At 40.4% G+C, this 115,343-nt stretch carries 115 protein-coding genes and 1 tRNA gene (2 of these 116 running past the window's edge); 80 read left to right on the forward strand and 36 right to left on the reverse strand.

The window, feature by feature from the left end; genetic code table 11:
- From OQX62_RS02840 to OQX62_RS02850, 3 genes are all read left to right on the forward strand, one after another.
- Positions 1 to 607, forward strand: the final stretch of a protein-coding gene (locus OQX62_RS02840) for a S10 family peptidase (RefSeq protein ID WP_265829898.1). The gene continues 941 nt to the left of window position 1, outside the view; the window shows 607 of its 1,548 coding nt (coding positions 942-1,548); its start codon lies off the left edge, out of view; it ends in the stop codon at positions 605 to 607.
- Positions 608 to 635: 28 nt separating this feature from the next.
- A complete protein-coding gene (locus OQX62_RS02845) occupies positions 636 to 1,598 on the forward strand; it encodes an acetyl-CoA carboxylase carboxyltransferase subunit alpha (protein ID WP_265829899.1) in 963 nt (320 codons plus the stop codon).
- Between the two features lie 447 nt (positions 1,599 to 2,045).
- Positions 2,046 to 2,339 carry a SymE family type I addiction module toxin gene (locus tag OQX62_RS02850; RefSeq protein ID WP_265829900.1) on the forward strand — a complete coding sequence of 98 codons (294 nt, stop codon included), beginning with the start codon at positions 2,046 to 2,048 and terminating at the stop codon, positions 2,337 to 2,339.
- Positions 2,340 to 2,457: 118 nt separating this feature from the next.
- Here OQX62_RS02850 and OQX62_RS02855 read toward each other — a convergent pair whose 3' ends face one another.
- Positions 2,458 to 5,490: a DUF2723 domain-containing protein gene (locus OQX62_RS02855; protein WP_265829901.1), complete on the reverse strand. Its 3,033-nt coding sequence runs from the start codon at positions 5,488 to 5,490 to the stop codon at positions 2,458 to 2,460.
- A gap of 233 nt (positions 5,491 to 5,723) precedes the next feature.
- On the opposite strand from OQX62_RS02855, the gene OQX62_RS02860 reads away from it, so the two are divergent.
- The 4 genes from OQX62_RS02860 (at position 5,724) to pth (ending at position 8,200) form a co-directional block, all read left to right on the forward strand.
- A tRNA-Gln gene (locus OQX62_RS02860) sits at positions 5,724 to 5,797 on the forward strand.
- Positions 5,798 to 5,867: 70 nt separating this feature from the next.
- Positions 5,868 to 6,812 carry a ribose-phosphate pyrophosphokinase gene (locus tag OQX62_RS02865; protein ID WP_265829902.1) on the forward strand — a complete coding sequence of 315 codons (945 nt, stop codon included), beginning with the start codon at positions 5,868 to 5,870 and terminating at the stop codon, positions 6,810 to 6,812.
- A gap of 85 nt (positions 6,813 to 6,897) precedes the next feature.
- Entirely contained in the window at positions 6,898 to 7,476 is a 579-nt protein-coding gene (locus tag OQX62_RS02870; protein ID WP_265829903.1) for a 50S ribosomal protein L25/general stress protein Ctc, read from the forward strand.
- A gap of 163 nt (positions 7,477 to 7,639) precedes the next feature.
- The gene (gene pth / locus OQX62_RS02875; protein WP_265829904.1) at positions 7,640 to 8,200 is read left to right on the forward strand and encodes an aminoacyl-tRNA hydrolase; all 561 of its coding nucleotides are present in this window, start codon (positions 7,640 to 7,642) and stop codon (positions 8,198 to 8,200) included.
- A gap of 4 nt (positions 8,201 to 8,204) precedes the next feature.
- On the opposite strand, the gene OQX62_RS02880 is transcribed toward pth, so the two are convergent.
- From OQX62_RS02880 to OQX62_RS02900, 5 genes are all read right to left on the reverse strand, one after another.
- On the reverse strand, positions 8,205 to 9,812 hold the full coding sequence (locus tag OQX62_RS02880) for a response regulator (RefSeq protein WP_265829905.1): 1,608 nt from the start codon (positions 9,810 to 9,812) through the stop codon (positions 8,205 to 8,207).
- A gap of 26 nt (positions 9,813 to 9,838) precedes the next feature.
- Positions 9,839 to 10,669 carry a CheR family methyltransferase gene (locus OQX62_RS02885; protein ID WP_265829906.1) on the reverse strand — a complete coding sequence of 277 codons (831 nt, stop codon included), beginning with the start codon at positions 10,667 to 10,669 and terminating at the stop codon, positions 9,839 to 9,841.
- Positions 10,669 to 14,148 (reverse strand): response regulator, encoded by a 3,480-nt coding sequence (locus OQX62_RS02890; RefSeq protein WP_265829907.1) that lies wholly within the window; start codon positions 14,146 to 14,148, stop codon positions 10,669 to 10,671. Before OQX62_RS02890 ends, OQX62_RS02885 begins: the two co-directional genes overlap by 1 nt.
- Positions 14,149 to 14,266: 118 nt before the next feature.
- Positions 14,267 to 14,950, reverse strand: coding sequence for a LytR/AlgR family response regulator transcription factor (locus OQX62_RS02895; protein WP_265829908.1), 684 nt, complete (start codon positions 14,948 to 14,950; stop codon positions 14,267 to 14,269).
- Positions 14,947 to 16,482: a sensor histidine kinase gene (locus tag OQX62_RS02900; RefSeq protein ID WP_265829909.1), complete on the reverse strand. Its 1,536-nt coding sequence runs from the start codon at positions 16,480 to 16,482 to the stop codon at positions 14,947 to 14,949. The genes OQX62_RS02895 and OQX62_RS02900 overlap by 4 nt, the downstream gene beginning before the upstream one ends.
- 128 nt (positions 16,483 to 16,610) lie before the next feature.
- Between OQX62_RS02900 and OQX62_RS02905 the strand changes: the two genes are divergently transcribed.
- From OQX62_RS02905 to OQX62_RS02915, 3 genes are all read left to right on the forward strand, one after another.
- Complete coding sequence (locus OQX62_RS02905; protein WP_265829910.1) at positions 16,611 to 16,958, forward strand: ArsC family reductase; 348 nt, start codon at positions 16,611 to 16,613, stop codon at positions 16,956 to 16,958.
- A gap of 67 nt (positions 16,959 to 17,025) precedes the next feature.
- Positions 17,026 to 17,760 carry a hypothetical protein gene (locus OQX62_RS02910; protein ID WP_265829911.1) on the forward strand — a complete coding sequence of 245 codons (735 nt, stop codon included), beginning with the start codon at positions 17,026 to 17,028 and terminating at the stop codon, positions 17,758 to 17,760.
- A 25-nt stretch (positions 17,761 to 17,785) separates the two neighbouring features.
- Positions 17,786 to 19,756, forward strand: a complete 1,971-nt coding sequence (locus tag OQX62_RS02915) for a M1 family metallopeptidase (RefSeq protein ID WP_265829912.1) — start codon at positions 17,786 to 17,788, stop codon at positions 19,754 to 19,756.
- A 56-nt stretch (positions 19,757 to 19,812) separates the two neighbouring features.
- Here the strand turns inward: OQX62_RS02915 and OQX62_RS02920 are convergent, their stop codons facing one another.
- Positions 19,813 to 21,123: a mechanosensitive ion channel family protein gene (locus tag OQX62_RS02920; RefSeq protein ID WP_265829913.1), complete on the reverse strand. Its 1,311-nt coding sequence runs from the start codon at positions 21,121 to 21,123 to the stop codon at positions 19,813 to 19,815.
- A complete protein-coding gene (locus OQX62_RS02925) occupies positions 21,123 to 21,758 on the reverse strand; it encodes a hypothetical protein (RefSeq protein WP_265829914.1) in 636 nt (211 codons plus the stop codon). Before OQX62_RS02925 ends, OQX62_RS02920 begins: the two co-directional genes overlap by 1 nt.
- Before the next feature lie 97 nt (positions 21,759 to 21,855).
- Between OQX62_RS02925 and OQX62_RS02930 the strand changes: the two genes are divergently transcribed.
- The 5 genes from OQX62_RS02930 to rpsJ all read left to right on the forward strand — a co-directional run bounded on the left by OQX62_RS02930 (position 21,856) and on the right by rpsJ (position 25,623).
- Complete coding sequence (locus OQX62_RS02930) at positions 21,856 to 22,077, forward strand: VF530 family protein (RefSeq protein WP_265829915.1); 222 nt, start codon at positions 21,856 to 21,858, stop codon at positions 22,075 to 22,077.
- A gap of 147 nt (positions 22,078 to 22,224) precedes the next feature.
- Positions 22,225 to 22,638 (forward strand): 30S ribosomal protein S12, encoded by a 414-nt coding sequence (rpsL, locus tag OQX62_RS02935; protein WP_008244597.1) that lies wholly within the window; start codon positions 22,225 to 22,227, stop codon positions 22,636 to 22,638.
- A 15-nt stretch (positions 22,639 to 22,653) separates the two neighbouring features.
- A complete protein-coding gene (gene rpsG / locus OQX62_RS02940; protein WP_041878496.1) occupies positions 22,654 to 23,121 on the forward strand; it encodes a 30S ribosomal protein S7 in 468 nt (155 codons plus the stop codon).
- A gap of 15 nt (positions 23,122 to 23,136) precedes the next feature.
- A complete protein-coding gene (fusA, locus tag OQX62_RS02945; protein ID WP_265829916.1) occupies positions 23,137 to 25,251 on the forward strand; it encodes an elongation factor G in 2,115 nt (704 codons plus the stop codon).
- A gap of 66 nt (positions 25,252 to 25,317) precedes the next feature.
- On the forward strand, positions 25,318 to 25,623 hold the full coding sequence (gene rpsJ / locus OQX62_RS02950) for a 30S ribosomal protein S10 (protein ID WP_008244591.1): 306 nt from the start codon (positions 25,318 to 25,320) through the stop codon (positions 25,621 to 25,623).
- A 69-nt stretch (positions 25,624 to 25,692) separates the two neighbouring features.
- On the opposite strand, the gene OQX62_RS02955 is transcribed toward rpsJ, so the two are convergent.
- Positions 25,693 to 26,388: a hypothetical protein gene (locus OQX62_RS02955; protein ID WP_265829917.1), complete on the reverse strand. Its 696-nt coding sequence runs from the start codon at positions 26,386 to 26,388 to the stop codon at positions 25,693 to 25,695.
- A gap of 80 nt (positions 26,389 to 26,468) precedes the next feature.
- Between OQX62_RS02955 and OQX62_RS02960 the strand changes: the two genes are divergently transcribed.
- The 33 genes from OQX62_RS02960 (at position 26,469) to dnaK (ending at position 46,233) form a co-directional block, all read left to right on the forward strand.
- A complete protein-coding gene (locus OQX62_RS02960) occupies positions 26,469 to 27,305 on the forward strand; it encodes a sulfite exporter TauE/SafE family protein (RefSeq protein ID WP_265829918.1) in 837 nt (278 codons plus the stop codon).
- The gene (locus OQX62_RS02965) at positions 27,305 to 27,700 is read left to right on the forward strand and encodes a DUF1634 domain-containing protein (RefSeq protein ID WP_265829919.1); all 396 of its coding nucleotides are present in this window, start codon (positions 27,305 to 27,307) and stop codon (positions 27,698 to 27,700) included. Before OQX62_RS02960 ends, OQX62_RS02965 begins: the two co-directional genes overlap by 1 nt.
- Positions 27,701 to 27,882: 182 nt before the next feature.
- Positions 27,883 to 28,500, forward strand: coding sequence for a 50S ribosomal protein L3 (gene rplC / locus OQX62_RS02970; protein ID WP_265829920.1), 618 nt, complete (start codon positions 27,883 to 27,885; stop codon positions 28,498 to 28,500).
- 4 nt (positions 28,501 to 28,504) lie between these two features.
- Positions 28,505 to 29,134: a 50S ribosomal protein L4 gene (rplD, locus tag OQX62_RS02975; RefSeq protein WP_265829921.1), complete on the forward strand. Its 630-nt coding sequence runs from the start codon at positions 28,505 to 28,507 to the stop codon at positions 29,132 to 29,134.
- A 1-nt stretch (position 29,135) separates the two neighbouring features.
- The gene (gene rplW, locus OQX62_RS02980; protein WP_265829922.1) at positions 29,136 to 29,426 is read left to right on the forward strand and encodes a 50S ribosomal protein L23; all 291 of its coding nucleotides are present in this window, start codon (positions 29,136 to 29,138) and stop codon (positions 29,424 to 29,426) included.
- 23 nt (positions 29,427 to 29,449) lie between these two features.
- Positions 29,450 to 30,274, forward strand: coding sequence for a 50S ribosomal protein L2 (gene rplB / locus OQX62_RS02985; RefSeq protein ID WP_265829923.1), 825 nt, complete (start codon positions 29,450 to 29,452; stop codon positions 30,272 to 30,274).
- A complete protein-coding gene (rpsS, locus tag OQX62_RS02990) occupies positions 30,274 to 30,540 on the forward strand; it encodes a 30S ribosomal protein S19 (RefSeq protein ID WP_142528368.1) in 267 nt (88 codons plus the stop codon). Before rplB ends, rpsS begins: the two co-directional genes overlap by 1 nt.
- 7 nt (positions 30,541 to 30,547) lie before the next feature.
- Positions 30,548 to 30,910 carry a 50S ribosomal protein L22 gene (rplV, locus tag OQX62_RS02995; protein WP_265829924.1) on the forward strand — a complete coding sequence of 121 codons (363 nt, stop codon included), beginning with the start codon at positions 30,548 to 30,550 and terminating at the stop codon, positions 30,908 to 30,910.
- 5 nt (positions 30,911 to 30,915) lie between these two features.
- Positions 30,916 to 31,782 (forward strand): 30S ribosomal protein S3, encoded by an 867-nt coding sequence (gene rpsC, locus OQX62_RS03000; protein ID WP_265829925.1) that lies wholly within the window; start codon positions 30,916 to 30,918, stop codon positions 31,780 to 31,782.
- Between the two features lie 38 nt (positions 31,783 to 31,820).
- Positions 31,821 to 32,243, forward strand: coding sequence for a 50S ribosomal protein L16 (rplP, locus tag OQX62_RS03005; protein ID WP_037442599.1), 423 nt, complete (start codon positions 31,821 to 31,823; stop codon positions 32,241 to 32,243).
- A gap of 72 nt (positions 32,244 to 32,315) precedes the next feature.
- Positions 32,316 to 32,525 carry a 50S ribosomal protein L29 gene (gene rpmC / locus OQX62_RS03010; protein WP_037442597.1) on the forward strand — a complete coding sequence of 70 codons (210 nt, stop codon included), beginning with the start codon at positions 32,316 to 32,318 and terminating at the stop codon, positions 32,523 to 32,525.
- Positions 32,526 to 32,538: 13 nt separating this feature from the next.
- The gene (gene rpsQ / locus OQX62_RS03015; RefSeq protein ID WP_037442595.1) at positions 32,539 to 32,793 is read left to right on the forward strand and encodes a 30S ribosomal protein S17; all 255 of its coding nucleotides are present in this window, start codon (positions 32,539 to 32,541) and stop codon (positions 32,791 to 32,793) included.
- 1 nt (position 32,794) lies between these two features.
- Positions 32,795 to 33,163 carry a 50S ribosomal protein L14 gene (gene rplN, locus OQX62_RS03020; protein ID WP_037442593.1) on the forward strand — a complete coding sequence of 123 codons (369 nt, stop codon included), beginning with the start codon at positions 32,795 to 32,797 and terminating at the stop codon, positions 33,161 to 33,163.
- 1 nt (position 33,164) lies between these two features.
- Positions 33,165 to 33,506 carry a 50S ribosomal protein L24 gene (rplX, locus tag OQX62_RS03025; protein ID WP_322973677.1) on the forward strand — a complete coding sequence of 114 codons (342 nt, stop codon included), beginning with the start codon at positions 33,165 to 33,167 and terminating at the stop codon, positions 33,504 to 33,506.
- Positions 33,506 to 34,078 (forward strand): 50S ribosomal protein L5, encoded by a 573-nt coding sequence (rplE, locus tag OQX62_RS03030; protein WP_322973678.1) that lies wholly within the window; start codon positions 33,506 to 33,508, stop codon positions 34,076 to 34,078. The genes rplX and rplE overlap by 1 nt, the downstream gene beginning before the upstream one ends.
- Positions 34,078 to 34,347: a 30S ribosomal protein S14 gene (gene rpsN, locus OQX62_RS03035; RefSeq protein WP_265829926.1), complete on the forward strand. Its 270-nt coding sequence runs from the start codon at positions 34,078 to 34,080 to the stop codon at positions 34,345 to 34,347. Before rplE ends, rpsN begins: the two co-directional genes overlap by 1 nt.
- Before the next feature lie 137 nt (positions 34,348 to 34,484).
- Positions 34,485 to 34,886 carry a 30S ribosomal protein S8 gene (gene rpsH / locus OQX62_RS03040; RefSeq protein ID WP_265830156.1) on the forward strand — a complete coding sequence of 134 codons (402 nt, stop codon included), beginning with the start codon at positions 34,485 to 34,487 and terminating at the stop codon, positions 34,884 to 34,886.
- An 18-nt stretch (positions 34,887 to 34,904) separates the two neighbouring features.
- Positions 34,905 to 35,462, forward strand: a complete 558-nt coding sequence (gene rplF / locus OQX62_RS03045) for a 50S ribosomal protein L6 (protein WP_265829927.1) — start codon at positions 34,905 to 34,907, stop codon at positions 35,460 to 35,462.
- Between the two features lie 5 nt (positions 35,463 to 35,467).
- Positions 35,468 to 35,821: a 50S ribosomal protein L18 gene (gene rplR / locus OQX62_RS03050; RefSeq protein ID WP_265829928.1), complete on the forward strand. Its 354-nt coding sequence runs from the start codon at positions 35,468 to 35,470 to the stop codon at positions 35,819 to 35,821.
- Between the two features lie 17 nt (positions 35,822 to 35,838).
- Positions 35,839 to 36,357: a 30S ribosomal protein S5 gene (gene rpsE / locus OQX62_RS03055; protein ID WP_068403483.1), complete on the forward strand. Its 519-nt coding sequence runs from the start codon at positions 35,839 to 35,841 to the stop codon at positions 36,355 to 36,357.
- Between the two features lie 4 nt (positions 36,358 to 36,361).
- Complete coding sequence (gene rpmD, locus OQX62_RS03060) at positions 36,362 to 36,541, forward strand: 50S ribosomal protein L30 (RefSeq protein ID WP_265829929.1); 180 nt, start codon at positions 36,362 to 36,364, stop codon at positions 36,539 to 36,541.
- 107 nt (positions 36,542 to 36,648) lie between these two features.
- Positions 36,649 to 37,095 carry a 50S ribosomal protein L15 gene (gene rplO, locus OQX62_RS03065; protein WP_265829930.1) on the forward strand — a complete coding sequence of 149 codons (447 nt, stop codon included), beginning with the start codon at positions 36,649 to 36,651 and terminating at the stop codon, positions 37,093 to 37,095.
- Between the two features lie 3 nt (positions 37,096 to 37,098).
- Entirely contained in the window at positions 37,099 to 38,442 is a 1,344-nt protein-coding gene (gene secY, locus OQX62_RS03070) for a preprotein translocase subunit SecY (protein ID WP_265829931.1), read from the forward strand.
- 6 nt (positions 38,443 to 38,448) lie between these two features.
- A complete protein-coding gene (gene map, locus OQX62_RS03075) occupies positions 38,449 to 39,234 on the forward strand; it encodes a type I methionyl aminopeptidase (protein ID WP_265829932.1) in 786 nt (261 codons plus the stop codon).
- A 71-nt stretch (positions 39,235 to 39,305) separates the two neighbouring features.
- Complete coding sequence (infA, locus tag OQX62_RS03080; protein WP_008244555.1) at positions 39,306 to 39,524, forward strand: translation initiation factor IF-1; 219 nt, start codon at positions 39,306 to 39,308, stop codon at positions 39,522 to 39,524.
- A gap of 1 nt (position 39,525) precedes the next feature.
- The gene (rpmJ, locus tag OQX62_RS25085) at positions 39,526 to 39,642 is read left to right on the forward strand and encodes a 50S ribosomal protein L36 (protein WP_010599887.1); all 117 of its coding nucleotides are present in this window, start codon (positions 39,526 to 39,528) and stop codon (positions 39,640 to 39,642) included.
- An 85-nt stretch (positions 39,643 to 39,727) separates the two neighbouring features.
- Positions 39,728 to 40,105 (forward strand): 30S ribosomal protein S13, encoded by a 378-nt coding sequence (gene rpsM, locus OQX62_RS03090; RefSeq protein WP_265829933.1) that lies wholly within the window; start codon positions 39,728 to 39,730, stop codon positions 40,103 to 40,105.
- A gap of 22 nt (positions 40,106 to 40,127) precedes the next feature.
- A complete protein-coding gene (rpsK, locus tag OQX62_RS03095; protein WP_265829934.1) occupies positions 40,128 to 40,517 on the forward strand; it encodes a 30S ribosomal protein S11 in 390 nt (129 codons plus the stop codon).
- A gap of 65 nt (positions 40,518 to 40,582) precedes the next feature.
- Positions 40,583 to 41,191 (forward strand): 30S ribosomal protein S4, encoded by a 609-nt coding sequence (rpsD, locus tag OQX62_RS03100; protein ID WP_265829935.1) that lies wholly within the window; start codon positions 40,583 to 40,585, stop codon positions 41,189 to 41,191.
- A gap of 79 nt (positions 41,192 to 41,270) precedes the next feature.
- Positions 41,271 to 42,263 carry a DNA-directed RNA polymerase subunit alpha gene (locus OQX62_RS03105; RefSeq protein ID WP_265829936.1) on the forward strand — a complete coding sequence of 331 codons (993 nt, stop codon included), beginning with the start codon at positions 41,271 to 41,273 and terminating at the stop codon, positions 42,261 to 42,263.
- Between the two features lie 74 nt (positions 42,264 to 42,337).
- On the forward strand, positions 42,338 to 42,868 hold the full coding sequence (rplQ, locus tag OQX62_RS03110; RefSeq protein ID WP_265829937.1) for a 50S ribosomal protein L17: 531 nt from the start codon (positions 42,338 to 42,340) through the stop codon (positions 42,866 to 42,868).
- A gap of 80 nt (positions 42,869 to 42,948) precedes the next feature.
- Entirely contained in the window at positions 42,949 to 44,133 is a 1,185-nt protein-coding gene (locus OQX62_RS03115) for a class I SAM-dependent methyltransferase (protein ID WP_265829938.1), read from the forward strand.
- 183 nt (positions 44,134 to 44,316) lie between these two features.
- Entirely contained in the window at positions 44,317 to 46,233 is a 1,917-nt protein-coding gene (gene dnaK / locus OQX62_RS03120) for a molecular chaperone DnaK (protein ID WP_265829939.1), read from the forward strand.
- Positions 46,234 to 46,302: 69 nt separating this feature from the next.
- On the opposite strand, the gene OQX62_RS03125 is transcribed toward dnaK, so the two are convergent.
- The 4 genes from OQX62_RS03125 to OQX62_RS03140 all read right to left on the reverse strand — a co-directional run bounded on the left by OQX62_RS03125 (position 46,303) and on the right by OQX62_RS03140 (position 51,218).
- The gene (locus tag OQX62_RS03125; protein WP_265829940.1) at positions 46,303 to 47,202 is read right to left on the reverse strand and encodes a nucleotidyltransferase family protein; all 900 of its coding nucleotides are present in this window, start codon (positions 47,200 to 47,202) and stop codon (positions 46,303 to 46,305) included.
- A gap of 21 nt (positions 47,203 to 47,223) precedes the next feature.
- A complete protein-coding gene (locus tag OQX62_RS03130; protein ID WP_265829941.1) occupies positions 47,224 to 48,339 on the reverse strand; it encodes a M42 family metallopeptidase in 1,116 nt (371 codons plus the stop codon).
- A 67-nt stretch (positions 48,340 to 48,406) separates the two neighbouring features.
- The gene (locus tag OQX62_RS03135; RefSeq protein WP_265829942.1) at positions 48,407 to 49,951 is read right to left on the reverse strand and encodes an acyl-CoA carboxylase subunit beta; all 1,545 of its coding nucleotides are present in this window, start codon (positions 49,949 to 49,951) and stop codon (positions 48,407 to 48,409) included.
- 34 nt (positions 49,952 to 49,985) lie between these two features.
- The gene (locus OQX62_RS03140; protein WP_265829943.1) at positions 49,986 to 51,218 is read right to left on the reverse strand and encodes a porin; all 1,233 of its coding nucleotides are present in this window, start codon (positions 51,216 to 51,218) and stop codon (positions 49,986 to 49,988) included.
- A 185-nt stretch (positions 51,219 to 51,403) separates the two neighbouring features.
- Between OQX62_RS03140 and OQX62_RS03145 the strand changes: the two genes are divergently transcribed.
- The 3 genes from OQX62_RS03145 to can all read left to right on the forward strand — a co-directional run bounded on the left by OQX62_RS03145 (position 51,404) and on the right by can (position 54,124).
- Entirely contained in the window at positions 51,404 to 51,745 is a 342-nt protein-coding gene (locus OQX62_RS03145) for a hypothetical protein (RefSeq protein WP_265829944.1), read from the forward strand.
- A gap of 94 nt (positions 51,746 to 51,839) precedes the next feature.
- The gene (locus tag OQX62_RS03150) at positions 51,840 to 53,444 is read left to right on the forward strand and encodes a SulP family inorganic anion transporter (RefSeq protein ID WP_265829945.1); all 1,605 of its coding nucleotides are present in this window, start codon (positions 51,840 to 51,842) and stop codon (positions 53,442 to 53,444) included.
- Positions 53,445 to 53,449: 5 nt separating this feature from the next.
- Complete coding sequence (gene can, locus OQX62_RS03155; RefSeq protein WP_265829946.1) at positions 53,450 to 54,124, forward strand: carbonate dehydratase; 675 nt, start codon at positions 53,450 to 53,452, stop codon at positions 54,122 to 54,124.
- A gap of 58 nt (positions 54,125 to 54,182) precedes the next feature.
- On the opposite strand, the gene pruA is transcribed toward can, so the two are convergent.
- Entirely contained in the window at positions 54,183 to 55,811 is a 1,629-nt protein-coding gene (gene pruA / locus OQX62_RS03160; RefSeq protein ID WP_265829947.1) for an L-glutamate gamma-semialdehyde dehydrogenase, read from the reverse strand.
- 59 nt (positions 55,812 to 55,870) lie between these two features.
- Here pruA and lpxK point away from each other — a divergent pair, with 59 nt between their 5' ends.
- Genes lpxK through OQX62_RS03175 form a run of 3 tightly spaced genes read left to right on the forward strand, consistent with a single transcriptional unit; the run spans position 55,871 to position 59,779 of the window.
- Positions 55,871 to 56,929: a tetraacyldisaccharide 4'-kinase gene (gene lpxK, locus OQX62_RS03165; RefSeq protein ID WP_265829948.1), complete on the forward strand. Its 1,059-nt coding sequence runs from the start codon at positions 55,871 to 55,873 to the stop codon at positions 56,927 to 56,929.
- Positions 56,901 to 57,716 carry a purine-nucleoside phosphorylase gene (locus OQX62_RS03170; RefSeq protein ID WP_265829949.1) on the forward strand — a complete coding sequence of 272 codons (816 nt, stop codon included), beginning with the start codon at positions 56,901 to 56,903 and terminating at the stop codon, positions 57,714 to 57,716. The genes lpxK and OQX62_RS03170 overlap by 29 nt, the downstream gene beginning before the upstream one ends.
- The gene (locus tag OQX62_RS03175) at positions 57,716 to 59,779 is read left to right on the forward strand and encodes a putative porin (protein ID WP_265829950.1); all 2,064 of its coding nucleotides are present in this window, start codon (positions 57,716 to 57,718) and stop codon (positions 59,777 to 59,779) included. Before OQX62_RS03170 ends, OQX62_RS03175 begins: the two co-directional genes overlap by 1 nt.
- Here OQX62_RS03175 and OQX62_RS03180 read toward each other — a convergent pair whose 3' ends face one another.
- On the reverse strand, positions 59,780 to 60,961 hold the full coding sequence (locus OQX62_RS03180; protein WP_265830157.1) for an asparagine synthetase B: 1,182 nt from the start codon (positions 60,959 to 60,961) through the stop codon (positions 59,780 to 59,782).
- Positions 60,962 to 61,280: 319 nt separating this feature from the next.
- On the opposite strand from OQX62_RS03180, the gene OQX62_RS03185 reads away from it, so the two are divergent.
- Together OQX62_RS03185 and OQX62_RS03190 are read left to right on the forward strand one after the other, a co-directional pair.
- The gene (locus OQX62_RS03185) at positions 61,281 to 61,742 is read left to right on the forward strand and encodes a peptidylprolyl isomerase (RefSeq protein WP_265829951.1); all 462 of its coding nucleotides are present in this window, start codon (positions 61,281 to 61,283) and stop codon (positions 61,740 to 61,742) included.
- A gap of 2 nt (positions 61,743 to 61,744) precedes the next feature.
- Positions 61,745 to 62,284 carry a DUF5606 domain-containing protein gene (locus tag OQX62_RS03190; RefSeq protein ID WP_265829952.1) on the forward strand — a complete coding sequence of 180 codons (540 nt, stop codon included), beginning with the start codon at positions 61,745 to 61,747 and terminating at the stop codon, positions 62,282 to 62,284.
- A 245-nt stretch (positions 62,285 to 62,529) separates the two neighbouring features.
- Here the strand turns inward: OQX62_RS03190 and rlmH are convergent, their stop codons facing one another.
- Positions 62,530 to 63,003, reverse strand: a complete 474-nt coding sequence (gene rlmH / locus OQX62_RS03195; RefSeq protein ID WP_265829953.1) for a 23S rRNA (pseudouridine(1915)-N(3))-methyltransferase RlmH — start codon at positions 63,001 to 63,003, stop codon at positions 62,530 to 62,532.
- Between the two features lie 48 nt (positions 63,004 to 63,051).
- On the opposite strand from rlmH, the gene OQX62_RS03200 reads away from it, so the two are divergent.
- Together OQX62_RS03200 and OQX62_RS03205 are read left to right on the forward strand one after the other, a co-directional pair.
- Positions 63,052 to 64,896, forward strand: coding sequence for a MutS-related protein (locus tag OQX62_RS03200; protein WP_265829954.1), 1,845 nt, complete (start codon positions 63,052 to 63,054; stop codon positions 64,894 to 64,896).
- Positions 64,897 to 64,964: 68 nt separating this feature from the next.
- Entirely contained in the window at positions 64,965 to 66,302 is a 1,338-nt protein-coding gene (locus OQX62_RS03205) for a GH1 family beta-glucosidase (RefSeq protein WP_265829955.1), read from the forward strand.
- Positions 66,303 to 66,365: 63 nt separating this feature from the next.
- Here the strand turns inward: OQX62_RS03205 and OQX62_RS03210 are convergent, their stop codons facing one another.
- Positions 66,366 to 68,633, reverse strand: coding sequence for an aconitate hydratase (locus OQX62_RS03210; protein WP_265829956.1), 2,268 nt, complete (start codon positions 68,631 to 68,633; stop codon positions 66,366 to 66,368).
- 276 nt (positions 68,634 to 68,909) lie between these two features.
- Positions 68,910 to 69,527 (reverse strand): polysaccharide deacetylase family protein, encoded by a 618-nt coding sequence (locus OQX62_RS03215; RefSeq protein WP_265829957.1) that lies wholly within the window; start codon positions 69,525 to 69,527, stop codon positions 68,910 to 68,912.
- Between the two features lie 88 nt (positions 69,528 to 69,615).
- On the opposite strand from OQX62_RS03215, the gene OQX62_RS03220 reads away from it, so the two are divergent.
- From OQX62_RS03220 to ggt, 5 genes are all read left to right on the forward strand, one after another.
- Positions 69,616 to 70,986: a TolC family protein gene (locus OQX62_RS03220; protein WP_265829958.1), complete on the forward strand. Its 1,371-nt coding sequence runs from the start codon at positions 69,616 to 69,618 to the stop codon at positions 70,984 to 70,986.
- Positions 70,987 to 71,013: 27 nt separating this feature from the next.
- Positions 71,014 to 72,363 carry an efflux RND transporter periplasmic adaptor subunit gene (locus OQX62_RS03225; RefSeq protein WP_265829959.1) on the forward strand — a complete coding sequence of 450 codons (1,350 nt, stop codon included), beginning with the start codon at positions 71,014 to 71,016 and terminating at the stop codon, positions 72,361 to 72,363.
- 72 nt (positions 72,364 to 72,435) lie between these two features.
- Positions 72,436 to 73,437, forward strand: a complete 1,002-nt coding sequence (locus OQX62_RS03230; protein ID WP_265829960.1) for an NAD(P)H-dependent glycerol-3-phosphate dehydrogenase — start codon at positions 72,436 to 72,438, stop codon at positions 73,435 to 73,437.
- An 81-nt stretch (positions 73,438 to 73,518) separates the two neighbouring features.
- Positions 73,519 to 73,830 carry a hypothetical protein gene (locus OQX62_RS03235; RefSeq protein ID WP_265829961.1) on the forward strand — a complete coding sequence of 104 codons (312 nt, stop codon included), beginning with the start codon at positions 73,519 to 73,521 and terminating at the stop codon, positions 73,828 to 73,830.
- A 68-nt stretch (positions 73,831 to 73,898) separates the two neighbouring features.
- A complete protein-coding gene (gene ggt / locus OQX62_RS03240) occupies positions 73,899 to 75,593 on the forward strand; it encodes a gamma-glutamyltransferase (protein WP_265829962.1) in 1,695 nt (564 codons plus the stop codon).
- Between the two features lie 68 nt (positions 75,594 to 75,661).
- Here the strand turns inward: ggt and OQX62_RS03245 are convergent, their stop codons facing one another.
- On the reverse strand, positions 75,662 to 77,548 hold the full coding sequence (locus OQX62_RS03245) for a DEAD/DEAH box helicase (protein ID WP_265829963.1): 1,887 nt from the start codon (positions 77,546 to 77,548) through the stop codon (positions 75,662 to 75,664).
- 171 nt (positions 77,549 to 77,719) lie between these two features.
- A complete protein-coding gene (locus OQX62_RS03250) occupies positions 77,720 to 78,178 on the reverse strand; it encodes a DUF4293 domain-containing protein (RefSeq protein WP_265829964.1) in 459 nt (152 codons plus the stop codon).
- 84 nt (positions 78,179 to 78,262) lie between these two features.
- Here OQX62_RS03250 and truA point away from each other — a divergent pair, with 84 nt between their 5' ends.
- The 13 genes from truA to OQX62_RS03315 all read left to right on the forward strand — a co-directional run bounded on the left by truA (position 78,263) and on the right by OQX62_RS03315 (position 92,618).
- Complete coding sequence (gene truA, locus OQX62_RS03255; protein ID WP_265829965.1) at positions 78,263 to 79,012, forward strand: tRNA pseudouridine(38-40) synthase TruA; 750 nt, start codon at positions 78,263 to 78,265, stop codon at positions 79,010 to 79,012.
- A gap of 3 nt (positions 79,013 to 79,015) precedes the next feature.
- Positions 79,016 to 80,785 carry an ABC transporter ATP-binding protein gene (locus OQX62_RS03260; RefSeq protein ID WP_265829966.1) on the forward strand — a complete coding sequence of 590 codons (1,770 nt, stop codon included), beginning with the start codon at positions 79,016 to 79,018 and terminating at the stop codon, positions 80,783 to 80,785.
- Positions 80,786 to 80,853: 68 nt separating this feature from the next.
- The gene (gene sucD, locus OQX62_RS03265; RefSeq protein ID WP_265829967.1) at positions 80,854 to 81,726 is read left to right on the forward strand and encodes a succinate--CoA ligase subunit alpha; all 873 of its coding nucleotides are present in this window, start codon (positions 80,854 to 80,856) and stop codon (positions 81,724 to 81,726) included.
- A gap of 154 nt (positions 81,727 to 81,880) precedes the next feature.
- Complete coding sequence (locus OQX62_RS03270) at positions 81,881 to 82,357, forward strand: methionine-R-sulfoxide reductase (RefSeq protein WP_265829968.1); 477 nt, start codon at positions 81,881 to 81,883, stop codon at positions 82,355 to 82,357.
- A gap of 276 nt (positions 82,358 to 82,633) precedes the next feature.
- Positions 82,634 to 83,017, forward strand: a complete 384-nt coding sequence (locus OQX62_RS03275) for a septal ring lytic transglycosylase RlpA family protein (RefSeq protein WP_265829969.1) — start codon at positions 82,634 to 82,636, stop codon at positions 83,015 to 83,017.
- A 379-nt stretch (positions 83,018 to 83,396) separates the two neighbouring features.
- A complete protein-coding gene (locus OQX62_RS03280) occupies positions 83,397 to 84,368 on the forward strand; it encodes a ribonucleoside-diphosphate reductase small subunit (protein WP_265829970.1) in 972 nt (323 codons plus the stop codon).
- A 44-nt stretch (positions 84,369 to 84,412) separates the two neighbouring features.
- Positions 84,413 to 86,791: a ribonucleoside-diphosphate reductase subunit alpha gene (locus tag OQX62_RS03285; RefSeq protein WP_265829971.1), complete on the forward strand. Its 2,379-nt coding sequence runs from the start codon at positions 84,413 to 84,415 to the stop codon at positions 86,789 to 86,791.
- A gap of 77 nt (positions 86,792 to 86,868) precedes the next feature.
- A complete protein-coding gene (locus OQX62_RS03290) occupies positions 86,869 to 87,087 on the forward strand; it encodes a cysteine-rich CWC family protein (protein ID WP_265829972.1) in 219 nt (72 codons plus the stop codon).
- Positions 87,088 to 87,136: 49 nt separating this feature from the next.
- On the forward strand, positions 87,137 to 88,012 hold the full coding sequence (locus OQX62_RS03295) for a carbon-nitrogen hydrolase (protein WP_265829973.1): 876 nt from the start codon (positions 87,137 to 87,139) through the stop codon (positions 88,010 to 88,012).
- Positions 87,996 to 89,051, forward strand: coding sequence for an agmatine deiminase family protein (locus OQX62_RS03300; RefSeq protein ID WP_265829974.1), 1,056 nt, complete (start codon positions 87,996 to 87,998; stop codon positions 89,049 to 89,051). The genes OQX62_RS03295 and OQX62_RS03300 overlap by 17 nt, the downstream gene beginning before the upstream one ends.
- A gap of 21 nt (positions 89,052 to 89,072) precedes the next feature.
- A complete protein-coding gene (gene fabG / locus OQX62_RS03305; protein WP_265829975.1) occupies positions 89,073 to 89,816 on the forward strand; it encodes a 3-oxoacyl-[acyl-carrier-protein] reductase in 744 nt (247 codons plus the stop codon).
- Between the two features lie 113 nt (positions 89,817 to 89,929).
- Positions 89,930 to 91,996: a hypothetical protein gene (locus tag OQX62_RS03310; RefSeq protein WP_265829976.1), complete on the forward strand. Its 2,067-nt coding sequence runs from the start codon at positions 89,930 to 89,932 to the stop codon at positions 91,994 to 91,996.
- A gap of 10 nt (positions 91,997 to 92,006) precedes the next feature.
- Positions 92,007 to 92,618 carry a trimeric intracellular cation channel family protein gene (locus OQX62_RS03315; protein WP_265829977.1) on the forward strand — a complete coding sequence of 204 codons (612 nt, stop codon included), beginning with the start codon at positions 92,007 to 92,009 and terminating at the stop codon, positions 92,616 to 92,618.
- On the opposite strand, the gene OQX62_RS03320 is transcribed toward OQX62_RS03315, so the two are convergent.
- The 5 genes from OQX62_RS03320 to carA all read right to left on the reverse strand — a co-directional run bounded on the left by OQX62_RS03320 (position 92,615) and on the right by carA (position 97,566).
- Positions 92,615 to 92,914 carry an FtsB family cell division protein gene (locus tag OQX62_RS03320; RefSeq protein WP_265829978.1) on the reverse strand — a complete coding sequence of 100 codons (300 nt, stop codon included), beginning with the start codon at positions 92,912 to 92,914 and terminating at the stop codon, positions 92,615 to 92,617. The two genes, OQX62_RS03315 and OQX62_RS03320, sit on opposite strands and share 4 nt — an antisense overlap.
- A 180-nt stretch (positions 92,915 to 93,094) precedes the next feature.
- On the reverse strand, positions 93,095 to 94,387 hold the full coding sequence (gene eno / locus OQX62_RS03325; RefSeq protein WP_265829979.1) for a phosphopyruvate hydratase: 1,293 nt from the start codon (positions 94,385 to 94,387) through the stop codon (positions 93,095 to 93,097).
- Between the two features lie 110 nt (positions 94,388 to 94,497).
- Entirely contained in the window at positions 94,498 to 95,589 is a 1,092-nt protein-coding gene (locus OQX62_RS03330; protein ID WP_265829980.1) for an ABC transporter permease, read from the reverse strand.
- A 10-nt stretch (positions 95,590 to 95,599) separates the two neighbouring features.
- Entirely contained in the window at positions 95,600 to 96,367 is a 768-nt protein-coding gene (locus OQX62_RS03335; RefSeq protein WP_265829981.1) for an ABC transporter ATP-binding protein, read from the reverse strand.
- Positions 96,368 to 96,453: 86 nt separating this feature from the next.
- Entirely contained in the window at positions 96,454 to 97,566 is a 1,113-nt protein-coding gene (gene carA, locus OQX62_RS03340; protein ID WP_265829982.1) for a glutamine-hydrolyzing carbamoyl-phosphate synthase small subunit, read from the reverse strand.
- A gap of 258 nt (positions 97,567 to 97,824) precedes the next feature.
- On the opposite strand from carA, the gene panB reads away from it, so the two are divergent.
- Both panB and OQX62_RS03350 read left to right on the forward strand, forming a co-directional pair.
- Positions 97,825 to 98,640: a 3-methyl-2-oxobutanoate hydroxymethyltransferase gene (gene panB / locus OQX62_RS03345; RefSeq protein WP_265829983.1), complete on the forward strand. Its 816-nt coding sequence runs from the start codon at positions 97,825 to 97,827 to the stop codon at positions 98,638 to 98,640.
- A gap of 3 nt (positions 98,641 to 98,643) precedes the next feature.
- Entirely contained in the window at positions 98,644 to 99,330 is a 687-nt protein-coding gene (locus tag OQX62_RS03350; RefSeq protein ID WP_265829984.1) for an RluA family pseudouridine synthase, read from the forward strand.
- Positions 99,331 to 99,347: 17 nt separating this feature from the next.
- On the opposite strand, the gene OQX62_RS03355 is transcribed toward OQX62_RS03350, so the two are convergent.
- The 5 genes from OQX62_RS03355 to OQX62_RS03375 form a co-directional block, all read right to left on the reverse strand.
- Complete coding sequence (locus tag OQX62_RS03355; protein WP_265829985.1) at positions 99,348 to 99,812, reverse strand: hypothetical protein; 465 nt, start codon at positions 99,810 to 99,812, stop codon at positions 99,348 to 99,350.
- A 51-nt stretch (positions 99,813 to 99,863) separates the two neighbouring features.
- A complete protein-coding gene (locus tag OQX62_RS03360; RefSeq protein ID WP_265829986.1) occupies positions 99,864 to 101,273 on the reverse strand; it encodes a glycoside hydrolase family 30 protein in 1,410 nt (469 codons plus the stop codon).
- Positions 101,273 to 102,688, reverse strand: coding sequence for a RagB/SusD family nutrient uptake outer membrane protein (locus OQX62_RS03365; protein WP_265829987.1), 1,416 nt, complete (start codon positions 102,686 to 102,688; stop codon positions 101,273 to 101,275). The genes OQX62_RS03360 and OQX62_RS03365 overlap by 1 nt, the downstream gene beginning before the upstream one ends.
- 11 nt (positions 102,689 to 102,699) lie before the next feature.
- Positions 102,700 to 105,600, reverse strand: a complete 2,901-nt coding sequence (locus OQX62_RS03370; protein WP_265829988.1) for a SusC/RagA family TonB-linked outer membrane protein — start codon at positions 105,598 to 105,600, stop codon at positions 102,700 to 102,702.
- Between the two features lie 299 nt (positions 105,601 to 105,899).
- Positions 105,900 to 107,759: a 7TM diverse intracellular signaling domain-containing protein gene (locus OQX62_RS03375; protein ID WP_265829989.1), complete on the reverse strand. Its 1,860-nt coding sequence runs from the start codon at positions 107,757 to 107,759 to the stop codon at positions 105,900 to 105,902.
- A 188-nt stretch (positions 107,760 to 107,947) separates the two neighbouring features.
- Here OQX62_RS03375 and lgt point away from each other — a divergent pair, with 188 nt between their 5' ends.
- Positions 107,948 to 108,775: a prolipoprotein diacylglyceryl transferase gene (gene lgt, locus OQX62_RS03380; RefSeq protein ID WP_265829990.1), complete on the forward strand. Its 828-nt coding sequence runs from the start codon at positions 107,948 to 107,950 to the stop codon at positions 108,773 to 108,775.
- On the opposite strand, the gene OQX62_RS03385 is transcribed toward lgt, so the two are convergent.
- The 4 genes from OQX62_RS03385 to OQX62_RS03400 all read right to left on the reverse strand — a co-directional run bounded on the left by OQX62_RS03385 (position 108,772) and on the right by OQX62_RS03400 (position 111,893).
- Positions 108,772 to 109,971, reverse strand: a complete 1,200-nt coding sequence (locus OQX62_RS03385) for an MFS transporter (protein ID WP_265829991.1) — start codon at positions 109,969 to 109,971, stop codon at positions 108,772 to 108,774. The two genes, lgt and OQX62_RS03385, sit on opposite strands and share 4 nt — an antisense overlap.
- A 48-nt stretch (positions 109,972 to 110,019) precedes the next feature.
- On the reverse strand, positions 110,020 to 110,658 hold the full coding sequence (locus OQX62_RS03390; RefSeq protein ID WP_265829992.1) for a hypothetical protein: 639 nt from the start codon (positions 110,656 to 110,658) through the stop codon (positions 110,020 to 110,022).
- A 14-nt stretch (positions 110,659 to 110,672) separates the two neighbouring features.
- Positions 110,673 to 111,392: a YqjF family protein gene (locus OQX62_RS03395; protein WP_265829993.1), complete on the reverse strand. Its 720-nt coding sequence runs from the start codon at positions 111,390 to 111,392 to the stop codon at positions 110,673 to 110,675.
- A 150-nt stretch (positions 111,393 to 111,542) separates the two neighbouring features.
- On the reverse strand, positions 111,543 to 111,893 hold the full coding sequence (locus tag OQX62_RS03400) for a hypothetical protein (RefSeq protein ID WP_265829994.1): 351 nt from the start codon (positions 111,891 to 111,893) through the stop codon (positions 111,543 to 111,545).
- Between the two features lie 158 nt (positions 111,894 to 112,051).
- Here OQX62_RS03400 and OQX62_RS03405 point away from each other — a divergent pair, with 158 nt between their 5' ends.
- Positions 112,052 to 112,396: a single-stranded DNA-binding protein gene (locus OQX62_RS03405; RefSeq protein WP_265829995.1), complete on the forward strand. Its 345-nt coding sequence runs from the start codon at positions 112,052 to 112,054 to the stop codon at positions 112,394 to 112,396.
- Positions 112,397 to 112,446: 50 nt separating this feature from the next.
- On the opposite strand, the gene OQX62_RS03410 is transcribed toward OQX62_RS03405, so the two are convergent.
- Together OQX62_RS03410 and OQX62_RS03415 are read right to left on the reverse strand one after the other, a co-directional pair.
- Positions 112,447 to 114,513, reverse strand: coding sequence for a TonB-dependent receptor (locus tag OQX62_RS03410; RefSeq protein WP_265829996.1), 2,067 nt, complete (start codon positions 114,511 to 114,513; stop codon positions 112,447 to 112,449).
- Positions 114,513 to 115,343, reverse strand: partial view of a PQQ-dependent sugar dehydrogenase gene (locus tag OQX62_RS03415; RefSeq protein ID WP_265829997.1) — the 3' portion only. The gene runs 483 nt beyond the window's last position; 831 of the gene's 1,314 nt are visible here — the last part of the coding sequence; the start codon falls outside the window, past its right edge; the stop codon is at positions 114,513 to 114,515. The genes OQX62_RS03410 and OQX62_RS03415 overlap by 1 nt, the downstream gene beginning before the upstream one ends.

The following is a 115,343-nucleotide window of genomic DNA, read 5'->3' on the forward strand; positions in this document are numbered from 1 at the left end:
AAAAGAGATCGCTGCGAAAATGTCATTGTATGCAGGTATCAGCGAAAAGGTTATTCTTGAGCACAACCTGGATGTACCGGAGAACTTTTTCTGGAAAGAACTGCTACGGGATAAGGGTTATACAGTAGGTCGCCTGGATTCCCGTTATAAAGGAATGGACAGGCAGGATGCAGGAGAAGAACCTGATTATAATGCGGAACTGACTTCATGGCTGCATTCCTTTACACCTGCAATCAATATGTATATCCGTAAGGAGCTGAATTATAAGACTGACCTGAAATACAATATGTTTGGTTCCGTGTATCCATGGGACAATACGAAGAACCGTACGGCGGAAAATCTGCGTCAGGCAATGGCACAAAATCCATATCTACACCTGATGGTTCAATCTGGTTATTTTGATGGTGCATGTGATTATTTTAATGCTAAATATAATATGTGGCAAATGGATCCGGGAGGGCGGCTTAAAGAGAGGATGAGCTGGAAAGGCTATGAAAGCGGACATATGATGTATCTGAGGAAGAATGACCTGCAGACCGGCAACGATGATATCAGGGATTTTATTATAAAATCTTTACCTAAATCAGGAGTAGCTGCGAAGTTTTAAATAAAATGCCTATTTTTACCGCCCACTTATGGAACAGATAAAAACGACGTTTGATTTTGAAAAACCTATTGCTGAATTGATGCAGCAGATTGAAAAGGTTAAACAGGTTGCTGATAAGACAAAGGTAGATATGTCTGCAACACTTATCGAACTTGAAGAGAAATTAGTTAAAACTCAGAATGCCCTGTACACCAATTTAACCGGATGGCAGGAAGTTCAGTTGTCGCGTCATCCTGAAAGACCACAAACGCTGGATTATATCAGCATGATTTGTGATGATTTTATTGAAATGCATGGCGACCGTACTGTTGGTGATGATAAAGCTATTATCGGTGGTTTTGCAACTATTGCCGGACAGACCGTAATGATCATCGGGCACCAGAAAGGTAAGAACACTAAAGAGCGTCAGTACCGTAATTTTGGTATGGCCAATCCTGAAGGTTACCGCAAGGCATTACGCCTGATGCGTCTTGCAGAGAAATTCAATAAGCCTGTTATCTCTTTTATCGATACAATGGGTGCTTACCCGGGTATTGAAGCTGAAGAGCGTGGTCAGGGTGAAGCTATCGCAAGAAACTTATTGGAAATGTCCGTATTAAAAGTGCCTATCGTTTGCCTTATTATTGGTGAAGGTGCTTCTGGCGGTGCTTTAGGTATCGGAATTGGTGATAAAGTATATATGCTGGAGCATACCTGGTATTCTGTGATTTCTCCTGAGTCCTGTTCTTCTATCTTATGGAGAAGCTGGGATTTCAAAGAAAAGGCAGCAGAGTGCTTAAAACTTACCTCTACTGATATGTTTAAGAACAAATTAATTGATGGTGTAGTTAAGGAGCCACTTGGCGGTGCACATCAGAATCCTGCAGCTATGGCTGAAACCCTGAAAGCACAAATATTGAAAGATCTGAAAGAACTGGGCAAAGAGAAGACAGAAAAGATGATCAGTAACAGGATTGACAAATTCTGTGCAATGGGTGTTGTTAACGAGTAACAAGCTTAAAATCTATATAAAAGACCGGATGTTTGTCCGGTCTTTTTTTTTTGCATTTTTTAAGTGGTTATTGTTCCCAATATAGATGCTGTCTGACTGATTGCTGCGGTCATACGCATTGAAGGCAATATATAGTTGATATGTTCTTCCTCTTTTCTTATCTATTTTTAAAGAATCTTTGCCTATATACCTGAATTGTCCTACTATGGAATGGTATTGCTTGTTTGGCTCCTTTGTCAATATCCGCCTACCAACTGACAATTAGCCTAAATGGTGTTTAAACTGACCCTAATAAGAATCTTATTCTACGTGAGATTTATATTAATGATTACTTATGTCTCTGAAATTAAATAAATTTAATCTGTTATTTTTTTATTTGTATATTTGTTTTGAGGAAGATCGTATCTGGCCGGAAAATCAGGGGTTTAACATCATTAAATACTAAAAATGAAAAATAATGGAAATTTAAGTACCAGAAAAATCACGGTACAGGCAAAGTATCTGGATAGTGGAAGTCGCAGGATGACCTCACAATTTTTGCTTTCGGGTATGTGGCTGGAAGATGCAGGGTTCAAACCCGGGGCAATTGTAGAAGTTGTTGTGCGTAATGGAGAATTGATTCTTAAACCTTTAACCGAGGGCAGGGATATGAATCCGCCAGATAAAATGAGCAGGAGAAAGCAGCTGGGTATTGAAAAGATGACGCGTATGGCTGAAGCCATTGCAGCTGGTCAGGTATAACCCTGGATGTTGAGCGCGCATAAAAAATGGCTGAATAAACCACATTGCCTTGCAATTGTTTATTCAGCCATGCAGAAAAGTAATCTAATTACATTTCTTTATAATGTATGTACCGGTGCTATTGTCCGCCGAAGTACATAGAGAACCTTGATTCAAGACCTGTAAATTGCTGGCCCAGTTTCTCCGATAATTTTGTCTGTTTTTGTTCTGCGGTAGTTTTCACCATCTGATTCAAGAACTGCAGACCAAGCTGTACGTTCTGGCCACCAACAAATCTGTTTTTACTTGCTGACACATCAGCAAGGTAAGTCAGCTCTTTCTGGATATATACTCCGGCTCTTTCCAGCAGGTCATTCGCTCTTTTTGTTTCCCCTAATGTATACAGGTTCTCCGCAAGGAAGTAAGCACCCATTATAGAGCGCATGCCATAAAATTTCTCTGGCATCACTTCATAGTAACGGTTAACTACTTTTTTAGCATCTGCTATCTTACCTTCTTTAATCAGACTGGAGATAGTGGTATTGAATACATTATTAAAGATGGAGATATCATCTGAAGATTGCGTATCCAGGTAACGTGCATCTTTTACATTTCCCCATTTGAATTTGTTATACATGTTATTGTATAAGATATCTGTATTCACCAATTCGCTTTTTCCGGCGTCAGGAGCAATTTTGTAAGGTAAAAGACGTAAAGCCAGACCTTCGTTGTATAAGTAATTGTCAAGGCCATTAAACTGATCTGACGGCACTGTACTTGCGAAATAGATAGGACGTTTCCAGTTGTTGTTCACCAGAATGTCAATCATGGCCAATGTACCTTTGGTTACATAACTTTTATTGAATCTCCATTTCATCTCAGGAGTAATCATCGCTTCATTTGCCGCGCTTACCGTACCTGATTTTACTACTTCTGCAGGATCTATCGTTATTTTGAAGTTCTGAGTAGGAATAAAGTTCTCTTTGGTCCCGTTTTGCAATGGCAGTTTATCTGCATCATTATCTGACAAAAGCACATCAAGAATGTTTTTAAGTTCTACATAAGTTGAATCTCCTAATTGCTCGTATTTCTGATAGTACATTACATCCCTTACACCCTGTACATACTGTGAAGGCTTCATGCTGATCGGAAGTGGTGCAGACTCATTCTGTTTACGCTTCATACCGTCAATATACCAGTCAGTGTCAAACAAACTCAGGTTGACCAGACGGATATCCGGTCTGATGTTTTCAACTTCCTGTGCATACCATAGTGGGTAAGTATCATTATCACCATAAGTGAACAGGATCGCATTCGGTGCGCAGGACTGCAGGTAATCTACAGCAATGTCATGTGCCACCATTTTAGTAGAACGGTCATGATCATCCCATCCTTGTTCAGCCATAATAGCCGGTGCTGCTAATAATCCAACAACAGTGGCAGCAATAGCACCATTTCTTGGGGTCAGTTTTTTAAATACCCAGTCTTTCAGCGCAAATACACTAAACCCGATCCATATGGCAAAGGCATAAAAGGATCCTACATAGGCATAATCCCGCTCTCTGGGTTCCAGCGGTTTCTGGTTCAGATAAAGCACAATGGCAATCCCGGTAAAGAAAAACAGGAGACCTACAATACCAGCATCTTTCTGATTACGTTTGAAGTGCCAGATTGCACCTATCATTCCCATAATCAATGGCAGGAAGAAGAAGCGGTTATAAGCATTGTTCTCAACGATAGAAGGAGGGAGGTGCGACTGATCGCCCAGCATTAGGGCATCAATAGGTTTAATTCCGCTAAGGAACTGGCCCTGGTATACGCCGGCACCTTGTTCATCATTCTGACGACCAGCAAAGTTCCACATGAAATAACGCATGTACATATTGCCTATCTGATATTTAAACAGGTAATTGATATTGTCGAAAAGATTAGGGAAATATTCGTCATTGAAGCCCATCAGGCTTTTATACTCTTCTACATGTCGCCCATCATCACTGTACATCCTTGGGAATACAGTTGTTCTGTCATACTCATAATCGGTTTTTTTACCGGCAACCTCGTATTTGTCTGCCCCTTTACGGTAAATGTTTTTACCTTCTTTAAGACTTACTTTTTGTGAATTATAGTTGGGACCGAAGAGCAGTGGTCTGTCGCCATATTGCTCCCTGTTTAAATAGCTTAAAAATGAAAATGCGTTATCAGGATTACTGTTATTCAGGTTTGGACCAGCTTTGGCTCTGATAATAATCATTGCAAAAGATCCGTATCCGAAAATGATCAGGACAGTAGATAACAAAGCAAGGTTTAAGATTTTCTTCTGGTGTTTGATAGAGTAACGGATAGCCCAGGTAAAGGCTGCGATCAGCACAATAGCGAAGAAAATCACACCAGATCCGAAGCCAAGCCCTAAGGTGTTGACAAAGAAAAGATCGAAATAAGCACCAAATGAAACTACGTATTGGATAATGCCATATTGTACAACAGCAAGAATCAGAATTCCTACCACCAATGCTTTAAAGACGCCTGCATTAGTTGGCTTAGCTGTCTTGCGGAAATAATATACAAAGGCAATTGCCGGAATAGTCAGTAAGTTCAATAAGTGGATACCTATGGAAAGTCCCATGATATAAGCAATAAAGAGCAGCCATTTGTCCGCACGCGGCTCATCAGCATGTGCTTCCCATTTCAGAATTCCCCAGAATACGATAGCCGTAAACAGAGAGGAAAGTGCATATACTTCCGATTCAACAGCAGAGAACCAGAAACTGTCAGAGAACGTATAGGCAAGGGATCCGACAATTCCTGCACCCATAATGGTGATGATATCTGTCACAGACAATTCTCTACCACTTTTGATCACCATCTTTTTAGCCAGTGCGGTGATGGTCCAGAATAAAAAAAGGATCGTTGCACCACTCGCTACAGCTGAGCCGACATTCATGAAATATGCAACTTTATTCACATCACCCAGTGCCAGTAAAGAGAAAAAGCGCTGAATCATTAAAAATAAAGGTGCTCCCGGTTGGTGGACTACCTGCATTTTCAATGCTGAAGCTATAAACTCACCGCAGTCCCAAAAACTAACTGAGGGCTCTAAGGTTAAGATATAAGTTACTGTGGCAATCAAAAAGCACAGCCATCCGGTAATGTTATTAATTTTTGAATAGTTCATTTTATTTTAAAATATAATGTCGGCACATAAAAGTGCTGCCGAAAATAAAGAAATAGATTGGTAATAGCACATAGATACTTATAGTTTAATGGAATTTTAATGCTTTAAAGGGTCAAACGAGGTGGTTTTAAAATTATTTTATTTTTTTTTGCATTTGGATTTGCATAATTCAAAAATCTGCGTAGATTTGCATTCCCAATTCAAAGCAACCACTTGTTGATTTGAAGGAAGATTGCCCGATAGTATAAAGGTAGTACAACGGTTTTTGGTACCGTTTGTCTAGGTTCGAATCCTGGTCGGGCAACCAAACAATATTCGGATTGTGATTCAGATTGCAATCCGATTTTTTTTAACCCAGCATTGATACCCGTCTAATCATGCCATTGCAATTTAACCCAGTTAAACTTTTTGCCGGATCCGGTACAAAAGCATTAGCACATAAAATTGCCGAAAACTACGGCAAGCCTCTTGGTAATGTGACTCTAAGTAAATTTAGCGATGGTGAATTTCAGCCTTCATACGATGAATCAATAAGAGGATGTGACGTATTCCTGATCCAGTCCACCTACCAGCCTTCTGATAATTTAATGGAATTGTTGTTAATGGTTGATGCTGCAAAAAGAGCATCTGCACATTATATTACGGCAGTGGTTCCTTATTATGGTTTGGCCAGACAAGACAGAAAAGATAAACCAAGGGTAGCCATAGGCGCTAAACTGGTAGCTAATCTGTTGAAATCTGCAGGTATACACAGGATCATGACGATGGACCTGCATGCTGCTCAGATCCAGGGCTTTTTTGATATCCCTGTAGATCACCTTGATGGTTCGGTGATATTCGTACCTTATATTAAAAGCCTGGGCTTAAAAAACCTGACTATAGCATCACCTGATATGGGTGGTTCTTACAGAGCAAGGACATTTGCCAAGTTCTTTAATGCAGAGGTAGTGATTTGTGATAAGAGACGTAAACGTGCAAACGAAATTGAATCGATGTCAATCATCGGGGATGTTACGGGAATGGATATCGTACTGATGGACGATATTTGTGATACAGCCGGAACACTGGCTAAAGCTGCTGCTTTAATTATGGAGAATGGGGCAAGAAGTGTAAGAGCTGTTTGTACACATCCTGTATTATCAGGTAAAGCTTATGAGACAGTGGAAAACTCGATGCTGACAGAACTGATTGTGACGGACACAATTCCCCTGAAACAGGAAAGTCCTAAAATCAGGGTTTTAAGTACAGCAGCTTTGTTTGCAAAGGCGATAGCAAATGTAAACGAACATGGCTCAATCAGTGAGCTTTTTCAAGTTGATTAATTAATAACACAATAATAAATTATGAACCGGAAGGATCAATTCAGATCCGAAAGCTTCATAACCATTAAAATTAAATATATAGATTATGAAAATTATCGCAATTAGCGGTTCTCCAAGAGAGAACGTAGGGAAACGCGATGCTAAAGAGCTTCGCTACGAAGGTAAAGTTCCTGCAGTATTGTATGGTGGTACAGAACAAGCACATTTAGCTGTTGTTACAACAGACTTAAAAGATGCTATCTACACACCAGAAGCTAACTTTTTAGAAATTGATGTGAATGGTACAAAAACCAAAGCAATCATAAAAGATTTACAATTTCACCCTTTAACTGACCTTTTACTTCACGTAGATTTCCTTCAGTTATTTGATGATAAAGAAATCGTTATGGAGATTCCTATTAAATTAGTAGGTACTTCTCCAGGTGTTAAAATGGGTGGTAAATTAGTGCAGAAGTTACGTAAACTTCGTGTTAAAGCACTACCTAAAGATATGCCACAAGTTGTTGAAGTGAGCATTGCTAAATTAGAAGTTGGTAACTTATTCCGTGTACGTGACATTGAAAAAGCTGCTTACACTATTACTAACACTGCTGAAGATACTATCGTATCTGTAGGAATGTCCAGAGCATTGAAACAAGCAGAACAACAAGCAGGTAAAAAATAAACTGTTCTTAACAGATCAATTTATAACAGCACTGATGATTTCATCAGTGCTGTTTTTTTTTGCCTTGTGGCGATGTAATTTACGATCTCAGATAAACTGCTATCTTTGCGAACAGGAAAAAATGTCCGGTACCTTTTTCCTGCTATAAAAACGTAATTCAAAAATGAAGTATCTAATTGTTGGTCTCGGAAATATCGGACCTGAATATGCACATACGCGACACAATATAGGTTTTGATATTGCTGATCAACTCGTTAAAGAGCTCGGTGGTTCGTTTACAAATATGCGGCTGGCTTATTATGCAGAAGTATCCTGGAAAGGCCGTAAACTGCATGTCATTAAGCCGACTACTTTTATGAACCTGAGTGGTAAAGCTGTAAATTACTGGATGCAGGAATTACACATCCCTATAGAAAATGTATTGGTGCTGGTAGATGACCTGGCGATTCCATTGGGAAAGTTGAGACTTAAACTGCAGGGCAGTAGTGCGGGGCATAATGGATTGAAAAGTATTGAGGCCAGTTGTGGTGGTCAGGGTTACCCGCGACTCAGATTTGGCGTGAGTGACAACTTCCCGAAAGGCAGGCAGGTTGACTACGTGCTTGCACGTTTTGACAAGGATGAACAGCTGGAATTACCTGCGCTGATCGATAAAAGTGTTGCGCTGATCCAGAGTTTTGTAACTATCGGACCAGCGCAGACTATGACTGCCTTTAATAAATAAGCTCCTAATCGGCTTTGTGACTCAGTTCTGGGCTAGTGAAAGCAACGATTTTTTTGTAAAGCAGGCCCAACTCGTAGGGCTTGCCTAAAACATCATTAGCACCTGCATCAAGTGCAGCCTTTTTATCGTTCTCCATTACAGCAGCAGAGAAAGTAATGATGGGAATATCTTTTTTACCTGGTACATAGTTCTCCCTGATCAGCTTTGTGGCTTCAAGGCCGTTCATAACAGGCATATAGGTATCCATCAGTATGATATCGTAATCATTACTCTTCAACTTGTCCAGCGCCTCCCTGCCATTTTCTACCACATCGGCATTGATGTTCCAGTCCTTAAGGATCTTTACAATCAGAAATTTATTGATAGGATTGTCTTCCGCAACTAAAATACTTACATTCTCGAATGGCAGCAGTTTGTGGTTATTCTTTTCCGGGCTTTCCTGTTTATCTTCCATCACCTGATACCAGTTGCTGAAACAGAAAGTACTGCCCTTATTTTCTTCGCTGGTTACTGTTAGCTCTCCTCCTTTTAGATAGGCCAGATTTTTCACAATAGAGAGTCCCAGTCCCGTACCGCCGAAATTCAGTGTAGTACTATCATCGGCTTGTTCAAAGGTTTCAAAAATCTTATCGATTTTATCAGCCGCAATACCAATCCCCGTATCTGTGACAGAAAATTTGAGGCGCGCATTGTTTCCTTTTCTGTCCAAAACTTCCACCTTCAGTGTTATAGTGCCTTCATTTGTAAATTTAATGGCATTGCCGATGAGGTTCATCAGGATCTGATTGAGCCTTAAAGAATCAGCAAATATATATGGAGGCAGGTGCGGATCGAAATCTGTAATGAGTTCCAGATTTTTCTCTTTAGCACGTATTTTAAGTAAATTAATTACGGCATAACAAATTTGTATCAGATCTGTTGAAGCACGGTTGATTTTAAATTTGCCTGCATCAATTTTTGACAAATCAAGAATATCGTTAATCACCCCCAGCAGGGAATTGGAAGAGATTTCCAGAAGACTGATCATTTCCCGCTGCTCTTCGGACAATTCGGTTTTTTCGAGCAGATTGGCCAGACCAATAATGCCATTGATGGGGGTCCGGATTTCGTGACTCATGTTGGCCAGGAAATTCTCTTTTATTTTTTTACCCTGTTCAGCCAGCTCTTTTGCTTTGATCAGTTCTTTCTGATAAGCTTCCAGTTCACTGTTTTTCCTGATAATATCTCTTTGTGTTTTTACAAACTGTATAAAGGAATCTACTTTTGCTGAGGTAACGTAGGGGTTCAGAGGTTTATATAAATAGTCTACAGCTCCGGCATTTAATCCCTTCACTGCATATTTTGTTTCTGTGGAAATGGCCGTCACAAAAATAACCAGGATATCTTTAGTTCTGGGATTGCTTTTTAATATCTCTACCAGCTCAAACCCATCCATCTCAGGCATCTGAACATCTACAAGCGCGATTGCGATATCTACTTCCCAGGCAAGTCTGAGTGCTTCGTTGGGCAGGGTGGTAGATATTAAATTTACGTCATCTCTTTGCAACAGTGCTTCCAGCGCCACGATGTTCTCGGGTCTGTCATCAACAATGAGGATGTTAATCTTTTCCATATAATTGTGAGTATAAGATTTGCTTCTTATGCTGTCTTTTGATATATATTGTTCTTTGAATCTATGATTTTAAAGCGGCCTAATTCTGAGCTGCGCAGTGTTTCTTTGGAACCCAAGCAGAGAAATCCGAAATTAGCGAGACTGTTGTAAAACAGGTCGATCACTTTTTTCTGCAGATCTGTGTTAAAATAAATCAGCACGTTACGGCAGGAGATGAGCTGAAACTCATTGAAAACTCCATCTGATGCCAGGTTATGTGCAGAAAATAATACGTTTTTCTTTAATGAATGATTAATTGATGCAGCACCATAGTTTGCATAATAATAGTCAGCAAGTGTATGCATTGCGCCCGATTTCTGATAATTTTCTGAATACTGTTTCATCTTCTGTAAATCGTATATCCCGTTTTTTGCAAATTCCAATACATTTGCATTGATATCTGTACCATAAAAAAAACTCCTGTCATACAGGTTAGCCTCTGCAAACAAGATGGTATAGGAATATAACTCTTCTCCTGTTGAGCAGCCTGCATTCCATACTTTTATGCGCTGATATGATCTCAAATAGGGAATTACATGTGTTGAAACTGCCTTGTAAAATAAAGGGTCACGGAACATTTCCGTAACATTTACCGTTATCTCCATCAGAAAGTACTCAAAATAATCATGATCATTTGTAAGCAACGTACGTAAATCGAAAAGATTTAGTTTTTGTAATTGCATAATTCTGGTCACTCTTCTTTTAAGGGAGGCTGCCGAATAATCACCGAAATCAAATCCGTGAATATTTTTAATGAAGACAACCAGCTCTGATAACTGCTGAAAAGTGATAACTTCTTCCGGATTTTCCTTCATCATTAACTTAACCAAACTCTCAGCATGGACAATAACTGATCGATATCTACAGGCTTCGCGATGTAGTCGTTAGCACCTGCTTCAATACATTTCTCCCTGTCGCTTTTCATAGCCTTGGCTGTTAATGCGATAATGGGTAGTTTTTTATATTGTTTCATTTGTCTGATGGCATCCATAGCTTCGTAACCGTTCATTTCAGGCATCATAATGTCCATCAGTACCAGATCAATCTGGTTTGGCTCCTCTAACTTTACAAGTGCTTCTTTACCATTGGTAGCAATGACAATATTGATATCGTAAACCTGCAGGGCACTTGAGAGGGCGAAAATATTTCTCATATCATCATCTGTAACTAAGATAGTTTTACCTTTAAGTGCCTTTTCTATGGTAGAGATTGTTTTGCCTTTGGCTGTTGTACTGGCGATGGACTGAAAATCATCTTCTTTTTTCAGCTTATTCATAAATAAACTCACCTCATCAATCAGCCTGTCATTCGACTTGTTGGATTTCAATACCATGGCCTCAGAATATTTCATGATATGGGCAATCTTATCCTGGTCGAGTTCCATTGCTGTGTTGATGATTACTGGCACATGGGTAAACTTATCCTGTATTTTGATTTGATCCAGCAGGTCAAATCCGGAGATATCGGGTAAGTTCAAATCAAGAATGATACAGTCGAATGTTTGTCCCTCCAGTCTTTCCAGTGCCTCTTTCCCTGTAAAAGCCTGTGCTACTTCAATACCTTTTGCTACTAACTGTTCTTTTACGACTAAACTTTGCAGCTCCTGATCTTCAATGAGCAATACGGTTTTAAAGTTATAAGTGATATGGCCGGAGTTGAGGACGGCGAATGCCTGGTCCAGCTGATCTTTTTCAATGGGCTTTTTCAGGAATCCGATAGCACCTTCCTGTAATGCTCTTTCTCCTTTTACTTCACCGGCCGACATCATGTGTACCGGGATATGTTTGGTTTGCGGATTAGCTTTTAGTTTTTTCAATACTGCCCATCCATCCATTACCGGCAGCATGATATCTAGGATAATCGCATCAGGAAGTTTTTCCGTAGCCATTTCAAGTCCGCTGTCACCGCTATGTGCCAGGATAGGCTCAAATCCCTTTTCAATTGCATAATCCTTTAACACGTCAGCAAATACAAGATCATCTTCCACAATCAGTAAAGTCTGTACCTGGTTTCTGGCAACAGGTACTACAACTGGTTCCGGGATGAGCGGAACAATTAGTGGCTGTGTAGCCGGGCTGGTAGATGCTGCATCACTCACCGTATCGCCTATCGTTACAGGAAGATACAAAGTAAAACAGCTTCCGGTACCGGGTTCACTTTCTACCTGAATTTCCCCGCCTAAAATATTGGCCAGTTCCTTACTGATAGATAAGCCCAAGCCTGTACCTCCATATTTGCGGCTTGTTGTCCCATCAGCCTGTTTGAAAGCCTCGAATATTAACTTTTGCTTATCTGAAGGAATGCCTATTCCGGAATCTTTCACATGGAATGCAACGACGCTCGTAGTGCTTGTCTGCAGCTGCTCTGAATAGAATTTCGTGTTTTTATCGGCAGGAGTTATTTCGAGTTTTATATTTCCCTGTTCAGGAGTAAACTTAAAGGCATTTGATAACAGGTTTTTGATAATCTGCTCTGCCCTCGATAAATCAGTCCGCATTTTTTCGGGAAGCTCTGGTGAGAGTATGGCCTGGAAGCTTATTTTCTTACTTTTTGCAATCTCACTGAACAGCGATTCCATATTCTGTTTGATCTCCTGTGGTCTTACGTTCTCCACATCTAGATCCACCTTGCCGGATTCAATTTTAGAAAGGTCGAGTATATCATTAATGAGTGTCAGCAAATCACTTCCTGCATTATGTATTACACCTGCATATTTAAGCTGCTCTTCATTCAAGTTCTCCGGCCTGTTTTCCTTTAAGATTCTGGCGAGGATCAGGATACTATTCAGCGGAGTGCGCAGTTCATGACTCATGTTGGCCAGGAATTCTGATTTGTATTTGCTTGATATTTCGAGCTCTTCTGCTTTCAGGCTCATTGCCTCTTTTGCCTCATTGATCGAGATATTGCGCTCTTCCAGCTGACTGGCCTTTTCTTCCAGTTCTGCATTGGTTTGACGCAGTTCTTCCTGTTGTACACGTAACTCTTCTTCTGAAGCCTGCAGCTCTTCGGATTTGTGTAACAGCTCCTCATTAGTGGTACGCAATTCTTCCTGCTGACTTTCCAGCTCTTCGGCCTGCTGCTGCGTTTGCATAAAGAGATCATGCAGCTGAGCCCTCGTGATCGCACTGTTCAGTGCAATACCAATCATTTCATTGATGGCATTTAAGAATACGTTTCCAATTTCGTCTGGTGCAGCATAAAGCCCCATTTCTATTACTGCGATAGTTTCATTTTTAAACAGTATCGGCAATATAGATAGTGTATTTGGTTTGGTAGAACCTAGTCCTGAACTGATAGTGATGTAATCTGCCGGCAGATCGGTAAGATGTTTAATCGTTTTCTCTACTGCCGCCTGACCTAAAAGACCTTGTCCCAGCGCAATATCAATAGCGTTACCAGGCTTTTTATCAAAAGCATAAGTACCGGTGAGCTGCAGCTTCTGCTTTTTTGGGTTCATCAGATATAAAGCACCAATCGGGGCATTCAGATAATTACAGAGTTCTTTGATGATGTTTGCTGCCAATTCATCTATGTCCTGCTCACCACGCATCGCTTCACTAACCTGTGAGGCACCTGACAGGAACCAGTTCTTCTGTTCATTTTCCGCAGAAAGTTTTTCCAGTTTATCATTATTCTCGCGGATTTTTTCTTCTGTTAATTTCTGCTCATCGAAAGTCATTTTGATGAAACTGAAAAGATATAAGACCAGTCCGAAAATAATGACGGCGCTGCCGATCACTACAATTGTAGAACGGGTGGCACTTTCTTCCCGTTTTTCTGTTCTTATTTTTAGTAATTTCTGCTCTTCCTGAATCACTTTATTGTTTACCCTCAGCATATTGTCTTTAAACAACTTACCTTTATCAGTCTGTACTTTATGAATGGCAGCCAGCTGACCAGAAGCTGCATTTGTACGCAGTATTTCCGCCATGTCACGTACTTTCTGCAATGCATAAATCTCCAGTGAGTCGAGTCTCGCCTGTTGTGCGGGATTATCAATTGTTAGTTTTTGGAGTTGTTTGACCTTTGGCAGTATTTTGTTGGCATTTGCATTGTAAGGTTCCATGTAATTAGAACGTTGCGTCAGAATGAAACCCCGGAGGCCAGTCTCTGCGTTCAGGAGCACAACCTCCAGTTCCTGTGCAACATCAATAACCTCATAAGTGTGATTTTCCCAGGCAGAATCTTCATTCATTGAATCGACACTCATGTAGGAAGTGATGGCAGATACAAGTACAAATATCAGGGAAATTGTAAATCCTGCGAGAACTTGTTGCTTGAAAGTAAGTTTGAACATATTTTAATACAATTATTTTTATGCTGGTTTTTTCTGAGTAATAATTCAGAGAAGATCCAGGCAATAATACTGATAAATATGCGTTCCTGTGCGACTAGCTAAATATTTGATGAATTATTTATAAATCCTGTATGCATTGCGCATAGGTCGGACCAATTGGAATCAGCTGTGTTCCGATCCAGATTTGTACCCTGTCAAACCTGGTAATACGATTTTTTGCCACGATAAATGCACGATGAGTTCTGATGAATTTTTTTGCAGGAAGAAGATTTAACATTTCCCCGATGGGCATCCTGGTACTCAGTGATGAATTGTCCTGTAAGTTGATTTGGGTATAATTTCCGGCAGCCTCAATATAGGTGATGTGATCGATGGCAACTTTGATCTGTTCATAACCATCTTTGATAAATATGTGCAATGGTTCCGGACTTATTGTACTTTGTTTGCGCAGGCTGTATAACTCTTCAGCTTTGTTACAGGCCTTCAGGAATCTGGATAGAGAGAATGGTTTCAGCAGGTAATCCAATGCATTTAACTCAAAACCCTTTACGGCATGTTCTGCGTAGGCGGTAGTGAAAATCACCAGTGGGGGATGGCGTAAGCTGTTCAGGAAATCAATCCCACTGATGTCAGGCATTTTAATGTCAAGAAAAATGAGATCTACCTGGTTTTGCTGCAAATAGGCGATGGCTTCAAACGCATTGGTAAATACAGCCTGAAGGCTAATAAAAGGAACTTTGGAGGCGAGTGATTTTACCACATCCAAAGCTATCGGTTCATCGTCTATAGCAATTGCAATCATTTGTTCTTTTGAAGATTTAGGGTTAAATGTACAAAAAACTCTTTTGCACTTTCCCGTATAATGAGTTCATGTTTGTTTGGATAGAATAATTTAAGTCGTTGTCTTACATTTTCCAGGCCTATTCCGCTTTTTAATTTCTCCGGGTCATTATCTGCTTTAAGATGTATGCTGTTGTGGACGTCGAAATACAATATATCATTTTTGGTTTGCAGGGTAACTTTGATGTGCGAGGGCGACTGCAAACTAATGCCATGTTTAAACGCATTTTCTACAAATGGAATCAGCAACATAGGAGCAATTTCCAGCTCTGTAAACTGTTCTTCAATTTCCGTATTGATCAGGATATCCACCGTAGTAGAGGTCCTTAATTTCTGTAAGCCGATATAGTTGTTCAGGTAATCTATATCCCTGCTCAGGGATATTTTGTCCTGCATATTTTCCTGCAGCATAAAACGCATCATGTCGCCCAGCTTCTGTATTCCTTCACCGGTACGGTCTGCTTTTTCCTGTAAGGCAGTACCATATAATGTATTTAAGGCATTGAAAAGGAAATGCGGATTAATCTGGGATTTAAGGAAACCGAGGTTGGCATCTGATTTCCCGAGTTCTTTTTTTAATGAAGTAATCTGTTCTTCTGTATGGTGACGTGTTTTATAGACATACATAGCTAGTTGGGTACTGATTAACAACTGCGCAGGGATATGGAATAGATTGACAATGAAGAATAACTCACCTCTTCCACTAGCCAGAGCAGCTATAATTCCTATGGGTACGGCAAGGATCAGAGTGATCATGGTTGCCTTGCCATAATAAGTGCGGAAGTTTTTCTGCTGATTCAATACCGCTGGTATCAGATAATAGACAGAATAAATGGTTAGAAAGATACAGGCCGTGACCACGAGCGACCAGCACAGGAATACATCTAATGGAGCTCCTGTTGCCACAAAAATCAGTACACCTGTAAACCAGAATGCAGCGCCAAATACGATTTCCATTTTCATCTGTTTATTACTGCCTTCTTCTTGATCCTCGGTTAGTGCTAAAGAAAGTTTCTTCAGTCCGAAGTAAATGGCCATCAATAAAATCAGCCAGGCTGAATAGGCGAAACTGTTAAAAAAGATCTGGTTATAGGCCTCCTCAATATTGTCATACTGTACCAGCTGATAAGCCTTGCTGTAGGTCTGTACGATGCTGAGCACCAGTCCGGAGAAAAAGTAGACGACAGCGATAATAAATAAATTCAGTCCCGTATTTCTTTTTTTATATAAGGCAGGCAGACAGCAGAAGTTAAGCAGCAGGAAACTGAAATAGAGCAAGGAGTAACGGAACAGCTCTGGTAAAAAGTAGTTAGACAGGTAACTGAATTCGACATGTTCCTTTTCGAATTCATAGGGAATCTCATGATAGGTTTCCGATCCGTTTGAAATGAGTATAAGGACAGAGAATCCATAAATGATACTAACTACCCAGAATTCAATTTTATTTAAGTATTTAAGGTTCATTTTATCTTGAAGGGAGAACATATTCATCATAGTCTTGTGTTAAATCTCCTGCAATTTACGGCCTGGTTTTGTTTGCGTGTTTAAAATGTGATGAATGTCCAAAAAAATGTGATGAATAAGGAAATATGGCTAGCTTTAGCCTTTTATTTTTACACGATATGATAGTTTACGGGATTCCGAATTGCAACACGGTGAAAAAAGCCAGGACCTGGCTGACAGATAATGGCATCGTTTATGAATTTCATGATTTTAAAAAGCAAGGGATAACTGCGAAAAAATTGCATGAATGGTGTACTGTATTTGGCTGGGAAACTGTTTTAAACAAAAAGGGCACTACCTGGAAGAAGTTATCTCTGGCGCAGCAGCTTGCTGTTCAGGATGAAGACAGTGCTGTTGCAGTGTTATTGGAAAACACGAGTGCGATTAAACGCCCGGTGATAGAGAAAGATGGAAAAGCCATTTTAATCAGTTTTGATGAAACACAATACAGTCAGATCTTAAAATAAATCAATCGTTTTTTGTTAATTTTTGTTAAAAGAATACATCAGTTAACAAACTAAATTATATTTGAATATGCTTAAGAGGTTAATTATAGTATTGCTGTTCGCTATACCACTACATACATTAGCGCAGACCGGAATAAGCGGCGCGGTTTTCGATTATGAGAACAAGAATTTTCCATTACAGAAGGTAACAATAAGAAACCTGAATAATCAAAAGGTGGTACAGACGGGCGCTGCAGGACAATTTACCATTACTGCAAATAAAGGTGATCTGCTGGAGCTTACCTTACCAGGATACCATATTGATACATTATATCTGACAGATCTTCAATCTAAAACGATCTATCTGCCCTCCCAGGAGACCAATCTGAAGGAGGTAAGGATCAGAAGTGCAAGGATTTCGAAAGACTTGAACCTGAATAATCCTACTAATGCGAAGAAATCTACGCGTGTGGGTGGAATCCCGCCTAAACAGAATGTTGGTCGTGCAGGTGGAGTCGGACTCTCTTTTGGTGGTGGTAAGGAAAGACGTGAACGTGCAAAGGTGAAAGCGCTTGAAGAAACGGCCGACTATGAACAGGAGATCAATCAATACTTTAGTGAGGAGCATGTAAGTGCCCTGATTAAATTAAAAGGGCAGGACCTGAAAAACTTTATCGAAATGTACCGCCCAACCGTGGCACGGGTTCGTGGAGATACTACGTTTAATTACGACTTCTATATTGCGCAGGCATACCAGACCTGGTTAAAATTACCTGCAGAACAGCGTAAATTACCTCCTGTGCCCACATTGAAGAAGAACTAGCCTGAAAAAGAGAAACCTAAACAAAATGAACAATAATTTTATTCAGAAAACACTACTTTTTGCAGTGTTTTTTGCTTTTAGCCTCAGCACCAAAGCACAGCAGTCTGCTGCCGAAAGCAAGTATGATCCGCATGTTGCTTTCAGTCCGCTTTTTTACACCCAAAATGGAAGTGAATACCGTTCTGCGAGCGGTTATCCTGGTCCCAAATATTGGCAGAATCGCGCAGATTATGCTATTTCGGCCAACCTGGATGCTGGTAATAACACAATTACGGGTTCGGTAACCATTACCTATAAGAACAATAGCCCTGATAAATTACCCTATTTATGGTTACAATTGGACCAGAATCTATTTGAAAAGGATTCAAGAGGTAACGGACTCATCAAGCTGGGAAGCCGTTATGGTGCAAGGGGAGAAAAGGTAAATGGTGGATATACCATCACTGGTCTTTCTGTTTCTCAGAAAAATCTGCCTGTTAAATTCACTTCTGTTACTGAAGATACGCGGATGCAGATCCGTCTTGACCAGCCAATGGCTGCTAACGGAGATTTGATTATGGTAAAAATGAATTTCTCTTTTGTGGTGCCGATTAATGGCTCTGACAGAATGGGGCACCTGACGACTAAAAACGGGGAGATCTTTACGATTGCCCAGTGGTTTCCAAGAATGAGTGTTTACGATGATGTGATTGGATGGAATACTTTGCCATATTGGGGTGCAGGTGAATTTTACTGTGAATATGGTAATGTAACTTATGCAGTAACTGCACCGGCGAATCATATTGTAATGGGCTCCGGAGAATTACTGAATCCGGAAGAAGTATTTACTGCCGAACAGTTGAAAAGATGGAATGCAGCTAAATTAAGTGACAAGACCGTAAGTATACGTTCTGCTGAAGAAGTTACGGATCCTAAATCACGTCCTGCAAAAGCGCAGCTGACCTGGAAATTCAAAATGACCAACACCCGTGATGTAGCCTGGTCTTCTTCCAAAGCCTTTGTGCTGGATGCGGCAAGGATTAACCTGCCTAGTGGTAAAAAAGCATTAGCGGTATCTGCGCAACCGGTAGAAAGCAATGGCGCTGATGCTTATGCAAGGGGAGTGGAATATGTAAAAGCGAGTATTGAACATTATTCTAATAAATGGTTTGAATATCCTTATCCAATGGCAGTGAATATCGCTTCGAATGTAAGTGGTATGGAGTATCCGGGAATTGTTTTCTGCGGATGGACGGCTAAAAATGCAGAGGTATGGGGAGTGGTAGATCATGAATTTGGTCATACCTGGTTTCCTATGATTGTAGGTAGCAACGAGCGTAAGTTCGGCTGGATGGATGAGGGTTTCAATACTTTTATCAACGGCTTATCTACAGCAGCATTCAATAAAGGAGAATATGCAGGGGAGAAAGATGATCTGCACATGGCAGCAAAATATATGGCACGTCCGGAAACAGAGTTTGTGATGCTTGCACCGGATGCGATGGTGGAACAGAATATAGGAATTAACTTATATAGTAAACCGGGATGGGGATTAAATATCCTGAGAGATCAGGTACTGGGCGCCGACCGTTTTGATTATGCTTTCAGAAACTATATCAAGCAGTGGGCCTTTAAACATCCTACACCGTATGACTTTTTCCGTTCTATGGAAAATGGAGCAGGTGAAGATCTTTCCTGGTTCTGGAAAGGCTGGTTTATCAATAACTGGAAAACGGATCAGGCTGTGACAGCGGTAACGCCACAGTATAAAGGAAAAGAGATAGAGAGTTACCATATCACGGTAGCTAATCTGGAGCAAATGCCAATGCCTGTTATCTTGGAGGTGAAATCCAAAAGTGGTAAAACTGAAACCATAAAAATTCCGGTAGACGTATGGATGAGAAACAAAAAATGGACGATTGTTTATCCTACTACCGAGGAGTTGCTTTCAGTTGAACTTGATCCGCAGAAAGTATTACCGGATGCAGATGTAACTAATAATACCTGGTTTAAGTAAATTATCAGGTTACATATAAAAGGCTCCGTTGCAAATCTCTGCAGCGAAGCCTTTTTTTATTGTGATCGGTTAATGGTCAGCGGATCTGTAAAGCTGAGGGTGGTCATATCGCCGGAGGCTTCACTTTCATAGATCTGAAGATCAAAAAATGGTGCGGCCGCGATCAGGTGATCAAATATATCAGCCATGATATGTTCATAATCTGCCCATTTAGTAGTACTGGTAAATACATACAGTTCGAGCGGTAAGCCATTTGCTGTAGGCGCAAGATGCCTCACCATCATGGTCATCTTTTTATGTGTACCTGAGTGATTGGCGATATAAGTATCTATGTATTTTCTGTACAAACCGGCATTGGTCAGGTTTCTGCCATTGAGTAAAAGTGATTTGTCTATCCCCAGGCGTTCGTTGTTTTTGTCTATATCTTTTTGCCTGTGCTCAATGTAACTGGTGAGCGACTGAATCTTTTTAAATTTCTCTAATTCTGCTGGTGTAATAAACCTGATGGTGGACTGTTTAATGAAGATTGCCCTTTTTATTCTCCTGCCGCCGGCCTGACTCATTCCCCGCCAGTTCTGGAAAGAATCTGAAATCAAAGAATAGGTAGGAATAGTGGTAATCGTTTTATCGAAATTCTGAACTTTTACCGTGGTGAGGTTGATCTCTATAACATCTCCGTCAGCTCCGTATTTGGGCATCGTGATCCAGTCGCCGATTCTTACCGTATCATTTGCGGTTACCTGTATACTCGCTACAAATCCCATAATAGTGTCTTTGAACATAAGCAACAGGACTGCGGAAATGGCACCCATAGCAGTAAAGAAGGCAAGAGGTGATTTCCCTGTGAGATTGGAGAAGATTACTACAGCCCCAATCAGAAAGAGTATCATCCTGATCACCTGCATATAACTATCTATAGGTTTCTCACGGAAGGCAGGTTTAGTCCGCAGGTCATCCCCGCCAGCTCGGATAATGGCCATGACCATCCAGATGATAATCAGCACAAGGTATACATCTGCAATCACATTCATCGGTTTGATCAGATCGGGGAAATCAATGAATATGACCGGGATGGCAGCGTTGATCAGTACCAGTGTTGCAATCAGGGCGAGATAATGCGGAAGCCTGTTATTCAGCAGGTGATGGAAGAACTTGATATCTGTGCGTTTGCTGATCCGTATCAGCACAATGCGCAGCATTCTTCTGACCACATGCTGCGTCAGGTAAACTAGAATAATCAATGCAAAAAGCAATGCAAACAGGTTCACATAGGCAGCAAGGTCCTCATTAAGTCCCCATTTCACCAGTAAATTATAGGTCCATCTGCTGATCGCTGTAATCGAATAGCTGATCTTCATTTCTTTCATTAAGAAAAGCTGGCTTTAAGTTTCTGCAGGTCAATTAATGGTTCAGGTTCATCCAGTCTGATCAGCCAGCCTTTTTGTTTAAGCAAGGCAATTTCTACTTTAGCTACTGATAGATCTTTTCCCTTGATATGTTCACTATAAACCAGGGGCGGGAGCGGAGCTACATTTGCCGAAGTGGAGAACAGCACCTCAATGGTAAATTTTGGCCAGAGCTGTATATCGCCCAGGTTGGCAGAAAATATCTTTTTAGTGCTGCCAGCGGGAACAAGGGCAGCAAACTCCCCTTTATAAGTGCCCGACTTCTCAGTGGTAAGACTGGACAGCAACTGGTAGGAAGTCTCATTGACCAGGTGGAAATGTGCAACCGCTGTACTGTGCTGGTCAGTAATCAGCGCCAGGTATACGCCTTCTTTTTTAAATTCAGTAACAGGTACCGCTGCGGTCTGCCTGTTAGGCACAACTGTATTGTCGTCTGGAATATCGCCATGCACCAGTGTCACTTTAGAGGCCAGCACCGGAATTTCAAAATCATTGGCATCTGTTACCCCAATGGTATCCTTATCAATAATACGTGTAATATAACCTTCTATATTTTCGTCTACAAAACGAACAAAATCACCTAAATTCAAATTCATAATTTATTTTTTTTAGCGCTTCCGCGCTTGTACTATACAAACCTAAGGAATAATATATTAATCAAGTTCTTTATCTTTGCTGTATTACAATCATCTCATGACTGACGGAAAGCAAGCGAATAACCCTTTACACGGAAAAACACTGGAGTTTATTCTTAAACAACTGGTATGGCATTACGGGTGGCCGGAAATGGGTAAGCTGGTAAAGATTGCCTGTTTTAATAATGACCCCAGTCTGAAGTCCAGCCTTACCTTTTTGAGGAAAACAGAATGGGCAAGGAAGAAAGTGGAAAAGCTTTATCTGAATACATTTCATTAGAAAACAAGGGGAACACCGGCGAAAGGTTTCAATTTTCCGAATTAATTTTATGTTAACCCCTTGATTTATAAAATGTATTGTCTTACCTTTGCAGTCCCTTATTGAGGGGTAAAGTTTTTAAATAATAAATAGAAAAACAAAAAAACAATGCCAACCATTCAACAATTAGTTAGAAAAGGTAGAGTAGCACTGGAGTTCAAGAGTAAGTCTCCGGCGTTGGACAGTTGTCCACAGCGAAGAGGTGTATGTACACGTGTATATACCACTACCCCTAAAAAACCAAACTCAGCAATGCGTAAAGTAGCGCGTGTACGTTTGACCAATGGAAAAGAAGTTAACGCTTATATTCCTGGAGAAGGTCACAACTTACAGGAACACTCAATCGTATTGATCCGTGGTGGCCGTGTTAAGGATTTACCAGGTGTACGTTATCACATCATCCGTGGAGCATTAGATACTTCAGGAGTTGCTGGTCGTAACCAACGTCGTTCAAAATATGGTACTAAACGTCCTAAACCAGGACAAGTAGCTGCTGCACCAACAAAAGGTAAAAAGAAATAATTAGGAGGAACAAAAATGAGAAAGTCAAAACCAAAAAAGAGAATTATCCTTCCTGATCCAAAATTTAACGATGTTCAGGTGACCAGATTTGTAAACAATATGATGTATGATGGAAAAAAATCCATCGCTTACTCTATTTTTTATGATGCAGTTGAATTAGCAGAAAAAAAAGCTGGTGAAAATGGTTTAGAAGTATGGAAACGTGCTTTAACAAATGTAATGCCTGCAGTAGAGGTGAAGTCACGCCGTGTTGGTGGTGCTAACTTCCAGGTTCCTACAGAAGTTCGTCCTGACCGTAAAATCGCTTTAGGTATGAAATGGTTAATTTCTTACGCTAGAAGACGTGGTGAAAAAACCATGAAAGAAAAATTAGCGGGAGAAATCGTTTCAGCAGCTAAAGGTGAAGGTGCGGCAGTTAAAAAGAAAGAAGATACGCATAAAATGGCTGAGGCCAACAAAGCATTCTCACATTTCCGTTTTTAATATTGAAACCATAAGATGTCAAGAGATTTAAAATTTACAAGAAACATTGGTATTGCTGCGCACATTGATGCTGGTAAGACCACTACTACAGAGCGTATTCTTTATTATGCTGGTGTTAGTCATAAAATTGGTGAAGTGCACGAAGGTGCAGCAACAATGGACTGGATGGCACAAGAGCAGGAACGTGGTATTACCATTACTTCTGCTGCTACAACTGTTGGTTGGAAATACAGAGGACAGGATTACCATATCAACATCATCGATACACCGGGTCACGTGGATTTTACCGTAGAGGTAAACCGTTCACTGCGTGTATTGGATGGATTGGTTTTCTTATTTTCTGCGGTTGATGGTGTTGAGCCTCAATCTGAAACTAACTGGCGTCTGGCTAACAACTACAACGTTGCCCGTATTGGCTTCGTAAACAAAATGGACCGTTCTGGTGCAGATTTCTTGAAAGTTGTTGGACAGGTTAAAAGCATGTTAGGTAGCAATGCAGTTCCATTGCAGTTACCAATTGGTGCTGAAGATAACTTTACTGGTGTTGTTGATTTAATTAACAACCGTGGTATTGTTTGGAATGAGCATGATAAAGGTATGACCTTTACTGAAGTACCTATTCCTGCAGATATGCTGGATGAAGTTGCTGAATGGAGAGAGAAATTGCTGGAATCTGTGGCTGATTATGATGAGTCTCTGATGGAGAAATTCTTCGAAGATCCAAATTCAATTACAGAGCGTGAAATCTTGGATGCATTACGTGCAGCTGTACTAGATGCTAAAATTGTACCGATGGTTTGTGGTTCATCTTTCAAAAACAAAGGTGTACAGACTATGCTTGACTATGTGATGGAATTATTGCCGTCACCAATGGACTCAGAAGGTGTAATTGGAACTAATCCTGATACAGGTGAAGAGATATTACGTAAACCAAGTGAACAAGAACCTTTTGCAGCTTTAGCATTTAAAATTGCAACAGATCCTTTCGTAGGCCGTCTTTGCTTTATCCGTGTATACTCGGGTAACCTGGAAGCTGGTTCATACATTTACAACGCACGTTCTGAAAATAAAGAACGTATTTCACGTATCTTCCAGATGCATGCAAACAAGCAAAACCCAATTCCGAATGTAGGTGCTGGTGATATTGCTGCGGTTGTAGGTTTTAAGGATATTAAAACAGGTGATACACTGTGTGAAGAGAAAAACCCGATCATTTTAGAATCGATGAATTTCCCTGAGCCGGTTATCGGATTAGCTATTGAGCCAAAAACTCAGGCTGATATTGATAAATTGGGTATGGGATTATCGAAACTGGCTGAAGAGGATCCTACATTCAGAGTTCAAACTGACGAGGAAACTGGTCAGACTGTAATTTCTGGTATGGGTGAACTTCACCTGGATATCCTGATTGACCGCTTAAAACGTGAGTTTAAAGTTGAGGTTAACCAGGGAGCGCCACAAGTGGCTTACAAAGAAGCGATCAACGGAACAATTCAGCACCGTGAGACTTATAAAAAACAATCAGGTGGTCGTGGTAAATTCGCGGACATCCAGGTTGTGATCTCTCCAATTGATGCTGACTTTGAAAAAGGTGGTTTGCAGTTTGTAAACGAAATTACTGGTGGTTCAATTCCACGTGAATTTATTCCTTCGGTAGAAAAAGGATTTGCAGCATCTATGTCAAATGGTGTATTAGCTGGATATCCTCTTCCTGACATGAAAGTTCGCTTAATTGATGGTTCATTCCACGCAGTCGATTCAGATGCTTTGTCATTCGAATTAGCAGCTAAAATGGCTTATCGTGAGGCGTTACCTAAATGTAATCCGGTATTGATGGAGCCAATCATGAAAATCGAAATCCTTACTCCTGAAGAAAATATGGGTGATGTAATCGGTGACATGAACCGTCGTCGTGGTCAGCTTTTAGGTATGGATACACGTAATGGTTCTCAGGTAATTAAAGCAACTGTGCCTCTTTCTGAGATGTTTGGTTATGTAACTCAGTTACGTACCATCACTTCTGGTCGTGCAACTTCTACAATGGAGTTTGATCACTACGAACCAGCACCAAGAAACGTACAGGATGAAGTAATTGCTAAATCAAAAGGCAGAATTAAATCTGCTGAGTAATTTTCTAAAAATAAACCGGTTGCCTGTTATTAATAGCTCTAACAGGCAGCCTTAAATAAACATACAATGAGCCAAAGAATCAGAATTAAATTAAAATCTTACGATTACAACTTAGTAGATAAATCTGCTGAGAAAATCGTTAAAACTGTAAAACCTACTGGTGCAGTGGTTAGCGGACCAATTCCGTTGCCAACAGAAAAGAAAATCTTCACTGTTTTGCGTTCACCACACGTAAACAAAAAAGCACGTGAGCAGTTTCAATTATGTGCATACAAACGTTTGTTAGATATTTATAGCTCTAACTCTAAAACAGTTGATGCTTTGATGAAACTTGAATTACCTAGCGGTGTTGAAGTAGAAATTAAAGTTTAATGATTTAGCGATAAACAAAAAGGCCTTCGGATTTCCGAAGGCCTTTTTGTTTTAAGAGGTTTTTCGTATTTAGATTCCGCGGGTTTTGAGTTCGTCCAGTTTGTTGCGCTCATCTTGTAATTCACGGGCCAGTTTCTTTTCTTTCTCGTTGGCTTTCACTTTGAAGGTCTGATATTCTTTAGACACTTCTTCATACAATTCTGTTCTGTATTTTGCTTCGTGGATGTTTTTGGCAGAACGGATTACCACAAAGGCAAGTGCTAATGCCAGCACAATAATGATCGCCCATACCATGGTGTTATAGGTTGCTTTACTGAATGGAATTCCCAGGAAGGAGATCTCATTCACTTTTGCATTGGTAGATTCCAGTGAACTCTCATTGCCTTTAATCTGGCTGTTCAGTGTATCGATCGTGCGGGCTTGTGCTGTGATTTTTGCCTGTGCTGATTTGCTGCTTACGCGCTCTTTGCGGATAGAATCAGCTACGCTCCGGTAAAAGGCAGTTAAACGGGCGGGATTGATCAGCTTATAGGTATAGTAGGTTTTGGATTTGGAAAGCAGAGCTTCATACTGACCTTTCAGGCTGGGATCGACGACTTGCGAAACTACTGGTGCCGGAGCTGCCTGAGTTGGCACAATTTTTTTCGGTGCAACCTTAGGCGCCGTTACCTTTGTTGGTACTGCTGGTGCCTGCGTTTGTGCTGCTGCTTGTCTGATAGATCCGCTGATCAGTAAAATAAAAAGTAATGGTAATAATCTGTTCATAAATATTTGTTTGGTATAAATTTAAACAATGATCTTTTAATTTTATTGTGTGTTGATTGTAGATAGTATATTTGTGCCCAATGTCGGTATTACTATTCACAATTATTGTTCTGGCCGGAGCTTTTTTAGCCGGACTGGTTGGTTCCCTTACCGGACTGGGTGGTGGAGTAATCATTATCCCTCTGCTGACACTTGCACTTGGGGTGGATATTCATTATGCCATAGGTGCCTCTATCGTATCTGTGATTGCAACTTCCTCCGGATCTGCGGCCGCATATGTGAAAGAGGGGATTACCAATATCAGGATTGGGATGTTCCTTGAAATTGCTACTACTATCAGTGCGGTACTTGGCGCTATCGTAACAGTCTACATTAATCCGGGTTATATAGCCGTCATATTTGGCTGCATCCTGCTTTTTTCTGCGGTAATGATGGTGCGGAAGAAAGTAGATCATTCTGACAGCGATTCCTCTGGTGTGCTGGCTAATTTCTTCAAGCTGAACGGTTCTTATCCTACGGCTTCGGGCACAGTAAAGTACGGTGTGCATAATGTTGCCGGCGGCTTTGTCATGATGTTGTTTGCTGGTATTATCTCTGGCTTACTGGGAATCGGCTCAGGGGCCTTAAAAGTACTGGCAATGGATAATATCATGAGGTTACCCTTTAAGGTTTCCACTACAACGAGTAATTTTATGATGGGAGTAACTGCAGCGGCAAGTGCAATTGTATACCTGCATCGGGGACAAATTGATCCGGGTATTGCGATGCCTGTTACGTTGGGTGTGCTGATGGGCGCAACTGTGGGGTCGAAGATCCTGGTGAAGACAAATACGGATAAACTCAAGATTGTTTTTGCAGTGGTGGTTACCTTTCTTGCGCTGCAGATGATTTATAATGGATTAACGGGGAAATTATAATGGAAAAGCCTGGTAAACATTATTTTGCAGATAAGGATATACAGGTGATCCTAGGCACCTTGCTTCGGGTAGGAGTGATCGCTTCAATGACTGTTGTCTTTATCGGCGGATTGCTGTATCTGAGTGTTTATGGCAATACTGGTGCGGACTACCATACTTTCAACGCTGCAAAAACCCAGTATTCTTCTATTTTAGCTATCTTTCAGGGCATGAGCAGGTTAGATGGCAGGGCGATTATTCAGTTTGGTACGCTGCTGCTGATCTTTACGCCCGTTACCCGTGTTGTGTTTTCAATTTTCAGCTTTTTGATAGAGCGTGATTATCTGTATGTACTGATCGGTATCTTCGTGTTAGGTGTTATCCTGATCAGTTTGAGTAACAAGCTGGTAGGGTAAAATCGGATTTGACTCCCATTTATCTGATCAATCCAAAAATAATAGTACTTATTTGAAAAAATAATAGGCTAACTATTTGAAACTTAAGATTTATTTCCTATTTTTGCCCTCCCTTAACGGGAATTGTATCCACCTTGAACGAAGCCCTACTGCTTCGATGGGTGTTAAATTTAAAAAAGAAAATGTCAGGTATTATTGGAAAAAAAGTAGGAATGACCAGCATTTTCGACGCCGATGGAAAAAACATTCCATGCACGGTGATCGAAGCTGGGCCTTGTGTAGTTACACAGGTAAAGACCGCAGAGAAAGACGGTTACGTTTCAGTTCAGTTAGGCTTCAGTGAAGCTAAAGAAAAGAACACAACCAAACCTCTTATGGGCCATTTTGCGAAAGCAAACACCACCCCAAAACGTAAATTAGTAGAATTCGAACCGTTTGAAGAATCGTTAAGTTTAGGCGATACTGTAACTGTTAGCATTTTTGCTGAAGGCGATTTTGTGGATGTTGTCGGTACATCAAAAGGTAAAGGTTTTCAAGGTGTTGTGAAACGCCACGGATTCGGTGGTGTTGGTGGTCAAACTCACGGTCAGCATAACAGAATGCGTGCGCCGGGTTCATTGGGTGCTGCTTCATACCCTGCACGTGTATTTAAAGGTATGCGTATGGCAGGTAGAATGGGTGGAGACAGAGTAAAGGTTCAGAACCTACAGGTTTTGAAAGTTTATGCTGATCAAAATCTTGTTGTAGTTAGTGGTTCCATTCCAGGAGCTAAAGGTTCTTACGTAATCTTAGACAAGTAAGCAGATGGAAGTTAATGTAGTAAACATTTCAGGAAAAGAGACAGGTGCCAAGGTGCAACTTCCTGAGTCGGTATTTGGTGTAACACCTAGCGATCATGCGATTTATTTAGATGTGAAACAGTATTTGGCTAACCAACGTCAGGGAACTCACAAATCTAAACAACGTAATGAAATTGCTGGTTCAACCCGCAAATTATACAAGCAAAAAGGTACTGGTGGTGCTCGTGCTGGTAGTATAAAATCACCTTTGTTTAATGGTGGTGGTCGTGTATTCGGTCCTCAACCACGTGATTACAGTTTTAAACTGAACAAAAAATTAAAATCACTGGCACGTAAATCTGCGTTGTCATATAAAGCTCAGGATAACAACATCCTTGTTTTAGAAGATTTTACTTTTGATTCGATCAAAACTAAAAATTACATCAACCTTATTAATGCTTTAAGCTTAACTGGTGAAAAAACTTTGTTGGTTTTACCTGCACAGGATAACAATATCTATTTATCAAGCAGAAACGTTCAGAAAGTAAAAGTGATCACTGCAGATCAGGTAAATACATATGATGTATTGAACTGTGGTAAACTTTTGTTAACTGCGAATACTGTTAAAACACTGGAGGAGGCATTCGCCAAATAATATGGAATTTTTAAAGAAACCGATATTAACTGAAAAAGCTTCGGCTTTGACAGAAAAATCTAGCCGCTTTACTTTCAAGGTTGAACACAAAGCAAACAAATTGCAGATTAAATCAGCTATTGAAAAAATGTATGGTGTGAACATTTTGGCTATCAACACAATGATTGTGAATGGCAAAATGAAAAGCAGAAATACTAAAGGTGGTTTAGTAACGGGTCGTAGCCCTAAATACAAAAAAGCGATTGTAACTCTGGCAGCAGGTGAAACAATTGATTATTACGCGAATATTTAATAAGAATTGAATTATTTATAACTATGGGCTTAAGAAAATTTAAACCAGTCACTCCGGGTACCCGCTTTAGAGTTGGGGCTGATTTCTCGGAGATTACAGCAACCAAGCCCGAAAAATCATTGGTTGTTTCTTCTAAAAAATCGGGAGGACGTAACAATACAGGAAAGATGACTATGCGCTACATGGGTGGTGGTCACAAAAAATCTTATCGTTTAATTGACTTTAAACGTGATAAGTTTGATATTCCTGCAACAGTAGCTACTGTAGAATACGATCCTAACCGTACAGCACGTATTGCATTATTACATTATGCAGATGGTGAGAAGCGTTATATTATTGCACCGGAAGGATTGCAAGTAGGGCAAAAAGTAGTATCGGGAGATACAGCAACTCCGGAAGTTGGAAATACTTTAAAATTAGCTAACATTCCGTTAGGTTCAATTGTACACAATCTTGAAATTCAACCAGGACGTGGAGCACAATTAGCACGTAGTGCTGGTGCTTATGCTCAGTTAGCAGCACGTGATGGTAAATATGCAACTATTAAAATGCCATCAGGCGAGGTAAGATCTATCTTAACTACCTGTTTAGCAACAATAGGCGCTGTTTCCAATTCAGATCATGCAAATGAAGTATTAGGTAAGGCAGGTCGTAAACGTTGGTTAGGACGTCGTCCTAGGACTCGTCCGGTAGCCATGAACCCTGTCGATCACCCAATGGGTGGTGGTGAAGGTCGTTCATCAGGTGGTCAGCCACGCTCAAGGAATGGTGTTTATTCTAAAGGCTTTAAGACTCGCTCACTTAAAAAATACTCAAATCGTTTCATCATAGAGAAAAGGAAGAAATAATGGCACGTTCGATTAAAAAAGGACCTTATATTGACCATAACGTAGAGAAGAAAGTAGTCTCTATGAATGAATCAGGCAAAAAGTCTGTCATTAAAACTTGGTCTCGCAGATCAATGATTTCACCAGATTTCGTGAATCATACATTTGCAGTGCATAACGGTAATAAATTCATACCGGTATACGTAACAGAAAACATGGTTGGTCACAAGCTGGGAGAGTTTGCTCCAACCAGAACATTTAGGGGTCACTCTGAAAAGAAAAAATAATTAAGAGATGGAAGCAGTAGCGAAATTAAACAATTGTCCAACCTCACCGCGTAAGATGCGTTTGGTTGTAGATCTTATCAGAGGTGAGCGTGTTGAGAAAGCATTACATATTTTAAAATTCACCAATAAAGAAGCAGCATTGAAAGTTGAAAAACTTTTATTGTCAGCGATCAAGAACTGGGAAAATAAAAATGAAGGTTCTCGCCCTGAAGAAAACCAATTATATGTTAAAACTATAATGGTTGGTGGCGGCCGTCAGTTGAAAAGACTGAGACCTGCACCACAAGGTCGTGGTTACAGAATACGTAAGCGTTCAAACCATGTAACTTTGGTAGTAGATAGTAAAAACGTTGAAACTCAAACTAATTAGTAGAAATGGGACAAAAAGCACATCCAATAGGAAACAGGTTAGGAATCATCAGAGGTTGGGATTCTAACTGGTTCGGTGGCAACAACTATGCTGACAAATTAGTTGAGGACGAAAAAATAAGAAAATACCTTTCTGTGCGTATCGCAAAAGGAGGAGTAGCTAAAGTAGTTATCGAACGTACGTTAAAACGTATCACTGTAACTATCCACACTGCACGTCCGGGTATTGTGATCGGTAAAGCAGGAGCTGAGGTTGACAAGATCAAAGAAGAGTTAAAGAAACTTACAAAAAAAGAGATTCAGATTAACATTTTTGAGATCAAACGTCCTGAGCTTGATGCACAACTGGTAGCAGAAAGTGTTGCAAAACAATTAGAAGCAAGGATCTCATTCCGTAGAGCAATGAAATCTACTATCGCATCAACAATGCGTATGGGTGCTGAAGGTATCAAAATAATGACATCAGGTCGTTTAGGTGGTGCTGAGATGGCGCGTAGCGAGCAGTATAAAGAAGGAAGAATTCCTTTGCATACTTTCCGTGCAGACATCGATTATGCATTAGCTGAAGCATTAACTACTTATGGTAAAATAGGTGTTAAAGTTTGGATCTGTAAAGGTGAGGTTTACGGTAAGCGTGATCTTTCTCCTAACATTGGTGCAGTAAGCAATGCTCCTGGTAAAGGCGGCAGACCTGAAGGTGCTTTTGCAGGTGGCGGCAGAGACAGAGATAACCGTGGCGGTGGCGACAGACGTAACGACAACAAAGGTCGTGGCGGAAGAGGTCCAGGTCAGGGTGGTCCGGGTCAGGGCGCACCAGGTGCAGGTAGAGATAATAGAGGCGGAAATACTCCTAACAGAGGTCCTCGTAAATAATTAGTTAACAGATCGTTTAACGATAATATTAAGATAAAATGTTACAGCCAAAAAGAACGAAGTTCAGAAAGATGCAAAAGGGCAGAATGAAAGGTTTAGCAACACGTGGTGCTGAATTGTCATTCGGGTCTTTCGGGATTAAATCTTTAGAGGCGACATGGATTACCAGTCGTCAGATAGAGGCAGCCCGTATTGCGGTAACTCGTTTCATGAAACGTGAAGGCCAGGTTTGGATTAGAATATTCCCGGACAAACCGGTAACTAAGAAACCAGCTGAAGTACGTATGGGTAAAGGTAAAGGTGCGCCGGAATACTGGGTAGCTGTTGTTAGACCAGGACGTATAATTTTTGAAGCGGAAGGCGTTTCTTTAGAAATCGCTAAAGAAGCAATGCGTTTAGCAGCTCAGAAATTACCTATCCAAACCAAATTTGTAGTACGTAGAGATTACGTAGAAGCATAAAAAGTTTTGGGGTCAATGTTGTAAGTAACTTGTTATTATAACCGCTAGACCCAGAACATAAAAATTAATAAAATGAAGAACTCAGAAATCACAGGGCTTTCACAAGAAGAACTAGTAGTCAGGATTGCAGAAGAAAAAGAAAACTTGGTTAAGTTAAAATTTGCACATACAATTTCGGCTATAGAGAATCCTACCCGCATCAATAAGGTAAGAAAAGACATCGCCCGATTAAATACTGAAATGACTAAGCGTAAAGCTGCGTCAGCTAGTGAAACTAAATAACTTTAGAGTCGAAATGGAAAGACAATTAAGAAAAACAAGAACCGGGTTGGTAGTAAGTAACAAGATGGATAAATCTGTTGTTGTTGCGGTAGAGCGTAAAGTGAAACACCCGATCTATGGTAAGTTTGTTAAGAAAACTACCAAATTTATGGCTCATGACGAGAAAAACGATTGTGGTATTGGTGATACAGTACTTATCATGGAGACTCGTCCGCTGAGTAAAAACAAGAACTGGAGATTAGTGGAAATTTTAGAGAGGGCTAAATAACATGGTACAACAGGAATCGAGATTAAATGTAGCCGACAATAGCGGCGCAAAACAAGTATTGGTTATCCGTGTACTTGGTGGTACTGGCAAGAGATATGCTTCTATAGGTGACAAGATCGTTGTTACTGTTAAAAGCGCAATCCCTTCTGGTAACATTAAAAAAGGTACCGTATCTAAAGCAGTTGTAGTAAGAACGAAAAAAGAGATCAGACGTAAAGATGGTTCTTACATCCGTTTCGACGATAATGCAGCGGTATTGTTAAATGCACAAGATGAGCCACGTGGAACACGTATTTTTGGCCCGGTAGCGAGAGAACTGCGTGAAAAACAATTCATGAAAATTGTATCATTAGCACCGGAGGTATTATAATATGAAAAATAAAGTAACTGTTCAACCAAAAATTAAAATCCGTAAAGGAGATTTAGTAAAGGTTATAGCTGGTGATTCAAGAGGCCAGGAAGGTAAAGTACTTTCAGTATTGATTACTAAAAGTAGGATACTGGTAGAAGGTGTAAACCTTGTATCAAAACATACAAAACCAAATGCTGCTAATCCTAACGGAGGTATCATTAAAAAAGAGGCTGCTCTTCATATTTCTAACGTTGCGTTAATTGATCCTAAAACAGGAGCGACTACGCGTGTTGGCAGAAAGCTTAATGCTGATGGGAAATTAGTTAGGGTATCTAAAAAATCAGGAGAGGAGATCAAATAATGACTTACATACCAAGATTAAAGACTAAATACAAAGAGGAAATTGTAACAGCTCTGAAAGAGAAGTTTGCTTACAAAACTGTGATGCAGGTTCCTAAATTAGAGAAAATAGCTATCAACCAGGGTGTTGGTCGTTTCTCTGTGACTGACAAAAAGATTATTGACACTTCTATTGTAGAAATGAGCACAATCGCAGGTCAGCAGGCAGTTGGATCAAAATCTAAAAAAGATATCTCAAACTTCAAATTACGTAAGGGTATGCCGGTAGGTGTACGTGTAACTTTACGTGATAACAACATGTTTGAGTTTTTAGATCGTTTAATTTCCGTAGCTTTGCCACGTATCCGTGATTTTAAAGGTATCAACGATAAAGGTTTTGATGGAAAAGGTAATTACACGTTAGGTATTACTGAGCAAATCATCTTCCCTGAGATCAACATCGACAAAATCTCTAAGATTTTAGGTATGGATATTACCTTTGTAACAACAGCTACCACTGATGTTGAAGCATTGGAACTTTTAAAACAATTTGGATTACCGTTTAAAAATCAAACCCCTAATACAAATCAATAATGGCAAAAGAAGGAGTAAAAGCTCGCGAAGTTAAGCGCCAAAAATTAGTAGCTAAGTATGCAGACAAACGTGCTGAACTTAAAGCTGCTGGTGATTATGAAGGATTAGATAAATTACCAAAAAATTCATCTGCTGTAAGATTACACAACAGATGTAAATTGACTGGTCGTCCTCGTGGTTACATGCGTACTTTCGGTATATCAAGGGTTACTTTCCGTGATATGGCTTTGGCAGGAAAAATTCCTGGAGTTACAAAAGCAAGTTGGTAAAAAAGAATTCGTCTACGTTAGTTGTTACGCCTTAGGGCGTAATATTGCTAACGTTTAGGCGTTTACAAAAACAAATATTAACCGATGGCAGGTCGTTCCGAAGGGTTCGGAAAGGAAACCACTATCACAACTCAATAATAATGAATACAGATCCAATAGCAGATTATCTTACAAGAGTAAGAAATGCCATCAAGGCAAATCACAGAATTGTAGAAATTCCTGCATCAAACCTGAAAAAGGAAATCACGAAAGTTCTTTTTGACAAAGGTTACATTGCTAATTACAAGTTTGAGGACACTACTGTTCAGGGAACGATTAAAATCGCTTTGAAGTACAATCCTATAACTAAAATACCTGCTATCCGCACGTTAATGCGTATCAGCAAACCAGGTTTAAGGCAATATGCTGGCGTTGAGAAAATGCCAAGAGTATTAAATGGTTTAGGTATCGCTATTTTATCTACATCTAAAGGTGTAATGACTGATAAAGAAGCAGCCAGACTAAACATTGGTGGCGAGGTTTTGTGTCACGTTTATTAATTAAAGGAGGATAACAAAATGTCAAGAATAGGAAAAGCCCCAATAAGTATCCCTGCAGGAGTAACAATTACCATCTCTAAAGAGAACGTAGTAACAGTTAAAGGTCCTAAAGGTGAATTATCGCAAGCTGTAGATACAGATATCACAGTTAGTCAGGAAGATGGTGTACTAACAGTAACCCGTCCGACTGAGCAAAAAAGACACAAAGCATTGCACGGTTTATACCGTTCATTGGTTAACAATATGGTTATCGGTGTAACAGAAGGTTATAAAATTCAACAGGAATTAGTTGGTGTGGGTTACCGTGCTACTAATACAGGAAATACCCTGGATCTTGTTTTAGGTTATTCTCACCATTATGTGTTCCAGTTACCAGAAGAGATTAAAGTAACTACTACCTCAGAAAAAGGTCAGACACCTAAAATTATTTTAGAGAGTATCGACAAACAACTGATCGGTCAAGTAGCAGCGAAAATACGCTCATTACGTGCACCAGAGCCATATAAAGGTAAAGGTATCAAGTTTGTAGGCGAAGTGTTAAGAAGAAAAGCAGGTAAATCAGCTTCTAAAAAATAATCATCATGGCAGGGAAAAAATTATCTCGTAGAGATCGTATAAAAAAAGGAATCAGAAAAAGACTTACCGGTTCTGAAGGTCGTCCAAGGTTATCAGTTTTTAGAAGCAATAAAGGTATTTATGCTCAAATCATTAACGACGTAACCGGAAGTACAATCGTATCAGCGTCATCACTTTCAAAAGATTTTGCAAGTAATGGCAATAAATCAGAGCAATCTGTAGCTGTAGGTAAATTAGTAGCTGAAAAAGCAATCGCAGCTGGCATTAAAGAAGTTGTTTTCGATAGAAATGGCTATTTATACCATGGTCGCGTGAAGTCGTTGGCAGAAGGTGCCCGTGAAGCTGGTTTAGTATTTTAATCTGAAAATAGGTAAGAATGTCAACTATCAATATAAAAAGAGTTAAGACTAGCGAGGTCGAGTTAAAAGACCGTTTAGTTAGCATACAACGTGTTGCCAAAGTAACCAAAGGTGGACGTACTTTCAGTTTCTCAGCTATCGTAGTTGTTGGAGATGAAAACGGAATCGTAGGTTACGGATTAGGTAAAGCGAAAGAGGTTACAGAAGCTATTGCAAAAGGTATCGATGATGCTAAAAAGAACTTGGTAAAAGTTCCATTGCTTAACGGTACTGTTCCTCATGAACAAATCGGTAAATTCTCTGGTGGTTTTGTATTAATTAAACCAGCTGCAGTAGGTACAGGAGTAATTGCAGGTGGTGCAATGCGTGCTGTATTAGAGAGTGCTGGTGTACATAACGTATTAGCAAAATCAAAAGGTTCATCAAATCCTCACAACGTGGTAAAAGCAACTGTTGATGCTTTAACAAAAATGCGTGATGCTTATACCATCGCACAGCAACGTGGTGTTGATTTAAACAAAGTTTTTAACGGATAAGAACATGGCTAAGATCAAAATAACCCAGGTAAAAAGTATCATTGACAGAAGTGAGCGTCAAAAAAGAACTATGCAGGCATTAGGTTTAACCAAAATGAACAAGTCTGTAATCGTTGAAGCTAACCCAGCTATCATTGGTATGGTAAGAAAAGTTAACCATTTGGTTGCTATCGAAACTATATAATTCTTAGAGGTTGTAAATTAGTTTAAAATTACTAATTTGCAACCTTTGTATATGTTTAACCGTTGTCCCTGATTAGTGAAAGCGAAGGGCAGCACAATAAGTTTAAAATGAACTTAAGTAATTTAAAACCTGCATCAGGTTCCATTAAAAATAGTAAGAGAATTGGTCGTGGTACCGGATCTGGTCGTGGTGGTACATCAACACGTGGTCATAAAGGTGCTGGATCTCGTTCTGGTCACAAAACGAAGATCGGTTTCGAAGGTGGACAGATGCCATTACAGCGTCGTGTACCTAAGGTTGGTTTCAAACCAATTAACCGTGTTGAATATGTAGGCGTTAACTTAGACGTTTTACAAGGTTTAGCAGAGAGATTCAGCTTGACAACTATAGATTTCACTACCTTGCAAGAGCATGGTTTAGCACATAAAAATGATTTAATCAAAGTATTGGGTCGTGGTGAAGTTAAATCTAAATTAGAAGTTAAAGCACATGCTTTTTCTGCTACTGCACAAAAAGCCATTGAAGCTGTTGGAGGCTCAATCGAAAAATTGTAATTAATGAAGAAGCTGTTTACTACTTTAAGTAATATTTGGAAAATCCAGGAATTAAAAGAGCGTATAGTTTTTACGCTCGTAATTCTTTTGGTCTATAGGTTTGTCTCTCATGTGGTTTTACCAGGTGTTGATGCAACGGCCTTAGGTGATAATCAGAAATCTGGAATCCTGGGTTTGCTGGACATGTTTGCGGGAGGATCTTTTTCCCGTGTATCTATCCTGGCGCTGGGTGTTATGCCATATATTTCTGCTTCAATTGTAGTTCAGTTATTGGGAATCGCTGTTCCTTCTTTCCAGAAAATGCAAAAAGAGGGAGAAAGTGGCAGAAACAAACTTAATCAGATTACAAGGTACTTAACAGTAGCTATTACAGCTGTTCAGGCTGTGGGTTATGTGAAAACACAAGTACCTGTTGAAGCTATCCTGATTGATCATACTTTATTCTTTGTATTGTCAACCTTCGTGTTGTCTGCAGGAACATTGTTTGTGATGTGGCTTGGTGAAAAGATCACTGATAAAGGTATTGGTAATGGTATATCCCTGATCATTATGGTTGGAATTATAGCACGTTTACCAATCGCTTTACAACAGGAGATCAGTTCGAGGCTGGTGGGTGATAGTGGCGGCCTAATTGCTTTGTTACTTGAAATCGTAGCGCTTTTCGGAGTGGTAATGTTTACAATCCTGATTGTTCAGGGTGTACGTAAAGTTCCTGTTCAGTATGCAAAACGTATTGTTGGTAACAGACAGTTTGGTGGTGTTAGACAGTATATCCCATTAAAAGTAAATGCAGCTGGCGTAATGCCAATTATCTTTGCTCAGGCATTGATGTTCATTCCCACTACACTTACACAGTTTTTCCCTTCTTTACAAAACACCTGGTTAATCCAGTTTAGTGATCCTACCTCTTTGGCTTACAGTTTAACTTTTGCTTTCTTAATTATAGCTTTTACTTTCTTCTATACCGCGATTACAGTTAATCCGGTGCAGATGTCAGATGATATGAAAAAGAATGGTGGTTTTATTCCGGGTATCAAACCTGGTCTGGCTACCTCATCTTTCATTGATGATGTTATTTCTAAGATTACTTTCCCGGGATCAGTATTCCTGGCAATCATTGCTATTCTTCCATCTTTAGCAGTGAAGTTTGGTATTAAGTCTGAGTTTGCTCATTTCTATGGAGGTACATCCCTGCTGATTTTAGTAGGTGTGGTATTGGATACTTTACAACAAATTGAAAGCTACCTGTTAATGCGTCATTATGACGGATTGATGAAAACAGGACGGGTTACTGGTCGTACAGGCGTGCCTGCTGCGAGCACTAGCGGTAGCAGTGCAGTAATTTAATATTGAATGTCTAAGATCTATTATAAGTCTCCCAAAGAGATTGAACTGATCCGTGAGAGCTCCATACTGGTGGCTAAAACGCTGGCTGAAGTAGCCAAAGTTATAGGACCTGGAGTAACCACTAAAAAGTTGAATGATGTCGCGGAGACTTATATCAAAGATAATGGCGCAATACCTGCATTCTTAAACTACAATGGATTTCCATACTCTCTTTGTATATCGCCTAATGAGCAGGTTGTTCATGGCTTTCCGGGAGACTATGTGATCAAAGAGGGAGATTTGATCTCTGTCGATTGTGGTGTAATCAAAAATAAGTTCTTTGGCGACTCGGCTTATACTTTCTCTATAGGGGAGATCAGCGTGGAGCAGCAGAAGCTTATAGACGTTACGCAGGAATGTTTGAAGCGCGCAATTGATAAGGCTGTAGTAGGATCCAGAATCGGTGATATTGGTTACGCAGTCCAGTCCTTAGCAGAAGACAACGGCTTCGGTGTAGTGAGAGAGCTGGTTGGCCATGGAGTAGGTGTTCAGTTACACGAGAAACCTGAAGTTCCTAATTACGGACGGAAGGGCGTGGGAATGAAATTAGAGGAAGGAATGGTAATTGCCATTGAACCAATGATTAACGCCGGAACAGCTAACGTGAAATTTTGGTCTGATGGTTGGACTGTCACTAGTAGAGATAACAGACCTTCAGCACATTTTGAGCACACTGTAGCAATAAAAAGGGGCAAAGCAGACGTTTTATCGACCTTTTCATATATTGAAGAAGTTTTAAAAGAAAAAAGGTAAATAATTAAATTATTTTAATTATTTTTGCAGCCCTGTTTAACAGCAGCTAATCAAGTAAAAATCAATATTATATGGCTAAACAAGCCTCGATTGAACAAGACGGTGTAATAAGAGAAGCATTATCAAATGCCATGTTCCGCGTAGAGCTGGAGAATGGTCATGAGATTATTGCTCATATTTCGGGTAAGATGAGGATGCACTACATCAAAATTTTACCTGGAGACAAAGTAAAATTAGAGATGTCGCCTTACGACTTATCAAAAGGCAGGATTACTTATAGATATAAATAAAATGAAAGTTAGGTCATCAATTAAAAAACGCAGTGCTGATTGCAAGATTATTCGTCGTAAAGGTAAACTTTACGTTATTAACAAGAAAAATCCTAAGTACAAACAGCGTCAAGGTTAAAAAGAAATTATTGAGTTATGATTAGATTGAATGTACTGGTTACACAATCGGTCATTTAATCAAATAATCAAACATTAGTTCAAATATGGCAAGGATATCAGGTATAGATTTACCAAGAAACAAAAGAGGCGAAATTGGGTTAACTTACATCTTCGGTGTAGGCAGATCAACTGCTCAGCGTATATTAACTGAAGCAGGTATCGATTTTAGCAAAAAAGTACAAGACTGGTCTGATGATGAGTTATCAGCAATCCGTACGATCATCAACGATAGCATTAAAGTAGAAGGTGCTTTACGTTCTGAGGTTCAGTTAAACATTAAACGTTTAATGGACATCGGATGTTACCGTGGATTACGTCACAGAAAAGGTTTACCGGTTCGTGGACAACGTACTAAGAACAATTCTCGTACACGTAAAGGCAAGAGAAAAACAGTTGCTAACAAGAAAAAAGCTACTAAATAAAATTTAGTACCGAATAATAATTATGGCTAAGAGTAAAAAAGTAACCAAAAAGCGTATTGTTGTTATCGAGTCTGTTGGTCAGGCCCACATCAATGCTACTTTTAACAATATCATTGTTACCCTAACAAACAACAACGGTCAAACTATTTCATGGTCTTCGGCAGGTAAAATGGGATTCAAGGGTTCTAAAAAGAACACTCCATACGCTGCTGGCCAGGCTGCATCTGATTGCGGTAAAGTAGCATTTGATTTAGGTCTGCGTAAAGTAGAAGTTTTTGTTAAAGGTCCGGGTTCTGGTCGTGAGTCTGCAATTAGAACATTGCAAATCTCAGGTATCGAAGTAACCTCTATCAAAGATATCACACCGCTTCCGCACAACGGATGTCGTCCTCCTAAGAAGAGAAGAGTTTAATTTATTAATTTTTAAAGCTAAGAGTCTGCAGCTTCAGGTTGCACGATACTTTAAAACAAAAAGCAATGGCAAGATATACAGGACCAAAGTCCAAAATCGCGCGTAAATTCAGAGAGCCAATTTTCGGCCCTGATAAGGTATTAGATAGAAAAAACTATCCTCCTGGACAACATGGAGCTTCCAAAAGAAGAGGTAAACAATCTGAGTACGCAGTACAGTTAATGGAGAAACAAAAAGTTAAATACACTTATGGTGTATTAGAACGTCAATTCCGTAACTTGTTCACTAAAGCTTCAGCACGTCAGGGTATCACTGGTGATAACTTGTTACAATTGTTAGAAGCGCGTTTAGATAATACAGTTTATAGATTAGGTATTGCGACTACACGTTCAGCTGCACGCCAGTTAGTTAGCCATAAACACGTAACAGTGAACGGTGAAGTAGTAAATATCCCTTCTTATCAATTAAAAGCAGGAGACGTTATTGCAGTTCGTGAAAAATCTAAATCTTTAGAAAGTATCGCAAATTCAGTAGCAGGAAGAGTAATCAATAAATTCAATTGGTTAGATTGGAATGCAAGTGAATTAACTGGTAAATTCCTGGCTTATCCTAATCGTGATGAGATTCCGGAAAATATTAAAGAAAACTTGATTATCGAGTTATACTCTAAGTAATATATTCAATTAGCTGTCTCTTTGAGGCAGCTAACTTTTTGCGTTACAAAATTTTAATAACGATCTAAAAACATTATAAATGGCAATTTTAGCATTTCAGAAACCCGATAAGGTCATCATGCAGAAATCAACTGATTTCGATGGTATATTTGAATTTCGTCCCTTAGAACCCGGTTTCGGTGTAACAATTGGTAATGCCCTAAGAAGAATTCTTCTTTCTTCGTTAGAAGGTTATGCCATTACAAGTATTCGTTTTTCTGGCGTATCACATGAGTTTTCTACCATGAAAGGTGTTGTAGAGGATTTAACTGAAATTATCTTGAATTTAAAACAAGTTCGTTTTAAAAAAGTTGGTGATTCAGGTGACTCTGAAAAAGTCTTTATTGTAGTTAATGGCCAGGATCAGTTTCTTGCTGGAGACATCACAAAATTCTCCAATAACTTCGAAGTCCTTAATCCGGATTTCGTTATCTGTAACATGGAGAAATCTGTTACTTTAGAGGTAGAATTAACTATCAATAAAGGACGTGGTTATGTTCCTGCAGAAGAAAATAAAATCAATGATGCTGTTGTTGGTGTAATCGCGATCGATTCGATCTTTACCCCAATGAAAAATGTAAAATATACGATTGAAAACTATCGTGTTGAGCAGAAAACAGATTATGAAAAATTAATTTTAGATATCTCTACAGATGGATCAATCCATCCTGAAGAAGCTTTGAAAGAAGCAGCTAAAATTTTGATTCAACACTTCATGTTGTTCTCTGATGAGAATTTAGTATTAGAATCTCAGGCAAAAGAAGAAACTAAAGAAGTAGACGAGGAAATCTTACATATGCGTAAAATCCTTAAAACTGAATTAGTTGATCTTGACCTTTCAGTACGTGCATTAAACTGCCTTAAAGCAGCTGATATCCGTACATTGGCAGACCTGGTTTCTTATGATGTGGCTGACATGTTAAAATTCAGAAACTTCGGTAAAAAATCATTAACTGAAATTCAGGAATTAGTTAAGTCTAAACAACTGTCTTTCGGAATGAATTTAGCTAAATTCAAACTGGACGAAGAATAAAATAAATAACAATATTGTTAATAGTGTATAATTCCCTCTGTTAACAGAGACGGTATACGCTGAATAAATTCAAAATGAGACACGGTAAAAAACACAACCACTTAGGTAGAACAACTTCCCATCGTAAAGCAATGCTTGCGAATATGGCATCTTCATTGATTAAAGCTAAAAGGATTACTACCACTTTAGCAAAAGCAAAAGCATTACGTATGTATGTTGAGCCTTTAATCACTAAATCTAAAAACGATACTACACATTCACGTCGTACTGTATTTAGCTATTTACAAGATAAAGATTCTGTAACTGAATTGTTCCGCGATATCGCAGCGAAGGTTGCAAATCGTCCGGGTGGTTACACAAGGATCATCAAATTAAACAATCGTTTAGGTGATAACGCTGAGATGGCGTTAATCGAATTGGTTGATTACAATGAGATCTATGGTGTAGATACTGAAGCTGCAGAAAAGAAAACTACTCGTCGTGGAAGAAGTAAAGCCAAAAAAGGTGATGCTGCTGAAGTGAAAGAAGAGAAAGCAGTTGAAGCTAAAGAAGAAGTTGCTGAAGCACCTGCTGCTGAAGAAGCTACTGAAGATAAAGGAGAATAGTATTCCTTTTCATCAAAATACAGAAAGCCCTGTTCTTAGTTGGACAGGGCTTTTCTTATATTAAAATTTTAATTTAGTTTATGTCGAATCAAAATTCACTTCAGGATTTTCACCAGCAGCTGGCTGATAGTATCAGCGCTAATCTGTTTATTAAGGCTTCCCTGGGAAATTATCAGGGGAATGACAAGGAATTGAAGAATGTATACGTTCGTCGCCTCAAAATCAAAAAGGCAGACATGTTATCTTTTACTTATCGTGCTAAAACCAGAGATACCATCAAAAATCTGCCCGTTGCTGATGGACTGAAATTGATTAGTCATTTTATGAGTAATGATTTCAGGATTTGCACTTTGTTTACTTCGGATAAAGAGGTGATTGCCGAGTATGATAAAAAAGGAGTGGTAACCCTGAGGGAAAAATTAAATAAAACAGTACTGGTGCCTGACTTGTCGCACGACAAGGAAAAAAAACGACTGATACAGCCGGGTGATAAATCTTATCTGCAACAGCTGAAGATTACTGATCAGCACGGTGTGGTGTATAAAAATGCACAAGATAAATATAAACAGATCAACCAATACATCGCTTTGCTGGATCCGATGATCAGGTCTTTAAAAAAGGGCGGTGCGAAGAAAGTGGTGGATATGGGATCCGGTAAAGGATACCTGACTTTCGCCTTGTATGATTACCTGCTCAATACCTTAAAAATAGAAGCGGAAGTTGTAGGCGTAGAATACAGGCAGGACATGGTTGCCTTATGTAATCAAATTGCGACTGATTCAGGTTTCTCTGGTTTAAGTTTTGTGCAAGGCACTATCGAAGATTATGATGCAGGAACACTTGATTTACTGATTGCTTTACATGCTTGTGATACGGCTACTGATGATGCTATCTTTAAAGGAATCCAGGCACGGGCGGAACTGATTGTTGTGGCCCCCTGCTGCCATAAGCAGATACGCAGAGAGATAGAGAAGGGAAAAGCGAAGAACGATCTTGACTTTTTAACAAAGTACGGAATTTTTCTGGAGCGGCAGGCAGAGATGGTGACCGATGGAATTCGCGCGTTGCTGCTGGAGTATGCCGGATATAAAACTAGGGTGTTTGAATTCATTTCTGATGCACATACACCAAAAAATGTTTTAGTTGTTGGCGTACGTACTAAAGACAATTTATCCGATAAGGCTGGTATCCTGGAAAAGATCAGCAACACAAAGAAATATTTTGGCATAAGATATCATCACCTCGAGAAATTGATGGGGCTGTAATATGCCTTTTGCCGTAATGGAAAGGCATTTATGACAACCTGTCATAAATGCCTTTCCATTTTATTTACATTTTAACCGATTTTAATAAATAGGTGTCTGTTTGCCTGCCAAATACCAATTGGCACATGGCTTGTTAAACAGAATTAGAAAATAAGAATTCATAACAACAAAAGATAAAATAGCATGTCAAAAATTATTGGTATAGACTTAGGAACAACAAACTCTTGCGTAGCCGTAATGGAAGGTAACGAACCTGTAGTTATAGCCAACAGTGAGGGTAAACGTACAACGCCATCCATTGTTGCTTTTGCAGAAAATGGGGAACGTAAAGTAGGTGATGCTGCAAAACGCCAGGCAATCACAAACCCAACAAAAACAATTTATTCAATTAAGCGATTTATGGGCAGCAGCTTTGCTGAGGTGTCTAAAGAAGCTGGCCGCGTACCTTACAAGGTAATCAAAGGAGATAACAATACTCCACGCGTTGAAATTGATGATCGTAAATATACTCCACAGGAGATTTCTGCAATGATCCTGCAGAAAATGAAAAAAACAGCTGAAGACTTTTTAGGTCATGAAGTGACAGAAGCAGTTATTACTGTTCCTGCATATTTCAATGATGCACAACGTCAGGCGACTAAAGAAGCTGGTGAAATTGCTGGTTTAACAGTTAAACGTATTATCAACGAGCCTACTGCTGCAGCTTTAGCATATGGTTTGGATAAAGCGCACAAAGACATGAAAATTGTTGTTTTTGACTGCGGTGGTGGTACCCATGACGTTTCAGTATTAGAATTAGGTGATGGTGTTTTTGAAGTTAAATCTACTGACGGTGATACACACTTAGGTGGTGATGATTTTGACCACATTATTATTGACTGGTTAGCTGCTGAATTTAAAACTGAAAATGGTATGGACCTTGCTCAGGATCCAATGGCATTACAACGTTTGAAAGAAGCTGCTGAAAAAGCTAAAATTGAGTTGTCAAGCACTACTTCAACTGAAATTAACTTACCATATATCACTGCAGACGCAAGCGGACCTAAACACTTGGTTAGAAACTTAAGCCGTGCTAAATTTGAGCAATTGGCTGCTGATTTAATCAAACGTACTATTGAGCCTTGTAAATCTGCATTGAAAAATGCTGGTTTAAAAACTAGTGATATTGATGAAATTATCTTAGTAGGTGGTTCTACACGTATTCCTGCTATTCAGGATGCTGTTAAAGCTTTCTTCGGTAAAGATCCTTCTAAAGGTGTAAACCCTGATGAGGTAGTAGCTATCGGTGCTGCAATTCAAGGTGGTGTATTAACAGGTGAAGTTAAAGACGTATTGTTATTAGACGTTACTCCTCTTTCTTTAGGAATTGAGACTATGGGCGGTGTAATGACTAAACTGATCGAAGCCAACACTACTATTCCATCTAAAAAAGCGGAGACTTTCTCTACTGCTGCTGATAACCAGCCTTCAGTTGAAATCCATATTTTACAAGGTGAGCGTCCAATGGCTGCTCAGAACCGTACAATTGGTCGTTTCATTTTAGATGGTATTCCACCAGCTCCACGTGGTGTTCCTCAGGTTGAAGTTGCATTTGATATTGATGCTAACGGTATCCTTCATGTATCTGCTAAAGATAAAGCTACTGGTAAAGAACAAAAAATTCGTATTGAGGCTTCATCTGGTTTAACTGATGAAGAAATCAAAAGAATGAAAGAAGAAGCTGAGCAAAATGCTGATGCTGACAAAATTGCTAAAGAAGAAGCTGATAAAATCAACAGCGCTGATGCATTGATCTTCTCTACAGAAAAACAATTGAAAGAATTTGGTGATAAAATCTCTGCTGATAAAAAAGCACCGATTGAAGCTGGATTAGCGAAATTAGTTGCTGCTCACGCTGCAAGAAGTTTTGCTGATATTGATTCTGCTCAGGAAGAATTGCAAGCTGCCTGGAATGAAGCTTCTGAAGAGATGTACAAAGCTGGTCAAGATGGTGCTCCTGCTGCAGGTGGTGCTGAACAAGCTTCAAACGACTCTTCTGCACAAGGTGGCGATAACGTTACTGATGTAGACTTCGAAGAAGTAAAAGACGATAAGAAATAATCTTATTGTTCATTCATAAAAAAGGGGGCTTCAATTAATTGAGCCCCCTTTTTGTATACAATAGGTTTTTTAGTTCCAAAGATTTTCCGGATAAACACCATCCTGAATCAGTTGATCTATGCTGGCCTGCACTACTGGTTTATCTTCTTTGTAGGTAACACCAAACCATTTGCTGCTGGTAGGTACTACTTTGAAATCTGCCTTTTCTGAATTCAGCAGGGTCTCCACGATAATTGGAATAAAGAATTCGGACTTAGGATCTTCTGTATGCGTCTTTGCAAATTCACGGAACAGCTCTTCCGAAATCTTGAATACTTCAGGAGTAAAGCCCCAGAAATTCATTGAAACACGGGTATCTAATGCTAAAGGATATTGCTTCTCGTCTTCTTCATAAAGAATAGTCTCCTCGCCGTGAAATACCTTGGTACGTTCAACGATCTCTTCAAGATAACCGTCATGACTTACTTTACATACACCTCGCGACACAGAGCCGAAATCGGATAAGGTTTTGGCAATTTCATAGCCAATCATGGAATAGTTACTGCCAGTAACTTCTTCAGTAAGAAATTCCACCATTTTTTCGAATGCGTCAAGACCATAAAAGTCATCTGCATTGATGACACAGAAGGGTTCTTTTATGGCATGCCTTGCAGCCAGGATAGCGTGGCCTGTACCCCATGGTTTGGCTCTTTCTATTTCCAGGTCTATGCCGTATTGTTTAAGATCAAAGTTCTGAAAAACATAGTCCGTCGCGATCTTGCCTTTAAGCTTAGGTTCGAAAATCGCTTTGAAATTGTCCTCAAATTCTTCTTTGATAATAAATACAACTTTTCCAAAGCCAGCTTTGATTGCATCATGTATAGAATAATCAATTATCGTTTCGCCATTTGGCCCGAAGCCGTCAATCTGCTTCATGCTGCCGTAACGGCTTGCCATACCAGCGGCGAGTATTAAAAGGGTAGGTTTCATTTGATATGTGTAGATGAAATATTATTTATTGTATTTGAAATCGTGATCTTTTTGAATGTTAAGCAGAGAGTGGTAGATGAGACTGATCACATTATCTACATCTTCTTTGTGAATCATCTCTACGGTGGTATGCATATAGCGTAAAGGTAAAGAAATCAATGCAGAGGGAACGCCGCCATTAGAATAGGCAAAAGCATCAGTATCCGTTCCTGTTGAGCGTGAAGAAGCTTGGCGCTGGAATGGGATATCATTTTTCTCTGCTGTTTCAATCAGTAATTTATTGAGGTTAGTCTGTACCGCGGGTGCATAGGAAACTACCGGACCACGACCGCAGGCCAGATCTCCCTGGGTGATCTTATTGATCATCGGCGTTGAAGTATCATGTGTTACATCAGTAATGATAGCCACATCTGGTTTAATGCGGTGTGCGATCATCTCTGCACCTCTCAAACCGATTTCTTCCTGCACAGAGTTAACGATGTACAATCCGAATGGCAGTTTTTGTTTGTTCTCTTTTAACAAACGTGCGACTTCAGCAATCATAAATCCACCCGCGCGGTTGTCCAGCGCACGACCAACGTAGTACCTGTCATTTAATACCATGAACTCATCTTCGTAAGTAATTACGCAGCCTACATGGACACCCAGATTTTCTACTTCTTCTTTTGTGGTACATCCGCAATCCAGGAAGATATTTTTAAGGGCAGGTGCTTCTTCTTTTTCACCTGCACCGCGTGTGTGAATAGCAGGCCATCCGAATACGGCTTTTACCAGGCCTTTATCAGTGTGAATGTTAACGCGTTTAGAGGGTGCAATCTGATGATCTGAGCCACCGTTTCTGATGACGTATATTAAACCATCATTCGTAATATAATTCACGAACCATGAAATCTCATCGGCATGTGCTTCTATAACAACTTTGTACGTTGCTTCCGGATTAATTACACCAACAGCAGTTCCATAATTATCTATGAAACTTTCATCTATATAGGGTTTCAGGTAATCTAGCCAAAGTTTCTGACCAGGGTATTCAAATCCCGTAGGGGATGGATTATTAATATATTCTTCAAAAAACTGGAGTGATTTCTTATTAACGACAGATACATGTTTCTGTTTTTCGTCTTTCTTTTTAGCCATCTTTATATGTTTATGATAAACAAATATATAAAGATGGCTCTAAGCATCATACTATAGGTAAGTTTATTTACAATGGAATGTTTCCATGTTTCTTGCGCGGTGTGTTTACTACTTTGTTTTCGAGCATTTTAAAAGCCCTGATCAATTTTAAACGTGTAATGGATGGTGTGATCACTTCATCTACGAAACCCCTTTCAGCAGCACGATAAGGATTGGCAAATGTATCAGCATACAGCTTCTCTTTTTCCACCAGTTTTGCTGCAGGATCTGCGGCAGTGCTGATCTCTTTTTTGAAGATAATTTCTGCTGCTCCTTTTGCACCCATCACGGCTATTTCGGCGGTAGGCCATGCATAGTTCAAATCAGCACCAATGTGCTTGGAATTCATCACATCATAAGCTCCGCCATATGCTTTTCTGGTAATGACCGTAATTCGCGGTACGGTGGCTTCACTAAAGGCATAGAGTAACTTTGCACCATTGGTGATAATGCCATTCCATTCCTGATCAGTCCCTGGCAAGAATCCGGGAACATCCTCTAAGACCAGTAAAGGAATATTAAAGCAATCGCAGAACCTCACAAAACGGGCAGCTTTAACAGAGGCATGGTTGTCCAGTACTCCTGCAAGATAGGCAGGCTGATTAGCCACAATCCCTATACTTCTTCCTGCCAGTCTGGCAAATCCGACTACGATATTCTCCGCATAATTTTTATGTACTTCAAGAAAACTTTCTTCATCAGCAAGCTGATCGATTATTCCACGCACATCATAAGGCTGATTTGCATTTTCTGGAATGATTTCATTGAGTACCGGACGTGATTCTTCCTGGTCCTGATCATAGACTAATAAAGCCGGCATTTCTTCACAATTCTGAGGCATGTAACTGAGTAATTTTTTGACATGACTGATCGCATCAAGCTCATTTGCACAGGCAAAATGGGTAACTCCGGATTTGGTAGCGTGCGTACCTGCACCACCCAATTCTTCTGAACTTACCTGTTCATGGGTAACTGTTTTGACTACATTCGGACCGGTCACGAACATATAGGAAGTATGCTCTACCATCAGGATAAAGTCAGTAATTGCCGGTGAGTAAACGGCACCTCCCGCGCAAGGGCCCATGATGGCAGAAAGCTGGGGGATCACACCTGAAGCCTGTACATTGCGGTAAAAAATATCAGCATAGCCGCCCAATGAAACCACGCCTTCCTGGATACGGGCACCGCCGCTATCATTTAATCCGATTAAAGGCGCACCATTTTTCAATGCCATTTCCATAATCTTACAGATCTTTTCTGCATGCGTTTCTGAGAGTGAACCGCCAAAAACAGTAAAGTCCTGCGAAAAGACATATACCAGTCTGCCATTTACATTCCCGTATCCGGTTACCACACCATCGCCCAGATACTTTTCAGTTTCCATCCCAAAGTCCGTACTTCTGTGTGTAACAAACATCCCGATTTCTTCAAAAGAACCTTCGTCCATCAGGAAATGGATACGTTCTCTCGCCGTTAGTTTACCTTTTTTATGCTGGCTTTCGATTCTGAGCGGACCTCCACCGGCATGTGCCTGTTTGATCTTATCCTGCAGTACTGAGATTTTTTTATTCATAGCATTTTAGGCTCATATTTTATAAATGTAAAGATTACCAGCGATATTGTAAACGTGCAGTGAATACATCATCTCTGATATCTTTCTGATAGTTTTCAAGAGCTGTCGGGGCGTTGGTGACATGTTCATTGTAGAAAGTAAACTTTACCCTGTTGTTGAACATATAGGTGAAGCCATAACCTAAAGTACTGAATTTGATATCGCCAGCGGTACTGAGGTTGTCAGGACCGATCTGATTTTCTGATAATTTGCTGTTAGGGTCATACACATCATAGGCGAGCAGTGCATTGAACCTGGTCTTAAGGATTTGCTGGGTGAACCAAACATAGTAGCCCTCAAAAGATCTCAGGTAAAGGTCCGTTGCCGGCTGCGTGGAAAAGCTGGTACTCGCTACAGACCCTCTCACAGAGGAGGAGGAAGCTACACCTGGTTGTGTACCTGCTACATATTCACTCTTCAGCGTGGTTACGCCAAAAGGAGAGTCATACTGTAATTGCACGTTGCCGCCAAAATAGTTTCTTTTGAAATTATCACCTTCATAAGCAGGGTCGGTATGTTTGGTAAAACCAGTGGCACTGCTGGTATAATAACTTTGTGTATCATTTCTTACAGAACCTTTATAAAAGGAACCGCCGAAGCCAATATGGAACTTTTTACCGGCCAGACTGTCAAATTTAAAAGTGAGGTTACCCACAAGATCTTTTTTTGAGTCGTAATCTCTCGCAAAAAGTCCGCTGCCGTTAACAACTGCCAGATCAGCCGTCAGAAAATGGAAAGCCCTGGTAGGCTGGTAAGTGACCATACCACCGATATCACGTTCTCTTGGCATTAATGTCTGAAACATCCTCGCTCTTTCGGGGAAATCTCTGTATCCCGAAGAATAGATAATAGAATAACCGAAAGGTCTGTTAAACAGACCTGCCGTAAATTTTACTTGTTTATAATCAGGCTGATGTAATTGTATAAATGCATCCATTAGTTGCAGCCCGTTCTGTGTTGCATCAATCTGGAAAACGATACTGGAGTATTTATCTACACGGTCAATCTTTAACCTGCCCCTGCGTATGATGAAACGGTTATCGGAATTCTCGGCAAAATCTCCCCCGGAGAAAGAAGAAATTCCCTGTGTTTGTGCCTGCTGGAACTGTGTCTGCAGATAGCCTGTGATCTTGATATCATGTATATCGTAAGATGAAGGTGCGTTATTATTTTGCGAAAAGACTAACAGGGGGTATAACAATACCAGGGTTAGCAGATATACTTTCATGATTTGGATAGGTTCTAAAATTACGAAAGTACGGTAAATCGTAAATTATTGTAACAATCTCCCTAAAAAATCGTTCTGATTAGTATTTAGAAGTGTGAAAAGTTTATATCATTTTTTTTTAAGATCTTAGCTGTAGAAATGATTTTAGCACTTACATTTGAATTATACTGATCAAAGAAGAAATCATGTTTCTGTATAAATATCGCCTACATATTGTTGTTGCCTTTCTCAGTATCTTCACGGTGAAGATGGCGATTTCTGCTGCACCCGTTTTTGTAGGTCATATAGACAAAAAAACGATCAAATCGGTCATTATGCAACTAGAGCAGGAGCATAGCGCTGAAGGCGATTCCTGCAAGGATTTATTGAAGTTACTTGACTATAAGTCAGTTTACCTGCATCATCATTTTATTTATGTACCCTTGTTGCAGGATTTTGGTATTAAGAACTGTTATATTGATCATTTCAAACGGTATGTAGATCCATATCATCCCAGCGTACCCACACCGCCACCGAACTTTTCCTGATTATACTATAACAGGCTCATTGTAGCTTTAAATTAACGAAATAGGAATTTTGACTAATGAAGTGTTAGTCTCTCAGGAATAATTATGCAATGTTATGCAGAATGAAAGCTCCGTCTTCTCAAAGGCTGGATTGAAGAAGTATATATTAAAAAAGAATTTGAAGCGCGATTTACCAGCAAGTATAGTCGTGTTTCTTGTCGCCCTCCCCTTATGTCTGGGTATTGCACTGGCTTCTAATGCACCTTTATTTGCCGGTATAGTTACCGGTGTAATCGGTGGAATTGTGGTGGCCAGTATCAGCGGCTCTCAATTGAGTGTGAGCGGGCCTGCTGCCGGTCTGACTGTAATTGTACTGGGCGCTATTGCCCATCTGGGCAGCTATCAGACTTTCCTCCTTGCGGTCATGCTTGCCGGTTTCATGCAGGTGATACTGGGCTTTATTAAGGCCGGAACGATAGGGAACTATTTTCCGTCAAGTGTAATTGAGGGGATGCTGGCTGCAATCGGACTGATTCTTATCCTTAAACAGCTGCCGCATGCTTTGGGCGTCGACATCGGTTTTCTGGATGAAAGCGTATTTGAGGAAAACAGTGGAGATGTGATGGCAATTGTAACCCAGGCCCTGAAGCAATTTAACCTGGCTGCAATCGTGATCAGTGTTTTTGCAATAGCTACGCTGCTGTTCTGGCCCAGGATTAAAGCTATAAGTGTGGTGCCTGCACCATTAGTTGTTGTGGCATTGGGAATCGGCTTAAGTTTTGTTTTTAAGAACAGTGATTACGCACTTAGAGCAGATCAACTGGTAAAAATTCCGGAAGTCGGAAGTTTTACCGAATTTTCGGGGCTGTTCAAAATGCCGGATTTTGCTGCCATTACGAGAGGCGATGTGTGGAAAGTAGCTGTCACTATTGCTATTGTGGCCAGTCTGGAAACTTTACTCAGTATAGAAGCGATAGATAAGATTGATCCGATTAAGCGGACTTCTCCAACAAACAGGGAGTTGGTTGCGCAGGGGATTGGTAATATGACAAGCGGACTATTAGGCGGTTTACCTATGACCTCGGTAATTGTGCGTAGTTCTGCTAACGTGAATGCAGGGGGACGGACTAAAATGTCTGCCATATTTCATGGTAGCTGGTTATTGCTGTCATTCCTGTTTATTCCCGGGTTGATTAATATGATTCCTTTAGCCTGTCTGGCGGCAATATTGCTGGTTACAGGCTATAAATTAACACGTATCAGTTTATTTAAACATATGTACCATAAAGGTTGGGATCAGTTTGTACCCTTCGTGGTTACAGTGGTTGCCGTATTACTGACGGATTTATTGAAAGGTGTAGCGATAGGAATGCTGCTGTCGGTTTTCTATCTGCTGCGAACAAATATGAGAAATCCTTTCTTTTACAAAATACAGGAAGATGGAAATCAGAAGAACCTGCGGATTAAACTGGCAGAAGAGGTTTCTTTTCTTAATAAAGCTGCAATTCAGGTAGTGCTGAACAATATTCCTAAGGAAACCAATGTTATTATTGATGGAAGTAATTCAAGATATATAGATCCGGATGTGTTGGAAACGATCTTTAATTTCAGACATTACGCCTATACAAAAGGAATTGTGGTTACATTAGAAGATATAAAAGAGCATTACCGGGTGCCAAAATTAACAGATAAAATTATTAAAGACATTAACAAAATATAAAATATATGTGCGCAAAATCAACATTACACACACACGAGATTACATACGAAAGTTTATTAGAAGGTAATAAAGAATGGGTGGCCGCTACATTGGCTGAAGACCCTACTTTCTTTGATCGTTTATCTGCGGGACAGAAACCGCCGGTTTTATGGATCGGCTGTTCAGACAGCAGGGTGCCGGCCAACCAGATTACTAATACCAATCCGGGGGACATTTTTGTTCACCGTAATATTGCCAATGTAGTTGTGCATACCGATATGAACATGTTAAGCGTATTGGATTATGCTGTAAATGTTCTGGAAGTTGAACATGTGATTGTTTGCGGCCATTACGGATGCGGTGGTGTACAGGCAGCTATGGCAAATTCGCAGTTCGGAATAATTGACAACTGGTTGAGGAATATTAAAGATACCTACCGTCTGCATAATGATGAGCTTGCTAATATTGCTGATGAGAAAACGCGATTTGACAGACTTGTTGAACTGAATGTTATCGAAGGCGTTTTCAATCTGACTAAAACATCAATTGTTCAAAACAGGTGGTCAAATGGTAAAAAGTTGGGCATTCATGGATGGGTCTATAGTCTGCAAACAGGACTTATTACAGATCTGAAAGTTACCAGTCAATCCAATGACAATATCTCTTCTGTATTCAGGGTTCACGAAAAGAAAGAAAGTTAAATGTTTAATGACATAAAAAAACCGGCATATCAATATGCCGGTTTTTTTATAGCTATGCTTATCCTAAGAAAGGATAACGGTAGTCTTTTGGCGGATCAAATGATTCTTTAATGGTACGTGGAGAAACCCAGCGTAATAAATTGATCATTGAACCAGCCTTATCGTTAGTTCCGGAACCTCTGGCACCACCAAATGGCTGTTGTCCAACTACAGCTCCTGTACATTTATCATTGATATAGAAGTTCCCTGCAGCATTACGCAATGCAATACTTGCCTGCTCTATCGCATAACGGTCCTGAGCTATTACAGCACCAGTCAGCGCATAAATAGATGTGTTATCTATCACCTCCAGGATCTGATCGAATTCAGCATCATCATATACATAAACTGTCAGTACCGGGCCGAACAGCTCTTCACACATGGTTGTATATTTAGGATCATCTACTACCAAAACTGTAGGCTCAATGAAGTAACCCTTAGTTTTATCGTAATTTCCACCTGCAATAATTTCCACTCCTGCATCACTTTTAGCCTGATCAATGTATTTTGCCAGTTTATCAAAAGAACGTTCGTCGATTACTGCATTGATGAAATTACTGAGATCTTCAGTACCACCCATTTTAAAAGTAGCTAAATCACGCAGCATCAATTCTTTGATTTGAGGCCACAGGCTTTTAGCAATATATGTTCTGGAAGCAGCTGAACATTTTTGTCCCTGATATTCAAATGCACCGCGTAAAATAGCTGTACTTGAAACTTCAGCATCGGCTGATCCATGAACAAGAATGAAGTCCTTACCACCGGTTTCCCCAACAATACGCGGGTACGTTTTGTATTTATGAATATTGGTCCCGATCGTTTTCCATATATTCTGGAAAACAGCAGTAGATCCGGTAAAATGGATACCTGCAAAATGAGGATCGTTAAATATAACTTCTCCGGCTTCAGGGCCGTCAACATATACAAGGTTGATTACACCATCAGGTAAACCAGCTTCTCTGAAAATCTCCATTAATAAATTCGCAGCATACACTTGCGTATCTGCTGGTTTCCATACCACCACATTACCCATCATCGCTACTGAAGCTGGTAAATTGGCTGCGATCGCCGTAAAGTTAAATGGAGTAAGTGCGAAAACAAATCCTTCAAGCGGACGCTGTTCAACTCTGTTCCATACGCCTCTCGGTGAAACTGGAGGTTGCTGTTTATAAATATCAACCATATAACTTACGTTAAAACGGAGGAAATCTATCAGTTCGCATGCGGCATCAATTTCTGCCTGGTAAGCATTTTTTGACTGCCCCAGCATGGTTGCTGCATTCAATTTATAACGGTATGGACCAGCAATTAAATCTGCAGCCTTTAAGAATATTGCAGCGCGGTGTTCCCATGCCATATTTTCCCATTTAGCTTTTGCAGCTAAAGCAGTATCAATTGCCTGCTGAACATGTGTTTTGTCTCCGATACTGTAAGTAGCTAAAATATGCTGGTGATCGTGGGGTGGAGAAACTTTCCCTTTTTTATCTGTATGAACTTGCTCTCCATTGATGTACATCGGAATGGACAGCTGTTTTGAGCGTGCTTCTTTTAAAGCAGCCTCTAAAAGTTCGCGTTCTTTACTCCCAGGGGCATAACCTAAAGTAGGTTCATTTACCGGTACTGGTACGTTAAAAAATCCTTTAACCATGATATTAAAATTGTTGTTTGTGCAAAGATAGTTTTTTATCCTATTTTTGATTCCATAGCATGATTAAATACTTTCGACTCCTCTTACTGCCTTTTTCTTTGATCTACGGATTGGTGGTTCTCCTGAGAAATAAGATGTACGATTTCGGCCTTTTTAAGTCCGCCTCGTTTGACCTGCCGGTTATCTGCGTAGGAAATCTTGTTGTTGGCGGTTCCGGAAAAAGTCCGGTAACAGAATATCTGGTCAGACTCCTTTCGGATTATAAAATCGCCATATTGAGCAGGGGATATGGCCGTGAAACGAAAGGGTTTTTATACGCAGATGAGCATTCCACCGCAAAGTCTGTTGGCGATGAGCCACTTCAGTTTTACCATAAATTTCCACACATTACGGTAGCGGTTTGTGAAGATCGGGTAACAGGAATCAACAGGCTGAAAGATAGTCATGAATTGATTATTCTGGATGATGCTTATCAGCACAGGAAGGTGAAACCAGGCTTAAGCATTTTGCTTTTTGAGTTTCAGCAATTCTTTTCCCCTCAGTTCCTGCTGCCGGCGGGTAATTTACGCGAACCTTATCATGGTTATCAGCGTGCAGATATTTTGCTCGTAACAAAAGCACCGGAATCCTTATTGCCGGCGCAAAAAAAGAAGTGTTTATCGCGCTTCAGTAAAAGTGTGGAAGATAAACTTTTTTTCTCCTCTATTCAATATGGCGACCTGAAAAGTATTGGTGGAGATGAAACCTTATCCTGTGAACAGATCAATGGAAAAACTGTGTTTTTACTGACCGGAATTGCCAATCCTAAACCCTTAGTGAATTATCTCCAGCGCTTTTCTGCTGTTATGATACACCATGATTATCCCGATCATCATCAGTTTAGTTCAGGTAATTTAATTAAATTGGTTGACGCGTTTGCAAGGCATCCTGCAAAAGAAAAGATCATTATTACAACAGAAAAGGATGCGCAACGTTTATTTGATGTTACAATCAAAGAATTACTGTTAAATTTGCCCGTATTTTATTTACCGATCAAAATATCTGTTAAGGCAGATGAACAAACTAAATTTGATCAAAAGATTTTAAACTATGTTTCAGACACTGCACGAAACCGTTGAGTATATAACAAAGAAAACTAATAATTTCCAACCGGAAATTGGAATTGTACTGGGAACCGGATTGGGCGGACTGGTGAGTGAAATCACTGTTGAGTTTAGCCTGATGTATTCCAATATCCCCAACTTTCCTATTTCTACCCTGGAATTTCATTCAGGAAAATTGCTGTTCGGAACACTGAATGGCAAAAAGGTAATTGCTATGCAGGGAAGACTGCATTACTACGAAGGATATTCAATGCAGCAGATTACTTTCCCGATCCGGGTAATGAAGGCTTTAGGGATTAAACATCTGTTTGTTTCAAATGCCGCAGGATCATTGAATCCTGATTTCAAAAAAGGTGATCTGATGGTGATCAATGACCATATCAATTTACAGCCGGAAAGTCCGCTGCGTGGTAGAAACGATGCAGATATGGGACCGCGCTTTCCGGATATGAGTAACCCTTATCATCAGGAGCTGATTAAAAAAGCAATGGAGATTTCAGCGGCGGAAAATATTACCTGCCATCAGGGCGTTTATGTCTCTGTCACAGGACCTAATCTGGAAACAAAAGCAGAATATAAGTACCTGCGTATTATTGGGGGCGATGCTGTAGGAATGAGTACCGTGCCGGAAGTGATTGTGGCTAACCACATGAGTGTTCCTGTATTTGCTATTTCGGTATTGACGGATGAAGGGTTTCCGGAAGTACTGCAGCCTGTGAGTTTAGAAGAGATTCTGGCGACTGCAAGAGCAGCAGAGCCTAAAATGACAAGAATATTGAGCCAGTTAATCTCTACATTATAATGTATAAAATCGTTGTTTTATTTTGTGTAAGCTGGATGTTTTTCGGAGTGAATCAGGGCTTTGCCCAGGATTTAAAAACATCAGTGAATCAGAATAAAGAATTGGACTCGCTGCGGAACAAGCTGGAAAATGGGAAGGACTCGGTAGTTTTTACCTCAAAATACGTTAGGTATACTACGTTAAAACTGACAAAGGATAGCATCCAGACGGTACCATTGGATACGAGTTTAAGAGGAATACAAAACTTTAGTCCGATAGAACAGCCACGCAGGCCTACCATTAATACGGGAAATGTGGGCCTGGCTGCCAGGGCATTGCTTTTTGAACCTTCAAAGACAATCGGATTTGATCCCGGTTTTCATTCACTTGACTGGTATGCATTGGGGCATGACGATATCAAATATTATCAGGCGAGAACACCTTTTACGAACCTGTATTATGCAGGTCAGTACAGTGGTGATGCTGAACAATTATTTAGAGTTACACATTCGCAGAATGTGAAGAAGAATTTTAATGTAGGTGCAAGTTACAATAGGATAGGGGCGAATGGTCTGTATACCCGTCAGCGTGGCGATGTATTAAACGGTACATTTTTTACCTGGTACACTTCTCCCAATAAACGATACACTTTGTTTGCCAATGCGATTTTCAATACGCTCAAAGCATATGAAAACGGATCTACCCGGAACGACAGTATTTTTACCAGCAAGGCCTTTGGGATAGACAGGGTAGCGGAAACAGTAAGGTTATCCAATTCCAGACAAATTTATCGTAAGAATACTTTCCTGTTGAAACAGACCTACTTTATTGGTCGCATAGACACGTTGGATCAGGAAATCACAAAAAAGATATTGCCTACAAACAAAATCTCCTACAGTCTGAGATATGATAAAGACTCTTATGCTTTTCAGAAAAATGAATCTGACGACCGTACAGTAATCCCTGCAGGTTTGCGGGATCTTGTGTTTACCAATGACAGTACTTCTGTAAAGCATATCCAGAATGAATTCATCTATAGTTTCTTTTTGCGTGGTAAATCCAGCGCTGTAATTAAAAATGAGTTGAAGATCGATGCAGGAATCAGGCATGATTACTATGATTATAGTCAGACCCTGGGCCTGGTTAACAAAACGTATTTTTATAAGAACACCAAAGCTTTTCAAAACGTAACCTTGCTGGGTAATGCAGGTTACCGCTTAAGTGACAGGATAGATCTGAATGTGAATGTACAGCAAATCTTTCAGGGAAGGCAGGCGGGAGATTACCTGTATGAAGCGAAAAGCAATGTGCTGCTGAGCAGAAGTGCCGGCAGGATTATCCTTGGTGCATATATGCAGAATAAGTCGCCCGAAGAAGTGTATGTGCGTTATTTCGGAAACCACTACAGGTGGTTACACGGTGATGCGGAAGCATCTGAAGCAGCAGATTTCGGACAGACAGAAATAGTTAAGTTCGACAGAACCAAAACAGTGAACCTTTCCTTTAAATATATCAATGATCAGTTGAAGTTAGATGCGACTGCAGAATATTTTCTGATCAACAAATATCTTTATTTTATGCAGGATAATTCTGATGTGGATTCTACTACCATCAGACCAGCTCAGGTGGATGGCAGTATCAACATGCTGAAGTTATCCGTGGGGAAAAAATTCAAATTCGGTAAGTTCAACCTTGAAAGTTATCTGGTCTACCAGAAAACCGACAACCAGAATATTTTGCGTACACCGGAAGTGTATACCTTTCATAGTTTTTTCATCGATCAGACCTTCTTTAAGGTGTTGAAAACGAATATAGGATTTGACCTGCGTTACAATACCAAATATGCAAATTACTCATATTCTCCTGCGGCAAGTCAGTTTTATGTGAACAGCAGAACACAAACCTTTGATACCTATCCTGTAGTTGATGTGTGGTTGCGCGCTAGCTTAAGAAAGGCCAATATCTTCCTGAAGTACGATTATGCCAATCAGGGACTGCTTTCTAAAGGATATTATACGGTAAACAAATACCCGATGCAGGACAGGTTAATGAAGTTCGGCGTAAGCTGGAACTTCTACGATTAATTATGTTTTCTGGTGCTTTTTCTTTGCCGCCGGAAATAATACGTTGTTCAGAATTAACCTGTATCCCGGGGAATTCGGATGAAGATTCAGGTCAGTGGGGGGATCGCCCACTGCATGCTGGTAGTCCTCAGGATCGTGACCCCCATAATAAGTAAACTGACCTTTCCCAACTTCGCCATGGAGATACCTCACTTCTGAGGCGCCTTTATTCTCGCCCAGTACCGTGATGCCTGGTTTAACCAGTGTCTTCCTGAAAGCTGTGGTCTGGCCCATAAATCCTTTGATTACTTTCTCATGGTTTTGCGTTAGCATAGTAGGTACCAGATCCCATTTTGCGGAGAAGTCAAACAAGGTAAAATAATCATTGCTTTGCGTAAAATTCCTGGTCTGTGTAACATCAATATCCGAAAACTCATAATTTGCCGGGTTCTGGTCGAGCCTGAAATCTTTAAAAGCGAAGGTGCTGTTAAAATTCAGTTTTGCCTGCGCATTCGGATCGGCCGCATCCCCATCAAACATACTCGCACAAATGTCTACTCCTTCCGCGCTCAGTGCAATATCAAAACTATCCGTTGCCGAGCACATGGCAAACAGGAAACCGCCGCCCGCACAGAATTCGCTCATCTTTTTTGAAACGGCAAGTTTCATCTGTGAAACTTTTTCAAAGCCGTTTCTTTTTGCTGTGGTTTCCTGTTGCTTAACATCATCCCGATACCAGGAAACATTTCTAAAGGCACTCCAAAAACGACCATATTGCCCGGTGAAGTCCTCATGGTGTAAATGCAGCCAGTCGTATCCCACCAATTTATCCCTTAATACTTCATCATCATAAACTACGTCATAAGGTATTTCCGCATAGGTAAGCACCATCGTCACTGCATCATCCCAGGGCAGTTTACTCTTTGGCGAATACACTGCTATTTTGGGTGCTTTTTCAAGCTTGACGATTTCCATATTTACATCAGGATCGCTGATTTCATTCAATATGCCGGTAACTTTCCCGTCGGCAATCACCTCATAAGAAACCCCTCTGGTTTTACATTCATCTTCCACAGCTTTATTGTATTTGATTAAAAAACTGCCCCCTCTGTAATTCAATAGCCAGCTGACTTCAGCATTTTGTTTAATGCTCCAGTAGGCAATACCATAGGCTTTAAGATGGTTCTTCTGCTCTTCGTCCATATTGACCAGAATGGAAGATGCCTTTGTGGCCAGACTGCAAGCCATACACAGTAAAATCAGCATATATTTATTCATACCGCGGGTTCTGTTTTATTGATTATTCCGCCTGTATTTGTTGAAAATCTCCGGCGGAATAAGGAAGATTTTAAAAGCTGTAACGTACGAATCTAATTTTTTAGCGCAGATTATTAAAATAATAATCTGATTAAACGTTAAAAATCAATCATAATATATACATTTATTGGTCATACAGGTTTTTAAACCTTTAGTTTATCTAGTCATTTCATTTTACTAAATTTGACATCTACAAAAAAAGAATATGAGCAAAGCAATAATAAAGACTGAAAAAGGCGACATGACTGTCGAATTTTTTGATAAAGACGCACCGAAAGCGGTTGCAAATTTTAAAAAATTAGCAAGCGAAGGATTCTATGATGGCATCGCATTCCACCGTGTTATTCCAAATTTCATGGTACAAGGCGGATGCCCTAATTCAAAAGATCCTGCAAAAGCGCACCTTGCTGGTACAGGTGGCCCGGGTTACAAAATTGACTGCGAAACTGACGGTGAAAACCAATACCATGACCGTGGTGTATTGTCAATGGCACACGCAGGTAGAAATACTGGCGGTTCACAATTTTTTATCTGCCATAGCAGAGCAAATACTGCTCACTTAGACAGAGTGCACACTGTGTTTGGTAAGGTAATTGAAAATGTAGATATCGTTGATGATATCAGACAGGGAGATAAAATTTTAACCATTGAAGTGTTAGCAGATTAATTATGAATTTAAGAGGAATTGTAGCCGTTTCCGGCAGACCAGGTTTATTTAAACTTGTTGGACAAAATAAAGCAGGTTATGTACTGGAGGGTTTAGATGCTCAAAAAGTTAAAATTGTAACTAGCATTTCTTCAACTAAACTGGCTTCATTAGAAGATATCACCATCTATGGTGAAGATGAAGATTTGAAACTGATTGACGTACTGGCAAATATTGCTGCGGTAGAAGGAGATGTTCCTGATGCTAAAGCAGATGCTGCGGTATTGAGAGCTTTATTTATCGATGTAGCTCCGGGGCATGATCAGGAGAAAGTTTATACTTCAGACATGAAGAAAATCGTTACCTGGTATCACTTATTAAAAGATCTTCCGTTATTCAGTGAAGCTGCACCTGGTGCAGCCGAAGCACAGGAAGCTGGAAAATCTGAAGAGAAGGTAGAGAAAAAGGTTAAAGCAACGCCTAAGCCTTCAAATGCTAAAGCACCAAGCAAAACTGCTCAGCCAGCTAAAAAAGCTAATATGACAAGCAAAAAAGGAGTTTAATATTTCTTGTCAGCATAAAAAAACCGGATCAGCAATGATCCGGTTTTTTTACTGCCCTTTTCTACCACTATAGATAGAACCATATCAATAAGAAGGCTATTATTGAAACGATGATAGCGATGGTCATGTTCCAGCGACCGCCACTGGGGCGACTTCTGAATTTGTATTTTCTTTTAAAATCTGATGGTTGCATATATTTCCTTTCTTATCTAAAGATGCATAAATTAAAATATTCCATAATTTTATTATTCATGATGGTAAGGTTCGCCTTTTAAGATACTGAATGCACGATACAGTTGTTCTACAAAAAACAGACGTACCATCTGATGGGAGAAGGTCATGTCTGAAAGTGAAATACTTCCATTTGCTCTTTTATAAACGCTCTCATCAAATCCATAGGGGCCGCCAATAATGAATACCAATTGCTGAACACTGCCGATCATTTGTTTGTTTAAATAATCAGCAAACAGGACAGAAGTGTATTTCTTACCTTTCTCATCCATGAGTATAACTGTATCCAGGTTACTGATCTGTTTGAGGATCAATTCAGCTTCTTTCGACTTCTGTTGTGCCTGGGTAAGGTTCTTGGTGTTTTTAATATCTGGAATAATCACAAAATTAAATCCTATATAATGCTTTAAGCGGCCAAGATATTTTTCTATTCCTTCTATCAGGTATTTATCTTCAGTTTTTCCGACAGCGAGTAAGGTAATCTTCATTCTTTTGATCAGGTTATGATGTTTTGTCTATATTTAGAATTTTAGAGAATGATCAAAGATATGGTAAAATCGAAAGATAGCATTTTAAAGGACTATCAAAATAGTGTAGGCATTCAGGAGACGCTTATATCCACCTTAAAAAAGACCTTGAATAACATTTCCTTATTGCGCCTGGCTTTATTCCTGGCAGAGATTATCCTGATCAGCATTGTTATCAGTACCGGATATCATTGGATACTCGGCTTGCTGATGTTTGTGCCGGTCATTTGTTTTATGTTGCTGGTTAAACGTCAGACTGCAGTACAGCAGGAACTGAATTATGCAGAAAAGCTATTATTTATCTTTCAGAATGAAGTGGCCGTTATCGCCGGTGGCAAAAATGGCTATAAACATGGCGGGGCATTCGCCGATGAACTCCATCCTTATTCTTCAGATCTGGATATTTATGGCAGCGGCTCCTTATATGCACTGGTTAACCGCTCAAATACAATAAATGGCATGAAAATATTGGCAGATACACTCGGTAAACCCACTAAGAGATTAAATATTACCGACCGGCAGCAGGCTATCGCAGAGCTGACCAGGCATATCGACCAGACCTTCCATTTCAGGGCAGGATTGCAAAATCATCAACCAGAGCAGCTGGAGATAATTGAAGAAAAACTGACACATCAGATGCCCGCACAGCTGACATTTATCCACCACAAAATATTACGGCTCTACACACAGATTGCACCTGTATTTTCTATCGGTTTGCTGGTATTGGGCAGTGTTTTTGGTGGTGCTTTCTGGCAGGCTCTTGCTGCGGTTTTGCTGTTTAATTCTGCGCTGACTTTTTTCTATCTGAAGCAGATTAACCAGGTTTATTATGGTTTCAGTGGGAGTTCAAGTTTATTGAATGCGATTTCCGGTACCATTAAATGGACAGAAGAGGTAAAGTGGGAGAGTAGTTATATCAAAAGTTTTTTTAAACATGAGGCTAATGACGTTCCTTTAAGCAAACAGATCAAAGAACTATCGGGTATTATCCAGTCATTTGACGTGCGGCTGAATTTTCTTCTGGCGGCTTTATTTAATGTTTTCCTCTTGTGGGATTTCAGGTGTACCATGAAACTGGACAGCTGGCAAAGGCGCTCATCCGCACTTTTGATCGGCGGACTATATACCATCAGTCAGTTTGAAGAACTGATTTCTTTTGCGACTTTAAATTATAATGAGCCTGAATGGGTTTTTCCTGCTATTACGGAGACTTTTGAATTAAAGGCTAGCGGAATTGGGCATCCACTGATTGAGGCCGGTAAAAGGGTAATAAATGATTATGAGTTTAATATAAATCCGACTGTAGATATTATAACAGGTTCCAACATGGCTGGTAAAAGTACATTTTTGCGGACGGTAGGGATCAATATGGTACTCGCCTTTGCCGGAGCTCCTGTCTGTGCCACCGAAATGAAGGTTTCTTTCTTTGAGATGCTGACCTATATGCGGATCAAGGATTCATTAAATGACCAGACTTCCACTTTCAAGGCAGAGCTGAACCGCTTAAAGATGATTTTGGCTGGCGTGAGGGAGAAGGCACATCCATTGGTCTTAATTGATGAAATGTTGCGCGGTACCAATAGCAAGGACAAATATCTGGGCTCAAAAGTGTTTATTCAGAAGATGATTGTCGAGCAGACGCCAGCACTTTTTGCCACGCATGATCTTCAGTTATCAGAAATGGTAGAAGATGCGCCTGCCCTGATCCGGAATTATCATTTCGATATACAGTTAGCAGAGAGTGAGATGCACTTTGATTATAAATTGAAAGATGGGGCCTGTAGAACCTTTAATGCAGCTATCTTATTAAAGGAAATAGGGTTGAGCTTTAATCCGGATGAACACATTGCGTAAGACACGTTATTATAACATAATATAAAATTAACACCAAATGTCCATCTTGCCTGTTATAAAAAATAGATATGATCAAAGCCTCTGATTTCGGTAAAGATTTCTCCTGGGGAGTAGCTACAGCTGCTGCGCAGATTGAAGGTGCGGCAGATATGTATGGCAAGGGACCATCAATATGGGATACCTTTTCTAAAAGATCCGGAAAGATCAAAAAGGGGCATCACCCTGCTATGGCTTGTGATTTCTATCATCGCTATAATGAAGATATTGCATTGGTGAAGTTGCTTGGTTTTTCTGTTTTCAGATTTTCTATTTCCTGGCCAAGGATTCTTCCTTATGGTGATGGACTTGTTAACGAAGAGGGGATCCGGTTTTATCACAATGTGATTGATGAATGTCTGGAGCAGGGATTAATTCCCTATATAACGCTTTACCATTGGGATTTGCCAGAGGCACTGGAGGAAGAAGGGGGCTGGACAGCTTTTGGTATCAATACAGCATTCAACGCTTTTGTATCGGTTTGCGCTAAAACTTATGGCGATAAAGTAAAGAACTGGATAGTGCTCAATGAACCTTTCGGTTTCACTTCCCTGGGTTATATGCTGGGCGTGCATGCGCCGGGCAAAACAGGATTGACCAATTTCTTTTCTGCGGTGCATCATACGGCAATTGCTCAGGCTGACGGCGGAAGAATACTGCGTGCAGAGATCTCCAATGCAAATATTGGCACAACTTATTCCTGTTCAGAAATTCTTCCCTATACACAAAGTGAGTCGGATGTTTTAGCAGCTTCACGTGTGGATTGCCTGATGAACAGGTTATTTATAGAACCGGCACTCGGAATGGGCTACCCGGGGCAGGACTGGGAGGTCATGGAAAAGTTCTCTGTCTCACACTCTACCTGGAGGCATACGGAGCGACTTACATTTGACTTCGACTTTATAGGTCTGCAGAACTACTTTCCGCTGACCATTAAATACAATGCATTTATTCCCGTGATACAAGCGTGGGAAGTGAAAGCAAAAAGTAGAAAAAGACCTCATACTGCCATGGGCTGGGAAATCAATGCTGATTCTTTTTATAATATCATCAAGCAGTTCGCTGCCTATCCCAAGATAAAAAAACTGATGATCACTGAAAATGGTGCGGCATATCATGATAAATTAGTCGATGGAAAGGTAGACGATGAAGACCGCATCTCTTATTTTAAATTATACCTGGCGGCGGTGTTAAAGGCAAAAAAGGAGGGCGTAAATATTACAGGTTATATGGCCTGGACCTTAATGGATAATTTTGAATGGGCAGAAGGTTTTAATGCGCGGTTCGGACTGATTTATAATGATTTTAAGACCCAGCAGCGGACTATAAAATCTTCCGGTTACTGGTGGCAGGATTTTCTAAAGAAATAAGGGCATAAAAAAAAGCTCCCGATGATATTTAATCCCGGGAGCTTTTTTGTAAAGGTATTGATACTATTGAGCTACTTGTCTGCGGATAATGTTCAATGCACCACCGGCTTTGAACCATTCAATTTGTTGTGCATTGTAACTATGGTTTACAACAATTTCCTCAACAGTTCCATCAGCGTGGTTTAACACAACTGTTAAAGGAACGTTAGGTGTGAAAGTCGTTAATCCAACAATATCAATTGTATCATTTTCAAGAATCTTATCATAATCTTCCTTGTTATGGAAGGTTAATCCAAGCATACCTTGTTTTTTAAGATTTGTTTCGTGGATACGTGCAAATGATTTTACCAATACTGCGCGAACACCAAGGTGACGGGGCTCCATTGCAGCATGCTCACGTGAAGAACCTTCACCGTAATTTTCATCACCTACAACGATCGTTCCTACACCTGCTGCTTTATAAGCACGTTGTGTAGCCGGAACCGGGCCGAATTCACCAGTTATCGCATTTTTAACATCATCAGTTTTATCGTTGAAGTAGTTTACAGCACCGATAAGCATGTTGTTAGAGATATTATCCAGGTGACCTCTGAATTTTAACCATGGTCCAGCCATAGAAATATGGTCAGTAGTACATTTTCCTTTAGCTTTTATCAGCAGTTTCAGACCTTTCAGGTCTGTACCTTCCCAAGGCGTAAACGGATCAAGCAACTGCAGTCTGCTGGAAGTTTCAGAAACTAAAACCTGAACTCCGGATCCGTCTGCTGCTGGTTGCTGGTAACCTGCATCTTCAACAGCGAAACCTCTTGGAGGCAATTCATATCCTGAAGGTTCATCCAGTTTAACCTGCTCACCATTTGCATTGGTCAGTGTATCAGTCAATGGATTAAAGCTTAAATCTCCCGCAATAGCTAAAGCTGTTACCAGTTCCGGAGAACCAACAAAAGCGAAGGTATTAGGATTTCCGTCAGCACGTTTAGCGAAGTTACGGTTAAACGAGTGAACGATTGTATTGCGTTCCTGTTTCTCTGCACCTACTCTGTCCCACATACCAATACACGGTCCGCATGCATTTGTAAATACTTTAGCGCCAATCTGCTGGAAAACATCCATGAAACCATCGCGTTGAATTGTATAACGAATTTGCTCTGATCCGGGATTGATACAATATTCAGCCTTAGCTGTTAAGCCTTTTTCCGCAACTTGTTTAGCAATACTTACTGCTCTTGAAATATCTTCGTAAGAGGAGTTGGTACAAGAACCAATCAAACCCACATCAATTTTCATTGGCCATCCGTTAGCAGCAGCCACTTCTTTCATTTTTGAAATAGGTGTAGCTAAATCCGGAGTAAATGGTCCGTTCAGATATGGTTCAAGTGTAGAAAGATCAATTTCAATAATCTGATCAAAATATTTTTCAGGCTCTGCATAAACTTCAGCATCACCAGTTAAATGTTCTTTTATCTCGTTGGCAGCATCAGCCACATCAGCTCTGTTGGTTGCACGTAGATAACGCTCCATGCTCTCATCATAACCAAATGTTGAAGTTGTTGCACCAATTTCAGCACCCATATTACAAATTGTGCCTTTACCAGTACAGCTCATACCTGTAGCACCTTCACCGAAGTATTCAACAATAGCACCAGTACCACCTTTTACAGTAAGGATACCCGCAACTGTTAAGATAACGTCTTTTGCCGAAGTCCAGCCGCTTAATTTGCCTGTCAGTTTAACACCAATTAGTTTTGGAAATTTAAGCTCCCATGGTAAACCAGCCATTACATCACAAGCATCAGCACCACCAACACCTATCGCAACCATTCCTAAACCACCAGCATTTACAGTATGTGAATCTGTTCCTATCATCATACCACCCGGAAAAGCATAGTTTTCTAATACTACCTGGTGGATAATACCTGCACCTGGTTTCCAGAAGCCGATACCATATTTGTTAGATACAGACGCAAGGAAATCAAAAACTTCTTTACTTTCTGTGTTTGCAGCAGGTAAATCCTGTTCTGCACCATATTTTGCAGTGATCAGGTGATCACAATGTACAGTTGAGGGTACCGCAACTTTCGGTCTTCCAGCCTGCATAAACTGCAATAATGCCATTTGGGCAGTTGCATCTTGCATAGCTACACGGTCAGGTGCAAAATCTACATAGTCTGTACCTCTTACGTACGAAGTATTTGTATTTTCATCCCAAAGGTGAGTGTATAAGATTTTTTCTGAGAGTGTTAAAGGTCTGCCTACTAGTTTACGTGCCGCCTCAACGCGGGGGCCAAAGTTTGCATACACCTTTTTGATCATTTCAATATCAAAAGCCATTGATAATATGTGTTAAAAGGTAATATATTAAAATTATTTGTAGCGAATTTACAAAAAAAAACAGGGTAGGGCCATCATATGTAAATCATTATATTATTTATATAAGTTCTAAATAAATTACAGATTCATCCGCTATAATTCCTCCACCTGTCCGGTATTGGACGCAGCTGTTCATTAACGGACAGGAAAAGCAAGTCCTTCGGTATTAAGGTGTTGATAAACAATTGTTTATTAACTTATTTGGTTTTGGCTTGAACTTGGCAGACGTCTTCAAAATTAGAGCGTACGAAATTGATAACCCGCTTCCGTTAAGAACTTAAGTGTGGCCGGAAGTGAAAATTTTAACCGGTCGAATGCTTTTATGCTGTCATGAAAAACTACGATGGATCCATTTCTCGTATTGTGGATTACGTTCTGATAACATTTCTCAGGAGAGAGGTTGATATCAAAGTCGCCGCTCAATACATCCCACATGATAATATTGAGTGAAGGATCAATAGCTTTCAGTTGTCTGATCTGCGATTTTTTGATTCTTCCGTAAGGGGGGCGGAAGAGATGTGTATTGGTGAGTTGCTGACATTGATTGAAATTTTGAATATAATCACTGTCGTTTGTTTTCCAGCCCCTCAGGTGGTTAAATGTGTGGTTGCCAATGGCATGTCCGTCAATTTTAATTTGTTCAAAAATATGCGGATGCTTATTTATATTGTCGCCAATACAGAAGAAAGTTGCTTTGCAGCCAAAGCTTTTTAAAGTATTTAAAACAAAGTCTGTAACAAGCGGTATAGGTCCGTCGTCAAAGGTTAAATAAACGACTTTGTCGAGGCGGCTTTTGTTCCATACTAAAGATGGGTAATACCATTTTAATAGAAGAGGAGATTTAACCAGATACATAGCCAAATGTAAGAAATAACAAATGGTTGCTAATGGAAAAATTACAAAATGAAATAGTTGTTTATCTTAATATTGTGAAATTAAAATTATGAATATGTTTACCAACAATAGCCTGCTGTCAAAACTTACATTCGCCGTTTCTTTTGTCATCGTAACCATAGGCTTGTCCAGTAGTGCCAGTGCCCAGGAAACAATTACCATTCAGCAGGCCGTTGAGCGCATGTTACAAAATAACCTGAACATTAAACAGGCAGCGCTAAACGTTTCCACTGCTGCTGTAAACTTACAGCAATCGAAGGCCGCAGTTTATCCTTCTTTAAATGGGAGTGCCAGTTCTAACCTTTACTTTGGACGTAGTGCAAACCCGACTACAGGTCTGGTAGTTTCACAGAACTCTTTCCAAGGTGACGGGGGACTGAATACCTCGGTAGATGTATTTGGCGGTTTAACAAAAGTGAACCAAATCAAACAGAACAAGATATTACTTGCTGCGGGCAACAGCAACCTGGATAAAATTAAAAATGATCTCACGTTACAAGTAGTGACTGCCTATTTCCAGGTTGTATACAATGTTGATCTGTTAAGAGCATCTAAGGAACAATTAATCGTCGCACAGCAAACTCAGGAAAGAGAAGAAGCCTTATTAGAGGCGGGAAATAAAACTATAGCAGATGTTTCGCAGGCCAAAGCTCAGGCGGCTACTGCAGAATTGAATGTAACAAATGCGCAAAATCAGCTGACCATTTCCTATCTGACTTTATCTCAACTGATGGAAATGAGAGCAGACTCTGATAATTATGTGGTTGTTGCACCGACTGTTGAGGAAGTGGCCATGGCACAGAAAAGTTATAATGTAAATGAAGTTTATAATGCTTCTTTATCTATTTTTCCTGATATCAAATTGGCCCAATTGAATCGTGAAGCAGCTGAGAAAGGAATTAGTGTGGCAAAAGGTTCACTATATCCCAGATTATCATTAGGCGCAGGTTTGGGTTCCAGGTTTTATTATGGTCTGAACTCGCTAAGTTCAGATCCGAATTTCAATACACAGATTGATAATAACTTATATAAATCCATCGGTTTTAATCTCCAGATCCCTATTTTTAACGGATTACAAGCTAAATCAAATGTGAAAAGAGCAAGAATTGATTACGAAGGATTCAAGCTCCAGGAAAGTCTGGCAAAAAATAACCTAAATAAAGTAATTGCGCAAGCTATTGCCGATCTGCGCGCTGCGGGAAGCCGGTATGGATCTACGCAAAATACATTTAATGCGCAAAAAGATGCTTTCAATGTAATCGAACAGCGGTATAATGTAGGTTTGGTGAATTCACTGGACTATAATACAGCAAGAACAAACAGGAACAAAGCAGAGATAGATTTTATACAGGCCAAATACGATGTGGTATTCAGGTCTAAAGTAATAGATTATTACCTGGGCAAGCAGATTAACTTTTAACCCTATACAAACAAAAAACACAAACAAATGAAACTGAAACATATCCTTATTGCGGTTGGTGTGCTTATCGCCTTACTTGTAGTAGCAAAATTGACAGGGTTAATTGGCGGAGAAAAGATAGAGAAAGTCACCATAGAAAAAGCAGAAAGCAGAAAAGTAACAGAAACGGTTACTGCCAGCGGTAAAATACAGCCTGAAACTGAGGTTAAATTGAGTTCTGAAGTATCCGGAGAGGTGGTTGAGTTATTAGTTAAAGAAGGTGATGTGGTTAAAAAAGGTCAGCTGCTCTTTAAAGTAAGACCAGACATCTTAAAGTCGGGTTATGACAGGGCGAGTGCTTCCTACAATTCTCAGCGTGCCAGTGTTGGTTCTGCCGAACAGCAACTCAAACAATCGCAGGGGACCTTCGCTAATGAGGAAGGCATCTATAAAAGAAATGTAGAGCTTTTTAAAAAGAAAGTGATATCAGTTGCGGAATTTGATGCAGCAAAAGCAGCTTATTCTACAGCAAAAACAAGTTTGGAAGGTGCTAAACAATCATTAATTGCAGCTAAATTCAACCTTGCACAATCTGGTGCCAATGTTCAGGAAGCAAGTGCTAACCTGGCTAAGGCAACTACTTATGCACCGGTTGATGGAGTGATCTCAAAACTATCTGTAGAGCTCGGAGACAGGATCTTAGGTACTGCTCAGTTTGCAGGAACGGAGATCATGAGGATATCAAACCTGAATTCAATGGAAGTTAATGTGGATGTGAATGAGAATGACATCAACAGGGTGAATGTAGGAGATAGTGCCGCTATTGAAGTAGATGCATTTGCTGATAAAAAGTTCAAAGGTGTAGTGACAGAAATTGCCAGCTCTTCGAAAGATGTGGGCACGGCAACAACCACGGTAGACCAGGTGACGAACTTTGTTGTAAAAGTAAGGATTGCTGCCAACTCTTATTTCGGCGTTAAAGGTGGTGCAAAAGATCTTCCTTCGCCATTCAGACCTGGATTGTCGGCCACTGTTGATATTGAAAGTTCGACGGTAAATAGTTTATCTGTTCCGATTCAGTCTGTTTTCACCAAAGACAATAGCAAAGATAATAAGGAAGCTAAAGAAGGGGATGCAAACAATGATAAGCAGAAATCAAAACTCAATGATAAAACGATCAAACAGTATGTTTTTGTTTATGAAGGAGGAAAAGTAAAGCAGGTTGAAGTGACAACCGGTATCCAGAATGATCAGTACATCCAGATTAAAACAGGTTTAAAAGCAGGTACAGAAGTGGTAAGCGGACCTTATTCAGCCATTCAAAACCGATTGAAAGATGGTGCCAAAGTAGAAAAAACAACTAAGGATCAGTTGTTTGCTCAGCCTGACAAAAAGTAAGTCCATCCACTATCAATAAAATAAGTAATTTGTCCCGGTTTAAAACATTAAGCCGGGATTTTTTATTTATAAATGATGATACCAAAAGTCGCAATGATTGGTGGCGGTAGTTGGGCAACTGCGGTCATAAAAATGCTTTCAGATAACCTTACTGAAAAAGAAATCTACTGGTGGATGCGGGATGCCGATTCCATTGCACATGTGAAGAAGTATAGTCACAATCCAAAATACCTGAGTTCAGTAGAGATTAAGATACCTAAAAACAATATCTCAAATCAGATCAGTGAGATTATAAAACCTGCTGATTATATTATCCTGAATGTTCCTGCCGCTTTTTTAAAAGAAACATTGCGCGATGTTACCCCTGAACTGTTTGCCGGGAAGAAAATTGTTTCTGCGATCAAAGGGATCGTTCCGGATGAAAATCAAATCATCGGTGAATTTATCCATGAAAAATTTAAAGTACCGCTGTCAGATATCCTGGTGATTAGTGGTCCCTGCCATGCAGAGGAGGTCGCATTGGAGAAACTTTCTTATTTGACTATTGCCTCTACTAATATTGGAAGTGCCGGTAGTTTTGCAGCATTATTGAATACGCGTTATATTAAAACCAATGTTTCTGATGATATCTTTGGTACAGAATACGCAGCTGTTTTGAAAAATATCTATGCTGTTGCCAGTGGTATCTGCCATGGCGTCGGGTATGGGGATAATTTTCAGGCCGTACTCATCTCCAATGCGATACGTGAAATAAAGAGATTTGTAGATGCTGTTCATCCTATTGAACGTGATATTAAAGAGTCGGCCTACCTGGGTGATTTATTGGTGACGGCCTACTCACAGTTCAGCAGGAACCGTACTTTCGGTAATATGGTAGGTAAGGGTTATACCGTCAAATCTGCTCAGCTGGAGATGAACATGATCGCCGAAGGTTATTATGCCGCCAGTTGTATGCATGTGATCAATAAAAAATACAATGTCGATATGCCAATCAGCCGTGCGGTTTATGCCATACTTTATGAGCGTCACTCCCCGCAGATTGAAATGAAGCTGCTTACTGAAAAACTGAATTAAAACAAATATATTCCCTCGGATGTTAATGGATATATTGGTTATCATGTAAATCATGCTGCCATAAAACTTAATTACATCACCATGAAAAGGAAGTATTTATTGGGTTTATTAACCCTTGCATTAATTGGTACAGTTTCTTTGTCGGCACAAGCGCAGGAAAAGAAAACAGTAGGCGAAACTATTGATAAAACAGCAACGAAGGTGGGACACAAAACCGCAGAAGTTGCAGTGAAAGGCTCGTCGAAAGTAGCCGATAAAACATACAAAGGTAAAATGGCACCTGATGGCACTAACGTATATATCGATGGTAAAAACAGAAAATATTACGTCAATAAAAAAGGCGGTAAAGTTTATTTAAAAGCTTCGCAAATCAGAAATAAACCTGCTGAGTAATAATCAGGTTATATTATTATTTTATAATCCGGATCCTTCGATCCGGATTTTTTTGTTAATATAGGGTTATGAGAAAAAATGCAGTTGTAATCAGATCACTGTTGTTGATGCTGCTTGCAGAGCTACTTATTGTTCTTCCTGGCGATGGTCAGGTGATTCGGCATCAGCATGCTGCGGTAGTGAGTGCTCATCCTGAAGCATCCAAAGTTGGCGTTGCTATTATGAAACAGGGCGGAAATGCTGTTGATGCTACAGTGGCGGTACAGTTTGCACTTGCTGTCGTTTATCCTAATGCAGGAAATATCGGTGGCGGTGGTTTCCTGGTTTACAGGGGTAATGCAGGGAATACTGATGCGCTGGACTACCGCGAAAAAGCGCCTGGCAAGGCTTCAAAAAATATGTACCTGGATGAGAAGGGAAATGCAATAATAGATAAAAGTCTTTATGGGGCATTGGCATCGGGTGTTCCCGGAACAGTTGCAGGAATGATTAAAGCCCATCAGAAATACGGAAAGCTTAAATGGAAAAAGGATCTGCAGCCGGCCATTGAACTTGCTGAGAAGGGATTTCCAATTACGGCGCAACAGGCAGGTGAATTGAATAAGAACAAAGAGGCATTTTTAAAATACAATAGAATGCCAACGGCTTTTGTAAAAGAAGGTTTATGGAAAGAAGGAGATTTACTCCTGCAGCCTGCTTTAACACGCACGCTGAAATTAATCAGGGATCAAGGAAGATCTGGTTTTTATGAAGGTGCTGTGGCCAATGCAATTGTCACTTCGATGGAGCACACCAAGGGTGTCATTTCTTTAAATGACCTTAAAAATTATCAGGCAATCTGGAGAACACCTATAGCAGGGACATATAAAAATTATAAAGTAATTGCCATGCCTCCGCCATCAAGTGGGGGTATTGCGCTGTTGACCATGCTGAAACAAGTAAGCAACTTCCCTATAAGCAGCTGGGGCTTTCAACGCGACTCTACCGTACAGCTAATGGTAGAAACAGAACGCAGGGCTTATGCAGACAGGGCAAGTTACCTTGGAGACCCTGATTTCTTTAAAGTACCTCAGGTGGCTTTATTGGATGCCAATTATATGATGGGCAGAATGAGGAACCTGAGCTTTGTAAAAGCTACACCCAGCAGCGAGATCAAACCTGGTGTATTACCTGATTATGAGAGCGAGCAAACCACGCATTTCTCCATCGTAGATGAAGAAGGGAATGCTGTTTCTGCAACAACTACATTAAATGGCTCCTATGGTTCATTGGTTGTTGTTGAGGGTGCTGGATTTATTTTAAATAACGAGATGGATGACTTCTCGGTAAAACCGGGTTCCCCAAATATGTATGGACTTGTTGGTGGGCTTGCTAATGCTATAGTGCCCGGAAAAAGAATGCTGAGTTCCATGACGCCTACTATTATAGAACAGGATGGTAAATTACTAATGGTTGTGGGTACACCTGGTGGTTCTACGATCATCACCTCAGTGTTTCAAACGATCCTGAATGTGCTTGAATTTGGACAGGACATGCAGTCAGCAGTTGCGTCACCACGTTTTCATCACCAATGGTTACCTGATGAGGTTTATGTAGAAAGGGGTGCTATTGATGAAGCTACCAGAAAACGACTGGAATTAAAAGGCTATAAGATTGTTGAGCGTGGACCCATGGGCAGGGTAGATGCCATCCTGATCAGAACAGATGGCAGTTTAGAAACAGGCGCAGATCCAAGAGGAAATGATACGGGCCTTGGTTATTAATTGAGAATGATATTAAATAGAAAGGGCCGTCATTACAGACAGCCCTTTGCTAATTATATGGGATGAGATTAAGACCTGCGTCTTCTGTCTCCGCTTCCGCTTCCTTCTCTTCTTCCACTTCCACCGGCATTTCCGCCTTCACGTGGTTTTCCAGAGAAATCTCTGAATCCGCCACCAGCGTTTCCGCCTTCACGTCTTCCGCTTCCGCCTGCACTTCTTCTTTCACCACCGCCATAGCTTTTTCTTTCGCCACCACCAGAACTTCTTCTGTCGCCGCCCCCGCTATAGCTTCTTCTTTCACCACCACCAGATCTTCTTTCACCACCTTCAGGTGCATCACCAGATTTTTCAATCCTTACACTACGGTTGTTGAACTGAACATCCTTAAAGTTAGTGAACAGGGAATCAACAATTGCATTTTCAACTTCAAAGAATGAATACACACCTTTAAGGTCAATTTTACCAATGTTTTTTCCACTGATTTTACCGTTATTACAAACAAAAGATAATAAGTCACCTCTTGTAAACTCATCTACCGAACCTACGTTGATAAACAAACGGGTGTAATCACTGTTTCTTGGACCTCTTGCACCACGTTCTCCGCGCTCGCCACGTTCGTCTGTAGCTGCTGCATTTAAATCAGGTGCATTTTTGTAATACTCTAAAAAGCGGTTAAACTCCAAAGATGCAAAACGTTTGATCACTTCTTCTTTGCTTAATTCAGCAAATTCATCCATGATACGTGGAATGTATTGTTCGATCTGACTTTCGTTTACTTCAACATTGTGAACTTTGTGAACCAAAGAGAACAATTGTTTTTCGCAAACGTCGAAACCTGTTGGCAATTCAGCTTTAGTGAATGGCTTACCAATGATTCTTTCAATCTGACGGATCTTACCTAATTCCTTAGAATTGATGATACAGATAGAGATACCTGTTTTACCAGCTCTTCCTGTACGACCACTACGGTGGGTATAACTTTCAATTTCATCTGGCAATGAATAGTTCACAACGTGAGTCACATTGTTTACATCAATACCACGTGCAGCAACATCTGTTGCAATCAGCAACTGCATGTTACGGTCACGGAAACGCTGCATTACTTTATCACGTTGTTGTTGAGACAAATCACCGTGTAAAGCATCCGCATTGTAACCATCCTTGATCAGGTTCTCTGCAACATCCTGTGTATCCAATTTGGTTTTACAGAATACCACTGCGAAAATTTCAGGGTTGAAATCCACAATACGTTTCAAGGCAGCATATTTATCTCTTGCACGTACTACATAGTACTCATGCTCGATATTTACGTTACCAGTGTTTTTGGTTCCCATGGTTAACTCAGTAGGGTTATCCATGTAATTTTTAGCTATTCTTCTAACCTCAGGAGGCATAGTAGCCGAAAATAACCATGTTTTTTTGTCATCAGGAGTAGTAGACAAAATATCATTGATGTCTTCCTGGAAGCCCATGTTCAACATCTCATCAGCCTCATCAAGTACTACATATTTCACACTTGAGAAATCTATAGCCTTACGGCCAATAATGTCTAACATACGACCCGGTGTGGCTACAACAACCTGTACACCGTTTCTGATCTCACGCAATTGCTGCATAATGTTTGCGCCACCGTAAACGGCAACCACACTAGCACCAGGCGTGTTTTTTGAGTAATTTTTGATGTCGCTAGCAATCTGCAAGCAAAGCTCTCTTGTAGGGCAAAGAATTAGTGCCTGAGGCTTATTTACCTTGAAGTCTATCAGTTCAATTAGCGGCAAACCAAATGCGGCTGTTTTTCCTGTTCCTGTTTGGGCCAAACCAACAAAATCGTTATTGCCCTCTAACAGCACAGGAATAGCTTGCTCCTGAATAGGTGTTGGATTTTCGAAACCTAAATCCTTTACGGCATTAACAACGTCATCACTTATCCCCAATAATTTAAATGGGTTTATCATTCGTAAAATTGTTTTTAAAAAGGTTATGATGCAATCATAAACGTTTATTTGCTCCTTCTGAAGGAAGGTACGCATCTGACGGGATCACTATAACTTTATTATTAAGCCGCAAAGGTACGCTTATTTTTCGGTATTTGTTTGGTACATAACTAAATAAAAAGTAAATAACCTTTATCTTAGTCTGTCGGCCGATCTGATTAGCCGTTCATCATTACTAATACCTCTGATAGCCAGTACACAAAAAAGAATGGAAACGGCAGGCAGATAGGTGCCGGCGTTAAAAGAAGCTCCGTTTATTCCGCCGGGAATAGTTTGCGCATAGTAAGCTGCTCCTGCGATAATAACGATAATGAAGATGATCGCTAAAAGAATGATCCGCTTTTGTAGCGTTCTGTTCTTGAAGTTGAAAATATTGACGAGACAAATCAAACCTGTGAATATGGTAAAGCCAAAAAGTGGCGTATAAGCGGCCAGTTGTTTTGTGCCCTGATTGGCCTTCTGATATAATCCGCCTACCTGAAACCACAATTCTCCTGCACTACCCGTTTTTGTGAGTATGGGTAATATCAGTAATAAAAACAAAGTCAGGCTTGCCAGAAACAGCCATATCGATTGTACTCTTTGTATCATATCAATTCAATAATTTTCAACAAATATATTAAAAGACAGCTAAAGGCCTGTCTTGTTAGCGGAAAAAAGTATTTTTGCAGTCAATTGAATACGCAACGTTTTTTTATAGAATTAGCCTACGACGGAACTGCTTATCACGGATGGCAGATCCAGCCAAATGCCATAACCGTTCAGGAAGAGCTTGATAAGGCACTTTCGGTTTTTTTCAGGCAGAAAGTAGAAACACTGGGCTGCGGCAGAACGGACACGGGTGTACATTCCAGTACATTTTTTGCACACATGGATTTGAATGAGGTGACTGTAGAGCAGGCGGAAAGATCAGTGGGCGGAGTAAACTCACTTTTACCTTATCAGATTGCAGTAAAGCGCATATTTAAAGTCGCAGGTGATGCACACGCACGTTTTGATGCCACCGCGAGATCTTATGAATATCATTTCCATTTCCATAAAGACCCGTTTAAACTTAACCGTTCCTGGTTATACAAATGGAAACTGGATGCAGATGCCATGAATGCCGCTGCGGCATTGTTATTAAATTATAAAGATTTCACCAGTTTCAGTAAGGCAAGTGATACGGCGACAAATAACTGTATAATCACTGAAGCTTATTTCAGGCCTGTAGAGGACGGACTTGTGTTTAAGATTACGGCGGACCGTTTTCTGAGGAATATGGTGCGCGCCGTAGTAGGAACCTTAATCCTGATTGGCCGGAAAGAAATCAGCGTGGCAGAACTGGTAGAAATTATAGAGAGTAAAAATCGCAGTAAAGCTGGTCAGTCCGTACCTGCATGTGGACTTTATCTCGTAAATGTTATATATCCTTACGTCAAATAAAATATGTCTAAAATAACGGGTGATGCTTTTAATGTAAGTTTATTGAAAAGGGTTTTTCAATATGTGAAGCCCTATCGGAGAATCTTTATCTGGTCAGTGATCCTGACTATCCTGCTCGCTGTAGTAGCACCGGTAAGACCTTTTCTGATTAAATATACACTTGATAATTACATTCTGAAAGGTCAATATAGTGGCCTGGTGATGATGACAGTAGTCATGCTGGTATTGCTTGTCGTGCAAAGCGTGATACAGTATAGCCATACACTGCTCACCAATACGCTCGGACAGTCGGCTATCCGCGATTTGCGGATCAACGTATTCAATCATATTACCAAACTCAGACTTAAGTTTTTTGATAAAACACCCATTGGCCAGTTGATTACACGTACCGTGTCTGACCTGGAGACCATCTCTGATATCTTTTCTGAGGGATTGATTGTAATTATCGGTGATATCCTGCAGGTCATTGCCATTATTGGCGTGATGTTGTATGCCGACTGGAGCCTAACGCTGATGGTTTTGCTGCCCATGCCTTTGCTGATTATGGCGACTTCAGTCTTTCAAAAATCAATTAAATCTGCTTTTCAGGAAATCAGGACGGAAGTCTCTAACCTGAATACGTATTTACAGGAACATATTACCGGGATATCAATCATCCAGTACTTTGCAAGGGAAGAACAGGAGTACCGGAAGTTTAAAAAGATCAATTCGCGTTACCGCGATGCGAACATCCGGTCAAATTGGTACTATTCTATTTTCTTTCCGGTAGTAGAAGTGATTTCTGCAATGTCATTAGGCCTACTGGTCTGGTACGGCGCCAGAAGTATCTTATCAAAACCACTGGATGTTACACCTGGAACGATAGCCGAATTTATCTTGTATATCGGTATGCTCTTCAGGCCTATCCGGGAACTTGCGGATAAATTCAATACACTCCAGATGGGTATGGTAGGAGCAGAGCGGGTATTTAAAGTGCTTGACACCAACGAGAAGACGGTCAATAATGGTGTGTATACACCTGAAAAGATGAAAGGTGCCATTTCATTTGATCGGGTGTGGTTTGCGTATAACGATGAAAACTTTGTACTGAAAAATCTGTCTTTCACTGTGAAGGCCGGGCAAACGATCGCCATGGTTGGCGCAACGGGCGCCGGAAAATCCTCTACCATCAATATTCTCAATCGTTTTTATGACATACAGCAGGGGGAGATCAAAATTGACGGCGTAAACATAGACGATTATGAATTGTCTTATCTCCGTAACAAGATCGCTACAGTTCTGCAGGATGTATTTCTCTTTTCGGATACGATTTTCAACAATATTACTCTGAATAATCCATCTGTTACCATGGAGGAAGTGGTGGATGCGGCTAAAAAAGTGGGTGCGCACGACTTTATCGAACGCCTCCCGGGCGGCTACCAATACAATGTGATGGAGCGCGGGGCAACGCTTTCTGCCGGACAGGCACAGCTGATTTCTTTTATCAGGGCATTGGTTTATAACCCTTCGATTTTAGTTTTAGATGAGGCTACATCGTCCGTAGACACAGAAACGGAGATGCTGATTCAGAATGCAATAGACCGGTTGATGAAAGGCAGGACCTCCATCGTCATTGCACATCGCTTGTCCACTATCCAGAAGGCAGATCAGATTATTGTGCTGGATAAGGGAGAAATTAAGGAAATAGGCAATCACCAGGAATTGCTGAAGCTTGATGGCTACTACAGGAGGCTGTATGATTTGCAATTTAATTCCGTCGGTATAGCTAAATAGTTAAATGTTTGAATTGCATTTGGCAATCCATGCAATAATCTTAGATTTGCATAAAAAAATATAGATACATGAGTGTTTTAGTAAATAAAGATTCAAAAGTAATTGTACAAGGTTTTACCGGAAATGAAGGTACTTACCATGCTTCACAAATGATAGAATACGGCACTGACGTAGTTGGCGGGGTAACTCCTGGTAAAGGCGGACAAACTCATTTAGACAGACCGGTTTTTAACACGGTTAAAGATGCGGTTGATCAGGCTGGCGCCAATGTATCTATCATCTTTGTTCCACCTGCATTTGCTGCAGATGCTATTATGGAAGCTGCTGAGGCTGGAATTAAAGTTATTGTATGTATTACTGAAGGTATCCCTACAAAGGATATGATTCAGGTAAAAGAATATATTTCTGACAAGGACTGTCGTTTAATCGGACCTAACTGTCCTGGAATTATCACTGCTGATGAGGCTAAAATTGGTATCATGCCAGGCTTTATCTTCAAAAAAGGAACAGTTGGTGTTGTATCTAAATCAGGAACGCTTACTTACGAAGCTGTTGATCAGATCGTGAAAGCTGGTTTTGGTATTACTACAGCTATCGGTATCGGTGGAGATCCGATCATTGGTACAACTACAAAAGAAGCTGTTGAACTTTTAATGAATGATCCTGAAACTGAAGGTATCATCATGATTGGTGAAATTGGTGGTGGTATGGAAGCTGAAGCTGCGCTTTGGATTAAAGAAAACGGTACTAAACCCGTTGTCGGTTTCATTGCTGGTCAGACTGCTCCTGCGGGACGTAGAATGGGTCATGCTGGTGCTATCGTTGGTGGTGCTGATGATACTGCTGCTGCAAAAATGAAAATTATGGCAGAATGTGGTATTCATGTAGTGGAAAGCCCGGCTGAAATTGGAATCACAATGGCTGGATTATTGAAAAAATAATCGCTGACCTAAAATTATACAGGCCTGCACATTGAAAAATGCTGCAGGCTTTTTTGTGTTCCTGATTTGTCAGTTTAATTTGACAGCATGCTAAAAACTTTGCATATCCGTTAAGCGTATGTATGGTTATCAATATCATATAAAACCACATCAAATGAAAAATATAATTAACAGATCGCTGCTATTGGGCGGGCTCTTTTTTTTAAGCAGTCTGGTTGCCTGTGCGCAGCAACCTAAGAAAGCCGAACCAAAAAATACAACAGGTAAAATGGAATGGAATAAATTAACAAAGGAAGAAGAAGATGTAATTGTTCGTAAGGGAACAGAATATCCCGGTACGGGCAAATTGCTGAACAATACGGCGAAGGGAACTTACACATGTAAACGCTGTAATGCGCCTTTATATCGCTCGGAATCAAAATTTGAATCTGAATGCGGCTGGCCAAGTTTTGATGATGAGATCAAAGGGGCTGTCATCAGAATACCTGATGCTGACGGGTCCAGGACCGAAATCGTGTGTGCAAATTGTAAAGCCCATCTGGGTCACGTATTCCTTGGAGAAGGTTTTACCGCCAAGAATACACGTAATTGTGTGAACTCAATTTCAATGAATTTTGTGCCTGATAAATAGCACAATTGTGATGTGAAATTTCATAAACGCCCGATGATCAATTCATTGGGCGTTATTTTTTTAGGATGGCAGGATTATTTTGCCTAGATTTGAAGGCTCGGACAAAAAATAGAAAATGAATCCGCATGTTAATGAGCGCAAAAATAGCCTCCATTCACGCAGATTCCATAATGCAATTGAAATAAATAAATAAATACTCTTAAGGGGAAGAAACCGGATGAATTTATATCAGGAATCCATCTCTAAGAGGTAATTGAAATAAATAAATAGATGCTTATGAAATATTGTTTGCTTTTAATCAGCATGTTTCTTTTTATACAAGTTGATGCTCAGGAAGACACTATACCCCTGGATAGCATCCAGAAAATCAAGACCGGTTTTGCAACTTATTACCACAGAAAATTCGAAGGCCGCAGAACTACCAGTGGCGCAAAATACAGAAGGGGCAAATTTACTGCTGCACATCTTTCTCTGCCATTCGGCACCATCGTTACTGTAACTAATCTTTCCAATGGCAAATCGGTAGAGGTTGAAATTAATGACCGCGGGCCTTACAGCAAAAGATTTATCATTGATGTTTCTGAATGTGCTGCCAAAGAACTCGGCTTTTTTGGTAAAGGGCAATCAAAAGTAGAGATCGCCTACAACCGCAAATCATAAGGGCTTATTAAGCATTTTAAGTGGATCTGCAAATGTTATTAACATTTGCACCTTTCGCATTATCTGGTGGTTTTCAAACCTATAAGGAACGGATAAAGTGATAGCACTGTGAATTTCTTTCCTCAATGTGGATAACTACGTCCGCATGTTAACAACTATTGCTATCGTTTAAAAATCACATGGGTTATATTTGTTCTAACAAAATTCTTTGCTACCTCATCATTAGATAATCAGTTAAAGGTTTAGTATTTAAAGGTTTAAGATCAATAAGACGAATAAATATGTTTTATCTTCTCATTTAAATAGTGGCTTTGCTGACTCCGGTAGTCAAAGATGTTAATAACATTGAATTAGCATATTACATCAAAAAATTATATCCATGGAAGAAGAAGTATTACTTAGGGAGAACAAGGATCGCTTTGTCCTTTTGCCAATCAAATATCCGGCAATATGGGAAATGTATAAGAAAAGCGAAGCGAGTTTTTGGACGGCAGAGGAAATAGATTTGTCTGACGATCAGAAACACTGGGATAATCTTAATGATGGTGAAAGACATTTTATCTCCCACATCTTAGCTTTTTTCTCTGCGAGTGATGGTATCGTAAATGAAAACCTTGCGGTAAACTTTATGAGCGAGGTTCAGTTACCTGAAGCACGTTGCTTTTATGGTTTCCAGATCATGATGGAAAATATCCATTCTGAAACCTATGCTTTACTGATTGACACTTATATCAAGGATGAGGCTGAAAAAGACAGACTTTTCCATGCGATAGAAACTGTTCCATGTGTGAAAAGAAAAGCAGAATGGGCTTTACGCTGGATTGATAACGGAAACTTTGCAGAGCGTCTGGTAGCTTTTGCTGCGGTGGAAGGTATCTTCTTTAGTGGTAGCTTCTGCTCAATTTTCTGGTTAAAGAAACGTGGTTTAATGCCGGGCCTAACCTTCAGCAACGAGCTGATCTCAAGAGATGAAGGAATGCATTGTGAATTTGCCTGCCTGCTGTACAAAATGCTCGAAAACAGACTGACTCAGGAAGCTGTACACGGAATCATCAAAGATGCAGTTGAAATTGAGAAGGAATTTGTGACTGATGCATTACCGGTAGCATTGATTGGTATGAACGCAAAACTAATGTCGCAATACATTGAGTTTGTGGCTGACAGATGGTCTCAGGAACTGGGATATGATAAAATATACAATGCCACTAATCCGTTTGATTTTATGGAGATGATTTCCCTGCAGGGAAAAACCAATTTCTTCGAAAAACGTGTTGGAGATTACCAGAAAAGTGGTGTACTCACCTCAACTGAAGACAAAGCAGCTGCTTTCTCTCTTGATGATGATTTTTAGTGCCAGATAATAAAATATTAGTTTATACAAAACCTTAAGAAAATATGTTTGTAGAAAAAAGAGATGGCCGCAAAGAAGCGGTACGGTTTGATAAGATCACTGCACGTATTGAAAAACTGTGTTATGGTTTCAATGCAGAACTGGTAGATCCTATCGATGTAGCTAAGAAAGTTATTGAAGGTTTATATGATGGGGTAACAACATCAGAATTAGATAACCTTGCTGCAGAAACCGCTGCCTCTCTAACCACAAAACATCCTGATTATGCTTTACTAGCTTCCAGGATTGCGGTATCTAACCTGCATAAAAATACGATCAAGTCGTTTTCAAAAACGATGGAGATGCTGTATAAATATGTAGATCCTAAAACGGATAAATCAGCCTCTTTAATTGCTGAGGACGTATGGGAAATCATTCAGAAAAATGCTGACATTTTAGACAGTACTATCATATATGACAGGGATTTCGGTTTTGACTACTTTGGTTTCAAAACACTGGAGAAATCATACCTGTTAAAAGTAAACGGCGTCATTGTAGAACGTCCTCAGCACCTGTATATGCGTGTTGCTGTGGGAATCCACAAAGATGATATTGAGAGTGTAATTACTACTTACAATCAAATGAGTGAGCGTTGGTTTACACATGGTACACCGACTTTATTCAATGCAGGAACACCTAAACCTCAGATGTCTTCCTGCTTTTTACTGACGATGCAGGACGATAGTATTGAAGGAATTTATGATACGCTGAAACAAACTGCCAAAATCTCTCAGAGTGCCGGCGGAATTGGATTGAGTATTCATAATGTAAGAGCTACAGGTGCATACATCAGCGGAACGAACGGAACCAGTAATGGTATCGTGCCGATGTTAAAAGTATTCAATGATACGGCACGTTATGTAGATCAGGGCGGAGGTAAACGTAAAGGTGCATTTGCCATCTATTTAGAGCCATGGCATGCTGATGTTTTTGCTTTCCTGGATTTGCGTAAAAACCACGGCAAGGAAGAAATGCGTGCGCGTGATTTGTTCTACGCCTTATGGATCTGCGATTTGTTCATGCAGCGTGTAGAAGAAAATGGAGAGTGGAGCTTGTTTAGTCCGGATGAGGCACCAGGCTTGGCGGATTGTTTCGGTGCTGAATTTAATGCACTGTACGAGCGTTATGAAAAAGAAGGCCGTGCCCGTAAAACGATCAAAGCACAGGAACTATGGTTTGCGATCCTGGATTCACAGATTGAGACAGGAACACCGTATTTGTTATATAAAGATGCGGCGAATGGTAAATCCAACCAGCAGAACTTAGGAACAATCAAAAGTTCAAACCTGTGTACAGAGATCATGGAGTACTCGTCTAAAGATGAAGTTGCTGTATGTAATTTAGCTTCCCTGGCATTGCCACGCTTTGTCATCAACGGGGAGTTTGATCACCAGAAATTATATGAGATCACTTACCAGACAACTTTAAACCTGAATAAGGTTATAGATAACAACTATTATCCGATAGAAGAAGCAAGGTATTCCAACATGCGCCACAGACCGGTTGGTTTAGGTGTGCAGGGATTAGCTGATGCGTTTATTTTAATGCGTTTACCGTTCGAAAGTGAAGGTGCCAAAGAACTGAATACAGATATCTTTGAAACCATTTACTTCGCAGCGATGACCGCTTCGCATGATCTTGCTTTAAAAGAAGGTGCTTATGAAACTTTCAAAGGATCTCCTTTATCGGAAGGTAAATTTCAGTTTGACCTTTGGAATGTGAAACCGAAGAGTAACCGCTGGGATTGGGAAACATTACGTGCCAAAGTGGTGAAAGACGGTGTGCGTAACTCACTATTGGTTGCACCTATGCCTACGGCTTCTACTTCACAAATATTGGGTAACAACGAATGTTTTGAACCTTATACTTCGAACATTTATACCAGACGTGTATTGAGTGGTGAATTCGTTGTAGTGAACAAACATTTGTTAAAGGACTTAGTCGCTCTCGGATTGTGGACACCTGCAATGAAAGACAGAATTATTCTTGCAAATGGTTCAATTCAGGATATTGCTGAAATCCCTGATTACATTAAAGAATTGTACAAAACAGTTTGGGAAATTAAAATGCGCAGCATTATTGACATGGCCGCAGATCGTGGCGCATACATTTGCCAGTCACAGTCACTGAACCTGTTCATCAATGCACCAAATACATCCAAGCTTACATCAATGCATTTCTATGCATGGAAAAAAGGTTTGAAAACAGGAATGTATTACCTGCGTACGCAGGCAGCTTCTCAGGCAGTTAAATTTACTGTAGAGAATCAGGCCGGAAAGAACATGGAGCCGGTGATTCCGGAACATATCGAACAGGTTGTAGAAGAAATTACAGACGGTCCGGTTTGCTCTATGGAAGAAGGCTGTATCAGCTGCTCAGGATAATTTAAATCTCATAAAGTTAACTTATAAAGTACGGTAATTCATTTTACCGTACTTTTGTGTTTTAATGCAGGATCATAATGGCCAAACATGAAATTATACCATGCGAACGTTGCGGTGTGCCAATTGAGTGTAAAGCGAATTCATACACCAAATGCCAATGCAGTGTAGTGTATCTTGATTTAAATGAAGTGCAGTATATCAGTGAACATTATGATAGCTGTCTCTGTGCTAAATGCCTGTTCGAACTGCAGCAGGAATACAGGGATACGCTGATCAAAACCCCGATTTCAGAATAATCAATCACAGAAATATTTTTCTGTTAACTTTGCACCAAAATTTCATAGAATGGCTAAAGTACAAGTTGGGTTAGTACAGATGACCTGTACCAACAACAAACAAGAGAATTTAGATAAAGCAATTGCAAAGATCCGCGAAATTGCGGCTCAGGGTGCACAGGTAGTATGCCTGCAGGAGTTATTTACTTCACTGTATTTCTGTGACGTGGAAGACTACGAAAACTTTAAACTGGCAGAAACTATTCCCGGCCCCTCTACTGATGTCTTATCTGCAGTTGCTGCAGAACTGAATGTGGTAATTGTGGCTTCACTTTTTGAAAAAAGGGCAGAAGGTCTGTACCATAACACCACAGCAGTTTTAGATGCTGATGGAACTTATCTGGGTAAATACCGTAAAATGCATATTCCTGATGATCCTGGTTTTTATGAAAAGTTCTACTTTACGCCAGGAGATTTGGGTTATAAGGTATTCAAAACCAAATATGCTAAAATTGGTGTGCTGATCTGCTGGGATCAGTGGTATCCTGAAGCTGCACGTTTAACGGCACTGATGGGAGCTGATTTCCTGGTTTACCCAACTGCAATTGGATGGGCAACTACGCAGGATGAAGGTACGAATAAGGAACAATATAATGCCTGGCAAACGATTCAACGCTCGCACGCTATTGCAAATGGTGTACCGGTAGTAAGCATTAACCGTGTTGGTGAAGAAGCTGGTGTTTCTTTCTGGGGCGGATCGTTTGTATCCAATCCTTTCGGATCATTATTATACCAGGCTACCCATGATCAGGAAGAATTAAAAGTGGTAGAACTTGATTTATCGAAATCTGATAGTTACCGGACACACTGGCCGTTTTTACGCGACAGAAGAATTGATAGTTATTCACAAATTACTAAAAGATATATAGATGACGAGTCTATTTGATCACTCGCCCCGGAGAGCGGGATACCGTTTCCCCGCAGAATGGGAAAAACACGAAGCTACATGGCTAACATGGCCTCATAAAGAAGCTTCATGGCCGGGAAAAATAGATACCATTTACGCACCATACTGCCAGTTTATTAAGGTAGTAGCAGAAGGAGAGAAAGTAAGGATTAATGTGAATGATGAGGCAACCAAAGCTTTTGCTGTTGCAAAGCTGGAAGAAGCAGGAGCTGATCTGAGTCAGATAGAATTCTATTTTAATCCAAGCAACGATGCCTGGTGCCGTGATCACGGTCCGGCCTTCCTGATCAATCCTGCTGCAGAACAGAAAAAGGTGGTGGTGGACTGGGGTTATAACGCCTGGGGAGGCAAATATCCTCCTTATGAGCTGGATGATGTTATTCCGACACGTATCGGCGAACATTTTAACCTGCCTGTATTCAATCCGGGTATCGTAATGGAAGGTGGTTCCGTTGAGTTTAACGGAGCAGGGACAATCCTGACTTCAAGAGCTTGTTTACTAAATGAAAACAGGAATCCGCACCTGAACCAGGAACAGATTGAAGAATACCTGAAAGAATGTTATGGTGCTTTACAGGTACTCTGGGTAGGTGATGGTATTGTTGGAGATGATACAGACGGACATATTGATGATATTACCCGTTTTGTAAATCCAAATACAGTGCTTACAGTTATAGAATCTAATCCGCTGGATGAGAACTATATTCTGCTGAAGGAAAATCTGCAGGAGCTGAAAGCCATGAGATTAATCAATGGCATGCCTTTAAATATTATCGAACTACCTATGCCGTCCCCTGTAATTCATGAGGATACGCGATTGCCTGCTTCTTATGCGAATTTTTATATCGCAAATGCAGCAGTAATTGTACCTACATTTAGGGATGTGAATGACGAGATTGCCTTAGAGATCATCAGAAGCGTTTTCCCGGACAGGAAAGTGGTTGGCATCGATTCAACAGACATCATCTGGGGATTAGGCAGCTTCCATTGTTTAAGTCAGCAGGAACCTGCTATATAACCTATATCAAAAAATATAAAAATGAAATTATTAGAAGGAAAAACAGCATTAATTACTGGTGCTTCAAAAGGAATAGGCCGCAAGATAGCGGAGAAATTTGCAGAACAGGGCGCCAATGTTGCTTTCACTTATTTATCATCTGTTGAAAAAGGTGAAGCACTGGAGCAGGAATTACAGACTTACGGCACACAGGTTAAGGGTTACCGCTCTGATGCGTCTAAATTCGACGAAGCAGAAAAACTGATCGCTGATATTGTTGCTGATTTTGGTACGCTTGACATTGTAGTGAACAATGCAGGAATCACAAAAGATGGCTTGTTAATGCGCATGAGTGAAGAAAACTGGGATGATGTGCTGAATGTAAATCTTAAATCAGTATTCAACGTAACCAAAGCGGCTTCAAAAATCATGATGAAAAACCGTAAAGGTTCTTTCATCAATTTAAGTTCAGTAGTAGGTGTTCAGGGAAATGCTGGTCAGGCCAATTATGCGGCTTCTAAAGCGGGAATAATTGGTTTCTCTAAATCTGTAGCTAAAGAATTGGGATCAAGAAATATCCGTACCAATGTAGTTGCACCTGGTTTTATCCGTACTGAAATGACTGATGTGCTCGATCCGAAAGTGGTAAAAGGATGGGAAGAAGGTATTCCTTTGAAACGTGCTGGTGAACCTGAAGATGTAGCTAATGTTTGCGTATTCCTGGCTTCAGATATGAGTGCCTACGTAACCGGACAAGTATTGTCTGTTTGCGGCGGAATGTTATAATCGACAGATAATACCAAAACGAATAATAGAATAAAAGCTATTCCTTGTGATCAGGGAATAGCTTTTGTTTTTTAAATGTATATTTAGTCCGAGTAATGGGCAACACATTTAACATGTATTCTTTTTTAGCTTTAGCTGCCTGTCTGCTAACAGGAGCGCTTTTTGCATTTTTATTATATGCGAAAAAGGATACGCTATCCAAACCTTTAAGCATTATTCTTGCGGTCTGCAGAACGATAAGTATCGCCCTGATCTTATGGTTTCTTTTCTCCCCGCTCATCAGGAATCTCAGCTATACGCTGGAGAAACCGGTCATTGTGATTGCGCAGGATAACTCCTTATCCATCGGTCACGTTACAGCACCCGGATTTGATAGCCTGAAATATAAAAAAGAGCTGCAGCAGCTCGCTAAGGAGCTCTCGGAAAAATACGATATCAGGTTGTATAACTTTAGTGATCAGGTAGCTGAAGGGCTTGATTTTACTTATAAAGGGAAAGTTACCAATGCTGAACTGCTGACAAAAAAACTGAATGATGAATTGGTGAACAGAAATGTTGGTGCAATAGTCCTGGCTACGGATGGGATCTTTAATAAGGGAGGCAATCCTGCCGCCATGTTGGAAGTGCTGAAAGCCCCTGTTTATACCATCGCAATGGGCGATACCATTCCACAGAAAGATGTTCTTATCGCCAATATCAATTCGAGTGAACTGGTTTACCTTGATAATGACTTCAGTATTGAAGTCGAAGTGCAGGCTTATCAGGCCGATGGGCAGCAAAGTATGCTGGTGGTTATGGAAGACGGAAAGAAGATTCATGAAGAGACGATCAAAATTAATTCAAATGCATTTTTCAAAAGTATCCCGGTGCGACTTAAAGCGGCAACACTCGGACAGCACAGGTATACAGTTTCGCTATCAGCTTTATCAAATGAAGTATCTCTCGAAAACAATAAACAGCAGCTGCTGGTTGAGGTGATTGACGACAGACAAAAGATTCTGATTGCAGCAGCAGGACCTCATCCTGATATTGCTGCGTTGCGGCAGTCCATTGCACTGAATAAACACTACGATGTAACCGTGGTGATGAGAGAAGAGCTGCTGAAGACAGATCCAAAAGCATATGGCCTGGTTGTCTTATACCAATTGCCAGGCAATGGATTTGATGCACAGGAATGGATTGACAGGGTTCAGTCTGCACAGGTGTCTTTATTGTATATTCTGGGAGCACAAAGTAATATTAACAGGTTCAATCAGCTGCAAAACCAGGTCAATATATCTGGTAACAATGGTAGTATGCAATACACATATAGTGATGTGAACAGGAAATTTTCGGCATTCGAACTCGATTCGATTTCCAGAAAAGTGATTCAGCATTTCGATCCTTTACAGGCTCCTTTTGGACAGCCGCAATTGAGTAACACCAGCCAGATTGTGCTCAATCAGCGTATAGGTAAAGTCAGTACCAGTTATCCGCAGTTATTTTTCAGCAACAATAGCCTTGTTAAAACAGGTTTCCTGATAGGGGAGGGAGTATGGAAATGGAAACTGGAAGAAGGTATGGAAAACGGTACTACACCGGTCTTTAATGATCTGGTTGGTAAAATCGTTCAGTATCTTTCCGTTAAGGACGATAAGAGGAAGTTTAAAGTAAGCCCTTCAAAAAAGTCATTTGACGGAAACGAACATATCCTGTTGAATGCCTCGCTCTATAATGATAGTTATCAATTGGTAAATAAGCCCGACGTTAATCTGCAGCTGAAGGATGAAAAAGGAAAGGCCTATAATTTTACGTTCTCCAGGTTTGGCTCCTCCTATCAGCTGGATGCCGGGATGCTGCCTGCCGGGAATTATAATTATTTAGCAACAACCACTTTCGGAGGGAAACAGTATAACGCTAAAGGATCTTTGTTTGTCAACGCATTGAATGCGGAATACCAGCAAACCATAGCGAACCATCAGTTGCTTTACCAGATGTCGGCGCAGACAAATGGGAAAATGTATTTTCCGGACCAGCTGCAGGTCTTAAAAGAAGAACTGCTAAAGAATGATCAGATCAAGACCTTAAGTTATGAAGACCGTAAATACGAAGAGCTGATCAGCTTTAAGTGGCTTTTCTTCTTTATCTTGCTCCTGCTCAGTACTGAATGGTTTATCAGGAAAAGAAACGCTGCCCTTTAATCAACCAGATATGCAATTTACTACCACACAAATTATAGAGATTCTCGGTACCATCTCTTTTGCTATTTCAGGTTCATTTGCCGCACTGCAGCGTCGCCTTGATCCCTTCGGAGTGCTGATCATTGCTTTTGTAACTTCTATCGGTGGTGGTACGGTGCGGGACCTGCTTTTGGGAGATACTCCTGTTAAATGGATGAGGGATGTAAATTATTGCTTCCTGATCCTGGCCACCTCATTGCTGACTATCTTTTTCAGGACACATATCAAAAAGTTCAGGATTACCTTATTTCTGTTTGATTCCCTTGGTTTAGGCCTGTTTACGGTATTGGGAATTCAAAAGGGGATAGCCTATGGCCTGAGTCCGGGTATCTGTATTGCTTTGGGAACCATTACAGGTTGTTTTGGCGGGGTAATCAGGGATACACTGCTCAACACGATTCCGCTGATTTTCCGGAAAGAAATTTATGCTACCGCTTGTATTATAGGGGGGATGCTGTATTTTACCTTAATGTATTTTGACCTGAAAACAGATGTGGCGAAAGTGCTCGTGATTGGTTTCATCTTCGCTTTGCGGATCGTGGTCGTCCGCTACAAATTATCACTACCCAAGTTTGGGTATTAGTCTTTAGGTGCTTCTTTAATGATCACGAAAACATCTTCGTTATCTTTTTTCATAAAGTACTTTTCCCTCGCAAACTTCTCCGCTGTATTTAAATTCGTATTGAGCTCATTAAGGTCCTTTTTGACACGGGCTGTTTCTTTCTCATAAAAGTCCTTTTCTTCCTGCAGCTTATGAACCTCAGTGCGGTATTCGTACTGGGAAAGCATATCATTCTTATCAAAAAATAACATCCATACCACAAAGGCTGCGGCAGACAGGAAGTATTTGTTTCTAAAGATTTCCAGTAATCGGTTCATATTCAGCAAATATATAAATAAAACAGGCAAAAATTACACCTTCTCAGCGCAATTATTTGATGTAAACGTTATTACAACCGTTTAAATTGTATACAAAAAACCTCCGGCCTTCTTAAAAGGCCGGAGGTTTCAATTACCTGATGCTGCTGTTTGAAAAGAGCTTCAAACATCTTCAGGTTATTATTTTTTCAGAAATTTGAAATCTTTACCGATGAAACGACCGGCAGAACCTAATTCTTCTTCGATACGTAACAACTGGTTGTATTTTGCTATCCTGTCAGAACGTGAAGCTGAACCAGTTTTGATCTGACCACAGTTTAACGCAACAGCTAAATCAGCAATAGTAGTATCTTCAGTTTCTCCCGAACGGTGACTCATTACCGAAGTATAACCACTGTTCTGTGCCAATGATACTGCATTGATAGTTTCTGTTAATGAACCAATCTGGTTTACTTTAACCAGGATGGAGTTTGCAATGCTTTTGTCTATACCTTGTTGTAAACGTTTTACGTTAGTTACAAACAAATCATCACCCACTAACTGTACTTTGTTACCGATAGCTAATGTTAAAGCTTCCCATGCAGCCCAGTCATCTTCATCCAAACCATCTTCAATTGAGATGATAGGATATTTATTTGCCCAGTCTACCCAGTATTTAACCATTTCATCAGAGCTTAATTTCTCTCCGGATGATTTGTGGAAGTTATAAGTTTTTGTTTTGCTGTCATACATTTCAGAAGCAGCAGCATCCATAGCAATCCAGATATCTTTACCAGGAGTGAAACCAGCAGTTTCAATCGCAGTTAATACTGTTTCAATTGCCTCAACGTTAGAACCGATGTTTGGTGCAAAACCACCTTCATCACCTACGTTAGTAGAATAACCTTTTTTCTTTAATACATCTTTCAGGTGGTGAAATACCTGAGTTCCCATTTGTAATGCTTCAGAAAAACTGTTAGCACCCAAAGGCATAATCATGAATTCCTGGAAATCAATTTTGTTATCCGCATGTGCACCACCGTTTAAGATGTTCATCATTGGAACTGGTAAAGTATTTGCATTTACACCACCAATATAACGGTATAAAGGCTGTCTGCTTTCTGCAGCTGCTGCTTTAGCTACTGCTAAAGAAACACCTAAGATTGCATTTGCACCTAAATTTCCTTTATTTTCAGAACCATCAAGGTCGATCATTAACTTATCGATCAGGTTTTGTTCGAAAACATCAACTCCCTGAAGTTCTTTAGCGATTTTTTTATTTACATTTTCAACGGCTTTTAACACACCTTTGCCCATGTAGACTTTTTTATCCCCATCTCTTAATTCAACCGCCTCATGTTTACCAGTACTTGCACCAGAAGGTACAGCAGCACGGCCCATCTGGCCATTCTCAGTGATTACTTCTACTTCAACAGTAGGGTTACCTCTTGAATCGAGGATTTGTCTTGCATGTACATCAATAATTAAACTCATATTGTTATATTTTTTGGTTTTGTTGCGCTTAGTGTATATTATACAATTACTAAGTAAGCATTCAAAGTTAAAATAAAATTTAAATTATACAGGATGAATGCCTTATAAAATTACTCCCACTTGAACACCTTGACTGCCAGCACGTATATTCCTATACCCCAGATGACCATAATCAGGATCTGTTGTTTTACATCCCACAGCCCCGCGCCTTCAAAAGCAACCTGTCGCATCGCATCATTTAAATAGGTTAAAGGTAAAGCCCTGCTGATCGGCTGCAGCCAGGAGGGGAAATTATCGATAGAGAAAAAGGTTCCCGATAATAAAAACTGGGGCAGTGTAATGATGTTGGATATCGGCGGAATGGTACTTTCACTTTTAGCAATACCAGATACCACAAAGCCAAAACCCATAAATACGATCAGTCCTATGATAGAGAGCACAATCATATTCAGCACGGTGACGGTGCCGTGAATCAAAGTGAAATGAAAAAAGAAGTGGCCTACAAGTATAATGAAGATCGCTCCCAGTAAGGCAAAACCAATCCTGGCAAGACATTCACCTAAGATGATGCTGGACCTGCTGACAGGGGTAGCAAAAAATCTTTTGATCACCAGCGTTTGGCGCAGACTAAAAAATACGAATGCAGTGCCGAATACGCCGGTACTCAGCAAAGAGAAACCCAACTGTCCGGGTAATATAAAGTCTATCGTTCTGTAAGTACGGCCATGAACAGTGCTTTCCCTTACTTCTGCCACAGCAGGTTTCAGTTCTTTCGAGTTCAGTGTGTACATCAGGTTGGTCAATATAGATTTGAGAATATTTCCCTTATCAATTGATGCCGAACTGTATTTTACATTGGCCAGATAGGCAGGCTGCGGAACAGAATTCTTACGAACTTCGATCACCCCCGCTAAAGTGCCTTTTTCCAGTTGCTGGTCAATTTCTTTCGTGTCCCTGTCTTTGATCAGCTTTACCACGGTAGTCTGCTCAAGTGCTTTGATCACTGGATTATTAAGGTCTGATCCTGGTGCAATGGCGAGATCTACTTTAATACCTCCGCCACCCAGGAATCCAAAAACAAGGATAAATATCAGCGGAAATGCAAGGGTGAAAACCACGGCAGAAGGACTGCGTGTGATTGATCTGAAACTGGCTTTTGCCAGTGCCAGGGTAGCTTTTGTATGATTATAAGGTTTGTTCATTTTCTTTTATTTAGCCTTCACGCCATTCTTTGCCGGTCAGGTTGATAAATACATCTTCCAGGTTGGCTTTTTTTACTTCCTTTTTACGTTCAAATCCACGGCTCAGTAACTGATCAATCAGGTTATCTGGCGTATCCAGTGCGATGATCTCGCCGCGCTCAACAAAAGCAACACGGTCACACAACTGCTCTGCCTCGTCCATATAATGGGTGGTGATCACTACTGTCGTCCCGCTGTTCCTGATGGCTATTATCAGATCCCATAAATTTCGGCGTGCCTGCGGATCAAGGCCCGTAGTGGGTTCATCAAGAAAAATGATCTTAGGAGAATTCAGCAGGGTGGTGGCAATAGAAAAACGTTGTTTTTGTCCGCCTGATAAAGCTTTATACTTTGCTTTAGCCTTATCCTGTAGGTTTACCTTTTCCAGCATTTCCATCGGCTTTACATCTACACCGTAAAGTCCGGCAAAAAGCTCCATTAACTCTACGAGGTTAAGATTTGGATAATAACCCGCAGCCTGTAACTGTACGCCGATAATACGTTTGATCTCATTCGGCTGCTCATCAACAGATAAACCGTCAACAATAATTTCTCCCGAAGTCTTGTCACGCAGCGTTTCAATAATTTCTAAAGTTGTCGTTTTCCCGGCACCATTTGGTCCCAGTAAACCAAAGATCTCGTTCTCATATACATCGAAACTGATTCCCTGTACAGCCTTAAAATCAGCGTAGTTTTTTACCAGATTGCGAACACTGATAATGGCATTGGTTTTATCCATAAGATAAATGTAATAAGGTTTTATGCAAAAAGGATTGAAATCATTCAATCCTTTTTAAAAATGGTGGTAATATGATGATTAACCTGTTACCAGGATAATTTTCCTGTCATCAGGTCAACGAAATCGTCGAATAAATAACGTGAGTCATGCGGGCCTGGAGAAGACTCCGGATGGTATTGTACAGAGAATGCTTTTTTACCTTTCACACGAATTCCTTCGATAGACTGATCATTCAAATTGATATGCGTAATTTCTACCTTATCAGAGTTCCTTACTTCATCTGGTATCACCCCGAAACCATGGTTCTGAGAAGTTACCTCACAATGGTCTTTAATAATATTTTTAACCGGGTGGTTTAATCCCCTGTGTCCGTTGAACATTTTCATGGTGCCAATTCCATTGGCCTGTGCAAGGAGCTGGTGACCAAGGCAGATGCCGAAAAGGGGCTTATCTGTGGCCAGAATTTCCTTTACTGTATCAATTGCATAAGACATTGCGGCCGGATCACCAGGGCCATTCGAAATGAAATAAGCATCAGCACCCCATTTATCCATTTCTGCAAATGAAGTTTTTGCAGGGAATACCTGGATGTATAAATCCCTGTCGTCAAAATTGCGCAGGGTATTTTTCTTAATTCCGAAATCCAGTGCTGCAACTTTATAAGTAGCTTCAGGTGAACCGTAAAAATAAGGCTCTTTGGTAGATACCTGAGAAGACAATTCCAATCCATCCATTGAAGGAACTTCCGCAAGTTTGGCTTTTAATTCTTCAATGTCGGTTATTTCTGAAGAGATGATGGCATTCATCGCTCCCTGATCCCTGATCTTTCTTACCAGTGCACGTGTATCAATATCTGAGATACCTACAATATTTTCATTCTGGAAGTAATCCTGGATAGATTCGCTGGCTTCTTTACGGCTGTAGCCAATGTTGTAGTTTTTACAAACCAGACCTGCAATTTTAATCGAATCTGATTCGATCTCTTCTTTATGAATTCCATAATTACCAATATGGGCATTGGTAGTGACCATGATCTGTCCGAAATAAGAAGGGTCAGTAAATATTTCCTGATATCCCGTCATTCCTGTATTGAAACAAATCTCCCCTGTTGTTGTACCAATTTTTCCGGCAGCTTTACCGTGATAAACGGTGCCGTCGGCCAATAACAGAATCGCAGGTAACTTGGTGTAGTTAGTCATCGTAATTTAAATGAGAAATAAAGATTAAAAAAGGGATTAATGAATGAAGATTTGCGGTTTTTAAGTCGCTAAAGTGATTAACAAATGTGCTGCTATCTAACCCGTTCATTTCGGGATACAAAGATACGTTTTTCAACTTCATATCCATATTTTTTTTGAAAGGATTAAAATGTTACGTGATCTGTTGTATATAATGACCCCTTTGCTGTCGGTTTCTCAAATGAATACCCTAATTTTGCTCGCCTAAAGCATAAATTTATGTCTGTACACAAAGAAGTAAAGCGCATTACTACTCATATCCTCCAGGAGATGAAACAGCGTGGTGAAAAAATTACGATGTTAACTGCATATGATTATTCCATGGCAACAGTGCTGGATGACGCAGGACTTGATGTTCTGTTAGTGGGTGATTCTGCTTCAAACGTAATGGCTGGTCATGAAACTACTTTACCGATTACACTGGACCAAATGATCTATCATGCACAGAGTGTGGTAAGAGGAGCAACGCGTGCTTTCGTAGTGGCCGATCTTCCATTTGGTTCTTACCAGGGAAATTCAAAAGAGGCTTTGAGCTCTGCCATCAGGATGATGAAAGAATCTGGTGCACATGGAGTGAAACTGGAAGGCGGAACCGAAATTGTAGATTCTATAGAACGCATTATCACTGCAGGAATCCCGGTAATGGGGCATTTGGGTTTAACGCCGCAATCTATTTATAAATTCGGAACTTATACGGTAAGGGCAAAAGGTGAGCAGGAAGCAGAGAAACTGAAGCTTGATGCTAAGGCTTTGCAGGAAGCAGGCTGCTTTGCTGTCGTTTTAGAAAAAATACCGGCGGCACTGGCTAAAGAAGTTACAGAAAGTCTGGATATCCCCGTGATCGGTATAGGGGCAGGGCCGCATTGCGATGGACAGGTTTTGGTGGTAAATGATATGATCGGATTAACGAAGGGTTTTAAACCGCGTTTTCTCCGTCAGTATATCAATTTATATGATGGCATCCTTGGTGCCGCAAAATCGTATATCAGCGATGTGAAAAGTAACGACTTCCCGAATGAAAAAGAGCAATATTAAAAGATGCCTGTAACTGACAAAGATGTACTGTATGAAGACAATCACCTGATCGCTATTCTTAAGCGCGCTGGTGATATCGTGCAGGTAGATGAGACCGGGGATGAACCGCTGGACGAAAAGGTAAAGAAATACATTGCAGCAAAATATAATAAACCAAATGGTGCCTTTTTAGGTGTGGTACATCGCCTGGACCGCCCGGTTAGTGGTGTCATCCTGTTTGCAAAAACGAGTAAGGCACTGGAAAGAATGAACGCTGTTTTTAAAAACAGGGAGGTGAAAAAAACCTATTGGGCAGTTGTACGTAATAAGCCGGCAAAGGAATCAGGAACACTGGTACACTGGCTGGTCAAAAACCCTAAAACGAATGTAGTTACGCCTCATCTTACAGAAGTAGCGGGCAGTCAGCGGGCAGAATTGAGTTACCGTCTGCTTGGTGAACTTGGCGGTTATTACCTGATTGAAGTTGATCCGCTGACTGGACGCTCGCATCAGATCAGGGTGCAGTTGTCGACATTAGGATGCCCCATAGTGGGTGATAACAAGTACGGCTACCCAAGGGGCAGCCGTAAAGGAAGTATTTGTTTGCATGCAAGAAGATTACAATTCCTGCATCCCGTAAAAAAGGAGCCGGTAAATATTTTTGCCAGACTTCCTGTAGATGGATTCTGGGAGCGTTTCGAATCCTTTTAGGTTTTCGAAACGCTGTATTATTTGCAGTCTGTTTTAGAAAGGATAATCCCTTCGCCAAATTTCACTGCAGTTCTGTCTTTGAAGATCGTTTTGCCATTTTTCTCTTCCGATGGACCATAACCTTCAATCAGCTGGTCGCCTTTTTTAAGAAAAATTACCTGTCTTACCGAGCTGCTACCTTCAGACAGGAAGGAATAGTCAAGACTGATGGTGTCACCTTTGATGATACCCGCTACTGTCCCTGTATTTTTATCCTTTTCAAACAAATTATAACTCAGTTCACCTGTTACCGCATCCTCAACCTGATTTAAGGAAAGTGATACAGTATCCCTGTTTTTTAAAGAGATATAACATGCTTTGCTTTCCATGGCCGCAGTATCCGGAGATTTAGCCAGACTGTCGGCTTTTTGTTCAGTAGTTTTGTTCTGGCAAGCGGCTATGATACCTGCAATACCAGCCAAAAGCAATATGGATTTTCTCATGATCATTCTTTTTTTAAGATAGGGTATACAATAGCCATACCATTTTGATTTTTACCAGATGTAGGTTCCCACAGCGCCACCAGCCAGTTTACCTGAAACGATCCTGCCTTCACTTTTAATATTGAAGAGCTGTTCACCAGCATTACCATTCACTACAATCAGTACTCTCTTGCCGTCAGGTCTCACAAAAGCTACGTTCTGTAAGTTACTGATGATGTTGGAGCCAATTCTTACAGAGCCGGGTCTTACGAATTTCGAAGCATGTCCGATGATATAATAGGCTACGTTTTTAGTGACAGCCGGACTAATGGTGATTGCGCCCAGGCAACTTGTGCAGCCACCAACGGTATGTGGACCATAGTTAGGATCCGCAGCAAGGTTCCATTCCAGCACATTGCGGCTCCAGTTACGTGTAGCGCCGATAATTAATGTAGATACATGCCACTTCAGGTCCTCATTAAACTTACCGGGACCACCAACCCACTGTTCAGTAAAATAAATGTTTCTATCCGGATGGGCCTCATGCACTTTGGATAATGCAGAAATTTCTCCTCCATATAAATGAAATGCAGATCCATCTACGTATTGTTTGGCATCGGCATCGTTAAGAATAGTAATAGGGTAATCCGGTCTGTCGGCATTGTGATCATAAACAATGATTTTTGTCTTGATACCAGAAGCTTTAAAAATCGGACCTAAGGCTGTTTTAATAAAGATAGCCTGATCTTTTGCGTCCATATACATACTTGGTACATTGCCCGGATGTAAAGGTTCATTCTGAATCGTGATCGCATCTATCCTGATGCCCTGTGCTTTCATCGCATTGATGTATTTCACCAGGTATCTGGAATAAGAGGCATAATATTCCTTTTTAAGGCTTCCGCCTTTAAAACCCGCATTGTCCTTCATCCAGGTAGGTGCTGTCCAGGGGGAACCCAGTATTTTGATATCCGGGTTGATGGATACAATCTTTTTAAGGATAGGAACCAGGTCAGCCATTTCTTTTTCGATGGAAAATTTATCCTGGTTAATATCAGTCTGTCCCGCTGGCAGTTCATTGTAAGTGAAGGTGTCTGCGCTTAGGTCAGACGCACCGATACTCACCCTCAGATAACTGACACCAATACCATTTTTTTCAGTGGAGAAGATATCTTTTAACAGTGCATCTTTCTCAGCTGCCGGTAAGGCATTGATCAGACCGGCACTTCCGCCAGTCAGTGTATAACCAAAACCATCTATCGACTGGAATTTTTGCTTTTCATCTACTTCAATTGTGGGATTTTCATTAGATGAGGTGCCGAAATTCAGCACCTCATTTTGTTTTTCCAGTAAAACTGATTGATCACCTGTAGTCAGCCAGAAAGCGACATCACTGTTGCCTTTTGGTGCCTCTGTAGTCGCTTTTTTCGCAGAACATGCGGCGAGGGCGACTGTAAATAGTATCAATATATACTTTTTCATTATTTGATATTTGGATTTCTATCCTGCTCTTGCTGAGGAATAGGGAAAAGTAGTTCAGGAGCGGTAACATTGTAATTCAAAGAATTTCCGCTGCCATCTTTCTGTGCGTTCATCACTGCAATAGCCCTGTCAGTTCTCAGCAGGTCAAACCAGCGGTGTCCCTCAAAAGCAAGTTCCAGTCTGCGCTCTTTTTCAATCGCAAGACGCATTGCCGCCTGGTCAGCTGCAGGAGTACCACCAAGGTTAACCCTTCTTCTGATCTGGTCTACCAGTAATTTTGAGGCCGACCAGCCCGCGCTGCTCAGTTCATTTACCGCTTCAGCTTTCAGCAAGATGATATCAGCCAGACGGATCTTATAATTATCACTTTTATCATCAGCTCTGTATTTATTGATGAAAGGATAGTTTGATTTAGACCAGTAGGCATCAGACCATCCGTCTGAACTTACGTCTTTAAACAAGATGCTCGCATTTTTACGGACAAGGTCACCCTCATCATCGTAGGCTTTTACAAGGTCATTGCTTGGGGTATTAAATCTTTTCCAGCCGGTTCCTGTAATGATACCCGGCATCCAGTTACCGTGTCTGCCGCCATTCCCGTCAAACTGCATTTCCCAGATTGCTTCAGAATTGTTCTTATTGGCCGGATCAAATAGTCCGCTGAAATTTCCGAATAAGGAGTATCCGCCTGCAATAGTTGCATCGCAATACTGGTTTACTTTTGTCCAGTCTTTAACGGGCTTGGTCGCATATACTTTAGCCAGTAATGCATTTGCCACACCTTTAGTAAATATTCCTTTATTCACTGCCGTTGTGTTCGCATTGGCCAGGGCAAATTCCAGGTCTTTAATGATCTGTTCGTAAATGGCATCAACAGTTGCTTTTGACGGTTGTGTTTCTGCCAGTGTTGTTGCCGTTTTTAAGATCAGCGGTGCAGCACCGTACAAACGTACAATGTTGAAATATTGTGCTGCTCTGATGCCACTTGCCTCGGCCAGCATCTGATTTCTTCTGTTTCCTGCGTCAAGACTGGCATCTGCGATAGTTGGAATAATTTCCAATACCTCATTTGCATTTTTGATATCAGTGTACAACCCTTTCCAGTCCCTGGCAACATTACCGTTAGTGGAAGTTACCGTAAACAGATCTATTTGTATGTTTGCCGGATTGTCTCCGCCTGCATAGGCATTGTCAGACATCACGTCGCCGTTAGTCATGAAATCCCAGATGTTATAATCATTATACATCGCATCATACATCCCTGCAACTAATTTTTCTGCACCAGCAGCATCCGTAATTTTATCGGCTGTTACCTGGTTAAAAGGGGTCTTATCTAAAAAATCTTTTTTACAGCCAGATTGAACTGAAAGGACCAAAGTCCCGGCTGCGATCAGTGCATATATTTTTGATCTCATTTCTCTAAAATTTAAAAGCCAACATTTACACCTAATAAGAAGCTTCTCGATTGTGGATAGGTTCCATAATCAACACCCATATCAGGGCCGTTAGCACCATACTGATTCACTTCAGGATCCAATCCGCTGTATTTGGTGAAAGTAACCAGGTTATATCCTGATACAAATACGGTTAATTTATCCATTTTCAATTTGCCTAATGCAGTCTTGCCGAAGTTGTAAGAAAGCGTAGTAGTTTTCATACGCAGGTAAGAAGCGTTCTCCACAAATCTGCTCGAAGTAAGTGAGTTGTCAGTTACGGCTTGTCCCGCTCTTGGGATATTGGTAATTTGTCCCGGAGTAGTCCATCTGTCAAGCACGGCGGTCGACTGATTTCTGGCGTCTATCATGCCTTCCAGTTCGATTCTTGAAGCGTTGAACAGCTGACTGCCTTGTACACCCTGGAAGAATACCGTCAGACCAAGATTTCCATAGCTGAACGTATTTGTAATACCATAGTTAAACTTAGGCTGCGCAGAACCGATAAAAGTACGGTCGCCGTCATCTCTTACGTTGTTGTTATTTAAGTCTGCGTAGATAGCATTTCCGGTTTGCGGATCTACACCATTGTAGATATAACCATAGAAACTACCTAGTGGCCTGCCTACTTCTACTCTTACTGCTGCATCCCGGTTAGATAAACCTCCGTAATCAAGTGATTTCTGTGTAGTACCTAAACCTGTCACTTTGTTTCTGTTCAGGGAGAAATTCAGGTCTGTAGACCAGGTGAATTTTTTGCCCTCAAAGTTCCTGGTAGATAAAGCGAACTCAAGACCTTTGTTTTCCATCGATCCAACGTTCTGTGCAGAATTATCAATTCCTACAGACAATGGTAACTGTACTTTAACTAAAAGGTCGTTTGTCTTTTTCAGATAAGCATCTGCTGTGAAAGTTACCCTGCTGTTGAACATTGTCAGGTCTAAACCGATATTTGTCTGTGTTGTTTTTTCCCAGGAAAGGTTATCATTAGCAATTTGTGAAAGATCATATGCACCCTGTGCATTCACCTGGTAAAACTTCAGATAAGAATAGTCTCCAATTCCTTCATCGTTACCCACTTTACCCCAGCTACCACGAATTTTTAAATCGTTTACGGTTTTGCTGTCTTTCATAAAGTTTTCACCTGAGATTCTCCATCCTGCAGATACAGAAGGGAAGTAGCCATATTTGTTACCATCTTTAAAACGTGATGAACCATCCGCCCTGAAATTAGAGCTCAACAGGTATTTTCCATCATAAGCATAACTGATTCTGGCCAGGTATGATCTTTTGGACCATTGTGCACGCTGAGGTACTGTCGGCGCAACAGATGGTTCAATAGGTAATTGTGTAGTCTGGTCAATATAACGTGTTGCAGAATAATTGTTGTACTTATATTCTGATGCCTGTATGGTATAACCTGCAATGGCGCCGAAAACACTCTTTCCTGCTGTTTTATTATAGTTCAGGATATTCTCATTCAACCAGATATTGTCGTTTGTACGGTTGTTATTGTATATACCGCGCTCGGTACGTCCGTATACTGTCTTGTAGGGGTCAAGGAAATAGTTGTAAAACTCGGTTCTTCTGTTTGCGCTGATGCTGGATTTGAAAGTCAGGTCTTTACTGAATCTGATCTCCCCTGCAAAAGCACCTACAAAACGCAATGATCTTTTTCTGTTGGTTGAACCAAATGCATTACCAATAGGGTTTTCATATCCACCCGGTACTGGTGTGAATGCCCCGTTCGGGTCGTAAATGGTTAAGGTTGGAGGCGTGGTTAATGCAGATAAAATTACACCGCCTTTAGCGAGACCAGCATTATCAGACACATCGATGCTTTTGTCATACGTTAATGAAGCATTAGCTGTAAGCTTTAACCAGCTGGTGATGCTTTGTGAACCATTAAAGTTTGTGGTATACCTGTCAAGTTTAGCCGGTGCAACTACACCTTTGTCCTGCTGATAGCCTGAAGAGAAATAGTACTGACCGCCTTTAATACCACCAGATAATGATAACTGGTAGTTATTCTGTGTACCAGTACCAAAGGCTTCATCTTGCCAGTCGGTATTTTGTGTACCGCCAAAGCTGGTATAGTTCATGTCTTTCATCAAAGCAACATATTGGTCGCTGTTCAGTACATCCTGTTTTTTCCAGAAGTTTGAAATTCCGGTGTAAGCATTGAAACCTACTTTTAATTTCCCTGCTGTACCTTTTTTGGTGGTGATTAAGATCACTCCGTTTGCACCGCTTGATCCGTAGATCGCTGCGGAAGATGCGTCTTTCAATATTGTCATCGACTCAATATCGTTCGGATTGATAAAACTTGCATCTCTGGAAGTCACTCCGTCAATTACATATAAAGGACTGTTAGAAGCTGTCAGTGAAGTATTACCACGAACACTAACTGTGATGCCTGCACCTGGTTTACCAGACTGCGAGGTTACCTGAACTCCTGCCGCTTTACCTTGTATAGCTTGCAACGGATTCGTGATTGGCTGGTTCTGGATATCTTTTGATGAGATCGTAGTCACCGCGGTTGTCAGATCCTTTTTTGTCTGCGTACCATAACCTACAACGATCACTTCGTTGAGTTGCTCGTTGTTGTCTGAAAGTGTTGTCTTTACAGTGGTTCTGTTGTTTACCTGTTCTTCAATAGATTTGAATCCTATATAAGAAAAAGTAAGTGTAGCATTTGCTGGTGCTGATAAAGTATATACACCATTTTCATTCGTTACTGCACCCTGGTTGGTACCTTTAACTTTTACTGAAACTCCAGGCAAGGGGAGGCCTTGCTGATCTTTTACTTCTCCTTTAATGGTAACGTTCTGTGCAATGGCTACAGAAATTCCACATAATAGGCAAAGCATAAAAAGAGTAAATTTTTTCTTCATGATTGTGCTTTAGTTAATTTTTATTGGTGGGTAAAGTTAACGTGTATTTAGTGTTAAAAACAAGTTATTGATCAGATTTATTTTACTTAAGTGTCTGATAATTAGAATGTTGATTGTTTTTTAATACGCTTCGATACCGCAACTGTTATTCCTGGTTGGTGCTGATTCACAGCCTGTAAGCTAAGGAGAAGAATCGGTCCCGCAGCATAAACGATACGCTCTGATACCAAAGGGATTTTGTTAAAATAAATTTAAAACGAGTCGTGAAACGGTGTTTCTCAGCTTCGAAAAAAGAAAGATTAGTCTAATACCAGCTGACTCCAGCCATTTTTATTGGCTTTTTTAAGGATGGTTTTTCGTTCTTCCATGATCAGCTTGATCTTGGATCCATAAGTCCAGCATGTACTCTGACGGATATTCAGAATTTCAGCAAGGCGGTGAGAGGAGATTTTTCCTTTCGTAGAGTAGATCAGAAAGATCATATAAAAGGCCTTATTGATGGGGATGCGCGTATTCTGGAAGATCGTATAAGTAGTGACAGATTCTTCGTATCCGCACTTACTACATCTCCGGCTATAAGGGATATGGCCGATATAATAGTGGGTGTTCTTACATTTCCGGCAAGTATAGCCATCTTTCCATTTCAGATCAGAAAGGAACAGGTTACAACTTTCCTTGTCGGGATAGATCTTACTGAATTCTTCAAAATCAAGGTCGGCGGACATTACCCTGTCCCTGGTTACTTTTGCTACATTGGTCTGCAGTTCCTGGTTATCCTGCTCCAGTAAGGTATTCATCCTGGAAATCTCTTCTGCCTGCTGCAGCAGCCTGTCATTAGCCGCTACCAGTTCCGCATTTTTCGCTTCAATTATCAGCGATTTATGAAATACTTCTTTGGTTCTTTCTTCTACCTTCGTCTCCAGCTGGTGATTAAGGTGATCTTTCAGTTTCACATTTTCCGCCATCTGCCGGATCATCTGACTTTGTACCTTTTCCTTATTATGTTTAAGGATCCGAACTTTATCGCCAATAGCAAACGATAGGAATACCATTTCCAATACAAAACAGAAGCTAAGACTATAATAACCAATTACACCGATGCTCAACCATGAAAAGCCGATCATGATTACCAGTTTCAGTGTGAAGCCAATAAAAAGGAAACTATAGCCCAGCACGAAAAACCTTGCCGGTTGATAACCTTTGGCATACACATATATGCCCGCGCCGAAGGCAACGGCCAGAGGAATAAACTCCACGAATTTATAAGTGAACAGTGAGTGGTCAAATACAAGGCTATAGATAAATAATGCTGTTCTGATTCCTATTACATACAATATCAGCTGATTCAGTTGAGGTGCCCTTACTTTAATGTGCAACAGCTCGCGTGTAAATAACAAGGCGAAAATACTGGTAGAATACAAAGCAAATGCATAGGCATGCTGATTCCATTCACTTGCAGAGGACCACAAATACTGGTAGGCAATGCCATCAGTACTCATTTCAAAAAATCCTACACTTAAATTGTACAATACGTAATATAAGTATTGCTTTTGCCTGATGGCAATAAACATAATAAGGTTGTAGAAACTGAATACCAGGATCATCCCGTAAAAAATGCCGAAGTAAAAATATTCGTCGAGCGCATAGGAAATAAACCAGTCTACAGTTCTTAATACCATGATAGCGTCAGAAATCTGAGAAGATTTGAATCTGAAATAATACAACTGCGCTTCATCATTATCATTCTGCAGATATAATTCAAAATTCTTGTGATGTACCTCCCGGTGCTCAAAATCATAACGATCCCCAAAGTGTTTGACTTGATATCTGCCGTTTTTTTGTGGCAGGTAAGCAGTTACATCATCTATCGTCTGGTCAAAAAATTCCAGCAAATATTTTTTATCTGCCTTACTGTTATGCCTGATCTTTATTCTAAACCAGTAAGCGGCATTCAGGTCTTTAGTTTGGGGAGTACTGACTGTGCTTGGTCTGAACTGATCAGCATAAGGCCGACTGGTGATTTGCTTAAAAGTCAGCTGATTCGTGGTATCCCGCAGCACTTCTACTTCATCGTAAATGAAAATATGCTGAGCTATACTATCGTTGACACGTACAACTTTTTGTGCAAAAGCCGGGAAGCTCGCTGCACCTGTAATCATTAAGCCAATGGCAGCTAAAAATAGTATATAAAACCGGTTAAACATAAATGGATAGGAGGCCTGCGAATATTGATACCGACGCAAAGATAGGATTAATTTTAATCATGGACACCTTGCTGCAACGTCATTGCATATATCGTTATATGGTCTATATTTGCAAAGTTGAAATTAAACTACGGCAATTTGATATGATGATAGATACAATAATTTGGGATCCTAATGATGCATTGATTGATTTGGGATTTTTTGCGCTCAGATATTACTCCCTGTTTTTCCTGCTGGCCTTTGTATTCAGTTATATCGTTGTCAAAAAGCAGTTTATTAAACACCAGATCAATGTAGAACTCATGGATTCCCTGACTGTATATGTGGTATTAGGTACATTGATCGGTGCACGTCTGGGCCATTGCCTGTTCTACGATTTCGCTTATTATTCAAAGCATCCATTAGAAATTATACTTCCCTTTACTTTCACGCCTGAATTTAAAATTACCGGTTTCCAGGGATTGGCAAGTCATGGTGGTGGTATCGGCATCATGGTCAGCCTTATTCTTTTTAGCAGAAAATTCAAAATCAAGCTCTGGTTTCTTTTGGATCAGATTGCCTTGGTAGTACCTTTAGCCGGTGCCTGTATCCGCATGGGAAACCTGATGAATTCAGAAATTATTGGAAAACCCACCGATGTTCGCTGGGCTTTTGTATTCCTGAAAGATGATAATATTCCCCGTCATCCGGCACAGTTGTATGAAGCAATAGCTTACCTGCTGATCTTTGGTTTTGTGTACCTGATGGTGAAAAAATATCCGAAACCTTCGGGATTTTATTTCGGATTGGTGATCTTCCTTATCTTTTGTTTCCGGATAGCTATAGAGTTTATCAAAGAAGATCAATCTGCTTTTGAGGCAGGTATGTTATTGAATATGGGACAGATCTTAAGTATCCCTTTCATTTTAACCGGCTTGTGCATTATGTACCTCAAAAATAAAAAACAAACAATCGTCCTGAAAAATAACTAAGCTATAGCGGTTTTTGTGACTTCACTCCGGCTGTTAAATAGCCAGGTAAGTAGCAGGCACAGTAAGAATCCTGTTAATGCTAATGCGGCACCCACATATTCCGGTGAAGTGTAACCGTAAGCTGCGATAGGTAATCCTCCCAGGAAAGCACCTAATGCATTCCCTGTATTTGCACTGGCCTGCATAGAAGATGATGCCAGCATTTCTGCACCTTTTGCTGCCCTGATCATCAGCATCTGCATTGGTGCGATAACTGCGAAGGCAAGTCCCCCGGTAATAAATGTAAGTATAAGGGCTGCGGCTTTAAACTGACTCGTTAGTGCTACCAGCACCAGCATAATCACCATCAGCAGCAATAAGTAACTTGTCGTTTTTAGCGGAGAAAACCGATCCGCCAGTCGCCCGCCCACAAAATTACCAACAGCCATACCCAAACCTGCAATAACCATAATAGGGGTCATCATATTGCTGTCAAAGTGTGCTACCTCGGTCATTAGCGGAGCTATATAGCTAATCCATGCAAACAAACCACCTGTGCCGATGGCAGAAATGCCAATAATAATCCATAATTCTGGTTTTTTAAATACCTTAAGGCTATCTGCGAAGTTAGAGTCAGATTGTGATGGCAGGGAGGGAAGCCATTTTTTGATACTTGCTGCGGTAATTAATGCAATAACAGAGATCAGTACGAAAGATATGCGCCAGTTAAAATTATGGCCGATAAAAGTACCTAAGGGAACGCCTATAATATTTGCAATCGTTAAACCTGCGAACATAACAGAGACTGATTTGGCTTCACTGCCGGGATCTGCCAGTTTGCTGGCCACTACAGCGCCTATACCAAAGAATGCACCATGTGGCAAGCCCACAAGGAATCTTGCGAAGAGCAATAGTTCATAAGTAGGCGCGAGACTGAATAAAATATTACCACTGGCAACGGTAATCATCAAACTTATAAGTACCTTTTTTGGTGGATATTTTCCTAACACCCCTACCATGACAGGTGCTCCTATAATTACACCCAAGGCATAAATGGCAATCAGATGGCCTGCCGCAGGGATGGATACTGAAAGTGATTTGGCAACATCGGGTAAAACACCCATCATCATAAATTCTGTCATTCCCAGACTTATTCCGCCAAGGCAGAGTGTGATCAGACTTGTTTTTGTGTTGGATATCAATTTCAGTAATTTCATTTGCGTCAATTTTTGCAAAGATAAGATTGTTAGGCCATCTAAATAGATTTACTCAATTATATGATACGGGTATGAAATTTCTATCAGGTCTTCCTTTAACTGTTCAGCATCTTCCAGCACCTCAATAATTGAAAAAACCATCTCTGTCGTCAATGTTTCTCCTTTAAAAATCCTGCTTACTGTTTCCCTGGGAATCCCGGTTTCTTTATAGCTGCCTTTGAAATAATCCGTAGCCCAGTTAACATAGGTCTCCGGCTTTCCATCAAGTAAACTTAACAGTTCTTCAGACTTACCTTCGCCTGCCGGTACATGACCTGTTGTCCAATTCCCGTCGGCTGTTGTCCAGATGCAAAAAGTAGTGCCGGTAGAATTTACGGGTTCACCGAATATGAACTCATGATAAGTTTCGGGTAAACCTGCCGTAAGTTTATCTTTTGCTTCCTGGTCGGCTTCACTCAGATAGCCGTTAATTACTGCACCTGCTGTGGTGAATAAAATCAGCAACTGATCACCTTCGCCATTGCGCATTTCAAAAAACTCTTCATTTTCGCTCCATTCGCTGTTATAAGAAGAATACCTGTAAATCCAGTCCTGTGATAAAATAGCATCCAGTACAGACATTGCTTTGCAGCTATTCTGTAGCACTTTCCACTCAGGTAATCCCTGAAGGTTTTTTATAGAAATCATTATACGTTTATGTTTTAATCTTCTTTGTAAATTACACTTTTACCTTCCACTGAAATATCAGATCCTTCCGCCAGCATGACAGATACAGGTTGTTCCTTATTCAGGAAGCGGAAATTCTCACCATAAGTCAGCCCGAAATCTACCGCAATATGATAGCTGTTTACCTTATACTGTGCCCATTTAGGATGCCTGACCTCATATTCATTAGTTTTTTTATCACTATAGCGTGCATAACCCCAGTAATGTTCAGTTATAAATTCAGTCTCACTACCAGCTACAATTTCTGAAAGGCCCTTATTTGTATGTACACGAAAACTTTGCCATTCATTTTTGCAACGCCAGCGGTATTCAACAGTACGGTCATCTTCCGTTTCTGTCCAGCTGTGTGCCATAGGCATTGTTTCATAATTCTCATTATAAATCGTATTTGCCACTACAGACAAAGCGAATTTGGGAACAATTTCTTTAATAAATACTACCCCTCTTTTCCAGGTATCGCCCTCTTTACGCTTTACATAAAAACGAAGGTTGACTTCTTCAAAATTTGCGTGGAACGGTATACTAAATCCTAAGAGTTTTGTGTTTTTAAACAGAAATCCAATCAGACTTACATAACAGGTATCATTCCAGAGGTCAAGTTCGGTGCCTACAGGCAGGTAAGCACTCAAAATACTTTTGTCAATAGCGTAATTAGCGATAGCCAGTTTACGCCACTCTGCGGTTAAAAAACTCATTCCACAAAGTACTAAGATTCCCTGTTATTAAATAAACAATTGCTTTTATTTTTAGGACTAATTATGGTTTTTGAGATTCTTCCTAAACAGGAGATGTATCGGCCTTCCTCTTTTGGATCCTCTTGATTGATACCGCTGAGGGATGCATGTTTAACGTTCAATTTTAGCTATAATGTAATCTTCCTCATTTAGTTTCCTGTAACCGTATTCATAGCAGCAAATATAGCGCCCAATATTAGCCTGATTAGCCTGATGGGTAGCATACCTGAAGTCAAAACCCAGTGCAAGCAACATTTGCCTGCTTACCCTGGGTTTAGCCTCGGCATGGAGAGTTCTGAGGATCTTCTGATTCTTCTTTAGTATTTTATTGACTAATCTTAGAAAAGTATTGTCATCCCTGTGCAGTTGATTATAGTGATGATTCCGGCAATAATCATCACAGAAGCGTTTATCACTTCTTCCTCTCAGTAGTTTGCCGCAATTTGTACAATGTTCGGTCATGTTTAATGGAATTTAATTAATCCAAAGTAGATATAAAATTCTTTATGTTTTAAATTATTCGGTTTTAAATGTTTGTTATACGGGTATAGACATGGTTGTCATCATATTTGTGATCAATGCCGGCGAAAAAAAAACTTAAAGTTAATTTTAATATTTAGATGATGGAGAAAATAAAAAACAGCGTACGCCTGACGGGCTATGCGGGCATAGATCCGGTATTGGTTAATTTTGCCAACGATAAAAGAATGGCCAGGATAAGTCTTGGCGTACATGAGTTTTACAAAAACAGTTTAGGAGAGGCAGTAGATCAGACACAGTGGTTTAACCTGGTCTTCTGGAACCAAAAAGTAGAGCTTGTAGAAAACATTGTTAAAAAAGGAACTGCGCTGCGTGTTGAAGGAAAATTGAGTTCCCAGACCTATACCGATAAAAATGGTGAGCAGCGGTATTCAACAGAAATTGTAGTTAACGAACTTGAAGTGGTTGATCGTTATGAGCTGTGATGATTTAATCATCAGGATGGGTATACACTATATTACCCATCCTGATTTACCTAATTTAGAAAGGAGATGGCTAAACCTCCATAGAAATTTCTACCGGCTGCGGGGTTAAAATATCGTCCGTTAGCGGCATTCAGGTCATTGCCCAGACTGTACTTTTTGTTCAGGAGGTTATCTGCACCGGCGAAAATTTCAACAGGGAATTTCCCGACGCGCAGGTTTTTCCATCCTACTTTACTTTGTATAAGATGGTATTGGTCTGCATAAATCGTATTGGCATCTGTTAATGGTATACGTGACGTGTAATTATGCTGCACGAAAACGTAAAATGCCTTGGGCAAATTGAATTCCAGACTACTGATCAATACGTTTTTAGGAACTCCTGTCAGAGAATTACCGGAAAAGTCTGTATTGCGGTCTGTGTAGTTGTCAAATCTGAAACGGCTGAGGGTATAAGCATTTCTAAATTGAAGGCCTCTGATCAATTTACTGCTATTTCGGGGAATGATCCATGCCGCTAAGCTGGTCTCTAAACCCCACTGCTTTGTGCCGCCAGCATTGATGAAATAATCGGTATCATCAGTATTTGTCCGGCGTACAATCGCATTTTTCAAATTGTAGTAAAAACCGGTAACATCGATAAAAAATCTGTTATCTGAAGAATTATACTTCAGGCCTGTCTCATAATTCCATCCCTGCTCCGGCTGCAAATCTACATTGATCACATTATCGGATGCCCTTACTTCAGATGAAGTAGGAGGTGAGTAACCCCTGCTGACAGATGCCCGTATGGAAAATGTTCGATCAAATAAATAAGACAGTGCAGCACGCGGCATAAACTGGGTATTGAACTTATTGGTTTTTTCGGCTATCGCAACAGGGAAAATGCTTTCATAATGGTATTTGTACAAATTAGCACTAGCAGACAATTCCAGCAGCAGCTTTTCATTCAAATCCATATTGATATTGGCAAAAATGAAATTTGAGGCCGATTGTAATTTATCTGCTGCCTGCAAAGCAGCAGGCGTGCCGTAATTATTGTCCGAATTATCAAAGTCTGTTTTGGTTTGTGAACCCTCCGCCCCCAGATTAAAGATCCAGTTGATATCATGGGATGTTTTTTTAGCATAAGATACGTAAGTCCTCACGCCTAGTGTGGTCTCTTTTCTATGCTCATAATTCGTAATAAATGGATTTTTGAAATCTGTATAAGACCCGAAAACAGAGATCACATGTTTAAAATCCGGACTAATTCTCCAACTGTTGGTTAAACCGCCAAAGGTGGTCTTGCTGTAAATACCCGCTTGCTGATCAATAGCGCTGCGTATCGCACCTGCGGCAGGTCTTGATAAATGGGGATCCAATCCATATTGAACTGCAGTTAATCCTCCTGGCGTTTCATAATGCAAATCAGCGTAAAAGAACAATGCTTTCAGGTCTGCATTTTTTGTATAATCCAGTTGTTGATTGACCTGGATATATTTGCGCTCCATGCCGCTGTGATCACGGTAACCGTCGCTGCGCTGGTAGGCCTGAATCACACCTAACTGATATTTTTTCCACTTTTTACCTATAGCAATATTTTCTCTGAATAAGCCATAAGATCCTCCTGTTAAATTTAAGGCAGCCATAGTGCTGTCCGTAGCTAATACCGGAGAATTAATCAGTAGTACTCCACCAGAGTTCGCACCATAAATGCTGCTTTGCGGACCTTTCAGGATCTGAATGTTGCCTGCAGCCGATAAGTCAAGAGCATTTAGATAACTGTTACCCCCCGCATCTGTCAATGGGAATTCATCAAAGTAGATCTTTACATTTCTGATGCCGAAGGGCGAACGTAAAAGGCTTCCTCTGATAGATAAACGATAGCTTCCCGGCGATCTTTCTTCCATTCTTACGCCAGAAATCGTATTTACTGCCGCAACGAGTGAAGAAGGTACCTGCTGTTGAATCTCAGCTGCATTTAAAACACCCACAGCCCCCGTTGCACGCAATAGGGGTTGTGGTGAAAAATATGGTCTGATAATAACTTCATCCAGTTTTTTTGTAGTATCCTGTTTAGTCTGACTAAACCCGGAAAGTCCCGAGCCAAGTATAAGGAGCGTTAAGATTTTTTTCATTATTTAGCAGCAACCCTCCATACAGTACTGCTCACATCATCAGCAACTAATAACGCGCCGTCTTTTGCAACAGCTACACCTACCGGGCGACCATATACTTCGCCTTTACCCTCATCAGCAATAAAACCTGTAAGAAAATCCTCAAGTTTCCCTGCTATCTTTCCGTTTTTAAAAGGAACAAATGCAACCTTATAACCTGCAAGTGCAGAACGGTTCCATGATCCATGCTGACCAATAAAAGCTCCGCCCTGGTATTTTTCCGGGAATTTTGTGTCTTTATAAAATGCTAATCCCAGTGAAGCCGTATGTGAACCTACAGCCAGATCAGGGGCAATGGCAGATTTTACCAGCTCAGGTTTCTGACCTTTTAATCTCGGGTCTTCATTTTGTCCGTAATAAGAGTATGGCCATCCATAAAATGCACCTTGCTTAACACTGGTAATATAATCAGGAACCAGATCGTCACCCAATCCATCCCGTTCATTTACAGCAGTCCAAAGTACATTTGTACCCGGTGCCCATGCCACGCCTACCGGATTTCTCAAACCCGACGCATATATCCTTTCGCCGGTACCATCCGGATTTACTTCCAGGATATTTGCTCTGCGCAATTCATTTTCCATTCCATTTTCACCTGCATTACTACCCGAGCCTACAGTAATGTAGATCTTTGAATGATCAGCGTTCGCGATCAGATTTCTTGTCCAGTGATTATTATATCCGCCAGCCGGCAGGTCCAGGATCTTTTTCCCCGTACCGGAAATTTTAGTGTCCCCGGTTTTATAAGGGTATTGATATAAACCGTCTGTATTCGCTACATAGAAAGCGTT

Source organism: Pedobacter sp. MR2016-24, assembly GCF_026239655.1.
Lineage (GTDB): Bacteria > Bacteroidota > Bacteroidia > Sphingobacteriales > Sphingobacteriaceae > Pedobacter.

Coding starts and splice junctions, on each gene's coding strand:
- OQX62_RS03220 (WP_265829958.1), top strand. CDS start 69,616: ATGAATATGTTTACCAACAATAGCCTGCTGTCAAAACTTACATTCGCC.
- rplX (WP_322973677.1), top strand. CDS start 33,165: ATGAAAAATAAAGTAACTGTTCAACCAAAAATTAAAATCCGTAAAGGA.
- carA (WP_265829982.1), bottom strand. CDS start 97,566: ATGACTAACTACACCAAGTTACCTGCGATTCTGTTATTGGCCGACGGC.
- panB (WP_265829983.1), top strand. CDS start 97,825: ATGTCTGTACACAAAGAAGTAAAGCGCATTACTACTCATATCCTCCAG.
- OQX62_RS02955 (WP_265829917.1), bottom strand. CDS start 26,388: ATGAACAGATTATTACCATTACTTTTTATTTTACTGATCAGCGGATCT.
- OQX62_RS03115 (WP_265829938.1), top strand. CDS start 42,949: ATGTCGAATCAAAATTCACTTCAGGATTTTCACCAGCAGCTGGCTGAT.
- OQX62_RS02855 (WP_265829901.1), bottom strand. CDS start 5,490: ATGAACTATTCAAAAATTAATAACATTACCGGATGGCTGTGCTTTTTG.
- rplB (WP_265829923.1), top strand. CDS start 29,450: ATGGGCTTAAGAAAATTTAAACCAGTCACTCCGGGTACCCGCTTTAGA.
- OQX62_RS03400 (WP_265829994.1), bottom strand. CDS start 111,893: ATGACCGAACATTGTACAAATTGCGGCAAACTACTGAGAGGAAGAAGT.
- OQX62_RS02930 (WP_265829915.1), top strand. CDS start 21,856: ATGACTGACGGAAAGCAAGCGAATAACCCTTTACACGGAAAAACACTG.
- rlmH (WP_265829953.1), bottom strand. CDS start 63,003: ATGAAGATTACCTTACTCGCTGTCGGAAAAACTGAAGATAAATACCTG.
- OQX62_RS03190 (WP_265829952.1), top strand. CDS start 61,745: ATGAATTTAAGAGGAATTGTAGCCGTTTCCGGCAGACCAGGTTTATTT.
- rplW (WP_265829922.1), top strand. CDS start 29,136: ATGGAATTTTTAAAGAAACCGATATTAACTGAAAAAGCTTCGGCTTTG.
- OQX62_RS03330 (WP_265829980.1), bottom strand. CDS start 95,589: ATGAACAAACCTTATAATCATACAAAAGCTACCCTGGCACTGGCAAAA.
- OQX62_RS03260 (WP_265829966.1), top strand. CDS start 79,016: ATGTCTAAAATAACGGGTGATGCTTTTAATGTAAGTTTATTGAAAAGG.
- rplN (WP_037442593.1), top strand. CDS start 32,795: ATGGTACAACAGGAATCGAGATTAAATGTAGCCGACAATAGCGGCGCA.
- OQX62_RS02895 (WP_265829908.1), bottom strand. CDS start 14,950: ATGATTGCAATTGCTATAGACGATGAACCGATAGCTTTGGATGTGGTA.
- rpsC (WP_265829925.1), top strand. CDS start 30,916: ATGGGACAAAAAGCACATCCAATAGGAAACAGGTTAGGAATCATCAGA.
- OQX62_RS03320 (WP_265829978.1), bottom strand. CDS start 92,914: ATGAACCGATTACTGGAAATCTTTAGAAACAAATACTTCCTGTCTGCC.
- OQX62_RS03295 (WP_265829973.1), top strand. CDS start 87,137: ATGGCTAAAGTACAAGTTGGGTTAGTACAGATGACCTGTACCAACAAC.
- rpsQ (WP_037442595.1), top strand. CDS start 32,539: ATGGAAAGACAATTAAGAAAAACAAGAACCGGGTTGGTAGTAAGTAAC.
- rplR (WP_265829928.1), top strand. CDS start 35,468: ATGGCAGGGAAAAAATTATCTCGTAGAGATCGTATAAAAAAAGGAATC.
- ggt (WP_265829962.1), top strand. CDS start 73,899: ATGAGAAAAAATGCAGTTGTAATCAGATCACTGTTGTTGATGCTGCTT.
- OQX62_RS03395 (WP_265829993.1), bottom strand. CDS start 111,392: ATGAGTTTTTTAACCGCAGAGTGGCGTAAACTGGCTATCGCTAATTAC.
- OQX62_RS03310 (WP_265829976.1), top strand. CDS start 89,930: ATGTATTCTTTTTTAGCTTTAGCTGCCTGTCTGCTAACAGGAGCGCTT.
- rpsM (WP_265829933.1), top strand. CDS start 39,728: ATGGCAAGGATATCAGGTATAGATTTACCAAGAAACAAAAGAGGCGAA.
- rpmD (WP_265829929.1), top strand. CDS start 36,362: ATGGCTAAGATCAAAATAACCCAGGTAAAAAGTATCATTGACAGAAGT.
- OQX62_RS03175 (WP_265829950.1), top strand. CDS start 57,716: ATGTATAAAATCGTTGTTTTATTTTGTGTAAGCTGGATGTTTTTCGGA.
- OQX62_RS03180 (WP_265830157.1), bottom strand. CDS start 60,961: ATGGACGAAGAGCAGAAGAACCATCTTAAAGCCTATGGTATTGCCTAC.
- OQX62_RS02850 (WP_265829900.1), top strand. CDS start 2,046: ATGAAAAATAATGGAAATTTAAGTACCAGAAAAATCACGGTACAGGCA.
- rpsJ (WP_008244591.1), top strand. CDS start 25,318: ATGAGCCAAAGAATCAGAATTAAATTAAAATCTTACGATTACAACTTA.
- OQX62_RS03280 (WP_265829970.1), top strand. CDS start 83,397: ATGGAAGAAGAAGTATTACTTAGGGAGAACAAGGATCGCTTTGTCCTT.
- OQX62_RS03210 (WP_265829956.1), bottom strand. CDS start 68,633: ATGGCTTTTGATATTGAAATGATCAAAAAGGTGTATGCAAACTTTGGC.
- OQX62_RS03360 (WP_265829986.1), bottom strand. CDS start 101,273: ATGAAAAAGTATATATTGATACTATTTACAGTCGCCCTCGCCGCATGT.
- OQX62_RS03270 (WP_265829968.1), top strand. CDS start 81,881: ATGAAAAATATAATTAACAGATCGCTGCTATTGGGCGGGCTCTTTTTT.
- fabG (WP_265829975.1), top strand. CDS start 89,073: ATGAAATTATTAGAAGGAAAAACAGCATTAATTACTGGTGCTTCAAAA.
- fusA (WP_265829916.1), top strand. CDS start 23,137: ATGTCAAGAGATTTAAAATTTACAAGAAACATTGGTATTGCTGCGCAC.
- rpmJ (WP_010599887.1), top strand. CDS start 39,526: ATGAAAGTTAGGTCATCAATTAAAAAACGCAGTGCTGATTGCAAGATT.
- rpsL (WP_008244597.1), top strand. CDS start 22,225: ATGCCAACCATTCAACAATTAGTTAGAAAAGGTAGAGTAGCACTGGAG.
- OQX62_RS03355 (WP_265829985.1), bottom strand. CDS start 99,812: ATGAGAAAATCCATATTGCTTTTGGCTGGTATTGCAGGTATCATAGCC.
- OQX62_RS02960 (WP_265829918.1), top strand. CDS start 26,469: ATGTCGGTATTACTATTCACAATTATTGTTCTGGCCGGAGCTTTTTTA.
- rplV (WP_265829924.1), top strand. CDS start 30,548: ATGGAAGCAGTAGCGAAATTAAACAATTGTCCAACCTCACCGCGTAAG.
- OQX62_RS03245 (WP_265829963.1), bottom strand. CDS start 77,548: ATGATAAACCCATTTAAATTATTGGGGATAAGTGATGACGTTGTTAAT.
- OQX62_RS03375 (WP_265829989.1), bottom strand. CDS start 107,759: ATGATTACAGGTGCAGCGAGCTTCCCGGCTTTTGCACAAAAAGTTGTA.
- rpsG (WP_041878496.1), top strand. CDS start 22,654: ATGAGAAAGTCAAAACCAAAAAAGAGAATTATCCTTCCTGATCCAAAA.
- OQX62_RS02865 (WP_265829902.1), top strand. CDS start 5,868: ATGCCATTGCAATTTAACCCAGTTAAACTTTTTGCCGGATCCGGTACA.
- OQX62_RS03250 (WP_265829964.1), bottom strand. CDS start 78,178: ATGATACAAAGAGTACAATCGATATGGCTGTTTCTGGCAAGCCTGACT.
- OQX62_RS03390 (WP_265829992.1), bottom strand. CDS start 110,658: ATGATTTCTATAAAAAACCTTCAGGGATTACCTGAGTGGAAAGTGCTA.
- pth (WP_265829904.1), top strand. CDS start 7,640: ATGAAGTATCTAATTGTTGGTCTCGGAAATATCGGACCTGAATATGCA.
- pruA (WP_265829947.1), bottom strand. CDS start 55,811: ATGGTTAAAGGATTTTTTAACGTACCAGTACCGGTAAATGAACCTACT.
- OQX62_RS03235 (WP_265829961.1), top strand. CDS start 73,519: ATGAAAAGGAAGTATTTATTGGGTTTATTAACCCTTGCATTAATTGGT.
- OQX62_RS03385 (WP_265829991.1), bottom strand. CDS start 109,971: ATGAAATTACTGAAATTGATATCCAACACAAAAACAAGTCTGATCACA.
- OQX62_RS03350 (WP_265829984.1), top strand. CDS start 98,644: ATGCCTGTAACTGACAAAGATGTACTGTATGAAGACAATCACCTGATC.
- OQX62_RS02870 (WP_265829903.1), top strand. CDS start 6,898: ATGAAAATTATCGCAATTAGCGGTTCTCCAAGAGAGAACGTAGGGAAA.
- map (WP_265829932.1), top strand. CDS start 38,449: ATGTCTAAGATCTATTATAAGTCTCCCAAAGAGATTGAACTGATCCGT.
- rpsE (WP_068403483.1), top strand. CDS start 35,839: ATGTCAACTATCAATATAAAAAGAGTTAAGACTAGCGAGGTCGAGTTA.
- OQX62_RS02965 (WP_265829919.1), top strand. CDS start 27,305: ATGGAAAAGCCTGGTAAACATTATTTTGCAGATAAGGATATACAGGTG.
- OQX62_RS02900 (WP_265829909.1), bottom strand. CDS start 16,482: ATGATGAATATGTTCTCCCTTCAAGATAAAATGAACCTTAAATACTTA.
- sucD (WP_265829967.1), top strand. CDS start 80,854: ATGAGTGTTTTAGTAAATAAAGATTCAAAAGTAATTGTACAAGGTTTT.
- rpsD (WP_265829935.1), top strand. CDS start 40,583: ATGGCAAGATATACAGGACCAAAGTCCAAAATCGCGCGTAAATTCAGA.
- OQX62_RS02925 (WP_265829914.1), bottom strand. CDS start 21,758: ATGAATTTGAATTTAGGTGATTTTGTTCGTTTTGTAGACGAAAATATA.
- secY (WP_265829931.1), top strand. CDS start 37,099: ATGAAGAAGCTGTTTACTACTTTAAGTAATATTTGGAAAATCCAGGAA.
- can (WP_265829946.1), top strand. CDS start 53,450: ATGTGCGCAAAATCAACATTACACACACACGAGATTACATACGAAAGT.
- OQX62_RS03335 (WP_265829981.1), bottom strand. CDS start 96,367: ATGGATAAAACCAATGCCATTATCAGTGTTCGCAATCTGGTAAAAAAC.
- rplC (WP_265829920.1), top strand. CDS start 27,883: ATGTCAGGTATTATTGGAAAAAAAGTAGGAATGACCAGCATTTTCGAC.
- OQX62_RS02890 (WP_265829907.1), bottom strand. CDS start 14,148: ATGTTCAAACTTACTTTCAAGCAACAAGTTCTCGCAGGATTTACAATT.
- OQX62_RS02905 (WP_265829910.1), top strand. CDS start 16,611: ATGATAGTTTACGGGATTCCGAATTGCAACACGGTGAAAAAAGCCAGG.
- OQX62_RS03315 (WP_265829977.1), top strand. CDS start 92,007: ATGCAATTTACTACCACACAAATTATAGAGATTCTCGGTACCATCTCT.
- OQX62_RS03205 (WP_265829955.1), top strand. CDS start 64,965: ATGATCAAAGCCTCTGATTTCGGTAAAGATTTCTCCTGGGGAGTAGCT.
- rplF (WP_265829927.1), top strand. CDS start 34,905: ATGTCAAGAATAGGAAAAGCCCCAATAAGTATCCCTGCAGGAGTAACA.
- OQX62_RS02915 (WP_265829912.1), top strand. CDS start 17,786: ATGAACAATAATTTTATTCAGAAAACACTACTTTTTGCAGTGTTTTTT.
- rplQ (WP_265829937.1), top strand. CDS start 42,338: ATGAGACACGGTAAAAAACACAACCACTTAGGTAGAACAACTTCCCAT.
- OQX62_RS03125 (WP_265829940.1), bottom strand. CDS start 47,202: ATGAAACCTACCCTTTTAATACTCGCCGCTGGTATGGCAAGCCGTTAC.
- rpsS (WP_142528368.1), top strand. CDS start 30,274: ATGGCACGTTCGATTAAAAAAGGACCTTATATTGACCATAACGTAGAG.
- lgt (WP_265829990.1), top strand. CDS start 107,948: ATGATGATAGATACAATAATTTGGGATCCTAATGATGCATTGATTGAT.
- infA (WP_008244555.1), top strand. CDS start 39,306: ATGGCTAAACAAGCCTCGATTGAACAAGACGGTGTAATAAGAGAAGCA.
- OQX62_RS03225 (WP_265829959.1), top strand. CDS start 71,014: ATGAAACTGAAACATATCCTTATTGCGGTTGGTGTGCTTATCGCCTTA.
- rpsN (WP_265829926.1), top strand. CDS start 34,078: ATGGCAAAAGAAGGAGTAAAAGCTCGCGAAGTTAAGCGCCAAAAATTA.
- dnaK (WP_265829939.1), top strand. CDS start 44,317: ATGTCAAAAATTATTGGTATAGACTTAGGAACAACAAACTCTTGCGTA.
- OQX62_RS03230 (WP_265829960.1), top strand. CDS start 72,436: ATGATGATACCAAAAGTCGCAATGATTGGTGGCGGTAGTTGGGCAACT.
- OQX62_RS03145 (WP_265829944.1), top strand. CDS start 51,404: ATGTTTCTGTATAAATATCGCCTACATATTGTTGTTGCCTTTCTCAGT.
- rpsK (WP_265829934.1), top strand. CDS start 40,128: ATGGCTAAGAGTAAAAAAGTAACCAAAAAGCGTATTGTTGTTATCGAG.
- rplO (WP_265829930.1), top strand. CDS start 36,649: ATGAACTTAAGTAATTTAAAACCTGCATCAGGTTCCATTAAAAATAGT.
- rpmC (WP_037442597.1), top strand. CDS start 32,316: ATGAAGAACTCAGAAATCACAGGGCTTTCACAAGAAGAACTAGTAGTC.
- OQX62_RS03105 (WP_265829936.1), top strand. CDS start 41,271: ATGGCAATTTTAGCATTTCAGAAACCCGATAAGGTCATCATGCAGAAA.
- OQX62_RS03130 (WP_265829941.1), bottom strand. CDS start 48,339: ATGGCTAAAAAGAAAGACGAAAAACAGAAACATGTATCTGTCGTTAAT.
- OQX62_RS03405 (WP_265829995.1), top strand. CDS start 112,052: ATGATGGAGAAAATAAAAAACAGCGTACGCCTGACGGGCTATGCGGGC.
- OQX62_RS03170 (WP_265829949.1), top strand. CDS start 56,901: ATGTTTCAGACACTGCACGAAACCGTTGAGTATATAACAAAGAAAACT.
- OQX62_RS03215 (WP_265829957.1), bottom strand. CDS start 69,527: ATGTATCTGGTTAAATCTCCTCTTCTATTAAAATGGTATTACCCATCT.
- OQX62_RS03290 (WP_265829972.1), top strand. CDS start 86,869: ATGGCCAAACATGAAATTATACCATGCGAACGTTGCGGTGTGCCAATT.
- OQX62_RS02910 (WP_265829911.1), top strand. CDS start 17,026: ATGCTTAAGAGGTTAATTATAGTATTGCTGTTCGCTATACCACTACAT.
- rplP (WP_037442599.1), top strand. CDS start 31,821: ATGTTACAGCCAAAAAGAACGAAGTTCAGAAAGATGCAAAAGGGCAGA.
- OQX62_RS03140 (WP_265829943.1), bottom strand. CDS start 51,218: ATGAAAGTATATCTGCTAACCCTGGTATTGTTATACCCCCTGTTAGTC.
- OQX62_RS03150 (WP_265829945.1), top strand. CDS start 51,840: ATGCAGAATGAAAGCTCCGTCTTCTCAAAGGCTGGATTGAAGAAGTAT.
- OQX62_RS03410 (WP_265829996.1), bottom strand. CDS start 114,513: ATGAAAAAAATCTTAACGCTCCTTATACTTGGCTCGGGACTTTCCGGG.
- OQX62_RS03275 (WP_265829969.1), top strand. CDS start 82,634: ATGAAATATTGTTTGCTTTTAATCAGCATGTTTCTTTTTATACAAGTT.
- OQX62_RS02880 (WP_265829905.1), bottom strand. CDS start 9,812: ATGGAAAAGATTAACATCCTCATTGTTGATGACAGACCCGAGAACATC.
- OQX62_RS02845 (WP_265829899.1), top strand. CDS start 636: ATGGAACAGATAAAAACGACGTTTGATTTTGAAAAACCTATTGCTGAA.
- OQX62_RS03185 (WP_265829951.1), top strand. CDS start 61,281: ATGAGCAAAGCAATAATAAAGACTGAAAAAGGCGACATGACTGTCGAA.
- OQX62_RS03135 (WP_265829942.1), bottom strand. CDS start 49,951: ATGAATAAAAAAATCTCAGTACTGCAGGATAAGATCAAACAGGCACAT.
- OQX62_RS03365 (WP_265829987.1), bottom strand. CDS start 102,688: ATGAGATCAAAAATATATGCACTGATCGCAGCCGGGACTTTGGTCCTT.
- OQX62_RS03370 (WP_265829988.1), bottom strand. CDS start 105,600: ATGAAGAAAAAATTTACTCTTTTTATGCTTTGCCTATTATGTGGAATT.
- rplE (WP_322973678.1), top strand. CDS start 33,506: ATGACTTACATACCAAGATTAAAGACTAAATACAAAGAGGAAATTGTA.
- OQX62_RS02920 (WP_265829913.1), bottom strand. CDS start 21,123: ATGAAAGAAATGAAGATCAGCTATTCGATTACAGCGATCAGCAGATGG.
- eno (WP_265829979.1), bottom strand. CDS start 94,387: ATGAGTTTAATTATTGATGTACATGCAAGACAAATCCTCGATTCAAGA.
- OQX62_RS03300 (WP_265829974.1), top strand. CDS start 87,996: ATGACGAGTCTATTTGATCACTCGCCCCGGAGAGCGGGATACCGTTTC.
- OQX62_RS03285 (WP_265829971.1), top strand. CDS start 84,413: ATGTTTGTAGAAAAAAGAGATGGCCGCAAAGAAGCGGTACGGTTTGAT.
- OQX62_RS03200 (WP_265829954.1), top strand. CDS start 63,052: ATGATCAAAGATATGGTAAAATCGAAAGATAGCATTTTAAAGGACTAT.
- lpxK (WP_265829948.1), top strand. CDS start 55,871: ATGATTAAATACTTTCGACTCCTCTTACTGCCTTTTTCTTTGATCTAC.
- rplD (WP_265829921.1), top strand. CDS start 28,505: ATGGAAGTTAATGTAGTAAACATTTCAGGAAAAGAGACAGGTGCCAAG.
- OQX62_RS02885 (WP_265829906.1), bottom strand. CDS start 10,669: ATGATGAAGGAAAATCCGGAAGAAGTTATCACTTTTCAGCAGTTATCA.